At 68.6% G+C, this 112,200-nt stretch carries 110 protein-coding genes, 1 other RNA gene and 2 pseudogenes (2 of these 113 cut by a window edge); 47 read left to right on the forward strand and 66 right to left on the reverse strand.

The annotated features are described in order from the left end of the window. Positions 1-620, reverse strand: partial view of a carbon-nitrogen hydrolase family protein gene (locus OZ403_RS10325; protein ID WP_268784069.1) — the 5' portion only. The gene continues 184 nt to the left of window position 1, outside the view; only the first 620 of its 804 coding nucleotides appear in the window; its start codon is at positions 618-620; its stop codon lies beyond the left edge, outside the window. A gap of 208 nt (positions 621-828) precedes the next feature. On the opposite strand from OZ403_RS10325, the gene rimP reads away from it, so the two are divergent. The 15 genes and pseudogenes from rimP to purB all read left to right on the forward strand — a co-directional run bounded on the left by rimP (position 829) and on the right by purB (position 19,231). Beyond that, entirely contained in the window at positions 829-1,314 is a 486-nt protein-coding gene (rimP, locus tag OZ403_RS10330) for a ribosome maturation factor RimP (protein WP_140789232.1), read from the forward strand. Positions 1,315-1,376: 62 nt separating this feature from the next. Then, on the forward strand, positions 1,377-3,077 hold the full coding sequence (gene nusA / locus OZ403_RS10335) for a transcription termination factor NusA (protein WP_140789234.1): 1,701 nt from the start codon (positions 1,377-1,379) through the stop codon (positions 3,075-3,077). Between the two features lie 143 nt (positions 3,078-3,220). Further along, a complete protein-coding gene (locus tag OZ403_RS10340; RefSeq protein WP_237078417.1) occupies positions 3,221-3,436 on the forward strand; it encodes a DUF448 domain-containing protein in 216 nt (71 codons plus the stop codon). Positions 3,437-3,517: 81 nt separating this feature from the next. Continuing rightward, positions 3,518-6,736, forward strand: a complete 3,219-nt coding sequence (gene infB / locus OZ403_RS10345) for a translation initiation factor IF-2 (protein ID WP_140874002.1) — start codon at positions 3,518-3,520, stop codon at positions 6,734-6,736. A gap of 117 nt (positions 6,737-6,853) precedes the next feature. Further along, positions 6,854-7,462, forward strand: a complete 609-nt coding sequence (locus OZ403_RS10350) for a DUF503 domain-containing protein (protein WP_140789240.1) — start codon at positions 6,854-6,856, stop codon at positions 7,460-7,462. Next, positions 7,459-7,818 carry a 30S ribosome-binding factor RbfA gene (gene rbfA / locus OZ403_RS10355; RefSeq protein ID WP_013938669.1) on the forward strand — a complete coding sequence of 120 codons (360 nt, stop codon included), beginning with the start codon at positions 7,459-7,461 and terminating at the stop codon, positions 7,816-7,818. Before OZ403_RS10350 ends, rbfA begins: the two co-directional genes overlap by 4 nt. A gap of 32 nt (positions 7,819-7,850) precedes the next feature. Then, complete coding sequence (gene truB, locus OZ403_RS10360; RefSeq protein WP_140789242.1) at positions 7,851-8,720, forward strand: tRNA pseudouridine(55) synthase TruB; 870 nt, start codon at positions 7,851-7,853, stop codon at positions 8,718-8,720. A 209-nt stretch (positions 8,721-8,929) separates the two neighbouring features. Continuing rightward, the gene (gene rpsO / locus OZ403_RS10365) at positions 8,930-9,199 is read left to right on the forward strand and encodes a 30S ribosomal protein S15 (RefSeq protein WP_011552156.1); all 270 of its coding nucleotides are present in this window, start codon (positions 8,930-8,932) and stop codon (positions 9,197-9,199) included. Between the two features lie 383 nt (positions 9,200-9,582). Next, a pseudogene (locus OZ403_RS10370) lies at positions 9,583-11,753 on the forward strand (polyribonucleotide nucleotidyltransferase); the annotation flags it as partial. Between the two features lie 159 nt (positions 11,754-11,912). Next, positions 11,913-12,710, forward strand: coding sequence for a hypothetical protein (locus tag OZ403_RS10375; RefSeq protein WP_140789246.1), 798 nt, complete (start codon positions 11,913-11,915; stop codon positions 12,708-12,710). A 6-nt stretch (positions 12,711-12,716) separates the two neighbouring features. Next, positions 12,717-13,727 carry a M23 family metallopeptidase gene (locus OZ403_RS10380; protein ID WP_174259232.1) on the forward strand — a complete coding sequence of 337 codons (1,011 nt, stop codon included), beginning with the start codon at positions 12,717-12,719 and terminating at the stop codon, positions 13,725-13,727. Positions 13,728-13,880: 153 nt separating this feature from the next. Further along, on the forward strand, positions 13,881-14,336 hold the full coding sequence (gene dut, locus OZ403_RS10385) for a dUTP diphosphatase (protein ID WP_140789250.1): 456 nt from the start codon (positions 13,881-13,883) through the stop codon (positions 14,334-14,336). A gap of 109 nt (positions 14,337-14,445) precedes the next feature. Next, on the forward strand, positions 14,446-16,980 hold the full coding sequence (locus tag OZ403_RS10390) for a protein kinase domain-containing protein (RefSeq protein ID WP_268784071.1): 2,535 nt from the start codon (positions 14,446-14,448) through the stop codon (positions 16,978-16,980). Beyond that, positions 16,977-17,921, forward strand: a complete 945-nt coding sequence (locus OZ403_RS10395) for an ABC transporter substrate-binding protein (RefSeq protein WP_174258713.1) — start codon at positions 16,977-16,979, stop codon at positions 17,919-17,921. The genes OZ403_RS10390 and OZ403_RS10395 overlap by 4 nt, the downstream gene beginning before the upstream one ends. Then, positions 17,918-19,231 (forward strand): adenylosuccinate lyase, encoded by a 1,314-nt coding sequence (purB, locus tag OZ403_RS10400; protein WP_268784072.1) that lies wholly within the window; start codon positions 17,918-17,920, stop codon positions 19,229-19,231. The genes OZ403_RS10395 and purB overlap by 4 nt, the downstream gene beginning before the upstream one ends. A 27-nt stretch (positions 19,232-19,258) precedes the next feature. On the opposite strand, the gene OZ403_RS10405 is transcribed toward purB, so the two are convergent. Next, positions 19,259-20,218, reverse strand: coding sequence for a phosphoribosylaminoimidazolesuccinocarboxamide synthase (locus OZ403_RS10405; protein WP_140789258.1), 960 nt, complete (start codon positions 20,216-20,218; stop codon positions 19,259-19,261). Between the two features lie 69 nt (positions 20,219-20,287). Further along, positions 20,288-20,875, reverse strand: a complete 588-nt coding sequence (locus OZ403_RS10410) for a hypothetical protein (RefSeq protein ID WP_174259234.1) — start codon at positions 20,873-20,875, stop codon at positions 20,288-20,290. Between the two features lie 51 nt (positions 20,876-20,926). Here OZ403_RS10410 and OZ403_RS10415 point away from each other — a divergent pair, with 51 nt between their 5' ends. Continuing rightward, the gene (locus tag OZ403_RS10415) at positions 20,927-21,658 is read left to right on the forward strand and encodes an RNA methyltransferase (protein ID WP_140789262.1); all 732 of its coding nucleotides are present in this window, start codon (positions 20,927-20,929) and stop codon (positions 21,656-21,658) included. 37 nt (positions 21,659-21,695) lie between these two features. Here the strand turns inward: OZ403_RS10415 and OZ403_RS10420 are convergent, their stop codons facing one another. The 3 genes from OZ403_RS10420 to OZ403_RS10430 form a co-directional block, all read right to left on the reverse strand. After that, complete coding sequence (locus tag OZ403_RS10420) at positions 21,696-21,962, reverse strand: vegetative protein (protein ID WP_140789263.1); 267 nt, start codon at positions 21,960-21,962, stop codon at positions 21,696-21,698. A gap of 154 nt (positions 21,963-22,116) precedes the next feature. Then, on the reverse strand, positions 22,117-23,376 hold the full coding sequence (locus tag OZ403_RS10425) for a S1C family serine protease (protein WP_140789265.1): 1,260 nt from the start codon (positions 23,374-23,376) through the stop codon (positions 22,117-22,119). An 82-nt stretch (positions 23,377-23,458) separates the two neighbouring features. After that, positions 23,459-23,746, reverse strand: a complete 288-nt coding sequence (locus OZ403_RS10430; protein ID WP_140789266.1) for a hypothetical protein — start codon at positions 23,744-23,746, stop codon at positions 23,459-23,461. Positions 23,747-23,841: 95 nt separating this feature from the next. Here OZ403_RS10430 and OZ403_RS10435 point away from each other — a divergent pair, with 95 nt between their 5' ends. From OZ403_RS10435 to OZ403_RS10445, 3 genes are read left to right on the forward strand one after another with little or no spacing between them, the layout of a single operon-like run. Next, positions 23,842-24,918 (forward strand): CFI-box-CTERM domain-containing protein, encoded by a 1,077-nt coding sequence (locus tag OZ403_RS10435; protein ID WP_268784073.1) that lies wholly within the window; start codon positions 23,842-23,844, stop codon positions 24,916-24,918. After that, positions 24,915-25,493, forward strand: a complete 579-nt coding sequence (locus OZ403_RS10440) for a TlpA family protein disulfide reductase (protein ID WP_140789270.1) — start codon at positions 24,915-24,917, stop codon at positions 25,491-25,493. The genes OZ403_RS10435 and OZ403_RS10440 overlap by 4 nt, the downstream gene beginning before the upstream one ends. Before the next feature lie 31 nt (positions 25,494-25,524). Continuing rightward, on the forward strand, positions 25,525-26,394 hold the full coding sequence (locus tag OZ403_RS10445) for a tetratricopeptide repeat protein (protein ID WP_268784074.1): 870 nt from the start codon (positions 25,525-25,527) through the stop codon (positions 26,392-26,394). Positions 26,395-26,438: 44 nt separating this feature from the next. On the opposite strand, the gene OZ403_RS10450 is transcribed toward OZ403_RS10445, so the two are convergent. The 3 genes from OZ403_RS10450 to OZ403_RS10460 form a co-directional block, all read right to left on the reverse strand. Further along, positions 26,439-28,358, reverse strand: coding sequence for an OmpA family protein (locus tag OZ403_RS10450; RefSeq protein WP_268784075.1), 1,920 nt, complete (start codon positions 28,356-28,358; stop codon positions 26,439-26,441). Positions 28,359-28,437: 79 nt separating this feature from the next. After that, positions 28,438-30,051 carry a M16 family metallopeptidase gene (locus OZ403_RS10455; RefSeq protein ID WP_268784076.1) on the reverse strand — a complete coding sequence of 538 codons (1,614 nt, stop codon included), beginning with the start codon at positions 30,049-30,051 and terminating at the stop codon, positions 28,438-28,440. Beyond that, positions 30,051-31,412, reverse strand: a complete 1,362-nt coding sequence (locus OZ403_RS10460) for a M16 family metallopeptidase (protein WP_268784077.1) — start codon at positions 31,410-31,412, stop codon at positions 30,051-30,053. The genes OZ403_RS10455 and OZ403_RS10460 overlap by 1 nt, the downstream gene beginning before the upstream one ends. A gap of 219 nt (positions 31,413-31,631) precedes the next feature. Between OZ403_RS10460 and ssrA the strand changes: the two genes are divergently transcribed. Continuing rightward, positions 31,632-31,997: a transfer-messenger RNA gene (gene ssrA / locus OZ403_RS10465) on the forward strand. Between the two features lie 441 nt (positions 31,998-32,438). Next, positions 32,439-32,945: a hypothetical protein gene (locus OZ403_RS10470; RefSeq protein ID WP_268784078.1), complete on the forward strand. Its 507-nt coding sequence runs from the start codon at positions 32,439-32,441 to the stop codon at positions 32,943-32,945. 323 nt (positions 32,946-33,268) lie between these two features. Here the strand turns inward: OZ403_RS10470 and OZ403_RS10475 are convergent, their stop codons facing one another. The 20 genes from OZ403_RS10475 to OZ403_RS10570 all read right to left on the reverse strand — a co-directional run bounded on the left by OZ403_RS10475 (position 33,269) and on the right by OZ403_RS10570 (position 52,840). Continuing rightward, positions 33,269-33,562, reverse strand: coding sequence for a helix-turn-helix domain-containing protein (locus OZ403_RS10475; RefSeq protein ID WP_268784079.1), 294 nt, complete (start codon positions 33,560-33,562; stop codon positions 33,269-33,271). A 518-nt stretch (positions 33,563-34,080) separates the two neighbouring features. Beyond that, positions 34,081-34,815: a hypothetical protein gene (locus tag OZ403_RS10480; RefSeq protein WP_268784080.1), complete on the reverse strand. Its 735-nt coding sequence runs from the start codon at positions 34,813-34,815 to the stop codon at positions 34,081-34,083. A 327-nt stretch (positions 34,816-35,142) separates the two neighbouring features. After that, entirely contained in the window at positions 35,143-36,336 is a 1,194-nt protein-coding gene (locus OZ403_RS10485; RefSeq protein WP_268784082.1) for a hypothetical protein, read from the reverse strand. A gap of 120 nt (positions 36,337-36,456) precedes the next feature. Continuing rightward, positions 36,457-38,883, reverse strand: coding sequence for a hypothetical protein (locus OZ403_RS10490; protein ID WP_268784083.1), 2,427 nt, complete (start codon positions 38,881-38,883; stop codon positions 36,457-36,459). Continuing rightward, positions 38,880-40,166, reverse strand: coding sequence for a hypothetical protein (locus tag OZ403_RS10495; RefSeq protein WP_268784084.1), 1,287 nt, complete (start codon positions 40,164-40,166; stop codon positions 38,880-38,882). The genes OZ403_RS10490 and OZ403_RS10495 overlap by 4 nt, the downstream gene beginning before the upstream one ends. Before the next feature lie 4 nt (positions 40,167-40,170). Next, complete coding sequence (locus OZ403_RS10500) at positions 40,171-42,942, reverse strand: hypothetical protein (RefSeq protein WP_268784085.1); 2,772 nt, start codon at positions 42,940-42,942, stop codon at positions 40,171-40,173. 4 nt (positions 42,943-42,946) lie between these two features. After that, positions 42,947-43,156 carry a hypothetical protein gene (locus OZ403_RS10505; protein WP_140854724.1) on the reverse strand — a complete coding sequence of 70 codons (210 nt, stop codon included), beginning with the start codon at positions 43,154-43,156 and terminating at the stop codon, positions 42,947-42,949. Between the two features lie 14 nt (positions 43,157-43,170). Beyond that, on the reverse strand, positions 43,171-43,557 hold the full coding sequence (locus OZ403_RS10510) for a phage tail protein (RefSeq protein WP_140854726.1): 387 nt from the start codon (positions 43,555-43,557) through the stop codon (positions 43,171-43,173). A gap of 38 nt (positions 43,558-43,595) precedes the next feature. After that, positions 43,596-44,024, reverse strand: a complete 429-nt coding sequence (locus OZ403_RS10515) for a phage tail tube protein (protein WP_140862451.1) — start codon at positions 44,022-44,024, stop codon at positions 43,596-43,598. A gap of 11 nt (positions 44,025-44,035) precedes the next feature. Further along, on the reverse strand, positions 44,036-44,485 hold the full coding sequence (locus tag OZ403_RS10520) for a hypothetical protein (RefSeq protein WP_140854731.1): 450 nt from the start codon (positions 44,483-44,485) through the stop codon (positions 44,036-44,038). Positions 44,486-44,505: 20 nt separating this feature from the next. Continuing rightward, positions 44,506-44,910 carry a hypothetical protein gene (locus OZ403_RS10525; RefSeq protein WP_268784087.1) on the reverse strand — a complete coding sequence of 135 codons (405 nt, stop codon included), beginning with the start codon at positions 44,908-44,910 and terminating at the stop codon, positions 44,506-44,508. Beyond that, entirely contained in the window at positions 44,907-45,221 is a 315-nt protein-coding gene (locus tag OZ403_RS10530; RefSeq protein ID WP_268784088.1) for a hypothetical protein, read from the reverse strand. Before OZ403_RS10530 ends, OZ403_RS10525 begins: the two co-directional genes overlap by 4 nt. A gap of 5 nt (positions 45,222-45,226) precedes the next feature. Then, positions 45,227-45,874: a hypothetical protein gene (locus tag OZ403_RS10535; RefSeq protein WP_268784089.1), complete on the reverse strand. Its 648-nt coding sequence runs from the start codon at positions 45,872-45,874 to the stop codon at positions 45,227-45,229. Between the two features lie 12 nt (positions 45,875-45,886). Next, positions 45,887-46,321, reverse strand: coding sequence for a hypothetical protein (locus OZ403_RS10540; protein WP_268784091.1), 435 nt, complete (start codon positions 46,319-46,321; stop codon positions 45,887-45,889). A gap of 66 nt (positions 46,322-46,387) precedes the next feature. Next, positions 46,388-47,563: a phage major capsid protein gene (locus OZ403_RS10545; RefSeq protein ID WP_268784092.1), complete on the reverse strand. Its 1,176-nt coding sequence runs from the start codon at positions 47,561-47,563 to the stop codon at positions 46,388-46,390. Between the two features lie 65 nt (positions 47,564-47,628). Beyond that, positions 47,629-48,555 carry an HK97 family phage prohead protease gene (locus OZ403_RS10550; RefSeq protein WP_268784093.1) on the reverse strand — a complete coding sequence of 309 codons (927 nt, stop codon included), beginning with the start codon at positions 48,553-48,555 and terminating at the stop codon, positions 47,629-47,631. 18 nt (positions 48,556-48,573) lie between these two features. Beyond that, positions 48,574-49,929 (reverse strand): phage portal protein, encoded by a 1,356-nt coding sequence (locus OZ403_RS10555; protein ID WP_268784094.1) that lies wholly within the window; start codon positions 49,927-49,929, stop codon positions 48,574-48,576. Positions 49,930-49,947: 18 nt separating this feature from the next. After that, positions 49,948-51,456 carry a terminase large subunit domain-containing protein gene (locus tag OZ403_RS10560; protein WP_268784095.1) on the reverse strand — a complete coding sequence of 503 codons (1,509 nt, stop codon included), beginning with the start codon at positions 51,454-51,456 and terminating at the stop codon, positions 49,948-49,950. Then, entirely contained in the window at positions 51,446-52,042 is a 597-nt protein-coding gene (locus OZ403_RS10565) for a hypothetical protein (RefSeq protein WP_268784096.1), read from the reverse strand. The genes OZ403_RS10560 and OZ403_RS10565 overlap by 11 nt, the downstream gene beginning before the upstream one ends. A 21-nt stretch (positions 52,043-52,063) precedes the next feature. Continuing rightward, positions 52,064-52,840, reverse strand: coding sequence for a hypothetical protein (locus OZ403_RS10570; RefSeq protein WP_268784097.1), 777 nt, complete (start codon positions 52,838-52,840; stop codon positions 52,064-52,066). Between the two features lie 331 nt (positions 52,841-53,171). Between OZ403_RS10570 and OZ403_RS10575 the strand changes: the two genes are divergently transcribed. From OZ403_RS10575 to OZ403_RS10605, 7 genes are all read left to right on the forward strand, one after another. After that, a complete protein-coding gene (locus tag OZ403_RS10575; RefSeq protein ID WP_268784098.1) occupies positions 53,172-53,621 on the forward strand; it encodes a response regulator in 450 nt (149 codons plus the stop codon). 21 nt (positions 53,622-53,642) lie between these two features. Then, positions 53,643-54,077, forward strand: a complete 435-nt coding sequence (locus OZ403_RS10580) for a hypothetical protein (protein WP_268784099.1) — start codon at positions 53,643-53,645, stop codon at positions 54,075-54,077. Positions 54,078-54,171: 94 nt separating this feature from the next. Continuing rightward, positions 54,172-54,495 (forward strand): hypothetical protein, encoded by a 324-nt coding sequence (locus OZ403_RS10585; protein ID WP_268784100.1) that lies wholly within the window; start codon positions 54,172-54,174, stop codon positions 54,493-54,495. A gap of 35 nt (positions 54,496-54,530) precedes the next feature. After that, on the forward strand, positions 54,531-54,809 hold the full coding sequence (locus OZ403_RS10590) for a hypothetical protein (RefSeq protein WP_140862466.1): 279 nt from the start codon (positions 54,531-54,533) through the stop codon (positions 54,807-54,809). A gap of 44 nt (positions 54,810-54,853) precedes the next feature. Further along, positions 54,854-55,321 (forward strand): NlpC/P60 family protein, encoded by a 468-nt coding sequence (locus tag OZ403_RS10595; protein ID WP_268784101.1) that lies wholly within the window; start codon positions 54,854-54,856, stop codon positions 55,319-55,321. A gap of 54 nt (positions 55,322-55,375) precedes the next feature. Then, a complete protein-coding gene (locus OZ403_RS10600) occupies positions 55,376-55,915 on the forward strand; it encodes a hypothetical protein (protein ID WP_268784102.1) in 540 nt (179 codons plus the stop codon). A 2-nt stretch (positions 55,916-55,917) separates the two neighbouring features. Continuing rightward, the gene (locus tag OZ403_RS10605; protein WP_268784103.1) at positions 55,918-56,130 is read left to right on the forward strand and encodes a hypothetical protein; all 213 of its coding nucleotides are present in this window, start codon (positions 55,918-55,920) and stop codon (positions 56,128-56,130) included. Between the two features lie 86 nt (positions 56,131-56,216). On the opposite strand, the gene OZ403_RS10610 is transcribed toward OZ403_RS10605, so the two are convergent. The 4 genes from OZ403_RS10610 to OZ403_RS10625 all read right to left on the reverse strand — a co-directional run bounded on the left by OZ403_RS10610 (position 56,217) and on the right by OZ403_RS10625 (position 58,058). Further along, positions 56,217-56,636 carry a hypothetical protein gene (locus OZ403_RS10610; protein ID WP_140862471.1) on the reverse strand — a complete coding sequence of 140 codons (420 nt, stop codon included), beginning with the start codon at positions 56,634-56,636 and terminating at the stop codon, positions 56,217-56,219. Positions 56,637-56,687: 51 nt separating this feature from the next. Then, entirely contained in the window at positions 56,688-57,317 is a 630-nt protein-coding gene (locus tag OZ403_RS10615) for a hypothetical protein (RefSeq protein WP_268784104.1), read from the reverse strand. Between the two features lie 155 nt (positions 57,318-57,472). Then, complete coding sequence (locus OZ403_RS10620) at positions 57,473-57,691, reverse strand: hypothetical protein (RefSeq protein WP_268784105.1); 219 nt, start codon at positions 57,689-57,691, stop codon at positions 57,473-57,475. Between the two features lie 22 nt (positions 57,692-57,713). Further along, entirely contained in the window at positions 57,714-58,058 is a 345-nt protein-coding gene (locus OZ403_RS10625) for a hypothetical protein (protein WP_268784106.1), read from the reverse strand. A 250-nt stretch (positions 58,059-58,308) separates the two neighbouring features. Between OZ403_RS10625 and OZ403_RS10630 the strand changes: the two genes are divergently transcribed. Next, a complete protein-coding gene (locus tag OZ403_RS10630) occupies positions 58,309-58,866 on the forward strand; it encodes a RusA family crossover junction endodeoxyribonuclease (protein ID WP_268784107.1) in 558 nt (185 codons plus the stop codon). Beyond that, positions 58,863-59,843, forward strand: a complete 981-nt coding sequence (locus OZ403_RS10635; protein ID WP_268784108.1) for a hypothetical protein — start codon at positions 58,863-58,865, stop codon at positions 59,841-59,843. Before OZ403_RS10630 ends, OZ403_RS10635 begins: the two co-directional genes overlap by 4 nt. 294 nt (positions 59,844-60,137) lie before the next feature. Here OZ403_RS10635 and OZ403_RS10640 read toward each other — a convergent pair whose 3' ends face one another. The 15 genes from OZ403_RS10640 to OZ403_RS10710 all read right to left on the reverse strand — a co-directional run bounded on the left by OZ403_RS10640 (position 60,138) and on the right by OZ403_RS10710 (position 68,688). Then, positions 60,138-60,329, reverse strand: a complete 192-nt coding sequence (locus OZ403_RS10640; protein WP_140854776.1) for a questin oxidase family protein — start codon at positions 60,327-60,329, stop codon at positions 60,138-60,140. Further along, positions 60,326-60,535: a hypothetical protein gene (locus OZ403_RS10645; RefSeq protein ID WP_140854778.1), complete on the reverse strand. Its 210-nt coding sequence runs from the start codon at positions 60,533-60,535 to the stop codon at positions 60,326-60,328. The genes OZ403_RS10640 and OZ403_RS10645 overlap by 4 nt, the downstream gene beginning before the upstream one ends. Further along, positions 60,532-60,858: a hypothetical protein gene (locus OZ403_RS10650; protein ID WP_140854780.1), complete on the reverse strand. Its 327-nt coding sequence runs from the start codon at positions 60,856-60,858 to the stop codon at positions 60,532-60,534. The genes OZ403_RS10645 and OZ403_RS10650 overlap by 4 nt, the downstream gene beginning before the upstream one ends. A gap of 70 nt (positions 60,859-60,928) precedes the next feature. After that, positions 60,929-62,086 carry a hypothetical protein gene (locus OZ403_RS10655; RefSeq protein WP_268784109.1) on the reverse strand — a complete coding sequence of 386 codons (1,158 nt, stop codon included), beginning with the start codon at positions 62,084-62,086 and terminating at the stop codon, positions 60,929-60,931. 3 nt (positions 62,087-62,089) lie between these two features. Next, complete coding sequence (locus OZ403_RS10660) at positions 62,090-62,377, reverse strand: hypothetical protein (protein ID WP_140854784.1); 288 nt, start codon at positions 62,375-62,377, stop codon at positions 62,090-62,092. Continuing rightward, positions 62,374-63,570, reverse strand: coding sequence for a DNA adenine methylase (locus OZ403_RS10665; RefSeq protein ID WP_268784110.1), 1,197 nt, complete (start codon positions 63,568-63,570; stop codon positions 62,374-62,376). Before OZ403_RS10665 ends, OZ403_RS10660 begins: the two co-directional genes overlap by 4 nt. Further along, entirely contained in the window at positions 63,567-64,313 is a 747-nt protein-coding gene (locus OZ403_RS10670; protein ID WP_268784111.1) for a hypothetical protein, read from the reverse strand. Before OZ403_RS10670 ends, OZ403_RS10665 begins: the two co-directional genes overlap by 4 nt. A gap of 217 nt (positions 64,314-64,530) precedes the next feature. Then, positions 64,531-65,001 (reverse strand): DUF6884 domain-containing protein, encoded by a 471-nt coding sequence (locus tag OZ403_RS10675; RefSeq protein WP_268784112.1) that lies wholly within the window; start codon positions 64,999-65,001, stop codon positions 64,531-64,533. Beyond that, positions 64,998-65,204 carry a hypothetical protein gene (locus OZ403_RS10680; RefSeq protein ID WP_268784113.1) on the reverse strand — a complete coding sequence of 69 codons (207 nt, stop codon included), beginning with the start codon at positions 65,202-65,204 and terminating at the stop codon, positions 64,998-65,000. The genes OZ403_RS10675 and OZ403_RS10680 overlap by 4 nt, the downstream gene beginning before the upstream one ends. Further along, complete coding sequence (locus OZ403_RS10685; RefSeq protein WP_268784114.1) at positions 65,201-65,566, reverse strand: hypothetical protein; 366 nt, start codon at positions 65,564-65,566, stop codon at positions 65,201-65,203. Before OZ403_RS10685 ends, OZ403_RS10680 begins: the two co-directional genes overlap by 4 nt. Beyond that, complete coding sequence (locus OZ403_RS10690) at positions 65,563-66,381, reverse strand: hypothetical protein (protein WP_268784115.1); 819 nt, start codon at positions 66,379-66,381, stop codon at positions 65,563-65,565. The genes OZ403_RS10685 and OZ403_RS10690 overlap by 4 nt, the downstream gene beginning before the upstream one ends. After that, positions 66,381-66,749, reverse strand: coding sequence for a hypothetical protein (locus OZ403_RS10695; protein ID WP_268784116.1), 369 nt, complete (start codon positions 66,747-66,749; stop codon positions 66,381-66,383). Before OZ403_RS10695 ends, OZ403_RS10690 begins: the two co-directional genes overlap by 1 nt. A gap of 106 nt (positions 66,750-66,855) precedes the next feature. Continuing rightward, positions 66,856-67,518 (reverse strand): hypothetical protein, encoded by a 663-nt coding sequence (locus OZ403_RS10700; RefSeq protein WP_268784117.1) that lies wholly within the window; start codon positions 67,516-67,518, stop codon positions 66,856-66,858. An 87-nt stretch (positions 67,519-67,605) separates the two neighbouring features. Then, positions 67,606-67,848 carry a hypothetical protein gene (locus OZ403_RS10705; protein WP_268784118.1) on the reverse strand — a complete coding sequence of 81 codons (243 nt, stop codon included), beginning with the start codon at positions 67,846-67,848 and terminating at the stop codon, positions 67,606-67,608. Between the two features lie 468 nt (positions 67,849-68,316). Then, positions 68,317-68,688, reverse strand: a complete 372-nt coding sequence (locus OZ403_RS10710) for a transposase (protein WP_268784862.1) — start codon at positions 68,686-68,688, stop codon at positions 68,317-68,319. Here OZ403_RS10710 and OZ403_RS10715 point away from each other — a divergent pair. Both OZ403_RS10715 and OZ403_RS10720 read left to right on the forward strand, forming a co-directional pair. Beyond that, a complete protein-coding gene (locus OZ403_RS10715) occupies positions 68,624-68,785 on the forward strand; it encodes a hypothetical protein (RefSeq protein WP_268784942.1) in 162 nt (53 codons plus the stop codon). The genes OZ403_RS10710 and OZ403_RS10715 overlap by 65 nt on opposite strands. A 767-nt stretch (positions 68,786-69,552) precedes the next feature. Further along, the gene (locus OZ403_RS10720; protein ID WP_268784119.1) at positions 69,553-70,074 is read left to right on the forward strand and encodes a hypothetical protein; all 522 of its coding nucleotides are present in this window, start codon (positions 69,553-69,555) and stop codon (positions 70,072-70,074) included. A 601-nt stretch (positions 70,075-70,675) separates the two neighbouring features. Here OZ403_RS10720 and OZ403_RS10725 read toward each other — a convergent pair. Then, positions 70,676-70,837 carry a hypothetical protein gene (locus tag OZ403_RS10725; protein ID WP_268784942.1) on the reverse strand — a complete coding sequence of 54 codons (162 nt, stop codon included), beginning with the start codon at positions 70,835-70,837 and terminating at the stop codon, positions 70,676-70,678. Here OZ403_RS10725 and OZ403_RS10730 point away from each other — a divergent pair. The 4 genes from OZ403_RS10730 to tnpC all read left to right on the forward strand — a co-directional run bounded on the left by OZ403_RS10730 (position 70,773) and on the right by tnpC (position 73,914). Beyond that, complete coding sequence (locus tag OZ403_RS10730) at positions 70,773-71,144, forward strand: transposase (RefSeq protein WP_268784863.1); 372 nt, start codon at positions 70,773-70,775, stop codon at positions 71,142-71,144. The two genes, OZ403_RS10725 and OZ403_RS10730, sit on opposite strands and share 65 nt — an antisense overlap. A gap of 518 nt (positions 71,145-71,662) precedes the next feature. Continuing rightward, complete coding sequence (gene tnpA, locus OZ403_RS10735; RefSeq protein WP_140787622.1) at positions 71,663-71,977, forward strand: IS66 family insertion sequence element accessory protein TnpA; 315 nt, start codon at positions 71,663-71,665, stop codon at positions 71,975-71,977. Positions 71,978-71,981: 4 nt separating this feature from the next. Next, positions 71,982-72,347, forward strand: coding sequence for an IS66 family insertion sequence element accessory protein TnpB (tnpB, locus tag OZ403_RS10740; protein ID WP_140787624.1), 366 nt, complete (start codon positions 71,982-71,984; stop codon positions 72,345-72,347). Positions 72,348-72,393: 46 nt separating this feature from the next. Next, positions 72,394-73,914 (forward strand): IS66 family transposase, encoded by a 1,521-nt coding sequence (gene tnpC / locus OZ403_RS10745; RefSeq protein WP_268784120.1) that lies wholly within the window; start codon positions 72,394-72,396, stop codon positions 73,912-73,914. Here tnpC and OZ403_RS10750 read toward each other — a convergent pair. The 6 genes from OZ403_RS10750 to OZ403_RS10775 all read right to left on the reverse strand — a co-directional run bounded on the left by OZ403_RS10750 (position 73,891) and on the right by OZ403_RS10775 (position 78,411). After that, a complete protein-coding gene (locus tag OZ403_RS10750; RefSeq protein WP_268784121.1) occupies positions 73,891-75,087 on the reverse strand; it encodes a glutathione-independent formaldehyde dehydrogenase in 1,197 nt (398 codons plus the stop codon). The two genes, tnpC and OZ403_RS10750, sit on opposite strands and share 24 nt — an antisense overlap. Before the next feature lie 151 nt (positions 75,088-75,238). Then, entirely contained in the window at positions 75,239-75,424 is a 186-nt protein-coding gene (locus OZ403_RS10755) for a hypothetical protein (RefSeq protein WP_268784122.1), read from the reverse strand. A 165-nt stretch (positions 75,425-75,589) separates the two neighbouring features. Further along, on the reverse strand, positions 75,590-76,192 hold the full coding sequence (locus OZ403_RS10760; protein ID WP_268784123.1) for a DsbA family protein: 603 nt from the start codon (positions 76,190-76,192) through the stop codon (positions 75,590-75,592). Beyond that, positions 76,189-76,761 carry a redoxin domain-containing protein gene (locus tag OZ403_RS10765; RefSeq protein WP_268784124.1) on the reverse strand — a complete coding sequence of 191 codons (573 nt, stop codon included), beginning with the start codon at positions 76,759-76,761 and terminating at the stop codon, positions 76,189-76,191. Before OZ403_RS10765 ends, OZ403_RS10760 begins: the two co-directional genes overlap by 4 nt. A 130-nt stretch (positions 76,762-76,891) precedes the next feature. Beyond that, positions 76,892-77,053 carry a hypothetical protein gene (locus tag OZ403_RS10770; protein ID WP_268784125.1) on the reverse strand — a complete coding sequence of 54 codons (162 nt, stop codon included), beginning with the start codon at positions 77,051-77,053 and terminating at the stop codon, positions 76,892-76,894. A 371-nt stretch (positions 77,054-77,424) separates the two neighbouring features. Continuing rightward, positions 77,425-78,411 (reverse strand): IS630 family transposase, encoded by a 987-nt coding sequence (locus tag OZ403_RS10775; protein ID WP_268784126.1) that lies wholly within the window; start codon positions 78,409-78,411, stop codon positions 77,425-77,427. A gap of 864 nt (positions 78,412-79,275) precedes the next feature. Between OZ403_RS10775 and OZ403_RS10780 the strand changes: the two genes are divergently transcribed. Both OZ403_RS10780 and OZ403_RS10785 read left to right on the forward strand, forming a co-directional pair. Further along, positions 79,276-80,756, forward strand: a protein-coding gene (locus OZ403_RS10780) for a transposase (RefSeq protein ID WP_237080324.1) whose coding sequence is annotated in 2 segments (ribosomal slippage) — positions 79,276-80,125 and positions 80,125-80,756 — 1,482 coding nt in all. Because the reading frame shifts where the segments join, the coding sequence is not laid out codon by codon here. Positions 80,757-80,839: 83 nt separating this feature from the next. Beyond that, positions 80,840-81,370, forward strand: a complete 531-nt coding sequence (locus OZ403_RS10785) for an IS630 family transposase (protein WP_268784864.1) — start codon at positions 80,840-80,842, stop codon at positions 81,368-81,370. Positions 81,371-81,488: 118 nt separating this feature from the next. Here the strand turns inward: OZ403_RS10785 and OZ403_RS10790 are convergent, their stop codons facing one another. Continuing rightward, on the reverse strand, positions 81,489-83,408 hold the full coding sequence (locus OZ403_RS10790) for a UvrD-helicase domain-containing protein (RefSeq protein ID WP_268784127.1): 1,920 nt from the start codon (positions 83,406-83,408) through the stop codon (positions 81,489-81,491). Positions 83,409-84,309: 901 nt separating this feature from the next. Between OZ403_RS10790 and drmD the strand changes: the two genes are divergently transcribed. Genes drmD through OZ403_RS10820 form a run of 6 tightly spaced genes read left to right on the forward strand, consistent with a single transcriptional unit; the run spans position 84,310 to position 97,276 of the window. Next, positions 84,310-87,489 (forward strand): DISARM system SNF2-like helicase DrmD, encoded by a 3,180-nt coding sequence (drmD, locus tag OZ403_RS10795; RefSeq protein ID WP_268784865.1) that lies wholly within the window; start codon positions 84,310-84,312, stop codon positions 87,487-87,489. After that, on the forward strand, positions 87,489-91,418 hold the full coding sequence (locus OZ403_RS10800) for a DNA methyltransferase (RefSeq protein ID WP_268784128.1): 3,930 nt from the start codon (positions 87,489-87,491) through the stop codon (positions 91,416-91,418). The genes drmD and OZ403_RS10800 overlap by 1 nt, the downstream gene beginning before the upstream one ends. An 8-nt stretch (positions 91,419-91,426) precedes the next feature. Then, on the forward strand, positions 91,427-94,765 hold the full coding sequence (gene drmA / locus OZ403_RS10805) for a DISARM system helicase DrmA (RefSeq protein ID WP_268784129.1): 3,339 nt from the start codon (positions 91,427-91,429) through the stop codon (positions 94,763-94,765). After that, positions 94,752-96,599: a DUF1998 domain-containing protein gene (gene drmB / locus OZ403_RS10810; RefSeq protein ID WP_268784130.1), complete on the forward strand. Its 1,848-nt coding sequence runs from the start codon at positions 94,752-94,754 to the stop codon at positions 96,597-96,599. The genes drmA and drmB overlap by 14 nt, the downstream gene beginning before the upstream one ends. After that, a complete protein-coding gene (locus tag OZ403_RS10815; protein ID WP_268784131.1) occupies positions 96,590-97,114 on the forward strand; it encodes a hypothetical protein in 525 nt (174 codons plus the stop codon). The genes drmB and OZ403_RS10815 overlap by 10 nt, the downstream gene beginning before the upstream one ends. Positions 97,115-97,120: 6 nt before the next feature. Then, on the forward strand, positions 97,121-97,276 hold the full coding sequence (locus OZ403_RS10820) for a phospholipase D-like domain-containing protein (RefSeq protein WP_268784132.1): 156 nt from the start codon (positions 97,121-97,123) through the stop codon (positions 97,274-97,276). 70 nt (positions 97,277-97,346) lie between these two features. On the opposite strand, the gene OZ403_RS10825 is transcribed toward OZ403_RS10820, so the two are convergent. From OZ403_RS10825 to OZ403_RS10840, 4 genes are all read right to left on the reverse strand, one after another. Next, positions 97,347-97,667, reverse strand: coding sequence for an adenylosuccinate synthetase (locus OZ403_RS10825; RefSeq protein ID WP_268784133.1), 321 nt, complete (start codon positions 97,665-97,667; stop codon positions 97,347-97,349). A gap of 117 nt (positions 97,668-97,784) precedes the next feature. Continuing rightward, positions 97,785-99,038, reverse strand: coding sequence for a hypothetical protein (locus tag OZ403_RS10830; protein ID WP_268784134.1), 1,254 nt, complete (start codon positions 99,036-99,038; stop codon positions 97,785-97,787). Between the two features lie 145 nt (positions 99,039-99,183). Next, complete coding sequence (locus tag OZ403_RS10835) at positions 99,184-99,753, reverse strand: hypothetical protein (protein WP_268784135.1); 570 nt, start codon at positions 99,751-99,753, stop codon at positions 99,184-99,186. Between the two features lie 129 nt (positions 99,754-99,882). Further along, positions 99,883-100,989, reverse strand: coding sequence for an amidohydrolase family protein (locus tag OZ403_RS10840; RefSeq protein ID WP_268784136.1), 1,107 nt, complete (start codon positions 100,987-100,989; stop codon positions 99,883-99,885). Positions 100,990-101,189: 200 nt separating this feature from the next. Between OZ403_RS10840 and OZ403_RS10845 the strand changes: the two genes are divergently transcribed. Further along, positions 101,190-102,206 (forward strand): right-handed parallel beta-helix repeat-containing protein, encoded by a 1,017-nt coding sequence (locus OZ403_RS10845; protein ID WP_268784137.1) that lies wholly within the window; start codon positions 101,190-101,192, stop codon positions 102,204-102,206. 82 nt (positions 102,207-102,288) lie between these two features. Here OZ403_RS10845 and OZ403_RS10850 read toward each other — a convergent pair. Then, a pseudogene (locus tag OZ403_RS10850) lies at positions 102,289-102,834 on the reverse strand (efflux RND transporter permease subunit); the annotation flags it as partial. A gap of 1,057 nt (positions 102,835-103,891) precedes the next feature. Here OZ403_RS10850 and OZ403_RS10855 point away from each other — a divergent pair. Beyond that, positions 103,892-104,887: a deoxyhypusine synthase family protein gene (locus OZ403_RS10855; protein WP_268784138.1), complete on the forward strand. Its 996-nt coding sequence runs from the start codon at positions 103,892-103,894 to the stop codon at positions 104,885-104,887. Positions 104,888-105,148: 261 nt separating this feature from the next. On the opposite strand, the gene OZ403_RS10860 is transcribed toward OZ403_RS10855, so the two are convergent. The 5 genes from OZ403_RS10860 to OZ403_RS10880 all read right to left on the reverse strand — a co-directional run bounded on the left by OZ403_RS10860 (position 105,149) and on the right by OZ403_RS10880 (position 111,957). After that, entirely contained in the window at positions 105,149-107,284 is a 2,136-nt protein-coding gene (locus tag OZ403_RS10860; protein ID WP_268784139.1) for an endonuclease, read from the reverse strand. Positions 107,285-107,775: 491 nt separating this feature from the next. Further along, entirely contained in the window at positions 107,776-109,176 is a 1,401-nt protein-coding gene (locus tag OZ403_RS10865) for a hypothetical protein (protein WP_237081101.1), read from the reverse strand. 256 nt (positions 109,177-109,432) lie between these two features. Continuing rightward, positions 109,433-110,647, reverse strand: a complete 1,215-nt coding sequence (locus OZ403_RS10870; RefSeq protein ID WP_268784140.1) for a methyltransferase — start codon at positions 110,645-110,647, stop codon at positions 109,433-109,435. A 160-nt stretch (positions 110,648-110,807) separates the two neighbouring features. Continuing rightward, positions 110,808-111,011, reverse strand: a complete 204-nt coding sequence (locus tag OZ403_RS10875) for a hypothetical protein (protein ID WP_268784141.1) — start codon at positions 111,009-111,011, stop codon at positions 110,808-110,810. 31 nt (positions 111,012-111,042) lie between these two features. Then, positions 111,043-111,957 carry an NmrA family NAD(P)-binding protein gene (locus tag OZ403_RS10880; protein ID WP_140789306.1) on the reverse strand — a complete coding sequence of 305 codons (915 nt, stop codon included), beginning with the start codon at positions 111,955-111,957 and terminating at the stop codon, positions 111,043-111,045. Positions 111,958-112,061: 104 nt separating this feature from the next. Here OZ403_RS10880 and OZ403_RS10885 point away from each other — a divergent pair, with 104 nt between their 5' ends. Next, positions 112,062-112,200, forward strand: partial view of a TetR/AcrR family transcriptional regulator gene (locus OZ403_RS10885; protein ID WP_140789308.1) — the 5' portion only. Its footprint extends 413 nt past the window's final position; only the first 139 of its 552 coding nucleotides appear in the window; it begins with the start codon at positions 112,062-112,064; its stop codon lies off the right edge, out of view.

The following is a 112,200-nucleotide window of genomic DNA, read 5'->3' on the forward strand; positions in this document are numbered from 1 at the left end:
GCGGGCGCCAGTACGTACGACTGGTTCTCGATGGCGCGGGCCCGCAGGAGCACTTCCCAGTGGTCCTTGCCCGTCATGAGGGTAAAGGCCGCCGGAACCGCCAGCAGCGTGGCGCCTTCGCGGGACAGCCGCCGGTACAGTTCAGGGAAGCGCAGGTCGTAGCAGACGGACAGCCCCAGCCGGCCGACCTCCGTCTCCGCGGAGACGACCTCCGTTCCCGGCGCCACCGCCGCGGACTCCTGATAGGTCGCACCATCCCCCACCTCGACGTCGAAGAGGTGGATTTTCCGGTACACGGCCAGCCGCTCGCCGCCAGGGCCGAAGAGGACGCTGGTGTTGTAGAGGCGCCCACCCGGCGCGCCCGTCTCCAGCACGCTGCCGGCGAGGAGCGTCACCTTCAGCTCCCGGGCCAGGCTGGCCATCCGGGACAGCGTCGGACCGTCGAGCCCCTCGGCGGCGTCCTGCCGCTCGGGCTCCGGCCCCATCCAGGAGAAGTTCTCGGGGAGGCCCACCAGCCGGGCTCCCAGCCCGGCGGCGCGCCGGACGAGCCGGGTCGCGGCCTCCAGGTTGAGGGCCTTGTCGGAGGTGGACACCATCTGCGCGGCGGCGATGAGGTGCATGGGCGCGTTATAACCCCCGTCGGGCCTCGGAACCCCTGGGAATTCCTCGCTCTGCCGGGCGCGTTTCACCCGGAGCAGGAGGGTGCGTCCTTCCTTTACACCCCGACGGGGCGTGTGCTACGGACGCCCCCGACATTTTTCGATGAAGCACTTCGAAAAGTGGGCCGCGTGCCCGCTTTTCGTGTTTTTGGAGACTGGTTTCCCGCTTATGTCGGAGAAGAACCTCAAGCAGACGGTGGAGGAGCGGGCCTTGGCCCTGCTCGAACCCATTGTCGCGGGTGAAGGCCTGGAGCTCGTGGACCTGGAGTTCCTCCGGGAGCGCGAGGGCTGGGTGCTCCGGTTGTTCATCGACAAGCCGGGTGGCCGCGTAGGGCTGGACGAGTGCACCCAGGTGTCGCGCGCGGTGGATCCGTCGCTCGACGTGGAGGACTTCATCCCCCACGAGTACAGCCTGGAGGTTTCCAGCCCCGGAGTGGACCGTCCGCTGAGGAAGCCGACGCACTTCGAGCGGGTGAAGGGACAGAAGGTGAAGGTGAAGACGTTCGGCCCGGTGGGGGAGCCCCCGCGCAAGAACTTCACCGGCACGCTGACCGAGGTGGCAGGCGACGGAATCTCGGTGGAGGTGGAAGGGGCCGGAACCTTCCACATCCTCTTCAAGGACATCGCCAAGGCGAACCTGGAGTTCCAGTTCTAGACGTCGACATACAGGGTGCCCCTCCGCGCGAGGGCGCCCGTGGACCCTTTTAGGAGAAGACCATGCCCACGCAGCAAGCCAACCCGAGTGTCAACCTCAACCTCGTCCTGGACCAGGTCGCCAAGGACAAGGGCATCGACCGGGCTGTGCTGATTGCCACGCTCGAAGACGCGATGAAGACCGCGGCCAAGAAGCACTTTGGCCAGGACCGCGAGCTCGAGGCGAAGTACGACCCGGACAAGGGCGTCGTGGAGCTGTTCCAGGCCATCACCGTGGTCGAGGAGATTGTCGACCCGGTCCAGGCGGTGAATCAGATCTCCCTGGTCGAGGCCCACAAGAAGGGCATGGAAGTGGAGCCGGGCGACGAGCTCGTGTTCCAGATCTTCTACCGGGACGAGGACGCCGCCGAGGCCAAGGCCCAGGACGACCAGTACGGTGACATCCTCCGCCTGAAGACCTTCCGCCGCGGCTTCGGCCGCATCGCCGCGCAGACGGCCAAGCAGGTCATCCTCCAGCGCACGCGTGACGCGGAGCGGGAGAACGTCTTCAACGAGTACCGCGACCGGAAGAACGAAATCGTCACCGGCATCGCCCGCCGGTTCGAGCGCGGCAACATCATCGTGGACCTGGGCCGCGCCGAGGCCGTGCTGCCGGTGCGCGAGCAGGTCCCGCGTGAGACGTACCGCCCCGGCGACCGCGTCCAGGCCTACGTGCTGGACGTGCTCCGTGAGTCCAAGGGCCCCCAGATTGTCCTCAGCCGCGCGTCCGTCAACCTGCTCACCAAGCTGTTCGAGATGGAGGTGCCGGAAATCGCCGAAGGCATCGTCGTCATCGAGGCGGCGGCGCGTGAGCCGGGCGGCCGGGCGAAGATTGCCGTGTCCAGCCGGGACTCCGACGTGGACCCCGTGGGCGCCTGCGTCGGTATGAAGGGCAGCCGCGTGCAGGCGGTGGTGCAGGAGCTGCGCGGTGAGAAGATCGACATCGTCCCGTTCGACGAGGATCCGGCCCGCTTCGTGTGCTCGGCGCTGGCCCCGGCGGAGGTCAGCCGCGTCATCATCGACGAGGCCAACCACGCCATGGAGCTCATCGTCCCGGACGACCAGCTCAGCCTGGCCATTGGCCGCCGCGGTCAGAACGTCCGCCTGGCCGCCCAGCTGACGGGCTGGAAGCTCGACATCAACAGCGAGAGCCGGGTGCGGGAGCTGCGCGAGTTCGCCAACCGCTCGCTGGGCTCGCTGCCCGGCATCAACGAGATGCTGGTGGAGACGCTCTACGCGCACGGCTTCCGTCAGGCTCGGGACATCGCCGAGGCCAACGCGGAGCTGCTGGCGCAGCTGCCCGGCATCGACCCGGCCCGCATCCCCTCCATGCAGGAAGCCGCCCGGACCCGGATGGTCGAGGATCAGGCGGAACTGTCGCGCATGGATTATGAAAGGGAGCAGGCCCGCATCGCGGAGGCTCGGCGGCATCCGGACGAGCTCAGCCAGCCCGAGCGCATGGCGCGCGTGCGTGGCGTCGGTGAGAAGACCATCGAGCAGCTCATCCTCGCCGGGTACCGCTCGGTGGAGGACATCGCCAACGAGAAGGACCTGGCGAAGTTGGGCGATGTTCCGGGTGTAGGTATCAAGAAGGCCCGCCAGCTGAAGAGCGCGGCGGAAAACTATCTGGTGGAGGAAGCCAAGCTGCGCGCGGAGCTGAATGCCGAGCGCGGCGCCATGACGGCGACACTTGAGGGTGGCGCGGAAGCCACCAAGTCGCCGTAAGCTAAGCGAGCAAGGGAGGGGACGTGCGGCGCCCGGCTGGCCGGCCCAGGCCGGAAGTTCAGAACGCGGGGTCAGGTCCGGTCCGGACGTGCGTCGGATGCGGGTCGCGGCGACTACAGGCGGAACTTACCCGGTTCGTGATAGTGCCCGGAGGCGCCATCGAGGTCGACAGGAAGAGGCGGCTGCCAGGACGGGGCGCCTACCTGTGCGGTGCCGGTTGTCTGACGGCAGCGCTGAAGCGGAAGGCGTTTGGTAGGGCCTTTCGCGGAAAGGCGGGCCAGGTTGACCCGTCGCAGCTCGGACAGGCATGGGAGCAGGGGGACGGTGAGCGGAGGGGTGCGGGGGGGAGTGGGTGTTAGTCACCACTCGCACACATTTTCGGGTTTGGACTAGGGTGCTGCGCCCCGGAGTCGGCGGAGCAGAAGGCCATCAAGGGCAATATGTCGAAGAAGCGCGTCCACGAAATCGCCAAGGAACTCAAGAGCCACGGGATTGAGCTCGACAACAAGGAGGTCGTCACCGAGCTGTCGAGCCTCGGTTACGACGTCAAGAGCCACTCGTCGTCTCTCGATGACGACCAGGCGACCGCTGCCGTCCAGAAGATTCTGGACAAGCGCAAGCCGAAGCAGGCCACGCCGCCCGTGACGGCGAAGGGCTTCGTCGTGCGCCGCAAGGTGGGTCCGCCCGCCGGTGCGACCGCGGACAGCGGGGCCGAGGCTTCACAGGCCGCCGAACCCGCCTATGAGCCGCCGTCGGCGCCCGAGCCCGCTACGTTCGCCGCCGAGGAGCCGGTGCATGCACCCCCGCCCGTCGAAGCGCCCCGTGCGCCCGTCGAGGCGCCGAGCGCACCGGAGCCCCAGCGTGTCGAGGCCCCGGTCGCCGCCGCGGCGGAGCCGTCGGCTCCCACTGCTGTCACGTCTACGCCCCCCGCGCAGGTTGCCGAGGCCCCCAAGGCCCCTGCCGCCGCCGAGGTGGCTTCACCCCCGCCCGCCGCCGAGGCCCCTCAGGCCCCGGTGGAGGCTCCCCGCGCTGCCGTGCAGGCACCCGCCGCCGCGCAGCCTCGTCCCTCTGTTCAGGAGAGCACCACCTTGCCCCAACCCCCCCCACGCTCACCGGTACCGCCGGCAGTCCGGACGTCTTCGAGCACTCCTTCGTCCGCGACCGTCGTCTCCCGGGGCCCCGCGCCTGGCTACCAGCAGCGTGGTGGGCCCGGTGGTGGTCGTCCGGGTGGCCCGGGTGGTCCGGGTGGTCGTCCCGGTGGTCCGGGCGGCCCGGGCGGTCGTCCCGGTGGTCCGGGCGGCCCGGGTGGTCGTCCCGGTGGTCCGGGCGGCCCGGGTGGTCGTCCCGGTGGTCCGGGTGGTCGTCCGTCCTACCAGGGACCGGGCTCCTATCAAGGCGCCGGGCGTCCCGGTCAGGGACCGGTGCGTCCGACCTCGGCGCCCGGCACGGGGGTGCAGGCCTCGGCCTCGGCCTCTCCGACGCCGCAGGGCCCCACGATCATGGTCGGCGGCGTTCCGCACGCCCAGGTGTCGCCCACGGGCACAGCCCGTCCCACGGCGACCCAGGCCGTCGTCATCTCGCGCCCGCTCATCCAGGTGCGCCGCGTGACGCCCACGGCCGGTCAGGCCAAGCAGTACCCCATGGCGCCGGGCCGCACGGGCATCCCCGAGCGGCGTGAGTACAAGGTGGTCCCGGACCACCTGGGCCGTGGCCGCGAGCTGGTGGACGTCTCCAAGAACAAGGAGCGTGGCCAGCGCAAGCGCACCAGCGGTGATACGCAGAGCGTGTCCAAGCAGGAACTGACGGACATGGTCTGGGGCCGCGTCACCATCCCCATCCGTGGCAAGAAGCGCAAGCCCACGAAGAAGGGCGCCAAGACGCAGATCACCCAGATGGCCGAGGAGAAGAAGGTCATCAAGCTGCAGGAGGGCATCTCCGTGTCCGACCTGGGCCAGCGCATGGGTGTGCGCAGCGCCGAGCTCATCAAGAAGCTGATGGGCCTGGGGAAGATGGCCACCGCGAACCAGCTGGTGGACGCGGACACGGCGGAGATGATCGCCGGCGACTACGGCTGGAAGATCGACCGCGTGGGCTTCGAGGTGGAGGACTACCTGCCCGAGGTGGAGGCCCGTCCCGAGGACGAGCGTCCCCGTCCGCCGGTCGTCGCCATCATGGGCCACGTCGACCACGGCAAGACGAGCCTCCTGGACGCCATCCGGAAGGCCAGCGTTGCCCAGGGTGAGGCCGGTGGCATCACCCAGCACATCGGCGCTTACAGCATCAGCACCGCGCGCGGTGACGTGACGTTCCTGGACACGCCGGGCCACGAGGCCTTCACGTCCATGCGTGCCCGTGGCGCCGACGTGACGGACATCGTGGTGCTGGTGGTGGCCTCGGACGACGGCGTGATGCCCCAGACGGTGGAGGCCATCAAGCACGCGAAGGCGGCGGAGGTGCCCATCGTCGTCGCCATCAACAAGATGGACCTGCCGGCCGCGAACCTGGACCGCGTGAAGAAGGACCTGGCCACCCACGAGCTCGTGCCGGAAGAGTGGGGCGGGGACACCATCATGGTGCCCGTCTCCGCGAAGACGAAGGAGAACCTGGAGCTCCTGCTGGAGAACCTGGCCCTCCAGGCCGAGGTGCTCGAGCTGACCTCCAACCCGAGCCGTCCGTCGGTGGGCGCCATCATCGAGGCCAAGCTGGACCGCGGCCGTGGCCCCGTCGCCACGGTGCTGGTGCAGGAAGGCACGCTGAAGCTGGGTGACGCCGTCGTCACCGGCTCACACTACGGCCGCGTCCGCGCGATGACGAACAGCCGCGGCGAGCAGGTGAAGGAAGTGAAGCCGGGCTACTGCGCCGAGGTCGTCGGTCTGTCCGGCGTGCCGGGCGCGGGTGACGCCATCAACGTGGTGGCGGACGAGAAGGCGGCCAAGCAGATCGCCGAGCACCGCAACATGAAGGAGCGGCAGACCGAGCTGTCCAAGGTCAGCCGCGAGTCCCTGGAGCAGCTGTTCGCCAAGACGAAGGCGGGCGGTGGTCCCAAGGAGCTGCGCGTCGTCATCAAGGCGGACGTGCAGGGCTCGGCCGAGGCCGTCAGGCAGGCCGTCCAGAAGCTCTCCACCCACAAGGTCAAGGTGGAGGTGGTCCACTCCGGTGTGGGCGCCATCACCGAGGGCGACGTGATGCGGGCGGCGGCCTCCAAGGGCGTCGTGCTGGGCTTCAACGTCAACCCGGAGTCCGGAGCGGAGGCCGCGGCCAAGGCCCAGGAAGTGGTGCTCAAGAGCTACTCCATCATCTACGAGCTCATCGACGGGGTTCGTACGGAGATGGAAGGCCTGCTGGAGCCCATCCGCACCGAGCGGAAGCTGGGTCGTGCGGAGGTGCGCAACACCTTCAACGTGCCGCGTCTGGGCACCATCGCCGGTGCGGCGGTGCTGGATGGCGTCATGAAGCGCGGCGCCTTCGTCCGCCTCATGCGCGAGAACAAGCAGCTGTTCTCCGGGAAGATGGCGTCGCTGCGGCGCTTCAAGGACGACGTCAAGGAAGTCGCTCAGGGCTTCGAGTGCGGTATCGGCATCGAGAGCTTCAACGACCTCAAGCCCGGTGACATCATCGAGGCGTACGAGATCGAAGAGACTCGGCAGAGCCTCACCTAGTTGCAGGAGAGCCCCGGCGCCTCCCTGAAACCCTGGGAAGACCCCATCTTCCCAGGGTGCTGATGCCCGGGTTGCCACCGCCTTCGGGCGTGGCCACCCGTGGCAAGGGGGACATTCATGTTCGTAGGTGTCGCACGCCTCACCCTGCAGATTCCGGACAGTGGCTCGCTGAAGTCCAAGCGACAGGTGCTCCGCCGGGTGACGGAACGACTCAAGGCCCGCTTCAACGTGGCGGTGGCCGAGGTCGAGGACCAGGATCTCTGGCAGAAGGCGTCACTGGCGCTCGCGGTGGTGGGCAACGAGCGACGCCACGTGGACGAGCAGCTGGAGAAAATCATCCACTCCGTCGAGGAGATGTACGTCGCCCCGCTGTTGTCGCGGGAGACGGAAATCCTCGGCTTCGGGGACCAGCTCTTCGCGAGCGGCCAGGCGGCCTCGCGAGGTTCTTTCTCGGCGCGGGCTGTGGACGAGGACGCGGAGGAGTTGGACCTTTCCCCGGAGCAGGCGGCGGCGCATTCGGAGGCCGCCATTGCCCGCTTCCTGCGCGGCGAGCGCGGCTCGCTCGCGGAGGCGGAGGGGTTGGGAGAGTGGGAAAGCCGCCATGAAGGTGGCATGGATGGCGGCACGGGCCGCCCGTCTCCGTCGAGCGGTGGACGGATGACGTTCGACGAGGCACGGGCTCGGGCCCGTTCCCTGCGCAACCCGCGAGACTGGGAGAAGAAATGACGACGCATTCCCGACCGGAGCGCGTGGGGCAGGAAATCCAGGCGGCCATCGGTGACTTGCTCACCCGGGGCATGCTGAGGGATCCGCGCATCGGCTACATCACGATTACTGGCGTGAAGGTCTCCCCGGACCTTCGCGTGGCCCGTGTCTTCTATTCGATGATGGGCAGCGAGCAGGAGCGGGCGGACACGCAGAAGGGCCTGGAAGCCGCCAAGGGCTTCGTGCGCCGCGAGGTGACGTCCGCCGTCAACCTGCGCGTGTCGCCGGAAATCTTCTTCTCCTTCGACGAATCGGTGGGCGAAGGTGACAAGATTGACCGGCTGCTGCGCGAAGTCCGCAACAAGGAAGGCTGGTAGGTCCAGCTCCGGGCCTCCACGATTGGCGTGCCATGGACGGCGTCCTCGTCATTGACAAGCCCACCGGCCCCACGTCGTTCGACGTGGTCCGTCAGGTGCGTTCGCTGCTTCGCCTGAAGAAGGTGGGCCACACGGGGACGCTGGACCCGCTGGCCACTGGAGTGCTGCCGCTCTGCCTGGGGGAAGCCACCAAGGTCGCGGGCTTCATCACCGAGGGCGACAAGGCCTACGACGCCACGGTGCGCCTGGGCTCGGAGACGGACACCCTGGACGCGGAAGGGCAGGTGACGGCGCAGGCGCCCGTACCGGCCCTGACGCCCGCGCTGATTGAAGCCGCGTTGGCGCGCTTCCGGGGCACCTTCGACCAGGTCCCACCCATGTATTCGGCCGTCAAGGTGGGCGGGAAGCGGCTCTACGAACTGGCTCGTGCGGGCGAGGAAGTGGAGCGCGCCGCTCGCCAGGTGACGGTGTACGAGCTGGTGCTGCGGGACTTCTCCGCCGAGCGCCTGCAGCTGTCGGTGCGCTGCTCCAAGGGCTTCTTCGTGCGCACCCTGGCCCAGGACGTGGGCCGGGCGCTGGGCTGTGGTGCCCACCTGGAGGCGCTGCGGCGCACCGCCAGTGGCCCCTTCTCCCTGGCGCAGGCGCTGCCGCTGGCGGACGTGCCGGAGCTGCTGAAGGAGGGCGCGCTGGCCAGCCGGCTGATGACCATGTCGCATGCGCTGGTGGAGCTGCCGGAGGTGCGGGTGGGCGCCGCTGACGCCAAGCGCGTCTCCCACGGTGTCCCGGTGGAGGTCCCCGCCGGGAAGGTGGGACGGGTGCGCGTCATGGGCCCGGACGACGCGCTGCTGGCGGTGGCCGAAGTGACCGGTGGCCGCCTGCGCTATCTGCGCGTCCTGGTGTAACGCCGGGATTTTTCGCGGGGTTGTGGCTGTACGTCTTCTCACTGTCCCGGACTTTCCGGGGCTGGCGGGCAGGCGTCGAAGGTTGACCCCACGGGGGGTGAAGCTTATAAGCCCCCCGCTCGTTAGACGGATGCACCCGGTCTGTACCCCTCCGCGGACCGTGGTGACGCGAGCAGCAACCTCCACCGGAGCGGGCAAGGAAGAGTCTCATGTCGCTGCACCAGGAGCGTAAGTCGGAGCTGGTGTCGAAGTTCCGGACCCACGAGTCGGACACGGGTTCCCCCGAGGTCCAGGTGGCGCTGCTGTCCGAGCGCATCACCATGCTCACCGAGCACTTCAAGACGCACAAGAAGGACCACCACTCCCGCCGCGGTCTGCTGAAGCTGGTCGGTCAGCGCCGCCGCCTGCTGGACTACCTGAAGTCCAAGGACGTCGCGCGGTACAAGAAGCTCATCGACGGCCTCGGCATCCGCAAGTAGGCAGTTGAGCAGGACCCGGGGCGCTGGCGGAAACCAGCGCCCCGCGCGTTTAGGACATAGGCAGTAAGGCAGTGACGTGAAGCAGTCGAAGCGCGGTGGGTGGAGGCGGGCAAGGGAGTGGTGGCTGCGGAGGTTTTGGTTTCCGTTCGGATGGGCTGACCGCGGTCGGCCCCTGCGACCAGGGATCAAAAGTTCCGAGACATCCCTCCGGCGCTCCGCAAGCGCCCTCCGCAGTACATGCTGGCGGTTGCCTCAACTGGCGCCTGTCCCAGGCCCTGGTGACCGCTCAAACACCCCGAGGGCCCTCCCGGGGTGCCGGGTCCATTTCTCGGACCGGGTGCGCGCGGTGGGGTCTTCGCCCTGAAGGATCCAGAGGCACGGACATGTTGAAGAAGAGCGTCAAGATTGGCGAGAGCGAGCTGAGCATTGAAGTGGGTCGTCTGGCGAAGCAGGCCGACGGTTCCGTGGTGGTTCGCTATGGCGACACCATGCTGCTGGTGACGGCGGTGAGCGCCCGGGAGAAGAAGGACATCGACTTCCTCCCCCTGACGGTGGAGTACCAGGAGAAGCTGTATTCGGCCGGCCGCATCCCCGGCAGCTACTTCAAGCGCGAGGGCCGTCTCACGGAGAAGGAGACGCTGGCCAGCCGCCTGGTCGACCGCTCCTGCCGCCCGCTGTTCCCCGAAGGCTACGCGTACGAGACGCAGGTCATCGCCAGCGTCATCTCCTCCGACCCGGAGAACGAGGGTGACATCCACGGCATCACCGGCGCCTCCGCGGCGCTGTGGGTGTCGGACATCCCGTTCGACGGCCCCATCGCCGGCATCCGCGTGGGCCGCGTCGGCGGTCAGCTGGTGGCCAACCCCACCGCGAAGCAGCGTGAGCAGAGCGACCTGGACCTGGTCATGGCGGTGAGCCGCAAGGCCATCGTCATGGTGGAAGGTGGCGCGGAGGAGGTCTCCGAGGCCGACATGGTCGCGGCGCTCGACTTCGGCTTCACCGCGGCGCAGCCCGCGCTGGACCTGCAGGACGAGCTGCGGCGCGAGCTGAACAAGCAGGTCCGCTCCTTCGACAAGCCCGCCGCCGTGGACGAGGGCCTGCGCGCCAAGGTGCGTGAGCTGGCCATGGACGGCATCAAGGCGGGCTACGGCATCAAGGAGAAGGGCGCGCGTTACGAGTCGCTCGGCAAGACGAAGAAGGAGACGCTCGCCAAGCTCAAGGAGCAACTGGGCGACGGCTACACCCCGCTGGTGGAGAAGCACGCCAAGTCGGTGGTGGAGGACCTGAAGTACGAGCACATGCGCGAGATGACGGTCAACGGCGGCCGCATCGGCGACCGTGGCCACGACGTGGTCCGTCCGATTACGTGCGAGGTGGGCGTGCTCCCGCGCACCCACGGCAGCGCGGTCTTCACGCGCGGCGAGACGCAGGCGCTCGTGGTCACCACGCTGGGCACCAGCGATGACGAGCAGCGCCTGGAGATGCTGGGCGGCATGGCCTTCAAGCGCTTCATGCTGCACTACAACTTCCCGCCGTTCAGCGTGAACGAGACGAGCCGCTGCGTGGCCCGGGCCGCCGTGAAGTCGGCCACGGTGCGCTGGCGGAGCGCGCGCTGCGCAACATGGTGCCCAAGAGCGAGTCCTTCCCGTACACGGTGCGCCTGGTGTCGGACATCCTGGAGTCCAACGGCTCCTCGTCCATGGCCTCCGTTTGCGGCGGCACGCTGGCGCTGATGGACGCGGGTGTTCCGCTCAAGGCCCCGGTGGCGGGTATCGCCATGGGTCTGGTGAAGGAGGGCGACAAGATTGCCATCCTCTCCGACATCCTCGGTGACGAGGACCACCTGGGCGACATGGACTTCAAGGTGTGCGGCACCTCGAAGGGCATCACGTCCATCCAGATGGACATCAAGATCACCGGCCTCACGACGGAAATCATGAGCCGCGCGCTGGAGCAGGCGCGTCAGGGCCGCCTCCACATCCTGGGTGAGATGCTCAAGACGCTGGCCGAGTCCCGCAAGGAGATCAGCCAGTACGCGCCGCGCATCACCACCATCCAGATTCGTCCCGAGTTCATCAAGAACGTCATCGGGCCGGGCGGCAAGGTCATCAAGGACATCATCGCCCGCACGGGTGCCGCGATTAACATCGAGGACTCGGGCCGCGTGGACATCGCCAGCGCGAACGGTGAGGCCGTGAAGGCCGCCATCGCGATGATTCAGGCGCTGACCCGCGAGGCGGAGATTGGGAAGATCTACACGGGCACGGTGCGCAAGATCGCCGAGTTCGGCGCCTTCGTGGAGCTGTTCCCGGGCACCGACGGCCTCATCCACATCTCCGAGCTGTCCGACAAGCGCGTCAAGAGCGTCTCCGACGTGCTGAACGAGGGCGACGAGGTGCTGGTGAAGGTCGTCAGCATCGACAAGACGGGCAAGATTCGCCTGTCGCGCAAGGAGGCCATGGCGGAGCGCGCCGCGCAGCAGGGCGCCGCCGCCGCGGGTGAGGCCGCCGCGCAGCCGGCGCCCGCGCCCACGCAGCCGGACGCCAAGGCCTAGTGCCCGAAGGCCCGGGCTCCTTCACTGAGAGCCCGGCGCTCATGACGCCCCCTTCCGCCACCGCGCGGGAGGGGGTGTTTTCGTTTCGGGCCGGGGTGGCTTAGACACTTCCAGACGGGCCGTGCGTTGAGGTGCGAGCCCCATCCGCACGGAGGCTGTTTGCCACCTCGACCACCGCCCCCGTCATCGTCCACGCCCTTCCTGGCGGATGTCTCCCGTTTCCTGGGGGCCTTCCGTTGGGCGTTCATGCCGCTGGGCCTGGTCGCGTTGGTGGCGGTGGGGGTGCACTCGGCGGCGGACACGCTGGATGAGCGGTTGCTGGCGCTGGTGGACCGGGTGGACGCTGGCTTCGACGCGCTCGTGGGCCGCTACGCGCTGACGGCGCCTCTGGTGGAGTGGGTGTCGCTGGAGCAGCGCACTCGGATCGCGCGCTTCCTCGCGCTCGCGTGGGAGCTGGCCGCGGACGTGGTGCTGGCGTTGCCCGCGCTGGGCTACCGGGAGTCCGCGGCACCGGTTCCAGCGGAGGCGTGGCGCGCGGTGATGGAGCCCCAGAAGGCCGCGCGTCCGACGTGGCGGCAGCTGTGGTCGCGGTGTCTGCGCAAGCCCACGCCCATGCGGTGGCTACGGCCTCTGGCGACGGCGGCCGTGGTGCTGGCGGGCGCGTGCGCGGTGGCCAAGCTCATCCAGGGCTCGGTGTACCTCTCCTGGCGTGAGCTCTTCGGGGATGGTGCCGCGGATGTAGCGGCGCGGGCACTGGCGGTGGCCTCGTTGGTGGGCGTCCTGGTTTCGCTCGGGTGGCGCGCGGTGCTGCGCAACCTGCAACACGCGGACGCGGTGTGTGAGGAAGCCGGGGGCAGGGCGGCCTTGCGGCGCGGGCTGCTGGGCTGCGCGGTGGTGGTGCCGCTGGCCGTGGCGGCGGTGGTGGATGCGATGCCCTTGCTGTCTTTCTTCCGGTAGGTGCCCATGTTCCCGCGCCAGGCGAAAGGACTGCTGGACTTCTGCATGGCGACGCTGTGCTTGTGGGCGGCGTACCACCACACGCCCGCGGGCGCGCTGGTGCGCAAGGCCACGGCATGGGCCACGGGGACGCGCAGCAACGCGCGGCCCTTGCTCGCGTACTACGACGGCGTCAGTGGCACCTCGCTGTCGCCGCCACTGATGGCTCCCGACGTGCCCCTGTCTCGGGCCCTCACGGACGCGGAGGCCCTGGCCTGGGGAACCCACCTGGCGCTCAAGGGCGCCCAGGTGCGAGCCCGCCAGCCCGCGCTGGAGCTGGCCGCGGAGCTGGGTGTCCCCGCCGCGTCGCTGTTGGACCCGCAGACGGGGCCGGCGGCCGCGCGCAGCCTGCACACCGCGCTGGCCAAGGACTTTCCAGGAGAGGAGGTCCGGCTCACGGCGCTCTTCGCGGGCCGTGTCCCCGCGCGCTACGCGCTGGAGCGGGTGGAGGCGGAGGGTGGGGCGCCCACGCTGGAGCGCCTGTCGGGCCAGCTCCCGCCGGGCTTCGAGGACGCGTCCGTGGGCGCCGCACAGGCCCTGGCGCTGGCCACCGCCTTCGGGCTCGCGTGGCCTGTTCATGAGAGCGCGCGTGTAACGAGTCCCTTCGGCGAGCGCTTCCACCCAGTGCTGGGGCGCCGGAAGATGCACACCGGTGTGGACCTGGGCGTGCCGGTGGGGACGCCCGTGGTGGCGGTGGCGGATGGCGTCGTCCGGCGTGCCAGCGAGGACGCCGTGAATGGCCGCGTGCTCGTGGTGGACCACGGGCGGGGCGTGACGACGGCGTACTGTCACAACTCGGAGCTGCTGGTGAAGGTGGGACAGCGCGTGAGCCGGGGAGAACTCGTGGCGCACTCGGGCAACACGGGGCGCTCCACCGGTCCCCACCTGCACTACCAGCTGGAGCTGGCGGCGCGGCCCATGGACCCGCTGAAGTTCCGCACCGCCTTGCGGTCCGTGGCGAAGGACACCGCGCCCTGAGGGGCTTCACTTCACCGTGCGCACAGCGGCGGACGGCCTGACGGCGCGGCTCATCCGCATCGGAGCGTTCGGCCAGGGTTCACGAGGGGCCGACGCGCGCGGTTGTCACGCCGCCGTGGCACGAAGCGGCGGCAGCTGTGTTAGTCCCAGCGCATGTCTTCCCCCCTCACGGTGAAGGTGCGCCGCGTGCGCACCCATGCGGAGCCCCTGCCACTTCCCCGCTACGAAACGGCACAGGCCGCGGGCCTGGACCTGCGCGCGGACATCGAAGGGGAGCGGGTGCTGGGGCCCCTGGAGCGGCTGGCGGTGCCCACCGGGCTCGCGCTCGCGCTACCCGCTGGGTACGAAGGGCAGGTGCGTCCGCGCTCGGGCCTGGCGCTGCGGCATGGCGTCACCCTCCTCAACTCGCCGGGGACGGTGGACGCGGACTACCGGGGAGAGGTGCAGGTCATCCTCGTCAACCTCTCCAATGAGCCCTTCACCCTGCGCCGGGGCGACCGCGTGGCCCAGCTGGTGGTGGCCGCCGTGCCGCCGGTCTCCCTCCTGGAGGTGGAACTACTGGAGGAAACCTCCCGGGGTGGAAATGGCTTCGGGTCCACGGGACGCTAGTTGCTGACTTCCTCGCTCGGCGTTCCTTGATGACAGGGGAGCGTGCAGAATAAGAGGCTGGGCCTTCCCCCGAGGTGGCCCCCCGACTGCCTCCTGGAGTACGCCAGCTTTGCTCTGCTACCGCTGCGGCAGCCTCGTTCCTGCCTCCCAAGACACCTGTCCCACCTGTGGGCTGAAGCACGATGCCTCGGCGCGTCCTCCCGCCGGGGCGGCTCGCCGGCGCGGCGCGGACGGCGCACCCTACAAGCCAGGGGACGTCGTCGCCGGCCGCTACGCCATCCAGGAAGTGGTGGGCTCCGGGCCCATGGGCTTCGTCTTCCGAGCCCAGGACGAGGAGATTGACGTCGAAGTGGCGCTCAAGGCCGTGCACCCGCGCCTGGTGCAGCAGCCCGAGGAGCGCATGCAGTTCGCGCTGTCCATGCGCGTGGCCAAGAAGCTCAACCATCCGAACCTCCTGCGCGTGTACGAGGAGGGCGTGGATGGGGACCGGCCCTTCATCACCATGCAGCTGCTGGAGGGCATGACGCTGCGCCGGATGATGGAGCAGCGCACCGCGCGGGGGCAGCTCTTCTCGCTGAAGGAAGTGGAGCCGCTGCTGTCGCAGATGGCGGCCGCCTTGGATGCGGCGCATCGCTTCGGGCCGCACTCCGACCTCAAGCCGGAGAACGTCATCGTCCTGCCGGACCTGCTCAAGGTGACGGACTACGGCCTGGGGCTGGCCGTGCCACACCTGCCCTTCGTGCAAGCCCAGAAGGGGCAACGCGCGGACGTCTACATCGCGCCGGAGTACGTGGGCGGGGGCGAGCTGGACACGCGCATGGACGTGTACTCGCTCGCGGCCATCGTGGGGGAGATGCTCACCGGGCTGGTGCCCGAGGACGGCGTCATTCCCGGCCTGACGATGCACCACTCGGACCTGCCGACCTCCATCGAGGCGCTGTACCGGCGCGCGCTCAACTTCAACCCGCTGGCCCGTCCGAAGACGGCGGGTGAGTTCCTCACCGAGTTCTCCAACATCCTGGCGCGCACGCCGGCCGCGGTGGTGTCACGCGCGCGGAGCCTCCCGGCCCCTCCGGGCTCGTCGGCCGCGAACACCGCGAGGCAGGCGGCGAGGCCTCCGCCCCCGGTGCCCACGGGCATGCTCCCGGCCGTGCAGGTGGAGGACCTGCCTCCTCCTCCCGGTGTCGCCGCGCCCAAGCCGCCCGCGCCCATTCCGGACCTGCCGCCGCCGGTGGATGCCACGCAGCCACTGGATGCGGCGTCGCTGGCCGCCATCATGGGCCGAGGCAAGCCCGCGTCCGCGCCCGCGCCGCAGCACCTGACGGAACAGGCGCTGCCCTTCATCGCGCCGCCCGTCGCCGCGAAGGCCGCGCCCTCGGCTCAGGGAAGTGCTTCGCGGCCCGTGTCGTCTCCGCCCGTGTCCTCTCGCTCCGCGCCGGCGCGGAAGGATGCCGAGGACGCCAGTGAGCGTGGCGCCGCGTCCGCGCAGGAGTCCGAGGCCGCGCTGAGCCGCTCCGCCGCGCCCACGCAGGTGGATGCCCCCGCGGTGACGGATGGCCGCTCCAGCGCGATGACCCTGGACGAGGCGCCAGCGGTGCCCGCGCCCCGCCCCGCCGCGCCCACGCTGGACGCCGCGCCCGCGGTGGGCCGCTCCCGGTCGCGTGCTCGCGACGGCGCGCAGGACGAGGCGTCGTCGCGTTCGCGAGAAGGCGGCGCCGAGGACACCGGCAGCCGTGCTCGCGGCCGTGCCTCTGAGGACTCCGGTATTCGCACCCGCCGCCGGGGTTCGGAGGTGTCGGACCCGGGCGCTCGTTCCGGCGCGAAGCGGAGCGAACCGTCGGAAGTCTCCAGTTCCCGCGCCGCGCCTCGCGGAGCGGTGCTCACCAGGTCCGCCACGCGCGCGGCGAAGCCCCAGCGTTCCATGTTGAGGTTGGCGTTGCTCGTCCTCGGCTGCCTGGCGTTGGGCGCGGGCGGGGGCTTCCTGGCCATCAAGTTGCTGCAGAAGTCCGGAGGGCAGGGGAAGGTGCCTGCTGCCGGGCCCGGTGGCGCGTCAGCGCTGGCGGCGCCCGTGGGCGGATGTCCCGCGGGCATGCGGCTGGTGAGTGGCGGGGCCTTCAAGATGGGGCGGAGCGACGACGACGCACTGGCCAGCCCGGACGAGCGCCCCGTCGCGAGCATCCAGGTGTCTTCGTTCTGCGTGGATGAGTACGAATTCCCCAACCGGGCTGGCGCGATGCCGAAGGTGGCCGTGGCCTGGGAAGAGGCGCGGGGAACGTGCGAGCGCGAGGGCAAGCGGCTCTGCACGGAAGAGGAGTGGGAGAAGGCATGCAAGGGTCCCGGCAACTCGCGGTTCCCCTTCGGCGAGGAGCAGGCCGTGGGCGCGTGCAACACCGCGGCGAACCCGGGTGGACTGGCGGCCTCCGGGCGCTTCGAGCGCTGCAAGTCGGGCTACGCGGTGATGGACCTGGCGGGCAACGCGGCGGAGTGGACGGCCACCCGCATCGGCGGCCAGGGCTACGCGCTGAAGGGCGGCGCCTTCGACCAGCCGGACCCGGCGTCACGTTGCTCGGCGCGGAGCAACGGCGTGCCCACGGAGCGCTCGAACGCGGTGGGCTTCCGCTGCTGCGCGAGCGTGCGGCAATGAACGGCCGCGTCGCCGCGCTCCTCGTCGCGCTGCTGCCGACGGTGGCCGTGGCGCAGCAGCCAGCCCGTCCCCGCGTGGTGGCGGTGAAGTCCGCCCACCTGGCGCCGTACGCCTCCGTCATCGCCGGCTTCGCGGCGGAGGCCCGGGCCGAGGTGCAGGAGGTCATGCTGGACGAAAGCGCGGGCGCGGCCGCGCGGCTCTTCAAGAAACTGGCGGCGCAGAAGCCCGCGCTGGTGCTGGCCCTGGGGCCCCTGGCCGCCAACGCCGCGCGGCGCTCGCTGGGCGAGGACGTGCCCGTCCTCTTCGCCATGGTGCCCTACTACGAGAAGTACGGCCTGGATGGCGCCAACGTCACCGGCATCTCCCTCACCAGCGACATGGGGCCGGAGCTGGAGGCACTGAAGGCCGTGTCGCCGAAGGTGAAGCGCGTGGGCATCCTGCATGACCCGCGGTTCTCCGCGGGGACGGTGACGCAGGCCCGCGCGGCGGCGGCCTCAAGGGGCATGTCCATCCTCCCGCTGGAATTGGAGGCGGGGGGCCGGGCGGAGAAGGCGTTGGACGGCGCGGTGGGCAAGGTGGACGCGCTGCTGATGGTGGCGGACAAGACAGTGGGCAACGCGGCGGTCGTCCAGGCGCTCATCGCCTTCGCAACGGCGCACCGGGTGCCGCTGGCCGCGTTGACGCCCAGCCAGGTGAAGGAAGGGGCCACGCTGGCGCTCTCGCCCAGTCCCACGGCCATTGGCCAGCAGGCCGGGCGGCTGGCCAACCGCATCATCCACGAGAAGGTGAATCCAGGAGCGCTGGCGGTGGTTCAGCCTGAGGGGCTGGACTTGTCTCTCAATCTCACCGCCGCCAGGAAGTTGGGTCCGTCCTCCGACGCCGTGCTGGAACTCCTCCGGCTCGCGGCGCGGCGGGACTTTGCCGTGAAGGTCTACGAGTGATTCCGCGATACAGCCGTCAGGAGATGTCCTCCCTCTGGTCCGACGAGGCCCGTTACAGCCGTTGGCGCGACGTGGAGCTCGCCGCCCTGGAGGGCATGGTGGAGGCCGGGCTGGCGCCCCGCGAGGCGCTGCAGGACTGCCTGGCTCGCGCCGGAGACTTCACGTCCCAGGACGCGGCGAAAATCGAGGAGATTGAGCGCACCACCAAGCACGACGTCATCGCCTTCCTCACCTTCATGGAGGAGCGGGTGGGGCCCAGCGCGCGCTGGCTGCACCTGGGCATGACGTCGTCGGACGTGCTGGACACGTCGCTGGCGCTCACCCTGCGCGACGCGCTGGACCTCATCCTGAAGGACGTGGACCGCGTCATGGCCGCGGTGGAGAAGCGCGCCTTCGAGCACAAGCACACGCTGCAGATGGGCCGCAGCCACGGCATCCACGCGGAGCCCATCACCTTCGGCCACAAGCTGGCCATCTGGTACGACGAGCTGCGCCGGGCCCGCACGCGCCTGGAGCACGCGCGTGAGAGCATCGCCGTGGGGAAGATTTCCGGCGCGGTGGGCACCTTCGCGCACCTGCCGCCCGCGGTGGAGGAGCACGTCTGCCGCAAGCTGGGCCTCAAGCCCGCGCCGGCCTCCAGCCAGGTGGTGCAGCGGGACAGGCACGCGGAGCTCTTCACCGCGCTGGCGCTGCTGGGCTCGAGCATCGAGAAGTTCGCCGTGGAGATTCGCCACCTCCAGCGCACCGAGGTGCGTGAGGCGGAGGAGCCCTTCACCGCGGGACAGAAGGGCTCCAGCGCCATGCCACACAAGCGCAACCCGATTCTGTCGGAGAACCTCACCGGCCTGGCGCGCCTGCTGCGCGGCTACGCGGTGAGCGCCATGGAGGACGTGGCGCTGTGGCACGAGCGGGACATCTCCCACTCCTCCGTGGAGCGCGTCATCGGCCCGGACGCCACCATCCTCGCGGACTTCATGCTCATCCGCTTCGCGCGGCTGATGGAGGACCTGCGCGTCTACCCGGAGCAGATGAAGAAGAACCTGGACCTGCTGGGCGGCGTCGTGAACTCGCAGCGCCTCCTGTTGGAGCTGGCGCGCAAGGGCATGGACCGGCAGGCCGCGTACGTCATCGTCCAGCGCAACGCGATGAAGCTGTACGAGGAAGGACTCGACTTCCGGCAGGCCCTGCTCGCGGACGAGGACCTGCGGAAGATGATGACGCCCGAGGAGATTTCCGACTGCTTCTCCCCGGGCTACCACACGCGCCACATGGACGACGTCTTCCAGCGCGTGTTCGGCCGGAGCGCGTAGGCGCCCCGTGCCGGTGATGGAGGAGGGCTACTTCAGGTAGCCCTTCTCACGCAGGTTGCGCTCGATGCGGGCCTTCACGTCGCCCGGCTCCAGCGTCAGCGTGGTGCCGGTGATGTGCTCGTAGGCCGCCACGTACTTCGCGGCCAGGTCCACGCGCACGTCGTCAGGGATGGGCGGGGGCGTGCCCTGGCCGGAGAAGTTCCGCTCGCGGATGAGCCACTGGCGGATGTTCTCCTTGTCCAGCATGCGCTGGTCCTCGCCCTTCGCGAAGCGCGCCTCGTACTCGTCGGCCACCCAGTAGCGGCTCGAGTCCGGGGTGTGCATCTCGTCGATGACGTAGAGCGTGTCGCCCACCTTGCCGAACTCGTACTTGGTATCCACGAGGATGAGGCCGCGTGAGCGCGCCCACTTCTGGCCCTCCGCGAAGAGGCCCAGCGCGGCCTCGGAGATACGCGCCCAGTCGCGAGGTGTGGCCAGCCCGCGCGCCAGAATCTCCTTCTCGGAGATGGGCTCGTCATGCAGGCCGTACTCCGCCTTGGTGGACGGGGTGATGATGGGGGCGGGGAAGGCCTCGTCCTTGCGCAGGCCGTCCGGGAAGGGCAGCCCGTAGGTGGTGTGCGCGCCCTTCTGGTAGTCGCGCCACAAGCTCCCGGTGAGATAGCCGCGCACCACCACTTCCACGGCGAAGGGCTGACAGGCGCGCGCCACGGTGACATTGGCGTCGGGCACGTCCAGCACGTGGTTGGGGACGATGTGCTTCGTGCGCTCGAACCAGAACGCGGCCAGCCGGTTGAGCACCTCGCCCTTGAAGGGGATGGTGGTGAGGATGTGGTCGAACGCGGACAGACGGTCCGTCGTCACCAGGATGAGCCGGTCATCCTGGCGGTACGTCTCGCGAACCTTGCCGCGGTAGTGCTGGCCGAGCGCGGGCAGGTCCGTCTGCTGGAGGGTGAGGGGAAGCTGCGCGTGAAGTGCGGAGGTATTCACTGTCGCCTCGCGGCCCCTCTCTCGCGGGAAGGGCGAGAGGCAACGGGGCCTGACTTGAGGCGCGCGACTCTACTGGAGCGAAGCGGGCAGGGAAGAAGGACCGTACGCCGCTGCCAGGTAGAGGAAAGCTGGGTTGATGCGCAGGATTCCGTCCACGTAAGCGACCGCGTACGGCGCGCCCGACGCCCGGTCCACCTGCACCGCGCCGTTCGGCTCGATGCCCCAGTGGGCGAGCAGCGTGCGGGCCACCAACTCGGCGGCTTCACGCTCGGAGAGGCCCTGGAGGCCCTCGCGGCGGTCATCTGGCCAACGCTCTCCGCCGGACTCGAACACCAACTCCAGTGGGGCACCCGCGTCGGGGGCCTGGAACAGGTCCATCTTCGGGTCGAAGCCTGGCGCGGCGAGCAGCTCGCCCTGACGGCTGACCGGGAAGAGGACCAGGGCCTGCGCCGCCTGCCCGGCCTCGACGACGGACTGCCGGGCCACCTCGCGGTAGAGCTCCAGCCGCGTCGACGGAGACTCGAACTCGAGGAACTCCGGCGGGTTGGTGAGGGCCTGCCGCGCGCTCATCGTTGCACGGACAGGTGCACCGACCTCACCACAGGCGGTGAGGACCGTCACGAGAGAGAGGAGCAACCCAGGGAGCCAGCGACGCATCAATCGGGAATATACCGATCTGCTTCGGGATCAACCAGCTAAACTCAGCGCATGCGGCCAGGGGAGCAGCTTACCGTTGTCCTTCATCAGACGCGTTCAACCGACAACCTCGGCGCCGTGGCCAGAATCATGGCCAACTTCGGGTACTCACGGCTGATTCTGTCCGAGCCGGTGCTGAAGTCCATCGAGGGCGCGGAGCGTCTCGCGGTCAAAAGTGACTTCGTCCTGCGAGGCATGGAGGTGGCGTCCGACCTGGGCGAAGCGCTGAAGGATTGCGTGTACGCGGTGGGCACGACTTCTCGTACCCAGCTCAAGGGACGCACCGTGCTGACGCCGGAGGAGGCCATGCAGCGGCTGGCGGAGGAGAGCGTGCGCGGACGCGTGGCGCTCGTCTTCGGCGGCGAGCAGCGGGGCATGTCCGACGAGGACCTGGCGCGGTGCACGGACGTGCTCGCGATTCCCACGTCGGCGGTGCAGCCGTCCATGAACCTGGCGCAGTCGTCAGCGGTACTGCTGTACCTCTGCCACCGTCAGGGGCTGACGCCCACGGCCGCGGTGGAGGAGGCGCCGGGCGCGAAGCTGGGCACGCTGGGGGCGCTGGCGAAGCGGATGCGGGACGTCATGCTGCGCGCGGAGTTCCTCAACCCGCAGGCGCCGCAGCATGTGCTGAACGAGCTGGAGCAGACGTTGATGCGAGCGCGGCTGACCCAGCGCGAGGCGGAGCTGTGGCTCACGGCCTTCAAGCACCTGGAGCGCGCGGTGACGCGGGGCGCCTCTACCTGAGGAAGAGGCCGCCCCGGCGCCGACGGCGAGTCGCGGTCTACGCCGCGTCCTTCTTGAAGGCCTCGCCGTGGTGCTTCTCGCACAGGCCGCCCTTGAACGTCTTCACGCGGCACTCCGGCTTGGAGCAGGTGCGGTAACGGCTGTGCGGCAGGTCGCCCTGGCGCCACTGCTTGTAGTGGAAGTAGCAGTAGTTCTTGGCGCGGTAGGGGCGCTTGCAGCCCTCCACGGTGCACGCCTTCTTGCCATTGCTCTTGGCGAAACGCGGCCAACTGGTGCGCTTCTGGGTCGTCTGGGCCTCGGCCATTGCGAAACTCTCCTGCGAAACGATGCGAAGTCGCGGCGCCACACCGAGGTGGACCCGCCGCAAGGGTACGGAAAAAGGCGCACTGTCTAGCGCCCATGACACCCGAACGCAAGGAGGCCGGGAAACCAGGGTTCTTCGCGGGCCATCCCAGACTTCAGGGTGCGGGGGCGTCTTGTCCAGAACCCCCCGTCCCAGGGCCTGCTTCCCCCGAGGGCGGAGCCGCCTGGCGGCTCTTCGAGCGAGGCACCGGCGACAGCAGGTCGTCCAGCACCGGCTGAGGGGCTCCCGCGTGCCGCCCGGGCGCGGTGCTGGCCACCGTGGGCAGGGGCGTTTCCTCGGAGGGCATCTCGTCCAGCTTGAGGGTCAGCTTCATCGGGCGCCCCAGCCGGTGGACCTGGAACTTCACGTCACGGCCCACGCCCCGGGCGGCCACCTGCCAGCGCAGTGCATGCGCCCGGCGCACGCTCCGCTGGTCCACCCTGACGATGACGTCGCCCACCTGCAGGCCCGCGCGCTCGGCCGGTCCGCCTTCGACGATGTCCGTCACCACCACCCCGCGGCCGCGCCGCAGGTTGAAGGCCTCCGCCACCTCCGGCGAGAAGTCCTGCACGCTCATGCCCAGCCACCCGCGGCGCACGCGGCCGTGGGCCTGGAGGTGCGGAATCACCGTCTTCGCGATGTCGATGGGGATGGCGAAGCCGATGCCCTGGCCCGCCACGTTGACCGCGTTGGCCACCGCCACCACGTCCCCGTGGAGGTCCAGCACCGGCCCGCCGGAGTTGCCCGGGTTGATGGAGGCGTCCATCTGCATGTAGTCGAAGTCGCCGTCGCGCCCGTTGGGCGTCACGTCCGTGCGGCCCATGTAGCTGACCACGCCCACCGTCACCGAGTGCGTCAGCCCGAACGGGTTGCCGATGACGACAATCCAGTCCGCCGAACGCACGTGCGACGCGGAGGCCAGCTTCAGCACGGGCAGCTTGCGGGGCGCGGCGATTTTCAGCAGCGCGCAGTCGGTGCGGGCGTCCTCGCCCACGACGATGGCCTCGAACTCCTCCACGTAGCCGCGCGGGTGCAGGACGGAGACGATGACCTCCACCGCGCCTTCCACCACGTGCGCGCTGGTGAGGATGTAGCCGTCCGGATGGATGATGAAGCCGGAGCCGATGCCCTTCTGCGCTTCTTCTCCAGCGGCGACGGCCTGCACGTCGGCGGCCTGCTGTGTGGTGATGGACACCACGGAGGGCATGGCCCGCCGGGCGACGTCGCTCAGCGTGGAGCGTTGCTTCTGGAGGGCGCGGTTCTGTGACTCCACCCACAACCGATTCCGCTCGCGGCCGGTGGCTTGTGCTGGCAGCACCAGCGCGCACACCAGCGCGGCGAACAGGATGACACTCTTGCCTCGCGCCCTGCCCATGGCCCCGCCTCCACCCCGACCATCCGCCTCCCGTGCAACCTAAGGAGGAGGGAAGGCCAGGGGAAGCGGGCCCGGAGGCGGACTACTTCTTCTGCGCGATGATGCGGTTCACCGCTGCACGGTCCTCGGCGCTGATGCGCTCACGAGGCGACGAATCCTTGTTTCCGGCGACGGCGTCCTTGGCGTCCTCGTACGCGTCCTCCAGCCCGTCCTTGAGCCGATCAACCGCGGACGGGTTCACCGAGCGGCTCCACGCCCGCTCCATGTGGTTCAAGGGCGTGCGGCCATCTACCTTGCCCGAAGCCAGGAAGACGCCGAGCCCCACCGCACAGCACGTCCAGATGATGAACTTCAATGCGTTCACGCTCACAGCCTCCTACCTCTTCTTACACCAAGGAGGAGGGCGTGGCCAGTTTCCGACCGCGGCGGTGTCCAATGCGCTGACAGCGCGGGGTGGGGCCTTTAATGTCCGCGCGCTTGCAACCCGAAGAACTCTTTCAGGCGGCCCGTGAGCGGGCCGCGCAGCTGGACGTAGGGCGTGGCGACGCGGCGGTGGAGCGGGTGCGCGCGGCGGCCTCGGCCCTCTTCGTCCGTATCCCCGAACCGCCGGTGTACCGCCGCGCGGAGGACCCTTCCCGCAAGGCCGCCCAGGCCCTGCTCCCCGAAGTCGAGCGGGTGTTGGCGGAGGCGCTGGCCGCGGGACGTGATGTCTCGGCGGTGGCTCCGCTGGAGAAGCTGGTGGCCGCGCTGCTGGCCCACGGCGAGGCGCTCTGCCACACGGCGGCCGGACGGCTGGAGGCCGCGGAGACGGCCTGGCGCCGGGCGCAGGAACTGGAGCGCGCCGCGCACCCGACGCGCCACCTGGTGACGTCGCCGCCGCGTCCGCCGCCGGTGTTCGACAAGGGCTCGCGTGTGTCGCGTTATGACCCGCGGCCCGCGCCCCAGGCGAGCGTGAAGCTGGTGTGCCCGAACATGGGCTGCAAGCGGGTGGGGGACTACGCGTTCCTCACCAGCCACGCCTACAACCGCTTCATCTGTCCGGTCTGCCGCACGCCCTTCCTGGCGTACTTCGGCGAGCTGCGCGGACTGGAGGTGGAGGTCGGCCGCAGCTCCAAGCGGTACTTCTTCACGGTGGACGAGGTCGGCACCACGGGCAGCACGCGCATCGAGTTCGAGGAGGCCAGCGGCCAGGAGTTCCCCTCCGCGCGGCGCGACTTGCTGGCGTTCGTCTACACGGAGGCGCGCGAGCTGAAGGCGGTGGTGAACCTCACCAACCAGCGGCTCATGTGGGTGAGCCCGGCGTCCTCGTGCTTCGTGGCCACGGTGGCGTTCGGCGAGGGCGCGCCGGAGCTCGTGGCCTTCCGCGCCTACCGCGACGACGTGCTGCGGAAGAGCGCGCCGGGCCGGGTGTTCATCCGGGGCTATTATCGGTGGGGCCCTGACGTGGCGGCGTGGGTGTCGCGGCGGCCGGTGGCCCGTGAGGGTGTGCGGTGGGTGCTGCGGCGGGTGTATGGCCGCCTGACCAGGAGTGGATTCGAGTGACGGATAGCATCGGGGCTCCGCCTCCGGCCCCGAAAAAGGCGGGCGGCGGAACGAAGTTGGTACTGGGACTGCTGGGGGCGCTCGGCGTGGGCGGCGTGGTGTACCTGGGCGTGCTGGAAGCGCAGCGGGCCCGGCTGGTGCCGGATGGGACGACCGCGCCGACCATGGAGATGGCGCGCCATGGCGGCGGGACGATGAAGCTGGAGGACCTGAAGGGCCAGGTGGTGATGCTGGACTTCTGGGCCACCTGGTGCCCGCCGTGCCGTGAGGAGATGCCGGCGCTGGTGAAGCTGGCCAAGGAGTACGAGCCGCAGGGGCTCGTCTTCGTGGCGGCCAGCCGGGATGACGGCGACAGCGCGCCCAAACTGGTGGAGGCCTTCATGCGCAACCACCTGCCGGAACTGGCGCCGTACGTGGTGTACGCGGACGACAACGTGGCGCGGGCCTTCCAGGTCAGCGCGCTGCCGACACTCTACTTCCTGGACCGCGACGGCAAGGTGACGGACGCGCAGCGCGGTGCGCTGTCGGAGGACGGCATTCGCCGCCGCATCGAGCGCGCGCTGAAGCAGCCCTGACACGTACGCCTGAAGTGGGGGGACTTTCGACATGTCCTGGTTCCTGACGCTGTCCTTGCTCGCGGCCACGCCGGAGGGCGGCGCCGCGAAGAAGGCGGAGGACGCCGAATCGCTGCGTCTGCGCGCCACGAAGCTCTACCGGGCGAAGAAGCTCGGCGAGGCCTGCCCTCTGTTCGAGCGCGCCGCGAAGCTCGCGCCGGAGCACGGCCCCACGCTGGCGGACCTGGGGCTGTGTCTCCAGAAGCAGGGCCGGCAAGAGCAGGCCCTGGCCGTCTACCTGCGCGCGCTCAAGGCGAGCGGCGCGGACGCCAAGACGCGCGCCAACGTCTACTTCAACCTCGCCGCGTTCCATGACGTGACGCCTGAAGCCCTGACGCTGGAGCACCAGCCCACGCCCCGGGGCCACTATCTGGCCATCCGCGGCGCCGGGCCGTGCGCGGACCTGCCCTCCTCGGAGCCGAGCTGCGGCACCGTGCTGCAGGCGTGCCTCAGCGAATGGACGGCGCCCGTCGAGGCCGTCTACGCGGAGACCCCGCCGATGTTCTACACGGAGACGGGCTTCAACATGCACGTCAACGGGGCCGGAGCGCGGGAGGACGCGTCCACCCCCGCGCGGCGTGGAGAGGCGGGGTACTGCCCCAACGCGCCTTCGCCGGCGGATGGGGGCTCCCCGACGGGGCGGCACTGCCTCTACTGGGCGAGCAACGAGTTGCTTGACGAGTGCCACTACAAGGAACACGTCTGCGAGGCGCAGCGGGAGCCGTGGCTGAAGAACGGAGGCAGCTGCAAGTTCGTCTACGTGAATCCTTGCGAGGGCCGCGTCGCCGTCGCGTGTAGCGGCGCCCGCTTCTCGCCCAAGCAGGTCTGGGTGGGCGAGGTGTTGGTGGCGCCCGTCCGCTGAGTGGGGCGGGCGCCTCACGGGCGCTCCGCCCCTGCTCGCGCGGGCTACTGCTTGCCGTCCTTGCCCGGGGCCGCGTTGGCCGGCGTCGTTCCCGGCGGCGGCTGCTGACCCGCCGGGACAACGGTCTCCTTCTTCTCCGTCTCCACCTCGGCGCGCACGAGCCGGAAGTCGACGCGCCGGTTCTTCGCGCGGCCCAGCGCCGTGTCGTTGGTGGCAATCGGGTTGTCGAAGCCGAAGCCCTTGGAGCTGAGGCGCTTGCGCGCGATGCCCTTGGCCACCAGGTATTCGAGCACGGACTTCGCGCGGCGGTCGGACAGGCCCATGTTGAGGGCGCGCGAGCCGCGGTTGTCGGTGTGGCCTTCGATGAGGACCGGGCCCAGCGCCGGGTTCTTCCGCAGCACCGTCGCCACCTCGTCCAGCAACGGGTACGACTGCTTCTGGATGACGGCGGAGCCCGTCTCGAAGAGCACGTTGCCCTTGATGCGGATGCGGTCGGACTCGACGACGACGTACGGCGGCGAGTCGTACGGGCAGCCGTTGTTCTCCGGCGGACCGAACTGCTCGGGGCAGTCGTCCTCGTTGTCGGGCACCTCGTCGCCGTCGGTGTCCGGGCAGCCGTCGTAGTCCTTCGGGCCGGGCTTGTCCGGGCACTTGTCGAGCTTGTCGGGGATGCCGTCGCCGTCCGCGTCGTTCTCGTCCTCCGGGCAGCCCTTGTTGGACTTGGGGCCCGGCTTGTCGACGCAGGCGTCCTCGCCGTCGACGACGCCGTCGCCGTCCGTGTCGTAGTTCGGGTCCGGGCAGCCCTTGGTGTGCTTGGGGCCCTTCTCGTTGGCGCAGCCATCCTCGCCGTCGGGGATGCCGTCACCGTCGTTGTCCGGGTCGGGGCAACCGTCGCCGTCCTGGAAGCCGTCGATGTCCTCGGGCTCGTTGGGGCAGCGGTCGCGGATGTCGGGCACGCCGTCGCCGTCCGAGTCGATGAACGTCTCGTCGTAGCGCACCGCGAACATCACCCGCAGGGCCTCGCGGCCGTAGCCGCTGGACAGGTGGATGCCGCGGCCGACGTTGAGCTCCATGCCCCAGTTGCCCCAGACCTTGGCGCGGGCGCCCACCAGCGCCTCCCACGGCGTCTTGAGCGTGTCGGCCTGGTCGAAGTTGAAGGGGCGCACCAGCGGGGTGCCCAGGTGCATCTCCGCCACGGCCTCCACGTCCGTGAAGCGGCCCATGTTGGGCAGCTCCGCGATGGCGCCGGCACCCAGCGTCAGCTCGTCATCCACGAGCAGGTTGAGGTACTGCGCATGGGGCCGTAGCCGCACGCCCACGTTGCCGAGCACGCGGATGGGCACGGGGAGGGCGGTGAATCGCTGCTCCAGCGCGATGCGAGGCGCCCAGAGCACGCCGCGCTCGCCGGTGAAGCTGGAGGCGCTGCCGGTGGGCAGCCGGACCTCGGCGACGAGCGACACGCCCACTGGGAACGTCTCGCGGTCCAGCAGGTGGACGCGCGGCAGCAGGCGGATGTCGCCCAGCGTGGTGCGGCCCACGCCCGCGGCGCCCGGGAAGTTGGGCGCGTTCAGCGCGTCGCGCAGCAACTGGAAGTTGTCACCCTGGAGCAGCGTGACGGGCAGATCCACCGCCAGCTCCAAGCGCTCATGGAGCTGATAGGCGAACAGCAGGTGCGCATCGAGCCGGTAGGGCAAGAGGTCGCCCAGCTTCTCGTCGCCCAGCTTCAGGGCGAGGATGCGCCAGTTGAAGTCGAACAGGAGCGCCGCGCGGAAGCTGCCCGCGGGCAGCGCGTTGCTCGTTCCTTCCAGCGCGATACCGCTGTGCTGGGCCGCGGTGGCCTTGACGGGAACGGCGTCGAATCCGCGGGCGAACGGGTCGTGGTCGGCGTGCGCAGCCACCGAGGCCAGAAGCAGGCCCAGGACGGCGAGTCGGGTGGCTGAGCCACGCAAGCTGAAGCCTCGCATGTTTCAGGCTCATAGCACCCGACTCCGGGGGGTGGAAGGAAACGACCCACCCCCCGGCACTGCTGATTACAGCCGTGTGTTATTTCTCCATGAACTGCTGCGCGGGGATGACCTGAATGGCCTCCGGGCGCAGGGGCAGCTTGGACGAGGAGATGCTCTGGTCCTGCGTCAGCAGCTCCTCGGGTTTGGGTGACGCGTAGGTGATGGGCGATGGCGCACCGGAGCGCAGCGCCTGGGCGAGCCCCTCCGCGTCCTCGGTGACGAAGGCGAAGTTGAGGGCCTCGGGCTGCACGCGGCGGCGCAGCGCCTCCTGGACGGACTGCGGCGTCATCTTCGACATGGCCTGGCGGTACTGCTCCAGGAAGTCGGGCGTGCCGTAGAAGAGCCCGTCAATGGCGTAGCCCAGCCGGCGCTGGTCCGTCTGTTCCCACAGGCGGGTGTAGCCCTGGAGGAAGCCGCGCATCAGCTCGAATCGCTCCTGGGGGATTCCCTCCTTCACCATCTGGTCCAGGAAGAACACCGCGCCGCGCGTGGCGAACACGCCGTGGGTGGGCACCACGGGGCGAATCCACAGGGACAGGTCCTGCTGGGTGCGCGCGATGTTGGTGCGGTTGTACGTGGTGCCGGGCGACTCGATGAAGTGCTCGGCGTAGGCGTAGTCGCCGTAGTTGAGGCCGCGCTTCTCGCGCAGCTCGGTGAAGAGCACGCCAATGGACTGGCGGTGCTCGCCCAGGTTGGACATGGCGAAGGCGACCGGGAAGAAGTCCGGGTCGCCGCGGCGGATGGTGCTGACAAAGCCCATGCTGACGGCGGTGGAGAGCGTGGGCTTCTGGATGATGACGGTGCGGCCGGCCGTCGTCGGCACGGCGGGCAGCTCCACGCGCGGAGCGCCCTTCGCGGGCAGCGCGGACAGGCGCGAGCTGAGCGCCTGCGCCAGCGCGTCATCCACCGCGCCCCCTAGGCCGATGACGAGCCGGTCCTGCGTGAAGACGTGCTGGGCGTGGGCCTTCACGTCGTCCAGCGTAATCGCCTTCAACCCCTGCACGGTGCCGCCGGTGAAGTGCGCGTAGGGGTGACCCTGGTAGAGCAGGGCGTCCAGCGCGACCTTGCCCAGCGCCTCGTCATTGGCGCTGCGCAGGCCGTTCTCCACGTCGCTGATGGCGTTGGCGCGCAGTCGCTCCAACTCGGCGGCGTCCAGGCGTGGGGCCAGGAGCACGTCGGTGAAGATGTCCTGGAAGCGCGTCAGGAAGTCCTTGTGGACGCGGCCGGAGAACGTCGTGAACTCCTTGTCCACGAAGACGTCCAGCTCCGCGGCCATGGGGTACAGGGCCTCCAGCAGTTGCGAGGCGGTGAGCTTCTGCGTGCCGCCCTCGGCCATGAGCTGCGCGGTGAGGGCGGTGAGGCCCTCCTTGCCCTTCGGGTCGTCCACGGAGCCGGTGTGGAACACGAGCCGGAAGGAGACGATGGGCGAGTCCGGACGCGCCAGGACGACCTGCTCCATGGGCTTGGGCTGGCGCAGCGGCGTCGCGGGCACGGCCTCCGGGCGCGCGGGCCGCGGAGCGGGCTCGGGCGCCGCCGCCTGGGCGGGCACCGCGGGCGGCGGCGCGTTCTCGTCGGGAGGCGGCTTCGGCGTGGTGGCGCAGCCGGCGAGCCCCAGCAGGGCGGTGAGGGACATGAGCGCTCGGGTCTTCATCACTTCGTCCCTCCCTGGGCGTCCGTCTTGGGGGTGAGGCTGAGCAGGATGAGCTTGTTGGCGGTGAGGTAGCGCTTGGTGAAGTCGGAGAGCTGCGCGGGCGTCACCTTGGGCAGGCTCTGCAGGTGGCGCTGGAAGCCGTCGGGCGAGCCCGTGACGCCGGCGTACCAGCCGAGCTGGATGCCCACGTCTCGCGGAGTCTCCAGGGCCATGAGCGCGCCGTAGCGGGCGTGGTCCTGGATGGCCTTGAGGCGCGCGGCGTCCACGCGGCCAGCGGCGAGCCGGCTGACCTCCTGGAGCAGCGTCTTGCGGACGGTGTCGCGGTGGCGCTCGTCCTTGAGGGTGGCGGTGAGGGTGAAGAGGTGCGGGTCGCGGTGCTCGGAGTAGTCGCTGCCAATGGACTCCACGAGCTGCTTGTCCAGGACCAGCGTCTTGTAGGCGGGGCTGGTGGGGCCGGCCAGGTAGTCCACGAGGAGCGTCTGGATGGCGGCGTCGGCCGGGCTGGTTCCGGCGCCGGGCGTGCGCCACGCAATCACCTGCCGAGGCTGCGTGGGCTGAGGCCAGTCGATGTGGGCGGTGCGAGGGCCCTTCTGGGGCGGCTCGGCAGGGACGGAGACCTGGGCTGCCTTGCGGTCCCAGGGGCCGTAGTGCTGACGCACGAGCTCCATGACCTTGGCGTCGTCGAAGTCGCCGATGATGAAGAGCAGGGTGTTGTCGGGCGTGTACCAGCGCTCGAAGAAGGTGCGGCTGTAGTCATAGGCCTGGGGCATCGCCTGGATGTCCTTGTAGAAGCCCATGGTGGTGTGTTGGTACGTGTGGCGGGTGAAGGCTGCGGCGTTGAGCTCCTCCTCCATCTTGAGGAAGGGGGCGGCGGCGTTCTTGTGGTATTCGCCGAGCACGGCGAGCGCCTCCGTCTGGAAGGACGGCTCGCTGTACTCCAGGTTCCGGAAGCGGTCCGCCTCGATTTCGATGAGCTGGGGCAGGCCGGCGGTGGGGCCGTAGGAGTAGTAGAGGGTGATGTCGTCGGTGGTGAAGGCGTTGTCGTCGTAGCCGAAGTTCCCGAGGATGCGCTCGCGGTCGCCTTCCGGGTGCGTCTTCGTGCCCTTGAACATCATGTGCTCGAAGAAGTGGGCGAAGCCGGTGCGGCCGGGTTCCACCTCGTTGCGCGAGCCCACGCGGACCACGGTGACGTAGGCGATGATGCCGCTGGACGGGTAGGGCACGCGGACCACGGTGAGCCCGTTGGGCAGGGTGTCCGTGTGGAGGGTGTAGGGGAACGCGCCCGACGCCGGGGTCGGGGCGGCGGCGGCCGGCAGGGCGGGGCCCAGCAGGAGCAGAAGGAGGGGGAGCAGTCGTCTCATTCAGGTGCCTCGTGGCCGGGGCGGAAGAAGCGGGACCCGGCGGGTAGGCGACCCTACGACGGCTGGCTCGGTGGGGGAGGGGCTTGTGCGCCGAGTGTCTACGGCCGTGCGCCCAGATGTGCCCGCGGCCATTCAGGAGGATTGACGCGCCCCCGTCAGCGGTTAATCTGAGGAAGACGCGGCGCAGTGAGTGGCCGCGTGACGTGCAGTGAACCTACCGGGGGCGACCTGGTTTCGACGGGGGCAATGAAGTTCGAGACGCGTGCCGAGCTTGTCAGGTAGCTCGTAAATCCAACCGGGCAAAGACACAAAAGCCAACGACAACGTTGAGCTCGCGCTGGCTGCCTAAAAACAGCTCTTAGTGCGCGGTCCCCCCGCCCTCGGCCTGTGGGGTTGGGACAGACCGTCATAATGCAGGCTGGCTGCCGAGGGGGCCTGGACCCGAGGTGGCGAGACCTTCCCAGGACCGGCTCTGAGTATCCCGTCCGTGGGAGCCTCAGGGACGTAGCAAATCGCGGACTACGCACGTAGGGTCGAAGAACGGACGGCTTTCGGACGCGGGTTCGATTCCCGCCGCCTCCACATCATTTCAGTAGTCATTTCAGGCAGTTCCGTTTCACGTAGCAACGACGTAGCAACAGCGGTTTCGCCGCCCCCCGAGGGGAACCCCTCGGGGAGTGGCAGCTTCAGAAAGGCGACCTGTTCGCAAAGAACGGGCCAGGACGGCGTGGTGTAGGCGTCCACGATGTCCTCACCTTCGGGACCGTGGGTCACCCAGCGCAGCAGCTCCTTCCGGGCTCCGTCTTCCCGGGCAAGCGAGATGAACGTGCGACGGGTGTCGTGCTGTCGCCTGGGGCGCAGGCCGAGCTGCTCCAGGTCTTCCAGGAGCCGTTTGTAGGCAGAGGTCGAGCTGAGGATGCCGCCGTCCACACCCGGGATGATGAAGTCGTCGGGCGTTGGCTGTCGGCCGTAGCACCGGGCCCACCCCTCCGCTTGCCACGCATGGAGGATGCGCGCGAGCATGGGATGGACGGGCACCTCTCGCACCACACCTGTCTTCGTGGCCGGCTTCTCCACCTTCCGCTTGATGTCGTAGCAACTGGCGACGAGCAGCTTGCCCAGCGGCTCCAGGTGGGCTTCGTAGTGGCTGAAGCGCCTGGGCGTCGCCTCGTTGATGCGCATGCCAGTCATGAGGAGCAGCGCGTAGAGCACCCGGCGGTGCTCCGGAATGTCGCGGCTCGTGATGAGCTGCACAGCCTCGTTCCGGGTGTAGACGGCTTTCTGGCGCCAGGTGAGGTCCTTGTCCCGCTTCTTGGGCAGCTCACCGCGGCGGGAGGAGAGGACGCACGGCGTAGCGCTGATGAGTTCCTCGCGCACCGCGTCGGCGAACATGACGCGCAGCACGCCGTAGATGTGCAGGATGCTGCGCGGGGCGAAGTACGCCGCGCCGGACTCAGCCTTCAGCGCCTGGAGCGCGCGGACGGCGGCGAGGATGTGGCGCGGGCGCACGTCGGCCAGGACTTGGTCCTGTAGATACGGCATTGCGTGGCTGATGCGCGTCTCGTCGTCGTCTGTGGACGCGATGCCGCGTGCGCGGCGCTCCGCAATCCAGCGCCGGCAGTAGCGACCCACGGTGATGGGGCCTTGTCCCTGCCCGGTGAGCCCGCTCTCCTTCCCGGCCTTGACCTGCCGGTTCATGGCGGCGAGCAGCTTCTTGGCCGTCTCCTCGTCTGCGGTCTCTGCCGAGACCGGCACGCGGGCGCCGTTGGCGTCGTAGTAGGCAATCCACAGGAAGGGGGAGTCCGCGCGCCGGTAGATGGAGCCAGTCCGGGCCGTGCGCTTGCGCTTGGCGGCCATCAGCAGGCCTTCCGCCGCAGCAGGCGCTGCGCCTTGGCGTCGATGTCGGCATCGGAGAGCGGCGCCTCCGGCTGCTTAGTGAGGAGTGCGAGCAACTCGCGGCGGCTGACGCGGGTGCGCCGCGGCGTGCCGTAGCGAGTCAGCTTGCCCTCGCGCAGCCAGCCTTGAATCGAACTCACGCTGTAGCCCGCGACAACCGCCGCCTCCGCTGGCGACAGCAACTCATCCTGCATGGGGGTGCCGCGCAGCTCCTCTCGGATGATGCGGCGCAACCCCTCCAACACGTCTGCCATTGACTCCCCCGCTCGGGTCTTGCTGGATGACTTACGAAGTTGATTGAGAGGTCGCGACCTGTCGGCCGCGCCTCACCCGAGGTCGATGCAGCACGTCGCATCGACCGCACGCATGTAGAGCAAGGTGTGCGCCACGGGGCCGACGCTGGGCGTGACGCCAGCGCCGAAGGCCGGAGGCGTGCCGTGCCGTGGACGCGGTGTCTCGCGGCCCGGCCGCACGCACCGTGGAAGGGGAGGAGCTGTGCTGACTCGAAGCGGTCTCCACGAGGCCCCCAGAAGGGTAGAGGCGCTCTATCTGCGGACCTCAACGAACGCAGATAGAGCGCCGGAGGGCGCGTGTCCCAGCGCTACCTGGGTGCACAGGCCTTTTCTGGTGGTCCTCTCACGAGAATGAGGAGACCAAAGCTCTGTGGGAAACGGGGCGCTGGTTGAGGTCACTGCGTCAGCGAGCCGTTGGGTACGTCAACTGCGAAATCTGTGTAAATGGGTAGCACTCCGGGGCAGGGAGTGCAAGTCCCCTACTGCGAAATCGACCGCGTGGCCTCGGTGGGCTTCGCGGCGGGGCGGTAGCACTTGCGCTTGTGTTCGTAGAGCTTGTCGCCGCAGGGGGCTTCCTTCTTCAGCTCGACCCAGCACCCCCCGTTGATGAAGACCTCGCCCTGGTCTGGGTCGCACTTGCGCGTCTTCTGTCCCTCAAAGGGACGGGGCGGCAGCTCAAGCGCGAACATGAGCGCGTCGTTCGTCATGGCCGCGAGGACGAAGCCCCCGGTGGGCCCTGCCGCCGTCTGGGCGGGGCCGGGAGGCGCCTCATGCGGAGGCGGCGGCACCAATATTCCGCCCACCAGGGCCGCCGCGACGAGCGCGAGGGCGGCCGTGGTGGCCGAGCCGGTGCTTCGCCACGTCCGGCGAGCTGCGCGGCGCACCTTGCGCAGCCAGCGGCGCGAGCGCAGCACGGGGCCGCGTCGCCGCGGTGGCGAGCGCAGATGCGCCATGGTGTCCGCGAGCGAGCTGCGCGTGCATGCCGTCTGTACCATCGCCTTCGTCAGCGCCAAGGTGCCCTCCAGGTTGCGCGCTACGTCCGCGTCGGAGGCGCCGTCAGTGGCATGGACTCGCAGGCTGAAGCGCGGCGGTGCCACCGTCGAGGCGGGGCTGGCGGTGATGTGTACCTCCAGCCCGACGTCCGGGTGGAACTGTTGCTGCCTCTCGGTCAGTTCCAGCTCCAGGGACGGCTCTCCCGTAGTGGCGTGCCGCACCTGGTACAGCCGCCCCAGCAGGGAGCGCCTGTACCTGCGAATGATGATGTCCAGCCTCTGGCGGAACCTCCGGGCGTTGTCGCGCGTTGCTGCGCGTGCCCTGTCCGACGTACCACCGCGCCAGATATTCTCGGCCTCTATCACGTGCGCTCCCGCTCTGTCGCCCGTAGGGCATACCAGCATCGGGCGCGGATGTTACGGAATCGCCAGCTCGCGTGCGCTACTTTGCGGCCCGGCCCTCGGGGTACTGAGGGGGGCAGAGCCGCATCGAAGGGGCCACGCCACCTGTGGACCCTTCCGGGCGCGCTCGGGATTCGCGGAGGGGGCTTACAGTGGTTCCGCACCGAGTCCAAAGAGGGTGCTCGTGCTGGTGAGCTTCCCTTCCACTTCGTAGACTGCCCCCTTCTGAAGCTCCATTACGGCGGCTCGTGCCCGCTTCGAGAAGGACATCTGGATGTCCTGGATTAGCGATGGAGAGTTCCGGCCGCACTTGAATTGGACGGTATACCCGCCCAACATACCTTCGCTCACCTCTACGACCTCCAGGTCCCAGGCAAACCCTTTCCCCTTGTATGACTTCCAGAGTTCGTCCTTCTGGAGGTCCGAGAGCTTCGAGCTGGGCCCAAATGTCCTTGAGACCTGTGCGCAAGACTCCTTGATGTAGTCCGCGCGCCGTTTGGCACTAGCCTGCTTCTCCTCTTCCTTCTCGACCTTTTGAGTGAGGTCTTCAAGACGTTGCTGCAGTGCCGCCAGTGGCTTGTCATTGGGCTCGGACTGAAGCGCAGTGGCAATGCGCTTGTGTGCGGCATTTAGGGTTACGCGGGCGCTCGTTATGTCCTTGGCGGCTAGTTGGGCCTGGGCGTCCTTTATCGATGCGTTCGTGTCGTCACGAAGTGCATCCCTTTCGGTCTTGGCTGCAAGCGCCACTGCGTCCGCGCGCTTCGACGATTCAATCTGCCCGGCGAGAGCCAAGTACCTGAGTCCCTCACTGCGCTCCTTGCTGAGCCGCGCTTGCCCTTGAGCATAGAGCAGGGCTCCGCAGCGCTCCTTGTGGTTGGCTGGAATTCCACCCGCTGACACTGCTTGCTCGCACAACGCTAGTACGTCCTCATTCTTGCTGCTGGCGGCAAGGTCCTCGAACTTCAATGCGAGTTCAGTCGCCCTGGCTTCAGCCTCAAGACGCCTCTTCTTCGCTTCGTCCATGTTGGCTTGGGCGCGCGATTGGGCGGTCTCTTCTGCGCCGACTGCGCCGAGACCGAGCAGCGTAAGAACTACTCCCCCGATGGCGCCAAAGCTCGCGAGCACTCGCAGGCGCGGCACTTTGACAATGGCGATGATGCTGCCTGCGACTGCCAGCACCCCCAGGATGATTCCGGGAGTGCCTGTCATTCCAATGGCCGTGATAATGCCGAGGCCGAAGCATGAGCCGATGAGATACGCGAGAACTTGGACGCCCATGCTGGTCTTCTTCTTGGGCCCAAGCGAGTTCTGCTGTGACTGACCGCTCGACTGCATCTCCATGTACTCCCCCTGTGATGACGGGGACGTACATCGGAGAATCGCGAAGAACAATGGGGCAGTCCCTCCCTAGGGGCGGGTTTGGCTCGACCCCCGTTGCCCCGCTAGGACTCCCGGTGCCCCTCACTCCACGCCCCTGAACGACACACCGTCGAGGCTGACGAACGACACGCTTCCTGCGGTTAGCGTCACAGTCCCGTCCGTTCCGATGACGAGCGCCCCCATCACTATCACTCCGCTGCCGCACACCACTGGATGGTCCACGACCGACAGCGGGCGGTACTGCTCGGGAAGGGTAAACGCAACGGTGTTGACAGTGGTGCCGGCCATCGCGCCCTGAAGTCGCACGCGGCCCGTACTGTCACGGAAGAACGTTGGCGCCGCGCGGCCATTGGCCGCGTATGGGCCCCATCCATTTGTGAAGACTACGACCGACCTGGGGGCCTGTTGAGGTGTGGTGTAGGGATCGACGGAAGCATTGTCGATGTTCACCGCTACCGTGTCGCTCGCCCTGCCTGCGAATAGCCGGGCGTACCGAGCGCTAGCCGGGGCAACCGCATGGTTCACCAGGGGGGTCCACGAACCAACAGAGGTGCCTTGGCCCAACGCGGCTCCCGTGGTGATTTCGGTGAACGTTGCGTCGTACCACCTCAGTTCCAGTCGCGCTCCGCCCGTCCCTGGTGTCCCTGTCGGCTTCAGGTAGCGAAGCCGCGCTACATACGTCTGGCCAGGCGTAACGGCGAAATATTGGGACACGAGCAACTTTGCGCCCGCCGTCGTCGCCGGAAACGACACTGCATAGGTGGCTGTGTCCGCTTCCGTCGTTCGGACTGCATCGACGCCAAACGTGCCAGACGCCATCTGCCAGCCGTCCGGTGGCTCGCTCCCGCCTCTCGTCCACGCCTCGAACGAGGGGTTCGGGGTCAGGCTGGAGAAGATGACGAGCGGAGCCAAGTCGTTCGGTGCCACGAACCGCGGCGACAGCGCCACCTGCGCGGACGTGGGCCCGACGTTGCCGTGGACGTCGCGGCCGCGCACCACGGCGTAGTGGGTGGTGCCGGGCACCAGGTCGGCCACCTCGAAGCGCGTGGCGCTCGCCGCGGCCTTGAGCGTCGCCGCGCCCGGGGTGAAGCCGGGCGAGGTGGACACGTGGAGCTCGTAGGTGTCCCAGTCCGGGCCGGAGGTGCTGGGCTTGAAGGCGAGGGCGAAGCCGTTGACGGTGGGCGTGGGCTGCAAGTCGCTGGGCGCGTCGGGGCCCTTGAGCTTCGTGGTGACTTGAATGCTCTTCAACGCGGCGTTGTGGGCAGTCAGGGGCGCGGCGTCACGCGCGCGCCATTCCAGCACGGAGGTAGCGGGCCGGCCGCGCAGCTGTAGCTTCGTCTTGGCGATGCCTCCGGCGAAGGTGTGGTCGAGGTTGACGACGGCCAGCTCCACGGGGGCGCCCAGGGTGACGCCGTCCGGGAGTACCCGAACCATGTCGTTGACCTCCAGCGCCCAGTGGTAGGGCACCTCCAGCTCGAGCGTGAGCGAGGAGTCGGAGAGGTCGGCGATTGCGGCGTCGGCCAGGCGCTGGGCCTCCGCCTGTGTGTTGATGTTGGAGACCGCCGCCTCGGACACCTGCATGTACCGACGCCCGTGCTCGGCGATGCTGGTGGGGTTGGTGGCTGTCACCGTCTTGCGCTTCGCGTTCCCGAGTGCATCCCTGTCGTCCTTGTCTGTGTAGAGGACCTCCACGACGTTGCGGATGTCGCGCAACTGCCTCTTGGCCTGCTTGAGGGCATCGTAGTCCTCGGGGCCGAACGTCCAGACGGGCTCGCCCGCAAGGCGCTCCGGCGCCTGGAGCGTCCAGGCCCAGCCGTGGCCCTCGCGCCAGCGCAGGCGCACCTCCCAGCCGAGCTGCTCGGCCAGGGCGCGCACTGCGTCCCAGACGGGCTCGCGCTGCTGCGTGTACTTGCCGAGCTGCCACATTGGGTCCACGGGCACGTACAGCCCGGGGCCCGTGCCAGGGGGGATGGTGTCGCCGATGATTTGGGCCATCACCGTCTGCACGGCGACGCCGACGGTGTTCTCCCCGTAGTCGCGCTCCGTCTCGATAAACCAGTCCTGGAACACGCCGGCGAAGTCGCGGCCGTTGAAGCTCAGCTCCTCGGGGCCGGGGTCCACCTCGTCGATTCGCCCGAGGAACACCTGCCGCCAGGCGTCTGGCCGGGCGCGGCCGTTGGACGTCGTCTGCACTTCAATCCGGAAGCGGCGCCCTTCCTTCAGCAGCGGCACCAGGAGTCCCGTGGGCCCGCGGTTGGCCACGCTCGAGTCCACCATGGGGGAGAGGGAGACGACGCCCCCAGGCCCGTTGCGGCGCACGGACACCGTGGCCACGCACACAGTCGCATCCTGGGTTTCGGACCACTGCGCGCCCATCACCCAGTCGCGGCCGAGCAGGGTGCTCAGGTCCACCTCGGAGTTGTCAGGGCGCAGCACCACCACGCGCAGGTGGGTGCCGTAGTTGCCGGCCTGAAGCGTGGCCCGCTCCTGGTTCGTCAGAATCCTCATGATGGTGCCTCCTGAAGCGTGAAGGCGAAGTCCTCGCCCTGCACGCGCTGGGCGCCCTCCCACCACTCCATGGCCTCGCCCTGGCCGGCGTCGCCCTGGACGAGGGTGGGCCGGTGCAGGCCGGAGCCGCTGGCGCGGTGGTACGGCAGAGGGCCAAAAGGGGCGCCCGAGTCACGCCACGGCGCAAACCACGCGTCGGGGGCGCGGTAGGGCAGCGCCACCAGGTCGCTTATGAGGAGCAAGTCGTTGGAGGGGTTGGGGAAGCCACCGGCCACGCCGGTACGGTGGCGCACGGTGAGCGAGCCGTTGTCGTCCACCTCGGCCAGCCCGGTGGTGCCGGGCAGGCGAAACGGCGCCGTGCTCGCGTACCAGGGCGCAACCCATGAGTCGGGCACCGTGTACGGCAACACGACCAGCTCGTCGATGAGGAGCGAGTCGCCCTCCTGATTGAGAAGGACGACGGCGCCGTCCGGCAACTGCGTGTAGTCGCCGCTGGAGGAGTAGAGCGCTCCTGCTGACGCTGGGTGACTGCCCACCACTCCGTCGCGGCTCAGCGGCAGTCCGGCCCGGTGGAGGTAGAGGTGCCAGGTGCTGTCTGTGGAGAACCGCGCCCAGTAGGCCACCGTCCACTGTGGGCCGAGCGCCGTGGGCCACGTCGCCGAGGCGCCGCTGTAGAAGTCTGCGCATTGCCCATACCGTCCGGCGCCACCTTGACCCGCGTCTACGTCGCTGGGCTCCATGCCCCAGTTGCTGGCGAAGCCGGCGTCGAAGGACCACGTATGTCCCAGGGCCGGAGACGGCGCCGCTGCGTCGACGTACATGGGGCCGTCCGAGCGCTGGACGTAGTGGTGCCACTGCGCGCCAGACCCGTCCCAGACGCGTACCCAGTACGCGACCGTCCAGTCCTCGCCCAGTTGCGTGGCCCAACTGACGTGGCCTGCGCTCAACGCGAGCGCATATCCCTGGTACCGCCCGAGGTCCGGCAGCGCCAACGGTGAGCCGACAGTGGATGGCCACAGGCCGCGGCTCGACGTCATGGTGCCGTTGGCGAAGTCCCAGGAATCGCCCTCACCGTCGATGAGCGCGCGCAGCGCCGCGGCGTCGGCGAGGGACAGCGGCCCGGTGCCTCCCTCGTAGGCCATGAGCTTCCGGCGCACGCTGCTGCGCGGGAAGCCGTTGAAGGTGCGCACCTTCTCGCCCAGCAGCACGGGCGAGTAGCGCAAGCCGCCGGACAACGACACTGGCACCGGAATGCCGGAGAGGGCGAGGAAGGGAGAGGGCATGGGCTCAGGTGCCGCGGAAGGAGAAGCGCTGGGAGAGGCGCGCGAGGGTGCGCTGTAGGCTGCGCCCGCTCTCCTCGATGGCCTCGTCGATGTCGTAGCCGGTGATGTAGTTGTTCACGACGATGGAGGCGGGCGTGTCTGCCATTGCCGCGCCCGTCTTCGTGTATCGGTTGCGCGGGTCGTTCGGCTGTTTCCAGTCGGGCAGCTCTTCCCCAGCGCGATTGCGCAGGATGCCGTCGCCGGCGGGCTGCGGTGGGCGCGCACCACCACCGGACGGTGTGGGCGGCGGCTGTCGCGTGGGCTCGCTGCTGGGGCCGTCCTGCGCGTCCTGGGACTGATACCGACGCAGCGCCACCTTCCATGCGTTCGGCACGTTGGAGAGAGCGTCGGTGGCCTTCTGGAGGGCCTCGGTGTTGCGCAACACCTCGGCCGTCTCGCGCGCCTTGGCCTCCGCCGTCTCCCAGGTGAGCTCGTTCAACGCCTGGAGGGCGTCGCCCATGGCGTTTGTGTCCACCTTCACCTTGTCGAGCGAGTTCGCGAACTTCTTCAACGAGTCGATTCCGAGCCACTCCACCGCCTTGGAGATTCCTCGGACGACGGACTGGACGGCGCCGATGATGGCGTTCCAGACGTAGCCGATGCCCTGGGCCGCGGTGAGGATGATGGTGGCCACGAACTTGAGGACGTCGAAGAGCCCCTTGAGCACCGGGCCCGCGAGGTATTGCAGGGGTGTCATCACCAGCAGGAATGCCTGGGCGATGACGGTGAGGATGGGCGCGAGGGCCTGGAGGATGCTGCCGATGAGCACCAGCGGCGGCACCAGCGGCTCGATGAGCTGGCCCAGCGTCTCGAAGACGGGCGTGAGCGCACCCACCACCGCGTCGATGACGAGGAAGATGGCGCCCACCAGAGGCTGGAGCGGAATCAGGACGGCGCCGAGTGCATCCGCCACCTTCTGGATGATGGTGCTGACCATCCCCATCAACACCTGGAAGCCCTCGGACTGCGCGAGTAGGTCTCCGATGACGGCGGCGATGCCGCCAATCGGGTTCATGCCCGAGGCGAGGAAGCCCTCCTGGAAGGTGTTGATGAGGTCGTTGACGCGCCCGAAGGCGGCGCGCACCCGGGAGACGATGGACGCGCGGGCGTCCTCAATCGCCTGCACCAACTCCGCGGAGAGTCGGCGGGCCTTGTCGTCCACGGCCTTGAAGTAGGCACGCGCGCCGGTGCCGCCGTGTCTGGCCAAGTCCTTGATGGAGGCGGCGAGCTGCTCGTTGGCCTCGATGACGGGGGCCGCCACCTTGTCGAGGCCCATGGCCGCAACGAGCCGCTCGTCGTCGTCGGCCATGCGCACCTTGGCCTTGCCGCCGGGGAGTGACAGGGAGGGGAGCCACTGGGCCAGCGTCTCAATCAGCTTCGGGATGCCGAGCTGCTCGCCAAGCTCCTTCGAGTGTTTCCACGAGTCCTGGAGTCCGAAGACAACGCCGTCCGCCGCAGCCTTGCCTACCTCGGCGGCACCAGCGACCATTGACGTGGCAGCGGCTTTGGCGACGCCCGCAGTCGCTTCAGCGACAGCCTTCGCCTTCGCGACAGCCGTGCTGACGCCCTCTGCCAGGTCATCGCCGGTGACGTTCTTCGCGACATCCAGCGCCGCGTTGAGGCGGCCCATCTCCAACTTCTTCGGGAGCGCCTTGACCAGCGGACTCATCATCTTCGCGCCCTCCCGAATCATCCACGCGAGGGTGGAGAGCGAGCTGCGCACGATGAACTCGATGCCGGAGGTGACAGCCCGGACGCCCGTGGTGATGACGTCCCACACCTTGCCGGCGAAGCTGCCGATGGAGCCGAGAATCTTGGAGACGGACTCCTTGATTCCGTCGCCGGCCACTTTCCAGTAGCCGTAGATGGCGCCGGCCGCGAGCACGATGCCCGCAATCGCCGCCGCGAGGGCGATGAGGGGGAGCATCAGCCCGCCCAGGCTGCGCAGGAGGGGGCCGATGGAGCCCGTGGCGGCGGCGGCGTCTTTCCCCGCGCGCTTGGCGGCCTCACCAGCCTCCTTCGAGGCCTTCGCCACCTCCTTCCCAGCCTTGGTCGCTTCCGTCCCGACTGCCTTGGTGGCCTCCGCTGCGTCCTTCGCGGCCTTCGCAGCCTCCTTCCCGGCCTTCGTGGCGGCGGCACCTGCCGCCACGGCCGCTGTCTTGTTGCCGTTGAGGGCCGCGCGGAAGGAGGCGCTCAGTTTGTTGACGCCAGCGGTGACGCCAGCGAGCCCCACCGACTTGTCCAGCCTGCCCAGGGCGGCGATGAGTATGCCAGTGGAGCCCGCGAGGCCCTCCACCACGCCAGCCAGCTTACCCACGGTACCGATGGCGAGGCCCGCGCCGGCCACCCACACCGCGAGGTCCGCCGCGGCGCGCTTCGTCGTGGGGCTCAGCTTCTGGTAGGTGGCCACCAACCTGTCCACGAAGGCCGTCAGGCGCTTCACGGTGGGCGCGAAGAGGTCTCCAATCTCGGCTGCGAGCGTGTAGAGCAGGTCCGTGAGACGCTGGAGCTCCATGCGCAGCGCGTAGTTGGACTTCGCGGCAGCCACGACGGCGCCGCCGATGCTGGCGGCGACGAGGGCTCCCAGGTTGCCCAGCGGCTCGGCGGCTTTCTTCACCTTCTTGGCCAGGTCCTCGGTGGCCTTGACGAGGCTACCGAGGGACTGGACGGCCTGGCCGATGGAGGCCGTGACGACAATGTACAAGTCGCCTGTCTTCAGGCCACCGGGGCCGGACATGGTGCTACTCCTTCGCGCGCGGACGCACGCGGTAGGTGAGAGACTTCACTTCCGACTGGCCGCGTGCGGCGGACGGGCCCGTGCGCGGTGTCTGCCCCCTCGCGGAGCGCTCGATGTCCTCGACTTCGAGCGCGTTGTGGGCGAGCAGGTGGACCACGTCACTCGCGGCCCACCTGCGCACCTCGTCGGGGGACTGCCCCGTCAACTTCACCACCCCGTAGAGGGCATTCAGTTCGGGGTGGTCTCGGAGTTTCCCTTGGCCTCCTCCACGGTGGGGCCGCCGAAAGCCGCGAGGAAGTCGGCCTGGTACTCCTGAATCCACGCCTCCAAACGCAGCACCTCCAGGTCCTCGTCGCCGAAGACGCGGCGCACGCCGCCGGGGTGGTAGAGGCACGTGCTGGCGACGCGCACGATGAAGTTCCATGCGGTGATGTCTTCGACCACCTCGTTCTTGGCGTTCATCTCACCGGCCTTCCGGGCCGCGGCGAGCATGGCCACCTTGTCGCCCTGACTGGGCTCGCAGATGTCGTAGGAGTCATCGCCCAGGCGGATGCGCTTGTGTATCTTGCGGCCGAGTCCGATGGGCTTGCGGTAAGTGGGGGCAGTGGCAGTCATTGCGGGTGTCTCCTGTGGTGCGGGTGAGAGGGATTGCGTCAGTACGCGACGGGGGCGCCGGCGCCGTTGAGGGTGACGGAGAGGGTGATGAGGTCGGCGACGGACTTCCCCTCCTCGTAGGAGTCCACCGTCACCGGGTAGCGCCAGCCGCGCTCGCCCTCGTCGCCGTCCGCGTCCTCGATGACGAGGAGGTAGATGACGGTGTCCGACATGAAGGAGCTGCGCAGCAGCACGTGCGGCGCGCTGCCCTTGAAGAGGTGTCCGGACAGGGGAATGGTGTAGTCCTTCAGCGTCTTCTTGCGGCGCTTGTAGCCGTCGCTGCCGAAGTAGTTGGTGTCCACCTGGTCGGCACTGAAGGTGACGGTGGCTTCGTTGATGCCCTCCAGCTTGTTCGCTTCGGAGGGCACCGCGTCGGCGGTGGCCGCGAGGTGGAGAGCATCGACGTAGGCGGCAGAGGGTTCCGGCATGGCAATTCCTTTCAGCGGGAGCGGGAGTTGAGCTGCGCGAGGTAGTCCGCCAGCACCTGCTGGACGCCCTTGCGAGCGACGGAGCGGGAGCGGCGGAAGGCTTTCTTCAAGAAATGGGGCGGCGGGTTGACGATGTCCTTGCCCCAGTGGACGCCCTCGTGAATCGGCCCCGCTTGGGGATGCTCGTAGCCAGCAGAGCGCGACACGGAGAGGCGCTTCGTCATGTTGTAGGCGGCGTCGGAGACGAAGCCGGTGTCCGCCAGCGGCGGCAGAGGAGGGCCGTCAGAGGTGGGGGCGTCGGCGTGCTCAGCGGGCGGACGGCGCGGCACGAGGGGCGCGCTCAACTCCAGCGTGCGCCGGGCGGCGTCGTGCAGCGGCACGTCCAGCTTGCGCAGCACCTCCTGCGCGTTGCGGCGCAGCGCGAGAATGCGGGAGGGGTCGAAGCGAACGCGGACGGGCATGCCCCTGAGAAGGGGTGCCGTCAGGCCGAGTAGCGGGCCGCGAGGTTGAAGACGAAGCGCGGGTAGTCGCTCGCGTCTAGGCCCATGTAGTGCGGGCCCGCGCCCTCGCACTGCACGTCCACGTAGCCGGGCACTCGCGCCAGGTGCAGCGTGGCCCAGCACTGCGCCGCGAAGTCGCGCGTGGCCGTGTAGCTGGCCTGGGGCCCACGCACGATGACCTGGACGTCAGCCGCCAGAACACCTCGCCTGGTGCCCAGGTAGAGGCCCGCCTCGCCGCCCGTGTAGCGGAGGCAGACCATCCGCGGCGGTGCCTTGAGCGGGAAGGGGCCGGGGTACAGGGTGGGCGGGTTGCTGGTGGTGGACAGGCTCAGCCCGGCCGCCTCCAGGTACGCGGCCAGCTCGAGCTCCACGTCCCGGGGCGTCACAGGTACACCTCGTAGTGGTCCACGGTGCCGGAGAGTGCGTGGCGCGGACTGCACCGCAAGGGCTCCCGGCCGGCGTTGTAGTCGTCGGGAGACGTGCCGGGCGGGTACACCCTGTCCTCGGGCTTCACCTCCACCCGCGTCCACATGATGGCCTCGGAGACGCGGTCGCTTCCGTCCGCGGTGACGAGCCGCTTGGTGGCGCCCTCGTAGCGGCAGGGGTGCAGCTCCGGCTCGGAGTACTCGTGCTCGCCGCGGGCGTTGGTGACGAGGAGGCGCTCCAGCCAGAACGTCTGGCGCAAGGCGTGGCCCATGAGCATCAGCGCATCCTCCGGTACGGCGTGAGCATCTGCCTCGCGGTGGAGGGGAGGGCGGCGCGGCCACCGCCCTCGCCGGCGAAGTAGCTCATGGACGTGCCGCCGATATTCTCCGAGGCCACGTCGCCGGGCTTGCCATCGCGCGAGAGGGCCGCCGTCACGGACTCCACCGCGGCGAGCTGGATGGCCGCCGGCAGGTCCACCTGCAGCGAGGAGTCCAGCGCGGCCTGGCCCGGCGTCACCCAGCCCGCGTCGTAGGTGACAACCACCTCGCCCGTGTCGCGCGCCTCCAGAGGCGTAGAGGAGACGCCCGTCGTCCAGCTCCCGGTGAAGGGCCAGCGCGAGGAGCGCGCCACCAGCCGCCCCATGAGGGCCGACTCCACCGCGTAGGACGCGGCGTCCACCTCGACGCCGCGCACGTCCACGCGCACCACCTGGCGGACGGCGCCGCCCGCCAGCCAGAGGTACGGCCCGCCCGTGCCCGCCACCGACTCCACCATGCCCAGGCGACGGTGCAGCGGATAGCCGACATAGGACGCCACCGCTTCGGACGCGGCGGTGATGAAGAGGGCCAGCCGCTCCGTCTCCACCCCGACACGCGCGGCGGGGTGGAGCATCGCGGCCGTCAGCAAGTCCTGGGGCGCGGGCATGGCCGTGTTACCTCACAGCGGCAGGCGCTGGCCGCCGCCGAAGACGAGGGTTGCGCCGGCCATGACGGAGGGCGTGGTGCCCTCGGTGAAGGCGATGACCTCAACGACGCGGAGGAAGGAGTGGTCCACGTCCGCGTACTGGAGGTTGAAGTCCTTCTCGGCGCAGGTGCCGGCCGCGGTGACGGTGAGCACGACGTCCGCGTCGTCCATGTCCTTGAGCGGCACCCAGCCGTCCGTGCCGTTGGGGCTCGTCTGGACGGTGTAGCGGACGCTGGTGGCGGTGGGCGCGCCGGCGACTTCGCCGACGTTGGCCACCAGGACGCCCGACTGGTAGCGGCTGACGTCCAGGGCCGCGCCGTTTCGCGTGCCGGCGCCCTGGAGGTCCGGGGGCAGGGCCTGGTTGGCGGCGTGGATGAGGTGGCCGATTTGCGTGTTGGAAGGGTGCATGTGTGAGTACTCCGTGAGGGTGGAGGGAAACGGGCCGGCCGCGTGCTGGCGCCGGCCCGGAGCGCGTCAGTAGGTGACGCCCGTCTTCTCGGCGAAGGCCTCGGCGTGGCGCAGCAGCCAGTCCACCTGGGTGATGCCGCGCATCGTCACCATGTCCGAGGAGAAGTCCGCGCCGTCCTCGCCGACCTCCACCTCCAGCGGCACGGCCTCGCCGAGGATGAGCTGCTGCGCGAGGCCGAAGCCGATGACGCGGTCCTCGTTGAGGGTGGTGCTGCGGAAGACTGGCATGCCGTTGAGGCGCGGCTCCCGCAAGTCGCGCAGCTCCGGCCACACCCAGCCCGCCGTGTCGCGCTGCGCGCGCAAGTGGAAGTAGGTCTTCGGGCTCATGTAGTAGAAGCCCGAGTTGCCCTCCAGGCCGCCCGGCACCTCGGCGCTGTCCACCGCTTCCACCAGGCCGTCCACGTCGGCAATCTTGTTCTCCAACTCGGTGCCGGAGATTGGCGTGCGGTTGCCGTTCTTCATCTGCTGGCGCAGGCCGTTGGGCTTCTTCGGGCCCTTGCCCTTGATGCCCACCAGGTCCACCTCCAGGCTGATGGCGGCGGCCATGTCCTCGCCGGCGACGGCGGTGGCGTCCATGTTGCCCAGGCGCAGCAAGTCGTTGCTGATGGGCACGAGAGCCATCAGCTTGTGGGCGCCCAGGCTGATGGCGCCGTCGGTGGGGTTGGACTTCTGGGTGGGCTTGCCCTCGGCCGTCCAGTACACGGTGACGCCCTGGCCCAGGGTGCCCATGTTCAGCTTGGCGCCGTAATCGCCGATGGTGCGGGCGCCAGCGGCCAGGAGGATGGAGCGCGGGCGCAGGACCTCCACCAGCTCCGAGCTCCACGTCTCGCGAGCCCAGAGGCCACCCTGCTCGAAGACGCCGGCGAAGAGGCCCGCCGCCTTCACTCGCTCCATGAACTTCTTCAGCTCGCCCATGCCCTCGGCCTTGCCGTGCCGCTCGGCGCGGGCGAGGTAGGCGGACTTGAGGCGGTATCCGAGCGCCGCGGACAGGCGCTTCTCCTTCGGGATGTCGAGGAGCAGGTCCTTCGCGTTGCTGGTGACGGGGGCCTGGGGCGCATTGGGGCGGCTGGCGAGGGCGGACTCAACGCCCTTCACGACGGCGACATTCACCGCGCGCTGGAGGTGGGGCGGCAGGGCCGGGGCGGCGGCGGTGCCGGACTTCGGGGTGGGCTTGGTCTTCATGGTGACTCCAACGAAAAGGGTGGGGTGCTGCGGAAGGGGGCTCAGCGAGTCAGAAGGGGCGGCGCTCAGCCGGGCAGCAGCGCCACGTAGCCGCGCAAGTCGGCAGGGGAGAGAGCCTTGGCCTGGGCCGGGGTGAAGCCGAGGTGCTTCACCACCTGGGCGCGCAGGGACTTCGCCTCCTCTTCGGGAAGCTCCTCCTCGTCCTCCTGCTCGTCCTCGGCCGGGGGCTCCTCGTCGGACTTCGGCTCCTCCTCCGGGGTGTTCTCGGAGAGGGCCTGCTCGTCCTCCTCGCCGCCGTTGCGCTCCTCCTCCTCGGGGGACGCCTCGGCGCCGTCGCGCTCCTCGTCCTCGGGGGCTTCGCGCTCTTCCTCTTCGGGCTCGACCTCGGGCTGCTCCGGCTCTTCCTCCTCGAGGCCGTTCTCCTCCTCGTCGGGGAGCAGCTTGTGCAGCTTCTTCACCTCGGCCTTCAACTCGGCCAGCTCGCCCTCCACCTTCGCGCGGAAGGCCAGCCCGGCGGCGCGGTACTTCTTCTCCTCGTCCTCGTCCACCGCCTCCGCGGAGCGCAGGCGCACCGCGTCCTGGTTCCCGGCGATGTTCACGATGGAGACTTCCAGCACCTCGACCAACGGGAAGTCGTAGCCGCCGTCCTTGTTCGGCACCGGCTCCGTCTCGCAGGGGACGAAGCGGATGGAGCACTGGTCCAGCGTTCCGGCCTTCACCTTGGCCGCCACCATCTTCGAGGTGTCGCAGGCCTCGTCGAAGGCGGGCGCCATCACCCACTCGCCGGCCTCACGGAAGCACCGCGCGTAGCCGATGGCCGGGCTCCAGCTGTCGTGGTTCCATAGCAGCGGGACGCGGAACTCTTCGCCCTTCGCCTTGATGGCGAGCACCCGGTCCTTGTGCCTGTCCAGGTTGGTGGAGGTGATGCGGAACACCGGGCCGGCAGCGCCTTCGGTGGGCTTCGACTCCAACAGCTTGCGGTAGCTTTTCATGCCCTGGAGAAGGGGCGGCTACACGCGTCCCTCCTCGCCCGTCCTGTCCCTGGGCGGCTCCGGGGTAGCGTTGGCGGATGCGCTCGCGGCGTTGTTTCCGCCGCCGCCTTGGCCCGGCAGCGGCGCGGGCCGCTTGCCCTCCAACTCCGGCAGTGCCTCGTAGCCGGCGAACTCGCGCACCTCGTTGAAGGTGAAGGACTCCATGATGGGCGTCGTCATCGCCCTGAACACCCGCTCGAACTCCTGGGGCCGCGGGTCCTCGTAGTCGAGAATCACGTCCGCATCGATGAGCGGAACCAGGCGGTGTTGGAACCAGTCCCGCAGGAACTCCAGCCGTGGCGCCACCGCGTACTCGGCCAGGTGGTACTTGGCCGCCTCGGACGTGGAGCGGTTGCTGCTGGTGGTGTCGCCGAGCAACTCCGGTGGCACGTTGAATACGTGCCGCACGTAGGAGCGCAGGGACTTCCCCAACTCGTCCGCCTGCAACTCGCGGTAGTTGATGGCCACCTCCGCCATCGTCACCCCGCCCGGTGTGAACCACACCTTGCCCGCGTTCTCGGGCCCGCCGAACTCCTGCTTGAAGCGCTTCTCCAGGTTGGTGGCGGCTTCGTCCCTCTCGAAGTCCTCGTCCTTCGAGTCCAGGCCGACGATGACGTGCGGCAGACCGCCACGCTCGAACGTGGACTTCGTCGCCTTGCCGATGGCCTCCATGGTGTCGAGCTCGTCCCCGAGGGAGGTGCCGCGCCCAACGCCGCGGCCGAGGGGATTCTCCGGGTCGAGGTGCTTGGGCCACAGCATGGAGGAGGCGGGCACGTACCCGGAGAACTGGCCGTAGGAGAGTGCGAAGTGGGGGCGGCCGGGCTGGGGCGTCATGTGGACGCAATGCGGGGGCACCGGCTCCCAGCCCACGGGCCGCCCGTCCTGGCCCAAGCGCAACCACATGAACGTCTCGCCCACCAGGTCCAGGTGAACCTGGAGCAGCTTGCGCAGCTCGCGGCCGGGGTACTCGGGATGCGGTGATTCCAGCACGCGCAGCACCTCGTGCTCGGGCAGCTCCACCAGCTCGCCGTCCTGGGTGGCTTCCTCCAGGGCCTTGCGCCGTACGTCGCGCACGCCGGACGTCCAGCGTTTGTCGTAGTGCTTCACGCCCTCGAAGCTCACGCGCTTGTAGGCCCGCCACTGGGGCGTCGCGACGGCGTCGGCTACCGTGTCGACGACGGCGCGCAGCCATCCGTTTTCGCGGTAGGCGATGAGTACCTCCCGGCTGCCCCGGCGCGGACCGAACGAGAAGACGGGGATGGCATGGACGAGGGGGCCCCGGGTGGTGGGCAGCATGCCCAGGGCTTTCATCACGCGGCGGAGGAGAGAGGCCATGGCCCCGAGAAGGGGCGGCTACTCGTCGTCGTCGTCATCCTCTTGCGCCGCCCCGGCCTGGGCACGCTCGGCCGCGCCCGCGTTCTTTCGGCGCTTCACGACGTACTTGTAGATTGGCCAGCACATGGCATCCACGCGGTCGTCGCGCGCGTGGCCGCCCTCGGCGCCGGTGAACTTGCCCAACTGCTCCTCGAGCTTCTTGTGCCTGCCCACCATGTGGACGTAGCCCGACTCTGCGTAGGCCGAGACGGGCGATGCCCGCGTTGCCTTTGACTGCTTCGCCCGTGCTGTCTTCACGGGCACGTCCGCGATGCTGTGGATGGTGTGCTTCACCATGGGCCCGCCGGTGTTTGTCTCGGCGAAAATCCATGAGCGCTTCGCGAAGGGCTCCCATGCACGAAGGGCGTTGACGGCCTCCTTGGCCCACTTGCTGGGCTCGGGACTGCGCATGGAGAGGTCGGCGAGCACGTAGACGTGGTCCAGGCCGTCACTCTCCTGCCGGATACCCACCACGACGATGCCGTGCATGTCGGCCCCCTTCTTTTCGCCCGTGGCCGGGTCCACCGACACGACGATGAGGTCGAACTCCTTCGGGCGCTTCTTCGGGTGGATGAACGACTTGGTCCAGTCCACCCCGCCGAACATCGCCGGGTCCAAGTCGAACTCCAGCTCGCCGCCGTACTCGCGTCGCCCCGCGGTGCTGTGCGCCACTGCCCGCGCCTGGCGGATGTATGCCTCGCCCAGCACCACGGCGTTCTCCATGGTGCTGGAGCGGGAGATGACGAGGCCCTCCCGGTCCTTGAGGATTTCGCGGAAGAGCTCGGTGGGCGCGGGCGTGGTGGTGATGACCTTGCGCGGTGAGAGGCCCAGCTTGCGCATTCGCGTGGACATGCCGCGCGCCACGCGGCCGCACTCCGTGAAGACGGCCACCGGGTCATTGCGCCACGCAACCACCTCGTCCAACCACTCGAAGGTGTAGCCGTAGCCGCGGAACTTGTCGGCGTCCGACGCCGACAGGTAGTCGGCGACCACTCCGCCGGGGAAGACGAGCTGCTTCTTGCTCTTCCGATGCTCGGGACGGAACCACGGCGGCGCCAGCTTGAGGATGCCGGACGGCCCCTCAATCTGGTTCTTCACAATTTCGGTGACGGTCGGCCCGACGATGAGGATGCGCGCCTCGGGGTCCGCCCGAGCCTCACGGACGACGGCCGCCGCACCTGCGTGCGTCTTCCCAGCACCGCGTCCCCCGAGGAGGAACCAGGTGCGCCAGCGGGCGTACTTCTCCTCCAGCATGTCCGGCGGGAGCTGCGCCGGCCGCAAGCTCAGGTCGGTGTAGTAGTGGAGCGCCACCAGCTCCTGCTGGGTGAGTCCCAGTGGCGCGGCCAGGCCCGTGACGGCGCCGTACCGGCGCTGAAGCGCGAGGGCCACGCGGTCCAGCATCGAGTGGCGACCGTGCGTCTCGGAGTTGATGATGGGCAGCCCGGCGAGCGGGTTGCTCTTCGCGGTGACGGAGGCCTTACGACTCATCGTCAGCCTCGGGCTCGGGGGGCGGCTCCTTCCGCTTCTCCTCGTCCGCCAGCCGCTTCTCCTCGTCCGCCAGGAAGAGGCGCACCTTCGCGAGCAGCGACGTCTCGGCCTCCTCGGGCTTCACCAACTCGAAGAGCCCGTCCGCCGCGGGCGCTGCCGGCGCCGTGCGCGGCAGGGTGTAGTGCTTCGGGTCGCTCAGCGACAGGCGCCAGCGGATGAACTTCTCCAGGAGCTGGCGGTTGGCGATGTTGGTGAGTACCAGCTCTTCGAGCGCGCGGCGGAAGTGTGCTGCGGCGCCCTCGTACTCCATGACGAACCAGGTGTAGAGGGACTCCTCGCCGGCGTCGATGTGCTCGCGCCCGCGGCGCAGCCACCCCTGCACCACGCCCTCATTCGTGCCCGCGAGGACAGCCGCGTCGCGGAGGAAGCGGCCGGCGGCGATGTGGCGGCAGAGAGCGAGGCCCAGCGGCTCCGTGAGGGTGCTCGCCGGGCCCCGCTGCTTGAGGGGCCGGTACGTCGCGAGCGGGTCCAGACCCAGCACCTCGGCCGGCTCGTCTTCGGGTTCGTAGTCTTTGTGCCGGGCCACGCCCCGTAGAAGGGGTGCCGACTACTCGGCGCCGAGCGCGAGCTTCCGCGCCTTCTCCACGAGCGCCACCAGGTGCGTCGCAGCGACCTCGTGCTCCGCCTCCGCGGTTCCCACCGAGGGGATGGAGGCCACTGCCCCTGAGACGGCGGGGATGACGGCGAGCAGGACGGCGAGCTGGCCGGCCCTGGAGTCGAGCTTCTCCTCCAGGTCCGCCACGGCCGCGCCCAACTCACTGGCGGCGGCATGCACCTGGCTCGTGTCGATGCTGGCCTCGATGCTGACATGGGCGATGGGGGCCTTGCCGTCGAGGCCGAGAGCAGCCCTCGCCTGGCGCGTCAGTTCGTCAATCCCTCCTCGACGCACGGCCGCGTTCGCGACCATCTCGCTCAGGTAGGCGGTGCGCGACGAGCCGACGGCGAAGAGCGCTAGTCCGCTGCCCTGTGCCTGGGCGCAGAAGTCGGCGGGGCCGCGCAGGTGGTCCGCGAGGGACTGGAGCGCGGGGCAGGACTCGGTGCGCGCCTCGGCCGTCCTCGGCTCCGGAGCCTTGATGAGCGCCCACATCGCGGCGTCGCGCAGGCCGTCACTGTGCGCCCGGTGGGCGCGCTGCTCGCGCGCATGGCGAACATCGTCCTCCGTGAGGAAGGCAGTCCGGCCGAGGAGCGACTTCCGCCCGGTGAGGCGAAGGCCATTGGGAAGCGCCTCCCCGCGGATGAACTCCTGGCCGCGCAACTCCACCTCGGCGCGCTGGAGAAGGGGAGAGACGGACTGCGACTCAGACTCGGGGGTGGTGTTGGTCATGCCCCCTCAGAAGGGGCGCCAGCGGCCCACCATGCGACGTGAGCGCGCCAACGCCCGAGCGCCCTCGCGAATAGTGAACGCGCGCCAGCGGCCCGCCAGGAACCCGAGGGGTCCAAAAAAATGGGGGGTCGTCTAGGAGTTTCCGGGGAAATTCCTGGGAAATTCGTGTGCCTGGATTGGTGCGCGCCGAGCAATCACGTTTTGGGCCCAACTCCCCAGTTTCCCACCCCGGGGTACCCGTACCTGAGTCCAGTCGCACTGTAATGACGTGGTGTGTGCCTGTGTGGCGTGATGCGTGCCAGACACAGTCGAGGAGCGGGGACCACGGCACATGGGCATCATGCTCCGGCCACCCTATGACTGGCTGCGTCGCACTGACCCAAGAGGGGGACTGCTGATGGCAAACCGTGGCTGTGTCGTGGTCATCGATGACAGCGCTGACTTTCGGGATGTGCTCTGCGAGGTGCTGGCCGCAGAGGGGTATTTGGTCCACGTCGCCGGTGATGGGCAGGAGGGATTCGAGCTCGTGTCGTCACTGCGGACGCCCTGTCTGATTCTGCTCGATTTGGCCATGCCGACCGCGGATGGCTTTGAATTCCTGTCCCTTCTTCGGGCGGCCCCCCGCCTCTTGGGTTTGCCGGTCCTGGTGCTGACGGCGATGCACCACGTACCGCGTCCTGACGGGATAGTCGGCATGATGCTCAAGCCGGCAGACCTCGACACGATACTTGCCGGGATTGCCGAGCACTGCCCTCGTCCCGGGCTCGCGGCCGCCCACTGAGTCACGCCCCTTCTCGCGGGCATGACCGTCCTGCTCGCCGTCGTCGCCCTCGTCCTCACCGTGGTGCTCTTCGTCGTCTGCCGCCGCCTCCAGGCCGCCGCGTGGGCTCGCCTCGCGATGCACGAGGCGTTGGTTGATGCGCAGGAGGATGCGCAGGCGTGCAAGGCCGCCCAGACGGATGCGGCCGTCGAGCGCGCCAACGTGGAGCACGCGCTCCGCATCCTGTGGCGCCGCCTCGAAGTCGTGACGCCAGCGGACGGGGCGGCGGGGGCGTTTCTCCGGGCTGCCTTCCCGACGCTGCCGCCACCGCCCGGTCCTCGCGTCTTGGAGTCGCTGTCCGGGGGCAAGCATGACCATGCGGAACCGTTGAGCGCAGTCACCTGCCCGAAGTGCGAGGACCCGACCTGCGTGGCCCGGGGAAAGTGCGACGACTTCTGGGGAGCGGACGCGCCATGAGGGTGAAGCGTGCTCCCCGGTGTCGCCTGTGCGGACGCCCGCTGGGGTGTGGCTGCCCGCGGCTCCCTTTCGTCGGCACCCCTTCTGACGGGGCATGACCTCCCCGCCCCCCCAGCCCGAACCCCATCGACCTCTGTCCTCCACCACCACGTTGACGTTGTCGCTCACCGGCAGCTTCGTCATCGCCGCCTTCAGCGCAGGTGTCACCTACGGCGTGGTGACGCGCCTCTCCCAGGACGTGCTGGAGCTGCGCGCGAACCAGCAGGCCCAGGGCAAGTCCCTGCATGCCACAGAGCTGCGGCAGGAGCGCATGGACGGGGTGGTCACCGGCATCCGCTCCGACCTCTCCGAGATGAAGGGGCTGCTGCTGCGCCTGAACGAGGAGCCGCGCCCCGCTGTGTTCCGGCCGCGCCCATGAGCCTTTCACCCGTAGCACCACTGAAGGAGTGCCCCATGTCGCACGCACCTGCCCAGTCGAAGCCGTCCGCCCCTGCCTACTCGCCCGCGCCGGAGCTCGTGGCCGCCGCGGAGCGAGCCCTCGCCACCGCAAACCCCGCGCACCTCGACACGGCCGAGCGCATGTACCTGTCGTATGGCGCCGTGACGGACGGGCGCTCGGCGGTGACGGGGGCCCTGTTACCGCCGTTCCGCGAGTGCTCCGTGCTGGTGCGTGCCGGCTGGCTCGCCGCCGCGCGCGTCTTCCCGTCCATCGCGGCTGCTTACGAGTCCTGAGCGCCGCTTCTCCCGGGGGCAACCCTTCGCCCTCGGGAGTCAGCATGTCCATGTCGCAGCGAGCCCGGTTTCTCTCCACCGTCCTGTCTCAAATGCACGCGCCCTACCGGTGGGGCGGGAAGGGGGAGCGCGACCCTTCCACGGGGCAGCGCGTCTTCGACTGCTCCGGCTTGGTGACGTGGGCCCTGCGCGAGGTCGGCGGGCCCGACTGGCGCGCGACGCACCACACGGGCCGCCTCTGGACGGAGTGCGCTCGCCTGAGACTGGGCGACCTGGTGCTTCCTGGCGACCTGGTGCTCTACCACCGGCTGGGCGAGCCGACGAAGCCGGAGCATGTGATGGTGGTGGTGGGCTTCGGAGTCGGCGTCGTGGTGGGCGCCTCCGGCGGCGGCAGCGCGACGCGCACCCTGGCCGACGCAGCTCGCGACGACGCCCGCGTGAAGGCCTTCAGCAGCCTCGACTACCGGGCCCGGCGCATGGACGGCGTCTTCCGCCTGCCCTTCACTTCGTGAGGTGAGCGCCTCTTCTCCTGGGGGCTGTCAACTCGCAGTCCCCCAGGAGCACCCATGAAGCACCGCAAGACCCTTTGCCTCTCCGCCGCCCTCGGCGTCCTCCTCGCGGCACCTGTGGCGCTGGCCCAGGCCACCGGGGCCGCGGCGGGCGGCATCCTCGACACCATCATCGCGTCCGTGTTCACGCCGACCGGGATTCTCACGGTCCTGGGCGCCATCGTCGCGGGCGTCGGATTCATCTTCGGCAAGGATTGGCTCGACGAGCGGCGCAAGCGACGCATCGCCCTGGCCGCGCACCACGCCTTCAACATCGTGGAGGACTGGTCGGCCGAGAACCCGGGCAACACGACCCTGTCGAAGGCGGCCCGCGGACTCCAGGCGGTGGACGAGTGGATGCGCGCCAACGGTTGGCGCCCGCTCAAGCCGCACGAGCAGGCGGTGGTGCAGCTGTCCTTCAGCGCCATCCACGGCGAGCAGAAGGCCGCACTGAAGGCGTCGCAGGCCAGGGACGCGGATGCCCTGGCCGTGGCGCACACCATCACCAGCTCGGGCCTGGGCGGGGTGCTCCCGGTCCCTTCGACGCCCCGCGGGTAGCAGTGTCCGCGGGGCTCTCCCGTGTCCTCTCCGATGTGCCGGTGAGGAGCGGCTACCTGGAGGCCCAGGCCGGCGTGTCCTCGCTCTCCGGCGCCTACGCGCGCCTGGAAGCGGGGGCTCGGCTCCGGTCGGACCTCGGGCTATTCGCCTTCGGTGAGGCCAACGCACGTGAGCGGATGGCCGGCATCGGGGCCCGTTACACGTTCGGCTGGTGAAGTGCCACGGCCCGCCCCAGGCGACTGGAGCGGGCCGTGTTGCGTCAGCGCGGCATTCGCCGTGCAGGGTTCGGGGGAGTCCGCGACTACAGCCGCACCGCGAGGATGCGCCAGCCTTTCACATCAACCGCATAGGTGGCACCCACGTCCAGGATGGGGGCCGTGGCGATGTCGCATGCATCCGGGTTCGGGATGATGCTGACGAGCACGACGCCATCTGAGGCGGGTGCCGTTACGACCTCGTAGGACTCGCGGCGGTTGAGGCACTCGTAGAGCGGCGTGGCGTCGCTGGGCAGCTTCCGGTCCCAGGGCAGGAAGTCGTCCATGGCGAGCTGGATGGCGCGAAGGGTGGTGCCGCTGATGACCTGTCGCCCCTCGGTCGGAAACGCGAGCGGGACTTCGACGGTCGCAGCCTCTTCCGGTGGGGCGTGGACTGGGCGTGGGGGCTTCTGGAACAGGGCGCATGCCGGGAGCATGCAGAGAAGGGGCAACAGAACGCGCTTCATGGGGCCTCCGTGCGGGCCACGATTCCGGATGTGCATCGACACGCTCATCCCTCAGTCATCCACCGCGGTGACGACCCCGAGGCGCTTGTCCTCTTCCTTGATGATGCCTACCAGCTTCCATCGCTTGCGTTGTCGGAGATAGACCTCGCCAGGTTGCTCGCTGCCGAGATTCGGCACGAATTTGGTGATGGTGCAGGTGCGGTCGAACTGGATGCGGATGCTCCAGATTTGCGTCGCTTTCAGTCGGTCCGTCTCCGACATCGGCGAGGGGGACCATGGGTGGCTGTGGAAGTCCCCGAGCACAATCGCCCGGCCCCTGGCGTCGACGACGTAGCGCGGAGGGATGCACTTCTTCAGCTTCGCGGGGCCAACGGGCACGGGCTTGCCCAACGGTGAGGCCGCGCTGGCGTAGTAGACGCCGTCTCCGAGTGAGTAGATGGCGCCGCAGTACTCCTGCCCGTAGTCGCCATCCGTCGCGTTCTCTAGCTTCATGACGGCTGGGCAGAGCTGGTCGATGACCTCGTCTACGTCGGACGACGGGGTGACGGCTTTCCAGGGCCCACGGACGTAGACATGGGGGCCTGAGCGCCAATAGTCCCGCGTACCGCTCGGCTCAGGGGCACCGGCACAGCCGATAGCCACGCTGAGCGCCGCGATGCGTCCCAACCGCACTGCTGACATGGACCCCTCCTGCTCGAACTCAGGAATTGGAGTCCATATAGGACAAACGCAAAGTCATGACAATCTTGTTTTCCTGCTTTGCGGTTGCGGTGCCCAGCGGGTGTGGTGGCGGCAGGCGAGAAGCCGCGCCTGGTGTCTGCCTCCACCACGACACTTCAGCCGTCGTGCGTGCCCAGCTCGCAGATGTACCGGCGCCCCATGAGCATCAGCGGACCGCCACAGGTGCAGCGCTCCCCGGGAGGGATGACGCGCGGGGCAGGGGCGGGGGCTTCGGGCTCGCCGCGAAGCTGGCGCAGGGAGCGGGCGTAGTCGTCCCTCACGCGCTTGCGGCGGAGCTGCTCGGCAGTCTGTGCGGGCGGAATGTCTCGACGCATGCCCAGAGAAAAGGGGCGCGCGTCAGGCGGGCGGCACGAGGAAGCCCTGCAGCACGTGCTCGCGCTGCTCGTCTTGGTGGGCGAGGGCGTCCCGGGCCGTGGGCAGCCAGGCGCCGCACGTGGCGCACCAGGAGACGCGGCAGCCGCCGGCCAGCACCAGGGCAGCCACCTCGGGGTAGAGGACGAGCATGTCCAGGGCGCCGCTCCGGTGCGCGCGGGGGATGCCCGCGCGGACGAGCTGCGCGACGAGTGCCTCCAGGCGGGCCCATGCAGCATGGGAGACGTGCAGTCCCTCAAGGCGGACGGTGCTTCCGGCGGCGGCCTTGCGGCGCTCCGGGCGCGTCTTCCTCTTGTCGTGGGTGGGCACGGCGTCCTTCTACCTGCCGCGCGCGCTGCGTCCAGGTTCCGGTTTCGGCGCCTCGAATGAGGGCGCGGAACACGAACCGCCGCGCGCGCATGCGCTATGGGCCGCCCCTTCTATTGGCTGTCGGAAGAGGACGGGCCCGGCCGGTGCGAACGGCCGAGCCCGCGAGTGCCAGGGACACCGGGAAAGCGCCGCTGGGGGCCACCAGTATACCGCCCCCTGCGCGCGCGCGTTCGGGGTTGGAGCCCGGCCGATGCACAGCCACCTTCCAGCCGCCACACCTCAGTCCCCCAGCACCACGCCACCTCTCGCCGAGGTGCGCCTCTCCCTTCCATGGCCGCCCTCGGGCAACCGCTACTGGCGCAGCGACAGGGGCACCACGCCGCACGTCAGTGACGAGGGCAAGGAGTACAAGGAGGAGGTGGCGGACTCCCACGTGGGCCAGCGCGCCCTCAAGGGCCCCGTGGTGCTGTCGGCCACGCTGTACCCGCCCACGTTGCAGAAGTGCGACCTCGGCAACCGGCTGAAGGTGCTGGAAGACGCGCTCGAGCTGGTGGCGTACCTCAACGACAACCAGGTGCGGCGCTACCGAGACGTGGCCTTCGCGGACGGGGCGCACGGCAAGGCGGCCCGCGTGGAGTTGGTGCTGGAGGGCCAGGAGTGGGCCACGCCGGCGGAGGTGGAGGCCGAGCGGGCCCGCCGTGCCGAGCAGGCCCGGAAGCGGCGGGCGACGCTGGCGCGCAACCGGGCCGCGAAGGTGCTGGGGCGGCTCCGGGTGACGCCTGCGGTCCGCCGCGGGGGTGTGGAGTGAAGGCCCGGGACGCGAAGCTGTCCGCCGCGCTGGAGATGGAGGCGCTGCTGTACCGCTTGTTGGAGGTGCCCGCCGGTGGCCTCGAAGCCCGGCGCGTGGAGTCGCGCCTCGCCGAGTTGGTGCGGCCTCACCTGGTGCGTGTGGCTCGGCAGGTGGCGCGGGCGTGGCGGTTGCCCGTGGATGACCTGGTGCAGGAGGGGCTGCTCGCGGTGCTGAAGCGCCAGCGCGCCCATCCCTTCCGGCCGGGGGCGGCTGGGGCAGGGCGCAGCGCGTACCCTGCCTGGGCCATGAAGCTGGGGCGTCAGGCGATGCAGGCGGCGGCGCTCACCTGGGCAAGCCCCGTCCACCTGACGGACCACGCACGCAAGGCGGTGAAGCGCGCGAAGCGCACGGCGGCGGCCGAGGGCGTGGAGGTGTCGTCCGTGCTGCGTCGCCAGGGCCTGGACGCGGAGACGGCGCGCGCCCTGGGCGAGGGCTCGGTGGCCAAGCCCCTGTCGCTGGAAGAGGTGCTGTCCTCCCGCGATGCCGGCGCCGAGTGCCGGGACGCCTCCAGTGACAGAGGGCACCGCGGGCTGGCGGCGCGCACGGAGGTGCTGTTGTCGCTGGTGGACAGCACTGCCGAGCGCCTGGCGCTGGTGGCGCAGCGCGAGCGGGTGTTGTGGGCGCTCTACAGGTTGCCGCGGCTGGAGCGCCAGGTGGTGCAGGCATGCATGGGCCTGGGCAGGCCCGGTGGACAGGAAGCCACGGAGAGGACGCTGGCCGTGGAGTTGCGGCTCACGCAGGCCCAGGTGCGCCGCCTGCGTGACGCTGGGCTGGCGAAGCTGCGCGCGGAACTCGGTGTCGAGTGCCCCGAGCCGGAGCCTGCCGCCCTGCCGATGCGTGGCGAGCTGCGCCGCCTGCGCGTGGCCTCGGCCCGGCATGCCCAGCCGGCCCGACGTGGCCAGCCTGGGCAGTTGGCGCTGCTGGCGGGGGAATAGCCGTGCCTGTCATTACAGCGAAGAAGCCGGGCACCTGCACCGCGGCAGGGTGCGGCGGGCGCATCCTCCGCGGGGAGTTGTGCTGGTACGAGGCGGCGGCGGGCATGCGCCACCTCGAGGCCGCGTGCCGAGGGGCGGACGGTGGGCGCCGGCCGAACCTCCGGGCCGGGAGGTGCCAGTGCGGCGCGCACGTGCCACCGCGCGAAGGTAGCCTCACCTTGCGCGGCGAGAAGTCCTTCCGGGGCCGCCATCGGAAGGTTTGGGCGGTGAGCTGCGCGCGGTGCATGTGACGTCTCACCTGCGCGAGTCCTCTCTACGGCTCGCCCTGCGCCGCTGCGCGTAGAAGGCGAGGAAGGCCGGCCACCAGCCGGCCCAAGTCAACACCACGCGCAGGGCCACCACGGACAGCCACGTGCAGGCGGCGAGGATGACGAGTGTGCCCGTCATTACCACCGCCCACGCCACGATGTGCATCAGCTGGCTCACGCACGCTTCTCCTCGTCGTCGTCTTGCCACACCCTGCGCACGGCGCTTGAGTCCCGGCAGCCAGGGACCACGCGGCCGTTCCGCCCCGGCCAGTAGATGCGCGGGAGCTCCTCGTCCGGGTGCTGCCCGCTCCGGCACTCCAGCCTGCCGTCGTCACCCGGCACCAGCTCCACGCCGCACCCGGGACAGCGACGGGGCGCCGTCACGCCGAGCCCTCCGCAGGCGCATGCTCGCGCAGCAGGTGCAGCTCGCGCCGCGCGGCCTCCAGCTTCTCGCGCAGGAGGGCGCACTCCTGCTTCGCATCATCACGCTCGGCGCGCAGGAGGTTGGCCATTCCCTCGGCGATGTCGGCACGCTGGTCCGCCGCATGCGTCGCGGCGAGCCAGGTGCGCCTGGCGGTGCCGGGCAACTCCTCCCACGGCGGCAGGGCCACGTTGCCGAGCGCCGCGCGGAACTGCTCATACGACTGCTTGGCCTGCGCTTCTTTCACGGCAACGAACTGCACGAGCTTCTCCAGGACCCGAATCATGTGGGCTGCCTCCATGCGCGCGTGATGAGAGGGCCGACGTGGCGCGCACACGCCGGCCGGAAGGGGAGGGCTACGAAGCGAGGACAGGGGCGGGCTGCGCGACGACGAAGCGGAGGGTGATGCCGAGGGCGTGGGCGCGCTCCTTGAACGCGGCCTCGTAGCCGTCCTCCGCGAGCCACCGCATGGCGTAGCTGTCGGCCAGCTCCACAAGCAGCTCGCGGCCGTTAGTGCTCACCGGCTGGGCCCAGGCGGCGAGCTGCTCGGCGCCATAGCCGAATCCATCCCGGCGCATGACGTCCAGCACCTGTCCCCAGGCGCGGCCGGCCGGGGTGTCCGGCAGCGGCACCGCGCGGACTTCGCCCCGCCCCACGGAGGCGTCCGCCCTGCGCACGGCGCCGGGAGCCTGCCCTGCGTCGTTGCGGTGCTCGGGGGTGGCGTTGGCTTCCCAGCGCCGCACGAGGTCCGGAAGGGTGTCGACCCGTTGCTTGAAGCGGGCCTGGAGCCCGTTCTCCAGCCGGCGCAGCACCTCCGCGACGCTGCCGCGGGACAGCAACTCGCGGCCGGCCGGGTCATCCCGCCCAGGGCGCCAGTCGTAGGGCACGCCCTTCACGGCCAGGTGCACCCGGTTGACGCCGTCCGGGAGGGACTCCTCCCCGGTGTCTCCCGCTGAAATCCCTCGCGGAGCGCTGGCGGGAGCCTTGAGGGGCGGTGGCTGGGGCGCCTCGGTGACGCGCCCAGGCGGCGTTGTCTTCTCCGCCTTACGTCCTGGAGACTTCGTCTCCCTTCTCCCTTCTCCCTTCTCCCCGCCGTCCTCCCGCGCGGGAGTTTGGAGGGATTCGCGCGGGGAATTGGCGGGGGCCTCGCTGTCGTCGTGCGTCCTCCCGTCCGGCTTCGCGCGGTCGCTGAGCACCTTTCTTACGTAGGCGCCCTGTTCCTCCATCCACTTGGCCACCACGAGGGACTCGCCCTCCAGGAGCAGCAGCCCCACGGCGAGCAGCGCTTCCACGAGCTTGTTGCGGCGCCCGCGCCAGCGTACGGCGCGCTCCACGGCCAGGGCTGCGCCGGGCCCGGCGAAGCGGCCGTCGATGCGCTCCCGGCCGCAGTAGGCCCAGAGACGATAGAGGTAGGCGTCGGACTCGGCGCCGAGCTGGGCGCACAGGGCATGCACCGCGTACTCCTCGGGGGCCGAGCTTCGGAACTTGAACCAGGGAAGACCGCGGGCGTCCATGGGCTATGGCTCCTCGTGGGTGTCGGACGGGGTGTTGATGGAAGGGGGCGTCAGGGAGCAGGGCGGATGGACGCAGCACGACGGAGGCACCGGGCGGTTCCGGCAGTCGGAGCGCCAGCCGTAGCCATGGCGGCAGGTGGGCCACGGGCCGGGGTAGCGCGCGCGGACGGCGAGTCCCGCGGCGGTGGCGCCGTGGAAGGTGAGGAGGCCCTCGTCGGTGACGACGTCACCGAGTTGGACGGCGCCGCACTCAGCGCACGTGGTGGCGCGCATGCGCAGGCAGAGGCTCACCGGGCACCTCCTACGACGCGGGCCAGCGGCAGCCCGTGGAGCGGGTCCTCCGCCGGGGCCAGGCAGCCAGGGCTGAACCAGATGCGCTCACGCAGAGCGTTCTCGTGGTTCCCGCGCGCGGCCGCATACCCGCCCGGGGCCTTCCACGCGACACAGCGCCAGGTGGTGGGCATCTTGTGCTCGCCCTCGTAACCACACAGGGCAATGCGCAGGCGGGGGTTGTCGCCGTTTGCCAGCGCCCACTCGCGGACGCGATGGGCCACCTGCAGGTCCTCCTCGGCGTAGATGCTCGGGTCCCGCCCCGCGGCGTCGGAGTACGGCGGGTCCAGCAGCACGCCCGTCACGCCGATGCGCTCCGTGACGTTGGGCGAGAGGATGCGGCTCCAGTCTCCACAGCAGACGCGCACGTAGCGCAGCCGGTCCGCCAGGGCCTGCATCCACGCGTGGAGCCCGCCCTGCTTCCCGGTGGCGTGGATGCCCATGCCCGATGCGCCACTGTCGCCCCGGACCAGCGGCATCTGGTTCGACAGGCCGTGCACGCCCCGCCCACCGCGGCCCAGGCTCGGGCGCTTGCCCCACTCCGACGCTCGCCCCAGGTCGCGCAGGCGCTGCGCATGCACGCCGATGCCGTCCGTCAGGTGTGGGCGCTGCTCGTGCTCGGACGTCGCCTTCCCGCGCACGGCGAGTTGGTGGACGCCCCGGCCCGGCTTGTCGAGCATCGGCCGCTTGGCGTACTCCGCTGTCGCGATGCCGCACGTCTTCTCGGCGCCGGCGGCGTCCTGGGCCTCCCAGGAGGGCTGGGCGCACCAGCCACTGCCAATCCACTGGCAGATGCCCCACACCCACCAGCCGGCCACCTTCGCGTCGTAGAAGTCCGCGTCCTGGCGCATGCGCGCGCGGAAGTCGGCCTGGGCCACCAGCCAGCGGTGGCGCGCGTGCAGGTCTGCCTCGTTGACGGGCCAGTCCGCGTGGTGCGCCACCTCGTCCGGTGCCGCCGCGAGCGCCCGCCAGAAGTTGGCGAGGTAGCAGTCCAGGTCGTTGACGGTCTCCACGCCAGGCGCGGTGGGCCGGGCCAGCAACACTGCTAGGGAGCTGGCGAATGGCTCCACGTAGTTGCCGATGTCGCCGAAGGCCTCCCACACGAGGTGGGCAGCACGGGATTTGCCCCCGAACCATGGGAAGGGCGCTCTCATGCTGCCTCCTCGGAGGCGGCGCGCATGCTGAAGAGTCCGTACTGTTCGGGGTTAGCGAGCATCGGCGGGACCGGGCGGTCGTCCACGACACGCGGCATGGGCGGGGGCGGCGGAGTTGGCGCAGGTGCCCGCTCACGGCTCGGGGCCGGGAAGGGCACCGACGTCGGCGCCGCGTACACCTCCGGGCGCCAGATGCCGTCACGGGCCAGGCGCATGCGCTCGCGCAGCTCCGGCACCAACCCCGGGTCCACTGGCGTCAGGCGCTTGGCAGGGGCCGCGACCAGCGGCTCCAGGGGCTGTAGCTCCTCCAACCACCACGCGATGGTCCCGCGGCAGTAAGGCGCGCGCTTCGGCGCCCACCATGCATCGCGGCCGAACGCCCGGTAGTCGTTCCCTACCGTGGACACCTCGGCCAATCGAGCCACGGCCACGTAGGCACCGGCCGGCAGCACGTCGCCGGCGGGAGCCTCCAGTCCGTGCGCCTCGCGCAGCCAGCGGACTGCGTCGGCGTCGTAGTCGCGCGTCGCGTAGATGGCGAGCCAGCAGCCGAGCAGCTCGCGCGGCGGGTGCAACGGGTGTCGCCGGGCCGGGACGCCCTGACGCGCGGGCTCCGTGTCCGCGACGAACACCGACCACATGCCGTGGTGGGTTAGCGCCCATGTCCAGGGCCGCTCGAGCGGGAGGTGGAACACGCCGCGCCCGGCGCGCGTGTAGCGGTACGGGCCTCCGAGGGGGGCGGTCACAGTCGAGTCCTCGCGTTGTTCTTGGGGATGCGCTCCCCCTCGCGGAGACGAAGCGCCCAGCCCTCGCCGTGGCGTTCGCACGGCCGCGCCGCACCGTGCACCGTGAGGTGGGGCGTCTGGCCTCTGGCCCTCCAGAGGGAGTTGGTGGGCGTGCCCATCCACCTGCCGAGGACATCGCCGCCCGGGGACAGCACGGTCACCTCAATGGCGCGCGCGCTCACTGGACACCGCCTGCCGCTTCGCGGTCGGCGAGGGCGGTGCGCTCCCGGGCGAGCCACGCCAGGCGCTCACCTATCTGGAGTCCGGCGAGCGGTTCCGTCAGCGTCCATCCCTCGCGGAGGTGCGGGCGAAGCGCATCCACGTAGGGGGCGCCGGCGAAGACAACGAGCTCGGCCTCTTCAACGCCGATGAAGCGCCACTCCAGCTCGTTGATGACCAGCTCGCCCCACTGCCGGCGCTCCTCCCGCGAAAGTCGGAGCAGCGACAGCTCGTACGGCTCAACGCACACTTCAAGCGGCACGAGCCCGTGCTTGGCGCTCAGCACCATGACGTTCGGGCCGCATCGCGCGGTGGCCACCTGCACGGCGCCACGGAAGAGGCGGCCGGTGTAGAGCTGCCCGGCAGGCGCGGCGTGCTCGAGCTTCGCCTTGCCGCACCCAACGAGCCCGATTCGGAGCGGCTCACTCATGGCCACCTCCGGCTCAGCGTGCGGTGGACACCGCGGGCATGGGCCCTGTCCTGGCGGCGCAACTCGCGCGTGAGGGCGAGGGCTGCGTCCTCCTCGGCCGTCTGCCGCGTGGAAGCGTGCGACTCCACCTCGACGTCGCGCGCGCGGAGGGTGACGACGTGCCCCAGCGGGCCTCGTCCGGTGATGCTGGTGAAGGCGCTCAATGGACACCTCCTGCCGCTTCCAGCTCGGCGAGGATGGAGGCCTTCGCGGCCTCGCGGCGCTCAGCTACTTCGTCGAGGCAGGCGCGGACGAAGAGCTGGCAGTACGGGGAGCCGCCACCATCGCGCCGCGCGCAGGCAGCTTCGTCGCGGCCGGCCAGGATGCGGCTCATGTCCCGCCAGCAGATGCAGCACGCGCCGCGGGGCCGCTCGCGCACCAGCTCCAGGAGGGTGGCCATGGTGCGCGGCCGTTTGAACACGTCACGCTGGCGCGTCGTGAGGTGCCTCCAGCCGTAGGCGCCGAACGCGCCAGCAGGGGCCGTCAGCTTCCGGGGGCGTTGGGCCTGGTGCAGGGCGGCGCTCATTGCGCACCGTCCTTCCCGGCGCGCTCCACCAGCGCCGGCACGGTGGGCACCGGCGTCGGGGCAACGCCAGCACGCGCTGCATTGAAGGCACCGCCCAGTTCGTTGGCGCCTTCACGCACGGCGTCCATCGCGTCCGCCCACCCGGCCGCGCGCGGGTCGTCCTCGGACGGGTAGGGATTGCGCGGAGTGGAGGCGAGCGTGGACAGGAAATCGCCCAGGAGGTCCAGCAGCCCCGGGGGCGGGGTGGGGGCGCGCCTATACTGCTCGTCAGCCGCAGCCAGAGCTTCGTCGGCATCCTCCAGCCGCGCCGCCAGCTTCGCCGCGTGCTCCTCGACGGCGCGCTTCTCTCGCTCCGTCGCCCGGAACTGCGCGTCCAACGCCTTCACGCGGGCCTCGGCGGCGCGCAGGGTCGCCTGTGTGTTCGTCAGCGTCGTCCACGCCGTCTTGTACTTGCGAGTCTCGTCTTCGAGTGCCGCCTCCAGCGTGGCCACGTGGGCGAGCAGGTCCCGCACGTCCTCCCAGGAGGCGGCGATGAACCTCGCGTCGGGGTGGTTGATGTCGGTGACGGGCTCACTGCCCGCGATGGCACCAGGGGTGACGAGGTCCGTGAGCCGGCGTGCGCGGCTCTCCACGGTGAAACACGGCTGAGCCCACCTCCCCATGTGGGCGAAGGACATGACCTCCTCCCAGTCCGCAGCCTGCAGCACGACGTCTGCAGACGAGAGCCAGCCGAACCACCGCCAGGGGCCCTTCGTCGCCGCAGCGTGGCGCTCGCGGATGGCGGCCAGCTTCTCTGCCGTCAAGGGAGTGCTCATCACGCCACCCCCATGGGCGTGAAGAGGATGCGGCCGGCGCCGATGCACGCGAGGAGGCCGCGCTGCGCCTCGCTCAGGCCCCGAATCTGCGCCTTCACCGCGTCCGCGTCCTGGCTCCAATCCACGGGCAGGTGGAGGAGTCCGGCTGCAAGCGCGAGGGCGTGAGCACCGTTCCGCAGGTACGGGGCGAACTTGTCGCCAGAGGGCTCGTGCGAAACGCTGAACTCGGTGCCGCTCTCGAAGTCGAGGCGCGCGATGACGACGCCCCGCTCGCGGAAGACGCACGGCACCGTCACGGGGCCCTTGTCGGTGGAGAGGGTGACGGGCGGAAGCCCGTCCTGAAGCTTGAGCTTGCTGGCTACCAGCATGGTGAGTCTCCGGTGTGGTGGTGGCGTGGGCCCCGCTGGCGCGACTGGCCAGCGGGGCGGTGCGACTGGCCAGCGGGGCGGTGCACTCGCGCCCGGCGAGGGGCTGCTAGTTGGGGGCGCTCGGACGGCGCCACCCGAGGACGTCATCGCCGTAGCGCCTTGCGGCGTGGGACACGTCCAGGGCCCGGTCCGTCATGTACTTGCGGTCCCGGCCGCCGCAGACCTTCCGCGCCGCCCGGTCCATGGTGGCGGCCTCGAATTTGTCTGAGTCGTATCGGCCCGGGAATGCGTTGAGGAAGCCGGACTGCCCAGACTCCGCCGCCTCAAGGTGCCTGCTGCCACAGTGGTAGTAGGTGAGGAGACGGATGCAGCGCACATCCTCACTCGACAGGCTGTAGATGCTGGAGTCCTGCCGGAAGATGCCGAGGACGTCGTTCCAGCAGCGCTGGTGCGCCGAGTCGGCGAGCCCGTCGTAGGCGGGCGGCGCGTCCTCAGACAGCAGCAGGCGGATGGCGCGTGCGCTGTCGTTGTCGCTGGCCATCATCTGGGGCCGGCCGTCACGGCGCGGCTGGAAGTGACGCGTGTCCGTGCCGCGCTGGACGCCCGGGTGGTCACGGTGCCCCGGCTGCCCAACGCGGTGGGGCGCATCCTGGTGCGGCTGAAACGTCGGTGCGCGCGGGGTGATGGGACGAACGCCGCGTTCGTACTGTTCGGGGCCGGAGCAGCCGACGACGGCGAGACTGCACAGCAGCAGCGTGAATCGCTTCATGGAGGACTCCAGGTGTTGGGGGTTGGCACTGCATGGGTCCCGGTCTGGGGTTCCGTGCCGGGTCAGGACGGCGCGACGGACCGCGTGTCAGTCCGTCGCGCTCGTCGCGCGTCCCCGTGCCTTCACCGTGGAGTGCTTCTTCGGGGCGCCAGCGGCACCCTCAGTCTTGCTAGCTGCGTCCTGGGACTCGGACTCCCGTCCGGCGTCCGCGACGCGGGCGCGCAGCTCGCGCACCTCTGCAACCGCGGCACCGATGGAGTGATAGAGGCAGGCCTGCCGGACGCGCTTGAAGCTTCCCGCGCAGGCGCGGCAGCCCTCTTGGGGCGGCACCTTGCGCCGGTACTCGGCGACCTCGGCGGACAGGGAGGCAGGGGAGCGACTGCTACGTTGCTACGTCGCTTTGGGCCAACATGGTGCTGAATGGCGTGATTGAGAGTGTATCCAGACGGGGCCAACTCTGAGGGAGGGTCGCCCTCCTCGGGAAAGCGCGGGTTCGATTCCCGCCGCCTCCACTGAGTGAGAAGCCCAGCAGCCGAGAGGTTGCTGGGCTTTTTGTTTGGGCGCATGGCCTCAGGTGCTCGCAGTGTGCCCCTCTGTCGTCGCTAACCCAATGCGGCGGGGCTGGGCAGATTCAACTCCTGCGCCGCGCGCTCCCGCTCCTCGGGCGACACGTGCGTACCTCATGGTCAGCTCGATGGTCGCGTGGCCCATCAACTCCTGGATGACCTTGAGCGCAGCACGCCGCATCGTGCGTCACCCGCTTCCGTGGCTCTCCCGCACTTCGTGTGGACCGTAGGCTCAGATGGTGAGCAGCACGCGACGACGCAGCAGGTCGAAGCTGGCGCGGCCATACATCTGACGCTTGAGGAGCTTGAGCTTCGTGATTTGGTCCTCGGCCTGGGCGTTACTCCAGGGAGACGTCAGCGCGGCCCGGACGGCATCGCCGTCCTGTTCGAGTCCCTTCGCAAAAGTTTCCATTGCGCGCACACGGCACGTGCGAGCCTTACCCAGCCACGTTTCAAAGGGCCTACAAGACTTCGTTGGCTCCGCTCTACGTGCGATGCGCCGTGAGCGCACGAGTTCACAGAATTGCCGAGTCAATGCGATGACACGCGCGGCTTCCTCGTCCTGCTCGATGCGCGCCAACGTCGCGGCCTCCGTGGAGGCCAGCTCGGAGGGCCGCTTCACGCACAGCCACGCCAATTGCTTCGGCGAGGCGAGCGCGTCGGGGGGCGTGCCCGGCGACCACCCATTGCCGCCGGGGTAGTTGCGTGCGCCGAAGCGAGGCGGAACGGCCCGTCGCGTTTGGAGCCAATGGTGAACCTGACGTGAGGTGCCACGAAAGCCCTGGGCGCGAATCTCCCCCCAGAGTTCACATGCGTTCTCACACCCCGCTGGGCGTCACCCGCTCCACGCGACAGCCAGGAAGGGAGTGCAGCGTTTCCATTCCCAGGGTGTATTCGCCCTGCTGGCCGTCTGCCGCATCTGCCCATTGCTTCGAGGGACACCACATGAAGTGCGGAAGAGCCACCGAAGCGGGTGACGCGCAAGGTGATGGGCCTGACGTTGACGAGCATTTGGGTAGGTTGATAGTTGGTGCAGCAGTTGAGCGCAGCTGACGGAGGCCGGTGCGCGATGGATGTCTGTCACGTCGAAGGTTGTGACGTCGAGGTGTCGCGGAAGGGCTTTAAGCTCTGCTACGAGCACTGGAAGGCGGACCAGGCCGGGGAGTTGACGCTGTGTGCGACGTGCGGACGGCCGAAGGAGGACGGAAAGCCTCTGTGTTACACTTGCTACAAGGGAAGCCGGCGACCTGAGGCAGTGCCCCTCCAAGAGACGCCAGGTAAGGCTTCAGGTGCATTGCTGTCTGCAACGCAGCTCGGGGAGGCGTTCGGCGTCTCCGCACAACGCGTGAATCTTGTACTCGCTGAGCTTGGATGGGTCTCGAAGGAGCCCAAAGGGTGGAGTGCGACCCGTCAGGGACTTCGGCTGGGGGCGGTTCAGAAGGAGCATTTCCAAACTGGTGTCCCGTACGTGTCCTGGCCACCCTCCGTTCTCGAGCACAAGGCCCTCAAGTCCGCGATGCAGGAGTTGTTTGGGGAAAGCCTGCTGGATTCCCCATTCGAACCTGCCGCGCGGCCATTCGTTCCTCCGGCCATGCTGGCAGCACCGCTCACGGCCTCAGGGGATGCGCCCATCGGGTTCCGGGAGAAGTTTGAGGCCCCGCACCGCGCACAGGACGGTCATCGCGTCCGCTCGAAGGCGGAGGCATTGATCGACAATTGGCTCTACCAAGCCTCCATTGTGCACGCGTACGAGCGGCGGCTTCCTATCGAAGAGGAGGTCTATTCTGACTTCTGGATTCCCGCCGGCAAGGTCTACATCGAGTACTGGGGAATGGAGGCCAATCCCAAGTACGCCGAGCGCAAGCGGGTGAAGCTGGAGTTGTACAAGAAGAACGGCTTTAGCCTAATTGAGCTTACGGACGATGAAATCCGCAACCTCGACGACCATCTGCCGCGAAAGCTCCGCGCGTTTGGCGTCCACACCATCTAAACGACGAGGCGTGATTTCCGATCGGCCCGGAGGGTAGGCAGGCACAGGACGAGTGGGGAAGCGGCAGGAACCCGCTCTGTTCGGCCTTGTGTGCGCAAGAATCAGAAGAAGAAGCGAGTCCTGCCTCAGGGAGGTGAACAATTGCGCCTGCGCAGTCGTGACTGCAGGCGGCTGATTCGCTGAGGTGAGAGGACTGGCTGCCCGCTCACCCTGCGACGGCGCCTGACGGTGGCCAAGGTTGCTGGTGGCCAGTCGCGAGCACAGGCCGCACGGGAGTTGCTGTGTGGAACTGCCCTCGTCAAATCGGACATGGTCAGTGTGAGCGTCACCCGCTTCGGTGGCTCTCCCGCACTTCATGTGGTGTCCCTCGAAGCAATGGGCAGATGCGGCAGACGGCCAGCAGGGCGAATACACCCTGGGAATGGAAACGCTGCACTCCCTTCCTGGCTGTCGCGTGGAGCGGGTGACGCCCAGCGGGGTGTGAGAACGCATGTGAACTCTGGGGGGAGATTCGCGCCCAGGGCTTTCGTGGCACCTCACGTCAGGTTCACCATTGGCTCCAAACGCGACGGGCCGTTCCGCCTCGCTTCGGCGCACGCAACTACCCCGGCGGCAATGGGTGGTCGCCGGGCACGCCCCCCGACGCGCTCGCCTCGCCGAAGCAATTGGCGTGGCTGTGCGTGAAGCGGCCCTCCGAGCTGGCCTCCACGGAGGCCGCGACGTTGGCGCGCATCGAGCAGGACGAGGAAGCCGCGCGTGTCATCGCATTGACTCGGCAATTCTGTGAACTCGTGCGCTCACGGCGCATCGCACGTAGAGCGGAGCCAACGAAGTCTTGTAGGCCCTTTGAAACGTGGCTGGGTAAGGCTCGCACGTGCCGTGTGCGCGCAATGGAAACTTTTGCGAAGGGACTCGAACAGGACGGCGATGCCGTCCGGGCCGCGCTGACGTCTCCCTGGAGTAACGCCCAGGCCGAGGACCAAATCACGAAGCTCAAGCTCCTCAAGCGTCAGATGTATGGCCGCGCCAGCTTCGACCTGCTGCGTCGTCGCGTGCTGCTCACCGTCTGAGCCTACGGTCCACACGAAGTGCGGGAGAGCCACGGAAGCGGGGACTCTCAGATTGCCCGCGTCACCCGCGTCACCCGCGTAGTCGCGGGGCGTTGCTGGCAGAGCTGACAAAGGTTGGCCATGGCGCAGAGTCCCCCTTCAGGGCCGTCACATCGGTGGCGCCCCGAATCCCGGTTGAACGTAAAGCTAGGGACCGCAACGCGTCCGCACCATGAGGTCCCGAATCGCTGCCCACTCGAACCTCGGGGCGTGCAGCGCTCCGCAGCGTGCCTGCCGCTGCCTCACGTCTGCACCTCCGGCCCCACCTGGCGCACACAGCAGGAGGTGCGGCCCCTCTGGCAGATCGCGAGGCCCTGGGGGCCCATCAAGCGGCCTCCTCCCTTTCTCCGCTTTCGCGCCGGCTCATGCGGCCGGCTGCAGGACGACCTTGGTCCAGCCGCTGTCGCGCTGTATCCGTCCGGCCAAGGACGTGCTGAGAGGCGTTGAGTGAGGAGTCGGCGCCGAGGACCCTGGTGGGAATGTCAAAGCCGGTGGAGAAGCAGGAGTGGTTCCGGGTCGCCGAAGCCTTCGAGGCGAGCGGACTGACGCAAAAAGCGTTCTCCTCGCAGCGAGGCGTGCGGCTCAGCACGTTGCAGTCGTGGGTGTACCGGCGCCGACGCCAGCACGGCAGTCAGGCAGAGGTAGTGCGCCTGCTGCCGGTGGAGGTCGCGACGAGGCCCACGGCGACGGAGTCGATGCTGGAGGTGGTAACGGCGAGCGGAGCGCGGGTGCGCTTCGAGGAGGGCACCGACGTCGACTACGTGGCCCGGCTCGTCGCCGCGCTGGGGCGGTGAGGCAGTGTTTGCCCTTCCAGCCTCGGTGCGCGTGGTGCTGGCGACAGAGCCGGTGGACATGCGTAAGTCGATTGACGGCCTGATGGCACTGGTGCGCAGCGCATGGGGCGAGGACGTCTACTCGGGGCACCTCTTCGCCTTCGTCTCGCGCAGGGGCGACAGAGTCAAGGTGCTGACGTGGAGTCGAGGCGGCTTCGTGCTGCTGTACAAGCGGCTGGAGACGGGCCGCTTCCGCCTACCACCGGTGGACGCGGGCGCGCAGGTGGTGCACCTGGACGCCACGCAGTTGGCGATGCTGCTGGACGGCATTGACGTGGCGCAGGTGAGGCGCCAGCCTGCCTGGACGCCTCCCGGGCGCACGGGCACCTGACGCGCCGGGCCCGGGACGCAGCGTGGCGGAGGCATGTTGAAGCTGGGTGCCTCGAGAGCTCCCTCAAGACCACTTCTGCCCCTGGCGCGAGGAGGCGGAGGAACTCAAGGCCGAGGTGAGCCGTATCGGCGGGGAGGTGGACGCACTCAAGGGGCAGTTGGCGGCCCTGCAGCGTCACGTCTTCGGCCGCAGGGCGGAGAAGTTGCCGACAGTGGCTGCCGAGCTGCGAGGGGACGCGGACTCGACGGCGGCCCGGGCCGAGGCCGCGAAGCAGAAGCGCCGGGAGAGAGCCTCCCGGAAGGAGGAGGAGGCACCCGCACGGGAGATTCGCCACGCGGTGCCAACCGAGGGGCGCCGCTGCCCTGCGTGTGGCGGCGAGGACATGAAGCCACTGGGCAAGGGCCGCGCTTCGGTGCTGTACGAGTACGTGCCGGCGCGCTTCGAGAAGCAAGTGCACGTGCAGGAAGTGCTGGCGTGCGCGTGCGGCCGGGGCGTCGTCACCGCCCCGCCTCCGGCCAGAGTAGTGGACAGGGGCGAGTACGGCCCGGGCTTCATCGCGCATGTGGTGACGTCGAAGTGTGCCGACGCCATGCCGCTGCACCGGCTGGCCCAACGTGTTGAGCGCAGTGGCGTCCCCATGAGTCGCAGCACGCTGACGGACCTCTTCCACCAAGCCGCCTCGGTGCTGCTGCCGCTGTCGCAGCACCTGCTGCAATGCATTGCAGCCGCGGACGTGGTGTGGGCGGACGAGACGCCTCTGCGCGTGCTGGACGTGAAGAAGACGCGGCTGGGTTACCTCTGGACTTTCCTCACCCAGAACGAAGCCGGTGAGTGGCTCATTGGTTACCGCTTCAGCATGGGCCGGGCGAGCAGGACGCCCAAGGAAGTCCTGGGAGGTACCTCGGGTGCGCTCGTGGTGGACGCATACACCGGCTACAACGCGGTGACGCTGCCCCAGGGCCGGGTGCGCGTCGGCTGCTGGGCGCATTGCCGCCGCCGATTCTTCGACGCGCTGGCCACCGCGCCCGAAGCGCGCCATGCCATGGACCTCATCCTCGAACTCTACCGAGTGGAGGCCCAGGCGAGAGGCGCGGACGTGGTGCGCACCGCCGCCCACCGCGCTCTGCGCCAATTGCACAGCGCCCCCGTCCTCGCGCGACTGCACGTCTGGCTTGAAGAACAGACGCCGCGGCACCCACCCAAGAGTCCGCTGGGCCAGGCCATTTCCTACGCCCTCAAGCAGTGGGCGGCCCTCACGCGCTTCGTCGAGAATGAGCGCCTACCCCTGGACAACAACCGCGCGGAGGCGGCGCTGAGAAAGGCCGCCCTGGGGAGGAAGAATTTTCTCTTCGTCGGCCACGAGGCCGCGGGGGAGAACCTGGCCGGTCTCTACGCGCTGGTGGCCACCTGTGAGGCCAACCAAGTCAATCCCGAGGCATACCTCGCGGACGTCCTGCTGCGCGTTCAGACGCACCCCAACTCCCGCATCGACGAACTGCTGCCCCACGAGTGGAAGCGACGGCGTATCGCCGACCCGCCCAACTCACCTCTCCAGCTCTGCATCTGAACAGCTCGCTCGTCGCGGCGCCCGCCGAACACGCTCCTCGTCCGCCTGCAACCTCTCGCGCCACATCACTGGCCGGACGGTTACGTGCAGGTAGCCGTCCGGCGCCTTGTCGAGCGAGAGCGTGTGCGAGACGATCCACGAGGGCTTCGCCTTGTCCATGTGGATGAGCTGGCGCAGCTGGCGGTTGTAGGCCTTCACGTTGCACTGGCCGGTCGCCACGCGCTGCCCCTTGAACCAGAGCATGCCCCAGTCGAAGACGATTTCACCCTGCTTGGCCAAGGGGTCCGGGCCGCCGGGGTCATTGGGGATGAAGACGCCCACCACGCCGATGCCGCCGGTGAACTTCACCGCCTTCACCAGGTTGTTCATCGTCAGGTTGGGGTGCTCCCTCCCCTGCGGGTCGTGCGCCTGGTAGCCCACGCACTCGCAGCCGCGGTCGGCGCCCTTGCCGTTGGTAAGCTCCTTCACCCGCTCGACGGGGTCCACCTTCGAGTAGTCGATGGGGATGGCGCCAATCTTCTCGCAGAGAGCGAGCCGGTCCGGATGCCAGTCGACGACCATCACCTTGCTCGCGCTCTTGATGGTGGCGGAGAGCGCGGCCATCTGGCCCACGGGCCCTCCACCGAAGATGACGACGGATTCGCCCGGCATGAGCCCGGCGAGCTCGGTGACGTGGTAGCCGGTAGGGAAGATGTCGGCGAGCATCACGTAGTCGAGCTGCTTCTCCTCGGCGTCCTCCGGCAGCCGCAGGCAGTTGAAGTCGGCCCAGGGCACGCGCAGGTACTCGGCCTGCCCTCCGTTGTAGGGCCCCATGTCGGCGAAGCCGTAGGCGGCGCCGGCCGTCCCCGACGGGTTGGCGTTGAGGCAGAAGGCGGTCAGGCCGTGCTCGCAGTTCTCGCAGTGGCCACAGCTGACGTTGAAGGGAACGGCCACCCAGTCGCCCACCTTCAGCTTGTCCACCGCCGAGCCGACCTCGACCACCTCTCCGAGGTTCTCGTGCCCGAGCACCCGGCCCGACTCCATGTCGGTGCGGCCTTCGTACATGTGCAGGTCGGAGCCGCAGATGTTGGTACTGCGAATGCGCACCACCGCATCGGTGGGCCGCTCAATCTTCGCGTCCGGCACTTCTTTCACACTGACCTTGCGCGGTCCCTCGTAGACGAGTGCCTTCATGGTGCCCCCTGTGCATGGCGTTGCAGTAGTCCTCGACAAGCCTTGGCAGGAACGCACGTCAGGACAACCCGCCCCACCGAGGGAGCCGGCCGCGCGGCGGAAGGGTGACCGAAGCACTGCAGGGCCTGCCCTGACGTCGGCTGTCTGCGGACTAGTGCAGGGGACCGGGGCCCTCCTGGGGCCCCTCCGGGAAGGGCTCGCGCGCCAGCTCCGTCCACGGCCCATACAGGTAGGAGGGGTGGACGTAGTCGGGGCCGTCGAAGCGGCGCAGGCGCGCGCGGATTTCCCGCACGTCCCAGCCGAGGTTGCCCACGCACCAGCCGGTGATGAAGTCCACGTAGCGGCGCCCGTCCGCCCCCTGGACGTAGCTGCCCCGGGCGCCGACGAACTGGACGTCGTGCGGCGGGAGCTGCGGCCCATGTACCGCTGGTCCGCGCGCTTCACGCTCGCGCTCGCCTCCGAGGACTCTCGTCGCGATACCGTCACGGGGAGCCCCTGCGTCCTACATGCGCGACTGGGGCCGGCCCATGCGCGGCACGCGGTCGCCTTCCCAGGGAAGCCCCGTCATCGGCTCGATATCGGGCCCCACCCGCTGCTCGATGGCGGCGAGCAGCGCCTCGGCCGTGTAGGCGCCGTTGTGGCGCTCCCCGTTGATGAAGAAGGTCGGGGTGCCGTTCACGCCACTGCGCACGCCCTCGATGAAGTCGCGCTGGACCTTCGGCAGGGAGCGGTGCTCCTGGAGGTCGCGAGTGAAGCGGCCCATGTCGAGACCCAGGTCGGCCGCGTACGTCAGCAGCGCGGGAGCCTCCAGGTTCTGCTGGTTCTGGAAGAGCATGTCGTGCATCTCCCAGAACCTTCCCTGCGCGCCAGCGGCCTCCGCGGCCTCCGCGGCCAGCAGCGCGTGCGGGTGGAGCTGGGAGAGGGGGAAGTGGCGGAAGACGAAGCGTACCCGGTCTCCGACAGCGCTCTCGAGCCGCTTCAGCTCCCAGGAGGCGCGCCCACAGAAGGGACACTCGAAGTCGCCGTACTCCAGGAGGGTGACGGGGGCATCGGCCGGCCCCTTCGCCCAGTCATTAGCGTCCACGCCTCTGCGAAGTCTGCTCATGTCCGGGCCTCCGGCTGAGGTGGCTGCTGCTGTGGCTGGAAGGTGGGGAACTCCATCGGCTTGCCGATCAGCCGCTCGAGCGCGTCGATGACGCCGTCCGCGCCGGGGTTGAGCTCGATGGGCGAGACGTAGCTCCAGTAGATGACGCCCTTGCCGTCGATGACGTAGAGCGCCCGCTCGCAGATGCCGACGTCCTCCCGGTAGACGTTGTAGCGGCGCGAGACCTCTCCCTTCGGATGGAAGTCGGAGAGGAGCGGAATCTGGATGTGGAGCTCCTTGGCGAAGGCGATGTGGCTCCAGAGGGAGTCGCACGAGATGCCGAACACCTTCGCGCCGAACTGGCCGAACACGGGCATCAGCTCGTTGAAGAGCCCCAGCTCGTTGGTGCAGACGGGGGTGAAGTCCCCCGGGTAGAAGACGAGGACGGCAGGGGAGCCCTTCTGGTCCGAGAGCTTGACCCGTCGCCCATCAGGGGTGGATGGAAGGTCCAGCTCGGGTGCGCGCGTACCGGCTGGCAGACCGTGCGCAAGGACGCCCGAAGCTGGAGGAGGAGGAGCAAGTGTGGCCATGGGGAGAAGCCCCTTTCGCCACAACGTTGGCCACGCGGGGGGCCAGCGCCCACCCCTCCGCCATGAGGAGAGGAGGAGGTGCGCGATCCCCCTCCCTACGGCCGCCTCACGGAGGCGAGGGAGGCGCGGCTCACTTCACCTTGCGCCTCTCGACGAGGAAGTCCTTGGGCGCAAGGAAGCCCGTCACGCGGGGTTGGGTGAGCACCTCGCCGGTGCTGGAGAGGGAGATAACGGTGGGCAGGCCCTCGATGCCGAAGCGGGTGATGCTCACTGCTCCCTGCACGTAAGCCAAGACCCGCCGCCTGCCTCCACACCTCAAGCACGCGAACACATCCAGGGCGAACGTCCTGCGCAGCAGCCCGGCTCAGTCCAAACGGGGTGTGCGCTCCTTCCTCGGCTCCTCCACCGTCGCGGCAAAGGCTGGGCTCTCCTCCTCCAACCCCGGCTCCGCCCCTCTTGAGGGAGATGACTGGACGCTCGCTGACAGGATTCACCGTGCTCTGCTCCACCTGCGCGCACTATGTGGTGCACCCCTGCAGGGCGTTCCGGAGCCGTTCTAGCGGCCCCGGGCGCTTGGAACATGTGCCCCGTATTTGCCCCTTCGGCGTGTCACCGCAAGGGAGTCGGCGAAGCTAAACGCCCGATCATGAATCTCGCACGCGCTCAGGCGGCGCGCCGCAGATGGACCTTGCGGAGGATAGGACTGGCACGCCGCTGGGCGTTGCGAGCGTGCAGGTAGGCATGGACGTGCCGCATGAGCTTCTGGAGGGTGCGGCAGCGATGGTTGCGAGTGACGTTGGCGTGGAGGTCCAGCCAGACGCGCTCAATGCGATTGGCGTCCGGGCAGTAAGGCGGCAGGAAGTGGAGGACAATCCGGCCACCGAGTTGCTCGAGCGCCTTTCTCGTCTTCTGGCTGCTGTGGATGGAGGCGTTGTCCAGGATGAGGTGAATTCGTGGGGCGCCGCGGTACTCACCGGCGATGCGCCAAAGCAGTTGGATGAAGAGTGAGCTGGCCTTCGACTTGCCATCCACCCAGGTGAGGCGGCCCGTCTTCGAGTCCAGGGCGCCGGCCAGGTATCGCTTCTTGTTGTTGCCTGGCGTGAGCACCACCCGGCGCTGGCCGGGCAAGCACCAGTCGCGTCCCACCTTTGGATTGAGATGGATGTCCACCTCGTCCACATAGAGGACCGGCTCGTCGGACCGGGCCCATGCTTCCAGGCACCGCAACTCGAAGAGACGCCGGCGCCGCTTCCAGCCCGGCCAAGGGCAGCCCACCACGGGTTTGGCAGCCTTCAGGCTCGCACCGAGGGTGGTTAGCGCACGGCCCATGGTGGCAACCGACACCCGCGCCAGGCCCTGGCGCTCCATCTCCAACGCGAGCAACTCCCGTGTCCACGTCGGGCGGCACCAGCCCACCTCTTCGGGAGTACCCGCCAGCACGCGGGGAGTACCCGCCAGCACGCGCGAGAGAATGGCGAGGAAGCGCTCATCCACCTTCACCTCGCCATTGGCCGCTCTGCGGTCCACCAGGGCTTTACGCCGTCCTGTCCGGTAGCGATTGACCGCAGAGACGACTGTGGAGGTGGCGCACGCCAGAGCACGCGCTACCTGCCTGCACGATTCGCCGCGCGACACTCCCACCACCGCCATGCACCGCCGCAGGGTGAGCGGGCAGCCGCTCCTTTCACCCCAACGGATGAGGGAGCGACGCTGCAGCCGCGAAAGACGGGGCCTACCTTTGTCCCTGGGCGGGGCCTTTCCGATTCCTGGTCTTCTGCGCACACAGAGCCGAACGGGATGTGCCCCTGCCTCTTCCTGTCGCCCCGCGCGCCCGCCCGCTCACCAACCGCGATCGAGAATCACGAGCGGTGGTTTACAACGGTGCTCGTGGATGTTGATCGTGCGAAGCAAGCAGCGCAGCCCTGAATCGGTGCGTCCCGGAGCACAGGAGCAAGGCAGTGCGCTCCGGAGCCCTCAAATTGGGACTATGGGCGCTCCACTGTCGATGGACTTGAGGCAACGCATCCTCGAGGCGTATCTGGCACACGAGGAAACGTGGGAAGAACTCGCCAAGCGGTTTCGGGTAGGGGGCGCGACGGTTGATCGGCTCGTCGGCCGCTGGAAGCGCACCCACTCCCTCGCTCCGTTGCGTCCTGGTCCGCGGCCCCACTACCGAATTCCGGATTCGCAACTCGCCAAGGTGAAGCGGCTGCTGGACGCCTGCCCCGACAGCACGACCCAGGAGATTGCGGATGCCTACGCCAAGGCGACAGGCGTACGGGTGAGCCGCCCTACCATGGGACGTGCCTTCCGGCGCCTGGGCTACACACGTAAAAAAACTACGCCGGCAAATACCTCCTGCCCTCCTCGGTGTTGCTTCCATAGGGAGGTGGCACCATGGGACGCACGACTGCCCACCCACCGGCGAGCAGGCAGGCGGGGTTGGAGAACCATCGACGGCGGTGCTCCGCGTGCGGAGGGCCCGCCCCAGCGGACTACCGGGCACGGCGGAACGTGGTGACGCTGGAGGCAGTGGTCGCCCTCAAGGTGCAGGTGCGAGTGTGCCACCGGAAGGGTTGCCCGTTGTACTTGAAGCCCGTGCGTGCCGAAGAAGAGGGCCGGTGGGCGCTGCCGGACCATGAGTTCGGCCTGGACGTCATCGCCCTGATTGGGGCACTGCGCTACCACGAGCATCGCAGCGTCCCGGAAATCCATGCAGTCCTTCGCGCACGGGGCGTCTCCATTTCCGAGCGCAGTGTCACCAACCAACTCGACCGGTACGATGAGCTGCTGGCACTGCGAATGACAGACAGCCGGCGACTGCAGCAGGTGACACGTCAACAGGGCCGGGTGGTGCTGGCCATGGACGGCTTGCAGCCCGAGGTGGGCCATGAGGTGTTGTGGGTGGTGCGCGACTGCCTCTCCGGCGAGGTGCTGGCAGCCCGTAGCTTGCTGGGCAGTGGTGAGGCGGAGTTGGCCCCGCTGCTTCTGGAGGTGAAAGCGGCGCTGGCGGTGCCCATTGCCGGAGTCGTCTCGGATGGCCAGCGCTCCATCCGCAACGCGGTGGCCTCGGCGCTGCCTGGGGTGCCTCACCAACTCTGCCACTTCCACTACCTGCGTGAGGCGGCCCGCCCCCTCTACGACGCGGACCGGCACGCCAAGAAGTTGCTGAAGAGTCATGTGCGAGGAGTGCGGGTTATCGAGCGCGCCGTCGAAGGGCGCCAGGACGCCCAAGCACAGGCCGTCCGCGGCTACTGCGCCGCGGTGCGCAGCGCCTTGACGGACGACAGGCGCCCGCCCCTGAAGCCCTCCGGTTTGGAGTTGCACCGGCGACTGCGAGCGATTGAAGCGAGTCTCCGCCGGGCAGAAAAAGGGGGGCGCGCACCAGAGAACTGAAGCGACTGCGCCTGCTATTGAGGCGCGGCCTGATGCAGACGGCGAGGATATGGCCACCACTGAAGGTGGCCTACCGGTGGGTAGAGCGTGTCGCCGAAATCCTCACCAATGCCTCCGGCCAGAAAGGCTGTCACGTCAAAAGGCGCATGGCCGGCCTTGTCGGCGCACTGGCGCATGCCATGCGACGCACCCACTCCCCCCACCGCGCGGCGCTGGCGCATTTCCTCCTGGAAACGCGTCGCTATTGGCCCGGCCTCTTCCATTGCTACGATGTACCCGGCCTGCCTCGCACGGACAATGACTTGGAGCACCTGTTTGGCAGTTGCCGCTACCACGAGCGCCGGGCCTCGGGCCGGCGCCGCGGAAGTGAGGGCCTGGTGGTGCGCGGACAGGTGCGAGTCGTCGCCGCAGTGGCGACCCGACTTGCCCCCACTGTCGGCGCGGAACTGGCCCCCAAAGACATCATTGCGTGGAGGAATCTGCGTGCCTCCCTTCGAAGACGGCAACACGCGCGAGTCTTGGGCCGTCGATTCCGGGCCAATCCGAACGCCTACCTCGCAGCGATTGAGCGGGAGCTCAGGAGAGCTTTGCCGGCGTAGAAAAAAAGTCACTCCTCGCCTCCGAGCGGCGGCTGGCGAAGAGTCGCCAGGCGCGAAGGCGGTACCTGGATAAGACCTCCGAGCTGAAGCCTTCGCATCTCCACTTCATCGATGAGACCGCCGCCACCCTCACGATGACTCGCCGCTATGCACGTGCTCACCGAGGGAGTCGAGCACGTGGCTACGTGCCCATGGGGCGTCGACAGGTCCTCACGATGATTGGGGACCTGACGCTCCAGGGGGTGGGGCCCGTGCTGACCTTCGAGGGGCCCACCAATCGCGAACGCTTCGAGACCTACGTCCGAGAGGGGCTACTTCCCGTCCTCAAGCCCGGCGACGTCGTTGTCTTGGACAACCTCAGCGCCCATCACCATCCCGCAGTCGAAACGCTCGTTCGCAGCCGCAAGGCCCATCTCCTCTTCCTGCCGCCCTACAGCCCTGACCTCAACCCCATTGAGTCGTGCTGGCTGAAGGTGAAGACGCGCCTGCGGGCCATCGGCGCGCGAACCCACGCGGCCCTCCTGCAGGCCATGCGCGAGGCGCTCTCGACCGTGCGGCCGCAGGATGCAGCCGCTTGGTTCGCCTACTGCGGCTACTCTCCTCAACCGCCGTGATCACCGTGCTAGATAGAACGCGACGGGAGGAAGTCCAGGGGGTAGGGGGGAGGCGGCCGGACTCTGGAGCCGCCCGTCAGGATGCATATCAGGGCAGGCGCTCTGTGGAGGCTGGCATCTATCGGTTCATGTGCCCCACAAGTGAACGGTTCGCAGCCTCGTTGACCACCCAGATCAACTCCTGCTTTGCGCGCGTAATCGCAACATATTCAATGTTGCATTCTTCCGTTCCGGACCGGCTGAACGTGTCCTTGAGGAGGAACACCCTCTCGCGCTCCAACCCCTTGGCCTTGTGAACGGAACTGCAAACAATGAGAGGTTGGGCGCCTTCGGCGGCATCGTCGAACAGGTTCTCGATACGGGCCTCCAGCTCCTTCGTCGTGAGGAGGTCCTCGCACAGGGCCACGAGCATTCCGGCCTGGTCTGCGATGCGCTCGATGACCGGCTCTGGGTCTTTCGCCGTCAAGCGAGCGCGTTTCGACTCACGGGCTTCCCAAGCGGCGAGCTTGGAGAGGAAGATCTCGATGGTCGTCCCACCAAGCTTCTTAACGATGGTCAGGAGGCTACCCCCGACGTCCTTCCCCTCCACCTTCGCCCGCTTGCCCCGCTTGAGGAGCTTGATGCACGTCGAGACGAGCGGCGCGTTCTTGCGGCTGAGGATGAAGCAGCCAGGGGTGGCCTCCTCCACTAGCTTCGATTCCGACATGTTGCGAACGATGCCCTCAGGGGCGGTATCTGCGGCCCTGTAATCGGGCACAAGCTGCTGGGCGAGGGCCACGACGTTCTTCGGACAGCGGTAGGTCGTCGTTAGGGGAAACTCGACCGCGTTCAACTCGCTCTTGAGCCGGTCAAGGCTCCTCGAGTCGGCACCACGAAAGCCGTAGATGGCCTGTCGGTCATCGCCCACCACCACCGTGCGCCCACCCTTGCGGACCAGCTTTTGGGCAAGCAAAAGCTGGGTCAGGTTCATGTCCTGCGCCTCGTCGATCACCACGAGGTCGTACTTCGCGTGGACCATCTTCATCGCCACGGGGACGAAGAGCATGTCGTCGAAGTCCACGGTGCCGTCGCGCTGCGTGGCAAGCCGCATGGCCTCATGGGCGCATCGGGCGACCTTCTCGGTGTCCCAACCGCTCTTGCGCCATTGCGCGTCGGGTTCGACGTCGAACTGAATCGCCAACTCGACCAAGTCGGCGACGGAGCCGAACGGTGCGATGTTTTTGCCATACGCAGCGAGCTTCCGGATGAGCTTGACCATCATCGGGTCTGGGCTCTGGGCCACGGCTGCCCGGCGGGCGAGAGCCAACCCCCGGTCCTTATCGAGCGCAGTACCCTTCCAGTACGTCTTCACCGCAGCGAAGCCGAGCCCATGCAGGGTCTTCGCCGTGGCGGCAGGGTTCTTCAGCTTCGTCACCAACTCGTCCGCAATGCGCTTATTGAACGCCGCAAGCACGATGGCCTTCTCGGGAGCGTGGCTGATGCCCTCCAGGATGGTGGTGGTCTTGCCCGTACCCGCCCTCGCGCGAACGACCGCGTTGCCCTCCCCCCTGGCAAAGAAATCGAAGATGGCATTCTGCTGAACCGACCATCTTGTGCCCTCATGAGTTCCCGAGGGTGGTGCCTGCGGCGGCTGCTTGCCCGATAGGGAATTAGGCACCGCTGGTGCTGCAGTTGGCGGCGGAGTCGGAGCGGGTAAGGGGGCGGCGGGGGGGACTGGCCTCCCGAGGCTCTTGTCGAGCTGTCCTTGGGCGTGACGCTGGGTCGACTCACCGGGGACGCGGGGGGCGGAAGCTCCGAGGTCGATAATCTGGCGCTCGCGCTTGACGGCTGGTTTGGGCGGCGATGGCGGAGGGTCGGGGCGCTTGAGAACGCCGTAGGCGCCCCAGATGACGAGCAACTGCACGACGATGAGCGGCGGCCAGAACAGGTTGATGACCGTCAACGCCGTCCAGACCAGCGCGGCCCCTTGCAAGTGCCTCGGTGAGATGCGGCGAACCAAGATCAACGTGACCACGATCGCCAACTGGTACCAGAGCATTGCCACCGGTCACTCCCGTCCCGTTTGCCATCTTGCGGCGGGGGAGGGTAGCACCGCGGGCACCCGCATCGTTACAGAACGGGGGAGGTAGAACTCACACGGCCGACCTCCTCTCCTTCATTCTTTTACAGAGCCCCGCGCCGAGTCCTCGTGCATAGGCATCCTCGCTAGCGGGGACGGATATTGAGAATAGGAAGGACAAAAGCCCTATTGGGCGTAGCGCGCGGGAGCAGAGCGGGAGGTGAGAGACGCTGACGGGTAGCCCATGAGCCGCACTTCGGGCCGGCGCAGAAGCCATTCATCGCCAGCAGACACACGCCAGCCCAGCCCAGCCGCCTTCCCAGGCGGGGCGCGGCAGGGGCCTGGCGCTCTTGGCTGGCTGTGGCGGCTTGAGCTTCAACACCACGCGCTCTGGGGCGGCCCTCGCGCAGGGGCCAGGTGCGCACTCGCCGTGGGCAACCCCTGGCGCTCCAGAATCGCTCTCACCTGGTGCGTCGGGCACTCTCGGCGGCGTGACGCGTGAGGAGTTGAAACAGCACCTGGACGCGCTAGGCCGCGAGTCCGTCACGCGCAGGCCGGGGCTCAAGACCGTGACCGACCTGTTCCGCCTCTACTGGTTGGCGCTCCAGCACAACCTGGTGGTGGAGGGCCCGGACCACGGGAATGTGGTGAGGCGCAGGTCATGGACCCGCTGGTGCCGCAGCCCGGTCCAATCCACTCGCGGCGTCCGCTGCTTCTTCGCTTCTACCTTTGCCGCTGGCTACGAAGGTCTCTGCGCTGAGCGGATAGACGTATCGGCGCCCTCAGCATGGTTGGCTTGATCAAGCCGAGACATCACCCCTGAGTGGTATGGGCGCGATACGCCATGTAGCGGAATGTTGCTCCCGTGCCCATCGCTCCCATGCCGTGCGCGGGTGATATCGCGCAGGTCCGACACCGTCAGTATCTGGTCAACGAGGTCATCGCTCCTTCGGATGTCCGGGAGCAACACACCCTCGTTCGTCTCACTTGTCTCGATGATGACGCACAGGGGCGCCCCCTGTCTGTCTTGTGGGAGCGTGAGCTCGCCGCTCGGGTCATCCGACCCGAACAGGGTGGCTTGGGAACGCCTGAGCGGTTCGACGAGCCCCGTCACTTCGCCGCGTATCTGCACGCGCTCAAGTGGAGCTCCGTCACGGCCACCGACGCCCGGCTCTTCCAGGCGCCGTTCCGCGCGGGCATCCACTTGATGAATCACCAGCTCACGCCTCTCAAGAAGGCGCTCGAGCTGCCTCGGGTGAATCTCTTCATCGCCGATGACGTAGGTCTCGGAAAGACCATTGAGGCTGGGCTGGTGTTGCAGGAACTCATCCTCCGCCAGCGCGTGGACCGCGTCCTCATCGTCTGCCCGGCGTCGGTGACGCTCCAGTGGCGCGATGAGATGGAGAAGCGCTTCGGTCTGCGCTTCGAAATCTTCAACAGCGAGTTCGTCTCCCGCCGCCGTCAGGAGCGCGGCTTCCAGGTCCCCGTCTGGGCCACGCACTCACGCTTCATCGTGTCGTACCAGACGCTGCGGCGCAGCGAGTACTTCGAGCCGCTGAAGACCCTCCTGGAGGAGAAGGGTCACCACAAGTCCCTGTTGGTGCTCGACGAGGCGCACGTCGTCGCGCCCGCATCGGCCAGCCGGTACGCCATCGACACGGAGACCACTCGCAGCATCCGCTCACTGGCGGAGCGCTTCGAGCACCGGCTCTTCCTCTCCGCTACGCCCCACAACGGCCACTCCAACAGCTTCTCCGCGCTGTTGGAGATGTTGGACCCACAGCGCTTCACGCGGGGCACCCGCGTCCGCGAATCACAGCTGGCTCCCGTCATGGTGCGCCGGCTCAAGGGCGACCTTCGCGCCCTGGGCAGTTCACAGCGCTACCCCGAGCGGCACGTGGTGGGCGTGCGGCTGACGCATGACTCGGGACGCTGGCACGCCGAGTGGCTCGCCCCGGACGGAAAGACTGTCGAGCAGTGTGTCGACCTGGGCGAAGCCTCCGCCCCGGAACTGGAACTGTCCCAGAAGCTCGCGCGCTACACGGAGCTCATGGCGCCCGGTACGAAGCAGGGGCGCCTGGTCTTCATCAACCTCCAGAAGCGCCTCCTCTCCAGCATCGAGGCATTCCACCGCACCCTCTCCGTTCACGCGGCGGCCTTCGGCGCGGGGGTGCTGGCTCCCGACGGCGGAGCACTCACCGGCGACACGGCTCCTGAGTCCGAGGAGCATGGCGAGACGGACGACGCACTCGAGCTGTCGTTCGCGGAGACCATCCGCGAGCACAGTCAGGACCTGTCCGCCAGCGTCCAGGCGCGCAAGCTCCTGGATGACATGCTCAAGCTGAGCGCCCGGCACCGCGCTGCCCAGGACGCGAAGCTGCGGGCCCTGCTCCACTGGATTCGCGAGCACCAATGCCCGCTCACCCGAGGCGCCGCGTGGAAGCCCCGCCGGGTCATCCTTTTTACCGAGTATGGCGACACGCTCCGCTACCTCAAGGAGCAGCTCACCGCTGCCTTCGAGGGGACCCAACGGGGTGATGAGCGCATCCTCACGCTGACGGGCGGCATCGATGACGTGAATCGCGCGGAGGTGCAGGCCGCCTTCAACGGCTCGATGGAGGAGTTCCCCGTGCGGGTCCTCCTCGCGACCGACGCCGCGCGCGAAGGCATCAATCTGCAAGGCCACTGCGCGGACCTCTTCCACATCGACGTTCCGTGGAATCCCTCACGCATGGAGCAGCGCAACGGCCGCATCGACCGTGCCTTGCAACCCGCGTCCGCCGTGCGCTGTGGCTACTTCGTCTACGGCCAGCGCGCCGAGGATGCGGTGCTCGACACCCTCGCGCGCAAGGTAGAGACCATCACGCGCGAGCTGGGCAGCCTGGGCTGCGTGCTGATGGACCAGATGCACGATGCCCTCGCCTCGGGCATCACGAAGAGCACGCTGGAGCGCCTCTCCCGCGCTGCGACCTCGACTCGCACGGAGGTGACGAAGCGGGAACTGGAGTCCCAGCGCACGCTCCAATCCCTGCGCAAGGAACTGGATGCGATTGGAGAGCTCCGCGAGCGCAGCGGCAAGGTGATGGACTTCAATCCCGTCCTGCTGCGCGATGCGCTGGACGTGGGGTTCGAGCTGGCCGGCGCGCGCCGGTTGGAGCGGGAGGCCATCACGGAAGAAGGCCGGACGCTGGAGGCCTGGAAGGTCCCCGCACTTCCCGCTTCGTGGAGCACGACCCTGGATTCCATTCGTCCGCGCCGGGAGCACGACGAGGCAGCGTGGGAGTGGCGCAAGCGCCCCCTGTCTCCCGTCGTCTTCGAAGCACCTCCGGGCGTTTCCAGCAAGCTCGTCCACCTGCACCTGTCCCATCCGCTCGTCCAGCGGGTGCTCCAGCGGTTCCTGGCGCAGGGGTTCTCCGCGAACGACCTGAGCCGTGTCACGGTGGTCCAGACCCAGCGCGACGCAGTGGCACGCGTCATCGTCTTCGGCCGGTTGTCGCTCTTTGGCGAGGGCGCCGCGCGGCTCCATGACGAGGTGGTCTCTGTTTCAGCAAGGTGGCTGGACGGCGGCGGCCGCGGGCACCTGAAGCCCTTCGCGGACGAAGCGGACCGCAAGGCGATCGACCAACTGGAGACCACGCTGGCGGAAGCGCCCGCGCTCTCCACGATACCGAAGGCTGTCCAGAAACGGCTGCTGGCCAGTGTCGAGTCCGACTTCTCGAAGCTCTGGCCCGCCATCAAGGAACAGGCCTCGGTGCGAGAGCAGGGGGCTCGCAAGAAGCTGGCGGCGCGGGGGGCGTCCGAAGCCAAGGCGCTGACACAGATTCTTCTGACGCAGCAGGAGGCCATCCAGGAGGCCCTGAGCGCGCAGCTCGAACTCTCGCTCGACGCCCGGGCGGAGCAGGACCAGTGGAGGAGGGACAAGGTGCACCTTGAACAGCGATTGACAGCGCTCGGAAGGGAACTCGTCGAACAACCTGAATCCTTGAAGGCCACCTACGCCGTGCGGGTCGCTCGCCTGGTGCCCGTGGGTATGGTCTACCTGTGGCCGGGGGCGCGCTGATGAACGGCGAGAACCTTGGCGGGGACGTCGAGCGTCGCTATCACCAGACATGGATGGGGATGGCGCAGCCCATCGAAGGACTGGTGGTCTCCATCCCGGTCCTCGAGGACGCGCAGTGCATGCAGCGCTTGCCGGTGTCCGCGCAGTCGCGGTTCGTCCTGCTGGCGGGCCGGGAGTCACCTCGCGTGACGGATGTCCCGCGCTTCCTCCGGGAGGTGCTGGGCTACACCGAGGATGATTTCACCACGGTGTTTCCGGAGGACCTCCAGCTCGATATCGCGGAGGGACAACAGACGATCAAGCCCACGCGGGGGCTGTCGCGACGAGGGCCTCCTCCCTCGAAGCCGGAAGGGTTGCCAGATGATTCCACGCCCATCAGCCGCGCCGCGGAAGGCTTCGCGCTCCTGACGTGGGAGCTGCCGGCCGGGTTGGACCTGGACAAGAAGGAAGACACCACGGGCGCGTGGTTCTACGAGCCCACCGCCAAGTTCGACCGCCTGCTGCGCGCGGCCCGTGTCCCCATCGGTCTGCTGTTCAACGGGGACTCCGTGCGCCTGGTCTATGCGCCCCACGGAGAGACGTCAGGGCACATCACCTTCCGGTTCAAGGACATCGTCACCGCCAGCGGTCGTCCGCTGTTCGACGCGATGGTGATGCTCCTGCACGCGCGCCGCTTCTTCGGCGTGCTGCCCGAGCATCAGCTTCCCGCGCTCCTGGAGCAGTCTCGCCGCCGGCAGGCGGATGTCACCGACGAACTGGCCGACCAGGTCCTGGACGCGCTCGGCATCCTTCTCACGGGTTTCGAGACGGCCGCCGAACGGGATGGCTCACGGGCCCTGGACGAGGCGCTCTCACGAGGTGAGGACCATGTCTACGGCGGGCTCCTCTCCACGCTCTTGCGGCTCGTCTTCATCCTCTACGCGGAGGACCAGGGCCTGCTTCCCGTGGGCCAGGCGCCCTACCGCGATGACCTGTCGGTGAAGGCACTTCACGCGCAACTCGTCGAGGACTCCAGCCAATACCCCGATTCGATGAACCGGCGCTTCGGTGCGTGGCCACGGTTGCTGGCGCTCTTCCGGTGCATCTACCTGGGAGCTTCGCACGACAAGCTGCGAATGCCGGCACGGCGCGGACAGCTCTTCGACCCTGACACGTTCCCCTTCCTGGGAAGCGCGAGTTCCGCCGATGCGGGCACGGAGGCGCGGGTTCCTCTCATTGATGACGAGACAGTCCTCCAGGTCCTGGAGCGGCTCATCTTCCTCAAGGGACAGCGACTGAGCTTCAAGTCGCTCGACGTGGAGCAGATCGGCTCCGTGTACGAGGGACTGATGGGCTTCCACGTGAAGCGCCTGACCGGTGCTGGAATCTGCCTCAAGCCCTCGAAGGTATGGGTCTGCGCGGACGATGTGCTGGCCCAGCCCGCGAAGCGGCGTGCTGCATGGCTGGAAGAGGAGGCGGGCCTCGACGCGAAGACGGTGAAAGCCCTGTCGAAGGCGCTGGAGCAGGCCTCCACGCAGCAGATGGTCCTGACCGCGCTGGAGTCGTACCGCGTGAAGGGGACCGAGATACGGCGAGCATCCCAGTTGGTACTCCAGCCTGGCGACGAGCGGCGACGGACCAGCAGTCACTACACGCCTCGAAGTCTGTCATCGCCCATCGTCCGCCGGGCTCTGGAGCCTTTGCTCAAGACGATGGGGCCGCAGCCCTCTTCAGAAAGGCTCCTCAACCTGAAGATCTGCGACCCGGCCATGGGGTCGGGTGCGTTCCTGGTGGAGTCCTGCCGCTTTCTCGCGGACCAGGTTGTCGCCGCCTGGACACGTGAGGGCGTGCTGAAGCGTGACAAGCACGAGGACGAGGTGATGCGGGCACGCCGGCTGGTGGCCCAGCGATGCCTGTACGGCGTGGACAAAAATCCATGGGCCGTGAAGCTCGCGAAGCTGTCGCTGTGGCTCGTGACGTTGGCGAAGACGGAGCCCTTCACATTCCTGGACCATGCGCTCAAGTGTGGGGATTCACTGGTCGGGCTCGACCTGGAGCAGCTTCAAGCGTTCCACTGGGACTCGACCCGCCAGAAGCAGTCGGAACTGCCCTGGGCGTTCATCAAGAAGGCACTGACGCGCTCCCTGGAAAAGCGCGAGGAGATCCTCCAACTCGCGCTCGACCTGGAAGGGCCGGCGCGCAAGCCGCTGCAGTTGGATCTGGATCCCGGCCGGGTGAAGGAGGGGCTTCTCCGCGACGCGGACGCGGCGTTGGAGGACATCAAGCGGATCGCCAATGCGTGCGTCGGGGCGTTCTTCGCCCATGGCTCGGACAAGGATCGGGAGAATGAGCGCGTCCGCCGGTTGGACCTGATTGGGGCGTGGCTGTCCAAGGCGAAGAATGGTGTTCCGCCTCCCATGCCGGCGGACATCGCGGCGTTCTCCGCGCCGTCATGGACGTTCCACTGGGCGCTGGAGTTCCCGGAGGTTTTCCACGGGAGCCGGCCGGATCCGCTCGACAACGAGCAGCCCAACAAGGCTGCATGGATCGATGGGTTCGTGGGGAACCCTCCGTTCGCGGGAAAGAACGCCATCATCGAGACGGGCGGAGAGAACTACCTCCCTTGGCTCCAGGCGGTTCATGAGGGGGCGCACGGCAATGCGGATCTCTCCGCGCACTTCTTCCGCCGTGCGTTCCATCTGCTGGGTGAACACGGCAGCTTCGGATTCATCGCCACCAACACCATCGCGCAGGGGGACACGAGGGCCACTGGACTGAAGCACTTGGTGGACCACGGCGGCCACCTCTACGACGCCGTGCGCTCCATGAGGTGGCCGGTGGCTGGCGCCAACGTCTCAGTGGCAGTCGTGCACTTGGCGAAGGGTCACGTCTCCGACATGAAACTGGAGCCTCGCCTGGATCGCCTGCCCGTGAAGTGCATCAACTCTCGGCTACGTGGCAAATCTGAACGCCCGGATCCAGTGGCGATTGGTGTCAATGCAGGAAAGAGCTTCGTTGGGACGTACGTCTTGGGAATGGGGTTCGTGCTCAGTCCTGAGCAGCGCTCGACTCTTGTCTCGAAGTCATCAAAGAACGCGGCGCGCATCTTTCGCTACGTGGGTGGCGAGGAACTCAACTCCGACCCGAGTCCCGAACTCGAAAGGCACGTCATCAACTTCGGACAAATGGAGTTGAAGGAGGCAGAGCTATGGCCTGACCTTCTACGCATCGTAAAGGACTTGGTTAGACCGGAGCGCATCAAGCTCAAGGACAATGCCGACGGCAAGAGGCGAAAAACATACTGGTGGCAGTATGGACGATACACTCCTGCCCTCTATGAAGCCCTCCGTCCCAGAACGCGCTGCCTTGCGAATTCTCGCGTGTCGAAGCACTTGATTTTCTCGTGGCAACCGTCGTCTGTTGTATTCAGCGAACAAGTCATTGTCGTTCCTGTAGAGCAGGACTGCTGGCTGACGGTGCTGCAATCGCGAGTGCACGAAGTCTGGGCCCGGCTTCTGTCGTCATCTCTCGAGGACCGCCTTCGTTATGCTCCTAGTGATTGCTTCGAGACCTTCCCCTTTCCTGACTTCGGGAATGCATCAGCGCTCGACCGCATCGGCGAGCGGCTCCATTTCGAGCGCAGCCAGTACATGCAGGCCAACAACATCGGCCTGACGACGACGTACAACCGGCTCAAGGACAAGTCGGTTACCGACGCTGCGACGCAGCGCCTGCGGGACCTGCACGTGGCCGTGGACCAGGCCGTCCTGGATGCCTACGGCTGGAAGGACATCCACGCCCCTCAGTACTGTGGCGCCACTCCCAAACAGCTCGAAACCTTCGAAGACGAAGTCCTCGACCGCCTCTTCGACCTGAACGCCCAGCGTGCCCACGAGGAAGCCCACCCCACCGTCCGCCGTCCCTCGAAGTCCCGCGCCCAGACCGCCTGAGCCTTCCCATGAATGTCCCTGACACGGGAGCGGTCCGCTCCCACCTCATTGATGCACTCGAAGCGGACCTCGTCGGTCCGTTCCACAAGCCTCCAGGCGCTCCTGTCTCGGACGCCCCGGAATCGCTCCGCAATCCGCCGTCCCGCTGGTACCTGACGGGATTCCTCGTCCCGCTCGACCAGGGTGTCATCGAGGATGACCCCGACGACGAGGAAGACGACCTGGCCGCGGGCAATGACGAGGACAACGAGGAAGCCTCCCGCCCCGACCCGACCGCCAAGAAGGTGCGCCGCCTGCCCGCGTCCATGGGCCTGTCCGTCTTCGTCCCCGTAGGCACGACCCAGCTCACCGCCCATGTCTGCTGGGCGGACTACCAGCGCATCGAAGCAGAGGGGCGCAAGCAGTGGCGCCGCACCTTCCACCAACGCAGCGTCACCCTGGCCCTGAACGACGCGGCTCTGCGGGAAGGCCTGTACCTCCAGGACAGCCGGGGCCTGCGCCTGGAAGGCCACGTGGAGAAGACACGCGAAGGCGAGCTCGCGGTCGCCATCTTCCTCGTCAACGCGCGCCCGCCCACCAGCACCGCCGTCGACCGGGACGAGGCCTATGCCTTCCAGACCCATCTCGCCCTGGAATGCGAGCGGGGCTTCGTCAGCCGACAGGATTCCAGCGACGCAAGGAGCGAGGACGACGACGACCGCGTCAACGACCTCCAGTTCCGCGACCGCCAGCGGTGGGCCGTGGGTCATGGCATCTCCGTGCGCGTCCCATCCACCTCCGTCCCCGTCGCCCGCGTGGAAACGGACTGGCTGCCACGCGTCGAGGTGCTCCCTGTCGAAGCGCGGCAGATTGACGAAGTCACGGTGGGCATGGAGCAGCTCGCCGCGTTCACGACACCCTCGGAGGCTGTAGCAGCCTTGCTCCCCCTCGTGCGGACCTACCGTGAATGGGTGGCCACCCAGGCCACTGTCGCTGTCGGCAGCGAACGCCGCGAGGAGACGCGGGATGAGCTCATCCGCAGGGCGCGACGCGCGGCGGACCGCATCGAGGAGGGCATCCAGCTCCTGGCTCGAGAACCTCTCGCCTTCGACGCCTTCCGCTGGATGAACAGCGTCATGGCCCAGTCGGAACGCAAGGTACGGCAGGGAGACGCGCCTCAATGGCGTCTCTTCCAGCTCGCCTTCATCCTGCTCAACCTTCCCTCCGTCGAGCACGAAGGCCACGCGGACCGTGAGCTCGTGGAACTCATCTTCTTCCCCACCGGCGGCGGAAAGACGCAGGCCTACCTGGGACTCATTGCCTTTACGCTGCTCCTGCGCCGCCTCCGGGGGCAGGCCCACCTCCACGGCGGCCTGGGCGTGGCCGTGCTACTGCGCTACACGCTGCGGCTGCTCACACTCGACCAACTCGGTCGCGCCTCGACACTCATCTGCGCGCTCGAAGTGCTCCGCCAGCAAGAGCCGAAACGCCTGGGAGCCGTGCGCTTCTCCATCGGACTGTGGGTCGGCCGCTCCGCGACCGCCAACACGCTGGAGCAGGCATCCACGCAAATCACCGAGTACAAGAACGACAACAGCGCCCGCGCGCAATCTCCGTTCCCGCTCGCTACCTGCCCCTGGTGCACCACGCCGTTCGAACGGGAGTGCTTCATCCTCCGGCCCTCCAAGTCCAGACCCGAGGAAGTGCTCGTCGGCTGCGCCAACATCGCGTGCGCCTTCAACCTGGGCCGCAACCCGGAAGGGCTCCCCGTCCTCTTCGTCGACGAGCAGATCTACCGCGAGCTGCCGTGCTTCCTCGTCGCCACCGTGGACAAGTTCGCCATGCTGCCGTGGCGTGGAGAGACGGGATTGCTCTTCGGTCGCGTCCTGGGGCGCACCGGGAAGCGCTTCGTCGGCCCGTGCAACGATGACGCGGACGTGAAGGCGGCGCTCGTGACGCTCCCGAAGGGGCTGCCTCCCCCGGAACTCATCGTGCAGGACGAGCTGCACCTCATCTCCGGCCCGCTGGGCTCCATGGTGGGCCTCTACGAAGGCGCCGTCTTGACGCTCGCGCCCCGGGCGAAGTTGGTGGCCTCCACCGCCACCGTCCGCCGCTCCCGGCAGCAGGTGAGTCGCCTCTATGGACGGGACGTCGCGCTCTTCCCTCCGCCAGGCGTGGATGCCTCCGAGACGTTCTTCGCCTCCGTGGGCAAGAAGGGCGCGCGCCAATACGTGGGCGTGGCGGCGCCCGGGCGGCCCATGAAGGCCATCCTGCTGCGCGTCTATGTCAGCCTGCTCGCCGCCGCCGCGCGCGGCGAGCAACTTCACGGCGCCGTGAGCGCGGACCCGTACCTGACGCTCGTCGGCTACTTCAACAGCCTGCGCGAACTGGGCGGCATGCGCCGGCTGGTCGAGGACGAGGTGCGCCGACTGGTGATGGACCGCGTCCGCCGTCGTCCAGAAGACTTCGGCAGAGCGGCCGAGCATCCCTGGTACCGAGGCAGGACCATCCGCGGCGAGCCCATCGAGCTGACCAGCCGGGAGAAGACCGCTGACATCAAGGCATCGAAGAGCCGCCTGGAGCTCACGCACGGTCAGCCCCAGAGCATCGACGTCGTGCTCGCCAGCAACATGATCTCCGTCGGCGTGGACATCGACCGGTTGGGACTCATGGTCGTGGCGGGACAGCCCAAGACGACCAGCGAGTACATCCAGGCGTCCAGCCGCGTGGGCCGCAAGATGAACAAGCCCGGCCTCGTGGTGACGTGCCTCAACGCGGCCAAGCCCCGCGACCGCAGCCACTACGAGCGCTTCGGGACGTACCACGAGTCGTTCTATCGCTTCGTCGAAGCCACCTCGGTGACACCCTTCTCGGCACCGGCGCTCGACCGGGGGCTCGCGGGCGTGGTGGTGGCGCTGGGCCGGCTGCTGGACACCGCCATGACCGCGCCCCTGGAGTGGAAGTCCCTGCAGGCGCACCGGGACGCGCTGGAGCATGCGCTCGAAACCCTGGCGAAGCGCGCTGGCCGAGGGCTGCCCAAGGAGGAGTCGGAGCGCGCCAGCGGCATCGTGATGCAGCGCGCGCGAAGCCTGCTCGACTCGTGGCGCAACATCATCGAGCAGGCGAAGAAGGACGCCGCCCAGCGCGCGTACTCGCCCTACGACCCGGAGGGAAAGGGGCTCAAGCCCCTGCTGCGCGGTTTCCTGGACCCCACCGACAACCTCACCCAGGACGAGCTCAAGTTCGAGGCGCCCACGTCCATGCGTGACGTGGAGTCCTCGGTGCACCTGTGGATTTCACGTCAACCCCTGGGCGGCTACCGCGCCCCGAAGGCAGCGACGGAGGAGGGAGCGCATGACGAACCGTAGGAAGTGGACCCGGGCCCGCTCGACGCGGCCGCCGGATGGGCGCGTGCGCCAGAGCCAGGTGGTCTCCACCTTCGGTCCGGGCAGCATGCTGGACCTCCTGAACGACGCAGTCCTCGTGGGCGGCCTGGACTTCTGGCGTCTCAAGGGCCAGGGCGAGGTGGTCAACGAGCCACGGCTGCTGGAGATCGTCGAACCGCTCTACCACCGCAACAAGTGGCCGCTCAGCAAGGAGGCCCCCTTCCGCAAGCCCCCCGCTGGGGATGAGCGAGAGCCGACAGAGTCCTGCGGCATCCAGGTGTATGAGTTTCCGCGCTGGTTTGTCTGCCAGAACTCCCACTGCCGCACGCTGGTGCGGGCCAACAGCTTGGAGCGCGTGAACCAGGAATACCGCCACCGCTGCGCGGGTGTGGACGCGAAGCCCGAGCGCTGCGTGCCGGTGCGCTTCGTCGCGGCCTGTCCGCGGGGGCACCTGTCGGACATCGACTGGACCTGGTGGATGCACGAGCGCAAGCCTTGCGACGCCCCACAGCTCAAGCTCGAGGAGGGCGTGAGCGGTGACTTCAGTGACATCGAGGTCGCGTGCTCGACGTGCGGCAAGCGCAGGCGCCTCATCGACATGACACACAAGGAGCAGCAGGACCCCTGCGCCGGGGAGCGGCCCTGGCTGGGATTGGAGGCGCGGGAGCGCTGCGGCGAGAAGCAGCGGCTGCTGGTCCGCACCGCCAGCAACGGCTATTTCGCGCAGACCACCAGTGCCATCACCATCCCTGAACCGGAGTCACTCCGGCGCAAGGTGCAGTCCGCGTGGAGCATCCTCCAGTCAGCCACCGCGGAGACCCTGCCGGCCTTCCGGACCATTGCCCAGGTGCAGGCGGCGCTCGGCTCCGCCTCCAACGCGGAGGTGCTGGCGGCCATCACGGCGGAGCGCAAGCACACGCCTGAAGCCGTCCCGGAGATCCGCACCGCGGAGTGGCTCCAGTTCCTCGCGCAGCCACAGGAGAAGCCTGGCGAGATGCCCCGGGACCGCACCGAGGTCTTCTGGGCCCGGCGCATCGCTCGACCCCAGGGACTGCCCTCGCTGGTCGAACGCGTGGTGCTGGCGCGACGGCTGCGGGAGGTCCAGGCCCAGGTCGGCTTCACGCGGCTGGAGCCCCTGTCGAAGGACCTCCAGGGCCGCTACGACCTGGACGTGGCGCTCGCGCCGATGTCGCTCCACCGGGACTGGGTACCCGTCACGGAGATGCAGGGCGAGGGCATGCTGCTGGTGCTCGACGAGCAGCAGGTGCATGCCTGGGAGATGTCCGAGCCCGTGCTGCGGCGCGAGGAGGTGCTCAGGGCTGGATATGAGCGCTGGAAGCAGGGCTCCGGTTCGAAGCTCCCCTTCCCGGGCGTGCGGCTCTACCTGCTCCATTCGCTGGCGCACCTGTTGATGACGGAGGTGGCGCTGGAGTGTGGCTATCCCGCGAGCTCCATCCGCGAGCGGCTCTACTGCGCGCCGCACAGCGACGCCGTCCCCATGGCGGGCATCCTGTTGATGACAGGCACCACGGGCGCGGAAGGCACGCTGGGCGGCCTGGTAGAGGAGGGCCGGCGACTGGGGCAGCACCTTGCCCGGGCGCTGGAGGACGCGCGCCTCTGCTCCAACGACCCCGTCTGCGCGCATCACGAACCCACGGGCCGTGACGACCGCGACCTGGAGGGTGCCGCGTGCCACGGGTGCCTCTTCCTCCCTGAGTGCTCTTGCGAGCGCTTCAACCAGTACCTCGATCGCGCGCTCGTCGTGCCCACGCTGGGCCACGAGGACGTCGCCTTCCTGAAGACGCCGTGGACCTGAGCGGCGTGGCGACGCTGGACTTGGAGCGGCTGAAGGCCGTGGTGGGCACGCGGCGGCTCGGGTTTCCGTTGTCCCGACTGGCGCTCCAGGGAGAGGGGCTGGAGCGGCTGACGGGGGAGGTCGCGGCGTTGAACGCGCTGGGACGGGAGGGAACGCTGGTGTTGCTGGACACGGTGCTCGTGGAGCGGCGCGCGGGTGCCCGGCGGCCAGAGTTGGTCTGGACGGGGCCGGAGACCCGCTGGAGCAGCGCTCGCGACACGGCGGTGGTGCTGGCGGACCTGTTCCACAAGGCCACGAGCACGGTACTGGTGGCCGGGTTCGCGTTCGACCACGCGGCGGACGTGTTGGGGCCGCTGCACGAAGCCCTCCAGCGAGGCGTGAGTTGCAGGCTCTATGCGAGCGCACCGGTGGCCTCGGCGTTCTTGCGGGAGCACTGGCCCTTCGGTCCGCCCTTTCCGGAGTGCCACGGCTTCTCACCCAGGAGGGGTGTCTTCGCCAGCCTGCATGCGAAATGAGTCGTGGTGGACGCACGGTGGGTCTTCGTGACGTCCGCGAACTTCACGAACCGAGGACAGACACGGAACATCGAAGTGGGCGTGCTGCTGGAGGACACGCACCTGGCCGCGGTGCTGGAGGCCCAGTTCTCCACGGGGGAGTGGTTCTCACGGGTCGCCTGATTCGGCATGGCGCCGGATAGAGTCCAGTGAATGCGTCCCGTGACGAGTCTCTGGGTGCGACAGTAGTTTTTTAGCGCGCCAACTCCATCGCGCCCGGCACGCCGCGCTCCGCGAGGTAGCTGGCCTCCACCCGCATGGCCAGGGGATGGAGGAGGGTGGTCCGCGCCAGGTGCGTGCGCACGCCCGGGACGAAGGTGCCCGCGCCGAACTGCGAGAAGGTGTGGTGTCGCCCGTCATCGGTGATGACGTTGTGACCGGCCTGGGCTCCGCCGTTGAAGCGCACCACGAGCCCCGCGCCGCGGCGGCGCACCAGCGAGTCGGTGAGCGTGCCCTTGCTGGCGTCTCCGAAGCCGAGGTCAACGACGAGGTGGGCTGTGCGGGAGGGACTCATGGGTGTGCATGAGGTGGGGACGGCCCACAGCATCGCACGGTGCATTCACAACCGCTCGCGTCCAGGGCCGCGTCGAACCTGGACGCTGCCCCTTTTGTGTTCGACGCCCGCCTGCCGCTACGGCTCGCCAGTCTGGGACAGCCGCTCCTGGACGACAGTGGCGCTTCCCGAGGGGATTTCAGTCCGCTGGGGGAAGCCGTGGGCGTCGAGCTCCACCTTCACGGACATCGGGCCCAGCTCCATCGTGGCGGCGCGGGCTCCCGCCTCCTCGCGGGGGCGGATGACCAGCTTCGTCGGTGCGGACGCGTCGGCGGGGGGCACCCACAGCAGGGCCTCGAGCGCGTCGCCCTGGCCCTTCAGCAGGCCCTCGCGGAGCCGCGCGGCGAGCCCCACCTCGCCGATGAGTTCGCCCCCGAACTGAGCCTGCACCTCCTTGGCGGCCACCTGACCCGAGACGCCGTAGCTCCCGTTCTGCTCCCGGCGCAGGCGCACATTCGCGGCGACCGTGTCGTTGACCCGCTTGGAATAGCTCTTGGCGACGAGCACTCCCGAGATGTCCGCCTGCTCCGTGATGTTGGTGTCCTGGAACTGGAGCTGGACCGGGGCCCCGGGACGCACCATCGTGGTGCTGACCTCAAGGATGCTCCCGCCCGCCTTGGAGCCGAAGAGCGCCGTGTACTGGAACCCGAGGGGTACGTCGCCCAGCCGCAACACCTGCACGTCGCTGTAGTAGGGCGCCACCGGCTGCTCCGGCGCCGTGGAGGTGAGGCCCGTGGCGATGGACTCGGTGACGTCGAGGAAGGTCTTCGTGTATCCCAGCTCGTTGTGGAAGCAGGTCTTGGGGAGCACGGGGGCCGCGTGGACCATCACCTTGATGCGACCCACCTGCACGGCCGGAGCGGCGCCTCGCGAGTAGTCACCTTCTAGGTACATGGCGGGGCTGCCCGTGAAGGACTTGACGTCCGTGGCGCGCACCCGCTCCACGGTGACGTCATCGAGGAGTGACTCGAGCAGGCTCCTCACCGCGGCGCCGGCATCGATGGCGCTCGTGTAGAAGAGACAGGTGACCGGCTCGGAGGTCCCAATCGGGAGGGTGAGGAGGGTCACCCCATTGGGGCGCTTCATCAGCTCCGGCGTACCCGCGGCCAGCACCTTGCCCCGGAAGAGGACTCCCTCGGCCTCCACGGGCTTGTGCGGCAATTGCGCGGTGATTTCCCGGGCGAGCGCTTCACGGACGGTGCGTGGCTCGGCGGGCGCTGACGCCGTGGGAGTGGGCTTGGATTCAGTGGATTCAGTGTGGTTCGCGGCGGGGCTGGTCGCACAGCCCGAGAGCAGAACGGCGGAAAGCAGGGTCAGTCTGGGGAGAGGCATGCGGCACCTGTCGCGGGGAGGTCGGACGTCCTGACGCTCTATTCGAAACGGGCGCCCGAGTCTGGTTGTGCCCGGGTGAAAACAGGCTCATGGGGTGCCAATGCCCGTGAGGTCCTTCCGCTCGCGACGCGGAAGAGGCTTCGAATCAGCGCAGGCGCCGGTGCCCCGAGTTGTCGTCGTTCGTGGGCAGGTGCTCGTCCTCCAACTCGGGCCGGGGGATGCCGTCCCGTCCCAGCGTCGCCGTGAAGGGCGTGAGCGCGCGGATGATGGCGCCCAGCCGCTGCCGCGACAGGTCCTGCTTCTTCAAGTGCGGGGCGAGCGCATCGAGGTCGGAGAACGCGCCCTCGCACAGCCCCACCAGCCCCGCCGCCACCTCCACGGTCTCGGTGGGGTCCTCCAGGCAGATGACGCGGTCGCCGAGCAGCTCCCGCCAGTCGCGCTCGCAGTTGCGCCGCCGCGCGAGGTCCGGGATGAGGACGAACGGCTCGTAGGTGAGCTGCAGCTCGTCCACCACCTGCTTCACCGGCAGGTACTGCTCCAGCGTGTCGCCGATGAGCTGCTTCACCTGCTTGCGCGAGACATAGCCGTAGGGCCGCTCGTCGCCCGTCATGAAGAAGTAGCCCCGGCGCCTGCGAGCATAGGAAGGACAGGCGCCCTCTTGGGCGTAGCGGGCGGGAGCAGGGCGGGAGGTGAGGGACGCTGACGGGGAGCCCATGAGCCGCACGCCGAGCCGGCGCAGAAGCCTTTCATCTCCAGCAGACACACGCCTGCCCAGCCCAGCCGCTTTCCCAAGAGGGGCGCGGCAGGTGCCTGGCTCTCTTGGCTGGCTGTGGCGGCTTGCGCCTCAACACCCCGCGGCCTGGGGTGGCCCTCGTGCCGGGGCCAACCACGCACAGGCCGTGGGCAAGCCCAGGTGCTCCAGAATCGCCCGCACCCCGGGGGCCCCCTTCACGTACGCCAGCTGATGCGCGAGCGCTACCGTCTTCCGGGCCCCAGCCAGGCGCGCCTCGAAGCGGGTCCGCGTGGCCGCGTCCGGGGCGCGCTCCACCAGGGCTTGGAGGATGCCGACCGTGGGCACCAGGAAGACACCCTTCTGGCGGATGAGCTCCAGGGCCGCGCGGTCCGCGTTGTGGCCATGCTCGATGGCGTCCGCGCCCGCGGCGAGTGCATTGCGGATGCCCTCAGGCGTCATCGCGTGGACGGCCACCTTGCGCTTCGCCTTGTGCGCCTCGTCGATGATGACGCGCAGTTCGTCGACGGTGAGCGTGGGCGTGGCCCAGTCCGCGTAGAACTTCAGCAGGTCCGCGCCCTGCCCCAATTGCTCACGTGCGGCGCGGCGGGCCTCCTTCACCCCGCTGACGAACTGCGCTCCCGTGGGCACGTCCTTCACGTCGGGAGAGGTGCCAAACGGGTGGTAGGCGCCCACCGCCGCGATGCCACGGGTGGCCACCAGCATGCGAGGCCCCTCCACGAGCCCCTGGCGGATGGCGTCGCGCAGGGCCACGTCGGCGAAGCCGCTGCCCTCGTTCTCCACGTCGCGCACGGTGGTGAAGCCGGCGCACAGCGTGGCCCGCGCATTCGCCGCGCCCTCCAGCGCGCGGGTGGCCTGGGACTTGGTGAACAGGGCCAGCTCGTAGCCGTTCGGCGTCTCCGACTCGCGCGCCATCAGGTGCGTGTGGCAGTCGATGAGCCCCGGCAGCACCGTGGACGTCCCCAGGTCCACCACCTCCGTACCCTCGGGGATTTGCAGCCCGGGGCCCACCTTCACGATGCGGTCACCCTCGATGAGGATGACCGGCTGGGCCACGTACTTGCCGCTCTTCACGTCGAGCATCCGCGCGGCGCGCACGGCGACGCGGCGGGGCGCCTCGGTGGACGCGGCGGGCTGGGCCGTGGCGACAGCTCCCAGGACGAGGGTGAGCAGGGACAACACAGGGGCAAGCCGCTTCACGAAGCCTCCGAAGGGAATCAGGAACGCGGCGCAGCGTCGCGTGCGGCGCGTTCAGGACACGACACACTCTCTCAGAACTCTGAGGGTTCAACGGCCGCGAGCCTCAGATCTTCGAGGAGCCATTCCGCTTCGGATTCGGGTAACACTTCGCGGTGCGACAGGGGCCGGCTGTCTCGTGACTCCATTGGGAGGAGGGAACCATGTCCTGGAAGCACCCTGGCTCACTCACGCTGCTCACGCTCTGCCTGGCCGCCTGTGGAAGCCCCGCGGCCAACGAGTCTCTCGACGCCGAGGGCACGGCACTCGGCACACCTGACGTGCAGCAGCCCGCGGGAGCGGCCCCGGAGCAGCCCGAGCCCCGCGGGCCGCGCACCCTCGTGGTGCCCAAGCACTACGACACCATCCAGGCCGCCATCGACGCCGCACAGCACGGGGACACGGTGTACGTCGCGCCGGGCGTCTACTCCGAGCACGTCGTCCTCAAGAGCGGCATCCGGCTCATCGGCGCGGGCGCGCCCATCACCCTCTGGGACGGCCTGGGCGAGCCCTTCAACCTCATCGACTACTCCGGCGCCAGCGACGTGGAGATCTCCGGCTTCACCTTCCGGAACGTGGGCTCCGACACGTGGTGCACGATGACGTCCGACCTGGACCGCTGGTGCGGCGGCAACTGGTACGCCTCCGCCATCTTCGCGGACGGCCATGACGCGACGACGTCCGCGCTCGTGACGAACAACATCTTCGAGGGCAACGGCACCGGGGTGCTGCTCTACTTCCACGCGCTCGCGGACGTGCGCCGCAACCTCTTCTGGAGGAATGACTACGCGCTCGCCTTCAACCACCTCCAGGACGCGGCGGTCGTCGAAGAGAACATCTTCTGGAAGAACACCTCGCTCGCCCTCGGCGTGCAGGCGGGCCAGGTCGACATCCGGCGCAACGTCATCGCCGGCTCGGCCGTGGGCCTCAGCCACATGTACGTGCAGACGGGGGACATCCGCTGCAACGTCTTCTTCCAGAATGACCAGCACGTCGCGGAGACCCACGCCGTCCCGCCGCGCGTCGTCCTAGGTGAGAACGGCAACGTGGTGCTGGAGCCGCTCTTCAGGGACGCCGACGTGGGCGACTTCCGCCTCCGCCCCGATTCGCCGCTGAAGCTCGCCGACTGCCTGGGTGACGTCGACGTCACCTTCGAGGGCCTGGGGCTCGTGGCCCCCTGAGACGAGGACGCCGCCAGCCCCACCCGGTTGGACTCACGGGGGCGCTGGCGGCGTGCGTGGAACGGAAGCTCCGTTCCGCCTCTCAGCCGTGCGTGGCCGGCCGGGGCTCGTCGGTGCGAGGCGGGTGCGGGCCCGACTCGGCATCCGGCTTCTTCCCCAGCCTGGCTCCCACCCGCGTCTTCATCCGGTCCGCGATGACGTAGAAGGCGGGCACCACCAGCAGGCTGAGCACGGTGGACACGGACAGGCCGCCGAGCACGGCGATGGACATGGGCGCGCGCGTCTCCGAGCCCGCGCCCAGCGCCAGCGCCGCCGGCACCGCCGCCATCATCGTCGCGGTGGACGTCATCAGGATGGGCCGCAGCCGCACCGGGCCCGCGCGCAGCATGGCCTGGAACGCATCCGCCCCGCGCTCCCGCTCCTGCAGCGCGTAGTCCACCAGGATGATGGAGTTCTTCTTCACGATGCCCATCAGCAGCAGCAGGCCAATCATGCTGAAGATGTTCAGCGTGCTGCCCGTGGCCAGCAGCGCGAAGGCCGCGCCCGCCACCGACAGCGGCAGAATGGTGAGCACCGTGACGGGGTGCAGGAACGAGTTGAACTGCGCCCCCAGCACCATGTACGCCACGACGTATAGGCGGGATAGAGGCGCTGTTGAGGGTGAGGGCTGGAGCGGAGGGGCCGAGGAGGGCCGCTGACGGGGCCGCCCGAGCGATGCTCCCGGCCGGTGGACAGACCGATTGAACCCCCTTGGGGTCCACGCCTGCCCAGGCCGCGCTCCCATCAGGTGCGAGGCAGGGGCCGCCGGCCTGGTGGCTGTCTTGCGCCTCAACACCCCGCGGCCTGGGGTGGCCCTCGTGCCGGGGCCAACCACGCACAGGCCGTGGGCAAGCCCAGGTGCTCCAGAATCGCCCGCACCCCGGGGGCCCACTTCACGTACGCCAAGACCCTTAAGCCTGCCTCCACACCTCACGCAGGCGAACACGTCAACATCGGACGACCTCCTCCGCAGCTCTGCCCAGTCCACGTAAGAGTTCACCGTGCCCTGTCGTGCCGGACTCCCTGGGGGGCGTGAAACCTCCAGGCCTCGTGAAATAACTGTGCACTGATTCCACGCCCCCGCTGCGATGGCACGAGGTCGTAGAGGGCGCGCGTATCCGCTTACGTCCGGCCTCACGCTCCCTCCGAGTTGACCGGCGAACGCATCGTCGAGAAGCGCGAACGCGAGCCCCTCCGACATGAGGGTGGCTTGGTGCGAGAGCCAGGCGACGTACCGCTCCGCATCAAGGGGATTCAGAGAGCTGATTCCGTGGTCCTCAAGCGCCGCGGCGCGTCTGTGCTCCCGGTCAGAGAGGTGACTCGGCAAAGGGCAGGGCGTCGTGCCGACACCGCTTCAGCTTCGGGTTTCTCGGCCTTTTCAAGCGAGGAGCCCCTACATCACGCCGCAACCTGGCATGGGCCGCAGGGCAGGCTTGCACCATGGGTGTTCGTTTGATACGCGAAATCCTGCCGGTTCCAGACGGTGTGGCGCGTGATTGTCGCCTCCGCTGCCGGTGCTCCATCCGAATGTTCGGAAAAGCTGGCGGGCTCGCTCGTGCTGCAAGGCGCGGCGTTCCCTTCACTTCGTTCGTCCGTGCTGTCCCCCTGGGGGCGGTGCGGGCGTCTTCTCCATTCGAGGACATGACATGACCATTTCCGTTCGATGCGTGCTGCGGCACCACTTCCGGCACTTCAACGCCCGGACCCTCGTGGATGCAGCGGACGCCTGGGCGGCGCACGCCGATGACGGTGGCAAGATGATGGTGACGCTCGCCGGTGCCATGAGCACGGCGGAGCTGGGGATCTCGCTCGCCGAGATGATCCGCCGCGACAAGGTCCACGCGATCACGACCACGGGCGCGAATCTGGAGGAGGACGTCTTCAACCTGGTGGCCCAGGAGCACTACGTGCGGGTGTCCGATCCCCGCAGCCTCACGGCGGAGCAGGAGGCCGAGTTGCGCGACAAGGGGCTCAATCGCGTGGCAGATACCTGCATCCCGGAAGAGGAGGCAATGCGCAAGGTCGAACGCCCCCTCCTCGAGCTCTGGCAGAGGGCGGAGCGGGACGGGCGCCGCCACTTTCCCCACGAGTACCTCTACGAGTTGCTCCTCTCCGGCGCGCTGGCCGGCTCGTATCAGGTGGATCCCCGTCATTCGTGGCTCCTGGCGGCTGCGGAGAAGCGCCTTCCGATCTTCGTACCGGGATGGGAGGACTCCACGCTGGGCAACGTGTTCGTCGCCAGCGTGATGCGCAAGGAGCTGGAAACCTGGAGTCCAATCCGCGGCGGCGCCGAGTACATGGCGGCCCTCGCCGACTGGTACCGGGAGACCTCCTCGTCCGCGAAGGTCGGCTTCTTTCAGATCGGCGGGGGGATCGCCGGCGACTTCCCGATTTGCGTGGTGCCGATGCTGCGCCTCGATTTGGAGGAGGAGGTCCCCTACTGGTCCTACTTCTGCCAGATCTCCGACAGCACGCCCTCGTTCGGCTCCTACAGCGGCGCACCGCCCAACGAGAAGATCACCTGGCACAAGGTCGACGTCGACACGCCCCGCTTCGTGATCGAGTCCGATGCGACGATCGTGGCGCCGCTGATCTTCTCGTACGTCCTCGACTGCTGGGGTATGCGCCAGAAGACGGGCTGAATGAGCGGCTCTGGAGACCCTGCCGACGTGGTGCTCCGGCTCGGGCTCCACAATCTCTCCGCCATCGACTCGGGCGTGCGGATCGGCTCCGCCGCCCGGGTGCTGCCCGCCAGCACCCGGGGCGCGATTCGCATGGGACACGGCCTGTCATGGCCGAGGTCGACCCCAAGGATGCGCGCATCGCGGAGCTCGCGCGTTAGGTCGAGGCGCTGACTCGGAGGCCCTTCCCCGCCTGCTGCGCACGGAAGGGGCCGCGCCAGATCAGCGCCTCAGTCCGCGGGCGAAGCGTACCCGCGCCGCCCACTCCGGGAAGTCGATGAAGGGGTTGCGGTTCTTCTGGATGGAGAAGATGGCCTGGTTCCGATGCAGCTCCCACTCGGAGGGGAGTTCTTGCTGGTGCCAGCGCAGCAGCGTCTCCAGCCGCTCCTCGGCGAGCTCCGCCGGGCTGTTGATGGCGTTGGGATAGCGGACAAGGAAGTAGAGCGTGGCGCGCGCGGCGGCTCCCTTCCCGGCGCCCGGCTCGAACCGGTTCTGCTCGGCCCGCCCGCAGTCTTGTTGGAAGGCTTCGGTGCTGGGGAACTCGAAGTAGGCATTGTTGCTGCGGAAGCTGTTGCAGCGCATCTCGCAGGCGAACAGGTGGTGCAGGTCTCCGCGCATCGGCTCCCTGGCATTGAACCAGGACTGGGGCACGACGTGCTCGCAGTTGTACGGCAGGGCGGACTCGAGCTGCTCCAGGAAGCCTTCGTCGAGACTCTCTGTAAGTGGCCGCTCCAGGAGCCGTAGCGCACGCTCCCTCTCCACCTCGAGGTCCCTCTGGAGGATCTCCTGGAGCGTGAAGGAGTGGCCCGCCGCCGAGTACAGCGAGCGGAGGAGGAGGTCCTTCTGGCGGTCCACCCATGGGTAGAGCCAGCGGCTCGGCTTGTAAGATGGGCGGACCGCATGCGTCCGTTCGAGGAGGCCGTGCAGGCCGTCATAGAACGCATCCTGGTCGGAGTCCGGCTGCACACCTTCGTAGTAGCGCTCCCGGTCCAGCGCGTCCGCCTCGGCGTCGTAATAGGGGAGGTCCCGCGTCCGCTGGGCTTCCGCGACAGCCTCCGCGACGTCGACCTGTGTCAGGCCCGGTGCCCCAGCCCCCACACCTCCCCCGGGTTGACCTGGCACTGGCGCGGGCACTGCCGGCCCGGGGACGAGCGCGGTCTGGCCATTCCCCGCCAGGGCGGGAACCCCCAGGCGGAGGGTGATGTGGAGCGGAATGGTGAGCGCCAAGGACTCGCCGCGCGGCGCCGGGACGAAGAGGACGGGAGACGGCGGAGGAGGCGAAGGCGGCACCGCCGGGGGGCCCTGGTTGTCCTTCCACGCGTTCGCCCATGGGAGCTGTCCTCCGACGTTCGCCTTCGTGAACAGCACCCCGGCATCGACCACGCGGGAGTCCCGGCTGAGGTCATGGGCGGACACCGCGTAGTTCGCTTCGAGGTACCGGCCCCCGAAGTGGAGCCCGAGCACCTTGCCCGAGCGCGCATCCAAGATGGCCGAGCCAGAGTTGCCTCCGAGCGTCGAGCTGTCGTGCGCGAGCGCCTCCACCATCCGGCCGAAGCTCGAGGTGCGCCGTGCGCCCATGATCTTGCCCGGCTGCAGGCGCTTGACCTGGTAGACGCCCCGGAAGATGCGGTGCTGGAGCGCGGCATCGTTGCGTGGGTCCTGCGCGGGATACCCGATGACGACGACGTCCTGCTCGCGCACCTCGTCCACGTGGCGCGAATCCAGGGAGAGGGGCCTCAGTTCATCAACCCCCTCTACCTCCATCAGCGCCATGTCCCAGTAGGGATGCATCATCAGGACACGCCGCACGCGGAAGGGCGCGGACGCGCTCGAGCCGCGCTCCCGCTTGAAGTCCACCTGCACGTTGTCGAGCCCCGGCTGGAACCGCAGCCCCCGCATCCCCAGCCCCAGCGTGAACAGCTCGGCAACGTGGCGATTGGTCATCAGCAGCCCGCGCCCGACTACGAAACCCGTTCCAACGTACGGCAGCGTCGGGTGCTCGGGAACCTCCACGCGTCCGATGGCGGGAATGGCCGCCTCGATGGGCTTGCGGAACTTCGCGTCATCCAGGGCGCTCCAGGGGGCCCCGGGGCGCAGGTAGCTGCCGTTGATGATGTCGATGACCGGTCTGTTCCGAGGCAGGACGATGGCCTCGAGCGCCCACAGCTCCTCTGGCCGTAGGGTGGACTCCAGACCCCGGGTCACCGCGTGGGCCGCCTTGATGGCATGCTCCAGGACCTCGGCACCTGGCTCGAGCGGGGCGCTGCTTTCCGTCGCCAGCGACTCGATTGTCTCGGCCGAGGGGGCGATCCGCTTCGCGTAGGTCAAGAGCCGCCGCTGCTTCTCCTGCTCGTTCACGCATCCTCTCCCAGGCCTGGCCACCTCATCGGTGGGCGCAAACCCCATGCATGCAGGCAAGGGAGGAGGGGACACCATCACCCTCCAGTGCGTGAGTTGCCCAGAAGCCCAGCGGTGTTGGTGGGGGACGGCTGGCCGGTGTTCTGCGGCGGGCACGCGGCCCTGGAGGAAGAGGGGCTGGGTCCGTGAGCGCGGGCGCTCTGTCTGTCTTCACCCGACCATAGGAGGGGCACTGTTCCAGGGCCACGCGACAGCGCCCCTCGGGCCCCCATCGCTGGCGGCGAAGAAGACGCGCCGACCTACCGCGAATGGAGACCGGGGAACTCTGGCCGCTCGCCTCTGTAAGCGGCTTGCAAGGTCTCCGTCGTGACCAAGGAGCCTCCGGCCCAGGCTGCCCACTCAAGTGACGGTGGAAGGCTGTTCGGAGCGCGTCGGACAGCCCTTCTCAAACCCAGTGTCACAACAAACAAGCCAGGGCGGGGCAGGCCCCGTCAGGGCTTCAGCCCCAGCAGGAACAGGTCGCGGACGCCAGAAGGCACGAGCGTCTTGGGCCCAACGTCGAGGGGGGCGATGAGGCCTCCCAGAAACACCGACGCCCCCGCTTCGTCAACCGACACGCGGTAGCGGTCAATGGCGGTCGACACATCCGGCGGGTGGGCCATGGGAAAGCCCCTCGTCCAGCGGGGATGTCCGTCGACCCGGTCGTACTTCGCGGCGAAGAGGTTGGTATCACTTCCAGGAACGCCGCAGAGCGGCCCGAGGCCGAGGTCATCTCCGTCCTCATACCTCCCAACGACCACCAGGTCGTCGCGGTGGTCCAACGAAATATCCAGCACCTCGCGACCGAGCTGCTTCGCCCAGCGCGCCTCGTTCGCACGGGTGAGCGCGACGACGAAGCCATCCTGCGAGTGCTGGGGGAAGAACGTCTGACCACCGAAGGAGAGCGGCGACATGAAGGTGCCGGTGAGGACCACGCGATTTCCGTGCACTCCCACGCTCTGTGCATAGCCAAGGGTGGTGTCCAACTGTCGCTGCCACAGCCGCGTCCCCGCCGGGGAGAACTTGTTCACGAAGGGAATGACATCCAGCGGCGGATACAGGTCCGTGATGATGGTTCCGGCCATGTAGAGGTTGTCGTCCTCGTCCGTGGCGACGCCGCCTGACTGACCGAAGTACGGCGATTCGACGTAGCTCCACTGGTAGCTGCCCGTTGGCGAGAACCGGAGGAGGACGGGCGCGCTGTCCGCAACGACGCCCTCGGTGTCGAAGTAGATGGCGCCTCGCAGCACACCGGTGACCGCGATGTTGCCATGGCTGTCCGTGAGCATCTTTCGCGCGCCGAAGAAGCTGAAGAACTCCAGCGGATAGGCGACAGACCAGACGTGGCGACCACTCGCGTCGAACGCAGCCAGGAACACGCCCGCCAGGAATTCACCAACGGTGAGCGGGCCCCCGCCCAGGTCGATGCTTCCTTCGAAGGTGCCGGTGACAAGCACGTGCCGCGCTCGGTTCGTCGCGAGCGCCCTCACCTGCGCGGGCACGGTCCGAGCCCACACCCGCTGACCATTGGGTCGGTACTTCGCAAGGATGGAGGCCCGCGTTGTGGACTTCCCCAGTGTCCCCTTCGCATCCGACAACTTGCCCTCGAAGGCCGCGGCGATGAAGAAGTTTCCGTCTCCATCATGTGCCACATCGGCTGCCACCTCCTCGCTCGGACCGGTGAGTCGCTGTGCCCACCGGGTCGCGCCAGACAATTCCCGAGGACTGGAGTCCGAGCTGTGCGCCTGTGCTGTGGTGGCTGGCACGACGTCCACGGGCGCTTCGTTCCCAGCGCCACATCCCAGGAACAGTACGGCGAGCACCGTGAGGCTCCATCGCATGAGCTGTCGCATGGCATTCTCCTCGCTGGCTTCGCGTCCTGGCCGTAGCCGTCCGCGATATGGGCTCATGCTGGCGCGGAACGAGGACTCGGGACAGGGACCTCTGGCTCCACGACTTTGCGCTGTCCTGTACGAAATGGATGGACCGCAGCGCTATCAATGACGCAACGGAAGAAGCAAACCGTGTCGGCTTAGAGCATGTACCAATGCGTCAGACTGGCCGCATCACGGAGGCGCGACCGGCCCCGGGGGCCGGCCCGGGATGTGCTCAAGCGCTCCGTGACGCGATGAGTGCGAGGTTGCGCGGGGACAGGCGCGGGTCGAAGAGCTGGAGGAGCTCGACCTGGAAGCCCGATTCCTCCAGGAGGATCGCGCGATCAAGCAGGAGCACGACCTCCAACGCCCTCGCGAAGCGGTCCCTCAGCAGATGGCAGAGCAAAAGGTCCCGTGTCTCGGCGCGAACGGACACCTCGAAGGCATTGAGCTCGGCGTCCGTCATGCGGGGATCGAGGCCCAGGCGCTCCAGGCGGTCGCGTGCGTAGACGGCGAAGCGTTCGGCGTAAAGCGCCCGGGGCGCGTCCCCTGCTCTCACGAAGCCGCGTTCGGGAAAGTGCCGCCTCGATAGGAGATCGAATGCGAAGCGCCACGCATACACCCGCTTCATCCGCGCGAATTCCACCTCGGTCTTGTGATGCCGTCCCCGCGTCGTCAACGCCAGCGCATGCGGGGTGAAGGGCAGCGGATGCTCGCTCCCGAAGCGGGAGACGGGGTAATCCCGCGGGACCTCCAGCTTGTCGTAGCAGCAGCCGATGTTCAGGACGAAGCCCGCCCCCTGGCTCTTGCGGATCTGCGTGAGGGCGAGCGGCCCGCAGGTGTGCAGACCGATCGAGGCCCGGTCCCGGCCGGAGAAGAGCGGATCGAGCTGTGTCTGGAGCCCGTCCTCGACGGAGGCCTGGATGAAACACAGCGTGTCCCCACCTGGGGGATGGGTTCTCGTCAACCACCGTCGGCCCTTGTCCTGCAACGCGGCGTCCCGATCGATGCTGTGGAAGGTCCACCCGAACGTTCGCGCACAGAGGCGGGCGAGATGTCCCATGCCGCCGCCAATATCGACCGCCTCGTGGATGAAGCGCGTTCTCGGCGCGAGCAGGGCGAGCACCCGCTCGAGCTCGTGGGTCTTCTTGGCGCTGAGGCCCTGCGTCTCCGCGACAGTCAGTGCGTGAAGGCCCTCGTGCCATGGCAGCGCCGTCAGTTCCTGGAGCGCGCCCAGGAGTGCGCTCAGGGCCGGAGGCGGGACGCCCGAGAGCGCCCCCTGGTCCAGCCGCTGCTCGCCCGCTTCATCGAGCGACCGGGCATAGGCCAGCCAGTCCTCGGGATAGGCGGCGCCGGACCCGGGCCAGCCCTGGAGGATGGAGCGGGACCAGAGCGGGGACCAGGGCCGGAGTTGGTGCGTGAGCGCTTCGAGTCGCGCCTGGAAGTCCATGTCGACGCATCCTATGCGCCGCTGCTCCGCCGGTTGGGGATGACGGTGCCGATGTCCCAGGACCTGGCGGCGATTCAATCATCTCGTACTTCCCCCGTCAGCGGTCCTTCGCCGTCAACAGCGCCTCGAATTCTCCGAGGCGCCACCACCCCCGGAGGCATCACGGATTGAGGATGTGGACCTCGACGGCCAGTGGCGCATTTCGGTGGATGGCGACCAGGTCCTGCCCGCTCCCGAACAGCTCGAGGCCAAACAGGCTCGGGTCATCCCATCGGACCCTCTCGAACGTCCAATCCCAGTTCGCGGGATGCAGTGCGGTGCCCGTCTGCGACACGAAGCTGGAGAAGCCGCTCGCCCCGGACACGGCATTGGAGCCGCGACGACTGGGCGGCAGGTCAGGCCATCTCGCGACGCTTGCGCGCCCAGGTCTCGAAGCTCATGGGCGAAAGGCCATAGGACCGCGCGATCTCGGGCCGCGCCAGCACCGGGGCGACGTTCATGTACGTCAGGCCTTGCGCCACGCCAGGATGCAGGCCGGCTGCGACGGCCTCCTCGACCGTGCTGACCTGGACGATGTACTCCTTGCCGTCGAGGCGCGAGAGGACCTCGGCGATCTGAGGAAGCGTGAGCAGGTCACTCGCGAGCTGCAGCGTCACTCCGTTGAACGTCGCGGGATTGTTGAGCGCCGCCGCGGCCGCCTTGCCGATGTCCTCTGGCGCGACCAACGCGATGGTTTGATCGGTTCTGATCACCGTGAGCAACCGGCGCCCGTCGACGAAGCCAGCCGGATCCAACATCGGATGATCCATGAAGGTGGCGGGCAGGATGAGGGTCCAGTGCTTGAATCCCGCGCTGCGGACGAGGTCGCAGGTGGCAAGCTTGTTCTCCCAGTACGTCTCGTGCGACTTCCAGCGCCCCTCCGCCCAGCCCTCGACGTTGCGGTGGTCGCCGACACCGGAGGTCGCGGTGTGCACGAACGTTTCGACACCTTCGGCAAGCGCGGCCTCGACGAGGTTCCTCCCTTGCTGGAGTTCCTTGCTGTAGTCGACGCCGGTCGTGGAGATGATGGGGGACTGCATCGAGAAGACCGCCCGTGCCCCAGCGCAGGCCGCGCGCAACGAAGCCGGATCGTCGAGGTCCCCGACGACCACCTCGGCGCCAGCCGCCGCGAGGGCCTTCGCGTTTGGCTCCTTGGGATTGCGCACCATCACACGCACCGGGGTGCTGCCTTCGGCCAGCAGCGCCCGGGCGGTGGCGCCGCCCTGACGCCCCGTGGCAGCGGTGACGAGAACGCATTCGTTGCTGCTCATGGACCGCTCCTTTGTAAGTGGGGGACCCCACCGTTTATTCTCGTGGTTAGATATGGAGGGGGACCCCATTTGTCAACGCGGGTTCTCGTGAGGAGGCGGTCGCGGTGGAGCATGTGAAGCCGTTGCGAGCGGACGGGCGGCGCAACCGGGAGCGGATTGTCGCGGTCGCCGCGGAACTGGTCGGCAGGGATGGTGCGCAGGTGTCGCTCGAGGAGATCGCTCGGCGGGCGGGGGTAGGCTCGG

The sequence above is a fragment of the Myxococcus sp. NMCA1 genome (genome assembly GCF_026810205.1).
Lineage (GTDB): Bacteria > Myxococcota > Myxococcia > Myxococcales > Myxococcaceae > Myxococcus > Myxococcus xanthus_A.

What these genes read in the sequence shown, in the direction of transcription:
- OZ403_RS10610 (WP_140862471.1), bottom strand. Translation starts at nt 56,636, where the DNA reads ATGAAGCGCGTTCTGTTGCCCCTTCTCTGCATGCTCCCGGCATGCGCC.
- OZ403_RS10555 (WP_268784094.1), bottom strand. Translation starts at nt 49,929, where the DNA reads ATGGCCTCTCTCCTCCGCCGCGTGATGAAAGCCCTGGGCATGCTGCCC.
- OZ403_RS10350 (WP_140789240.1), top strand. Translation starts at nt 6,854, where the DNA reads ATGTTCGTAGGTGTCGCACGCCTCACCCTGCAGATTCCGGACAGTGGC.
- OZ403_RS10435 (WP_268784073.1), top strand. Translation starts at nt 23,842, where the DNA reads ATGTCCGCGCGCTTGCAACCCGAAGAACTCTTTCAGGCGGCCCGTGAG.
- OZ403_RS10560 (WP_268784095.1), bottom strand. Translation starts at nt 51,456, where the DNA reads ATGAGTCGTAAGGCCTCCGTCACCGCGAAGAGCAACCCGCTCGCCGGG.
- OZ403_RS10470 (WP_268784078.1), top strand. Translation starts at nt 32,439, where the DNA reads ATGGACGGGCACCTCTCGCACCACACCTGTCTTCGTGGCCGGCTTCTC.
- OZ403_RS10580 (WP_268784099.1), top strand. Translation starts at nt 53,643, where the DNA reads ATGACCGTCCTGCTCGCCGTCGTCGCCCTCGTCCTCACCGTGGTGCTC.
- OZ403_RS10620 (WP_268784105.1), bottom strand. Translation starts at nt 57,691, where the DNA reads ATGCGTCGAGACATTCCGCCCGCACAGACTGCCGAGCAGCTCCGCCGC.
- OZ403_RS10485 (WP_268784082.1), bottom strand. Translation starts at nt 36,336, where the DNA reads ATGGAGATGCAGTCGAGCGGTCAGTCACAGCAGAACTCGCTTGGGCCC.
- OZ403_RS10410 (WP_174259234.1), bottom strand. Translation starts at nt 20,875, where the DNA reads ATGCGTCGCTGGCTCCCTGGGTTGCTCCTCTCTCTCGTGACGGTCCTC.
- OZ403_RS10675 (WP_268784112.1), bottom strand. Translation starts at nt 65,001, where the DNA reads ATGAGTGAGCCGCTCCGAATCGGGCTCGTTGGGTGCGGCAAGGCGAAG.
- OZ403_RS10455 (WP_268784076.1), bottom strand. Translation starts at nt 30,051, where the DNA reads ATGAAGACCCGAGCGCTCATGTCCCTCACCGCCCTGCTGGGGCTCGCC.
- nusA (WP_140789234.1), top strand. Translation starts at nt 1,377, where the DNA reads ATGCCCACGCAGCAAGCCAACCCGAGTGTCAACCTCAACCTCGTCCTG.
- OZ403_RS10760 (WP_268784123.1), bottom strand. Translation starts at nt 76,192, where the DNA reads ATGAGCAGACTTCGCAGAGGCGTGGACGCTAATGACTGGGCGAAGGGG.
- tnpA (WP_140787622.1), top strand. Translation starts at nt 71,663, where the DNA reads ATGTCAAAGCCGGTGGAGAAGCAGGAGTGGTTCCGGGTCGCCGAAGCC.
- OZ403_RS10490 (WP_268784083.1), bottom strand. Translation starts at nt 38,883, where the DNA reads ATGAGGATTCTGACGAACCAGGAGCGGGCCACGCTTCAGGCCGGCAAC.
- truB (WP_140789242.1), top strand. Translation starts at nt 7,851, where the DNA reads ATGGACGGCGTCCTCGTCATTGACAAGCCCACCGGCCCCACGTCGTTC.
- OZ403_RS10380 (WP_174259232.1), top strand. Translation starts at nt 12,717, where the DNA reads ATGTTCCCGCGCCAGGCGAAAGGACTGCTGGACTTCTGCATGGCGACG.
- OZ403_RS10855 (WP_268784138.1), top strand. Translation starts at nt 103,892, where the DNA reads ATGACCATTTCCGTTCGATGCGTGCTGCGGCACCACTTCCGGCACTTC.
- OZ403_RS10700 (WP_268784117.1), bottom strand. Translation starts at nt 67,518, where the DNA reads ATGAAGCGATTCACGCTGCTGCTGTGCAGTCTCGCCGTCGTCGGCTGC.
- OZ403_RS10535 (WP_268784089.1), bottom strand. Translation starts at nt 45,874, where the DNA reads ATGCCCGCGCCCCAGGACTTGCTGACGGCCGCGATGCTCCACCCCGCC.
- OZ403_RS10650 (WP_140854780.1), bottom strand. Translation starts at nt 60,858, where the DNA reads ATGATTCGGGTCCTGGAGAAGCTCGTGCAGTTCGTTGCCGTGAAAGAA.
- OZ403_RS10415 (WP_140789262.1), top strand. Translation starts at nt 20,927, where the DNA reads ATGCGGCCAGGGGAGCAGCTTACCGTTGTCCTTCATCAGACGCGTTCA.
- OZ403_RS10460 (WP_268784077.1), bottom strand. Translation starts at nt 31,412, where the DNA reads ATGAGACGACTGCTCCCCCTCCTTCTGCTCCTGCTGGGCCCCGCCCTG.
- OZ403_RS10615 (WP_268784104.1), bottom strand. Translation starts at nt 57,317, where the DNA reads ATGTCAGCAGTGCGGTTGGGACGCATCGCGGCGCTCAGCGTGGCTATC.
- rimP (WP_140789232.1), top strand. Translation starts at nt 829, where the DNA reads ATGTCGGAGAAGAACCTCAAGCAGACGGTGGAGGAGCGGGCCTTGGCC.
- rbfA (WP_013938669.1), top strand. Translation starts at nt 7,459, where the DNA reads ATGACGACGCATTCCCGACCGGAGCGCGTGGGGCAGGAAATCCAGGCG.
- drmB (WP_268784130.1), top strand. Translation starts at nt 94,752, where the DNA reads ATGACGAACCGTAGGAAGTGGACCCGGGCCCGCTCGACGCGGCCGCCG.
- OZ403_RS10665 (WP_268784110.1), bottom strand. Translation starts at nt 63,570, where the DNA reads ATGAGAGCGCCCTTCCCATGGTTCGGGGGCAAATCCCGTGCTGCCCAC.
- OZ403_RS10800 (WP_268784128.1), top strand. Translation starts at nt 87,489, where the DNA reads ATGAACGGCGAGAACCTTGGCGGGGACGTCGAGCGTCGCTATCACCAG.
- OZ403_RS10515 (WP_140862451.1), bottom strand. Translation starts at nt 44,024, where the DNA reads ATGCCGGAACCCTCTGCCGCCTACGTCGATGCTCTCCACCTCGCGGCC.
- OZ403_RS10880 (WP_140789306.1), bottom strand. Translation starts at nt 111,957, where the DNA reads ATGAGCAGCAACGAATGCGTTCTCGTCACCGCTGCCACGGGGCGTCAG.
- OZ403_RS10630 (WP_268784107.1), top strand. Translation starts at nt 58,309, where the DNA reads ATGCACAGCCACCTTCCAGCCGCCACACCTCAGTCCCCCAGCACCACG.
- OZ403_RS10790 (WP_268784127.1), bottom strand. Translation starts at nt 83,408, where the DNA reads ATGCTCTGGTACCAGTTGGCGATCGTGGTCACGTTGATCTTGGTTCGC.
- OZ403_RS10695 (WP_268784116.1), bottom strand. Translation starts at nt 66,749, where the DNA reads ATGCTGGTAGCCAGCAAGCTCAAGCTTCAGGACGGGCTTCCGCCCGTC.
- dut (WP_140789250.1), top strand. Translation starts at nt 13,881, where the DNA reads ATGTCTTCCCCCCTCACGGTGAAGGTGCGCCGCGTGCGCACCCATGCG.
- rpsO (WP_011552156.1), top strand. Translation starts at nt 8,930, where the DNA reads ATGTCGCTGCACCAGGAGCGTAAGTCGGAGCTGGTGTCGAAGTTCCGG.
- OZ403_RS10715 (WP_268784942.1), top strand. Translation starts at nt 68,624, where the DNA reads ATGACACGCGCGGCTTCCTCGTCCTGCTCGATGCGCGCCAACGTCGCG.
- OZ403_RS10570 (WP_268784097.1), bottom strand. Translation starts at nt 52,840, where the DNA reads ATGACCAACACCACCCCCGAGTCTGAGTCGCAGTCCGTCTCTCCCCTT.
- OZ403_RS10830 (WP_268784134.1), bottom strand. Translation starts at nt 99,038, where the DNA reads ATGCCTCTCCCCAGACTGACCCTGCTTTCCGCCGTTCTGCTCTCGGGC.
- OZ403_RS10420 (WP_140789263.1), bottom strand. Translation starts at nt 21,962, where the DNA reads ATGGCCGAGGCCCAGACGACCCAGAAGCGCACCAGTTGGCCGCGTTTC.
- OZ403_RS10450 (WP_268784075.1), bottom strand. Translation starts at nt 28,358, where the DNA reads ATGCGAGGCTTCAGCTTGCGTGGCTCAGCCACCCGACTCGCCGTCCTG.
- OZ403_RS10845 (WP_268784137.1), top strand. Translation starts at nt 101,190, where the DNA reads ATGTCCTGGAAGCACCCTGGCTCACTCACGCTGCTCACGCTCTGCCTG.
- OZ403_RS10590 (WP_140862466.1), top strand. Translation starts at nt 54,531, where the DNA reads ATGTCGCACGCACCTGCCCAGTCGAAGCCGTCCGCCCCTGCCTACTCG.
- OZ403_RS10750 (WP_268784121.1), bottom strand. Translation starts at nt 75,087, where the DNA reads ATGAAGGCACTCGTCTACGAGGGACCGCGCAAGGTCAGTGTGAAAGAA.
- OZ403_RS10495 (WP_268784084.1), bottom strand. Translation starts at nt 40,166, where the DNA reads ATGCCCTCTCCCTTCCTCGCCCTCTCCGGCATTCCGGTGCCAGTGTCG.
- OZ403_RS10510 (WP_140854726.1), bottom strand. Translation starts at nt 43,557, where the DNA reads ATGACTGCCACTGCCCCCACTTACCGCAAGCCCATCGGACTCGGCCGC.
- OZ403_RS10475 (WP_268784079.1), bottom strand. Translation starts at nt 33,562, where the DNA reads ATGGCAGACGTGTTGGAGGGGTTGCGCCGCATCATCCGAGAGGAGCTG.
- OZ403_RS10445 (WP_268784074.1), top strand. Translation starts at nt 25,525, where the DNA reads ATGTCCTGGTTCCTGACGCTGTCCTTGCTCGCGGCCACGCCGGAGGGC.
- OZ403_RS10685 (WP_268784114.1), bottom strand. Translation starts at nt 65,566, where the DNA reads ATGAGCGCCGCCCTGCACCAGGCCCAACGCCCCCGGAAGCTGACGGCC.
- OZ403_RS10585 (WP_268784100.1), top strand. Translation starts at nt 54,172, where the DNA reads ATGACCTCCCCGCCCCCCCAGCCCGAACCCCATCGACCTCTGTCCTCC.
- OZ403_RS10550 (WP_268784093.1), bottom strand. Translation starts at nt 48,555, where the DNA reads ATGAAAAGCTACCGCAAGCTGTTGGAGTCGAAGCCCACCGAAGGCGCT.
- OZ403_RS10595 (WP_268784101.1), top strand. Translation starts at nt 54,854, where the DNA reads ATGTCCATGTCGCAGCGAGCCCGGTTTCTCTCCACCGTCCTGTCTCAA.
- OZ403_RS10825 (WP_268784133.1), bottom strand. Translation starts at nt 97,667, where the DNA reads ATGAGTCCCTCCCGCACAGCCCACCTCGTCGTTGACCTCGGCTTCGGA.
- OZ403_RS10725 (WP_268784942.1), bottom strand. Translation starts at nt 70,837, where the DNA reads ATGACACGCGCGGCTTCCTCGTCCTGCTCGATGCGCGCCAACGTCGCG.
- OZ403_RS10600 (WP_268784102.1), top strand. Translation starts at nt 55,376, where the DNA reads ATGAAGCACCGCAAGACCCTTTGCCTCTCCGCCGCCCTCGGCGTCCTC.
- OZ403_RS10775 (WP_268784126.1), bottom strand. Translation starts at nt 78,411, where the DNA reads ATGGCGGTGGTGGGAGTGTCGCGCGGCGAATCGTGCAGGCAGGTAGCG.
- OZ403_RS10870 (WP_268784140.1), bottom strand. Translation starts at nt 110,647, where the DNA reads ATGGACTTCCAGGCGCGACTCGAAGCGCTCACGCACCAACTCCGGCCC.
- OZ403_RS10545 (WP_268784092.1), bottom strand. Translation starts at nt 47,563, where the DNA reads ATGAAGACCAAGCCCACCCCGAAGTCCGGCACCGCCGCCGCCCCGGCC.
- OZ403_RS10655 (WP_268784109.1), bottom strand. Translation starts at nt 62,086, where the DNA reads ATGGACGCCCGCGGTCTTCCCTGGTTCAAGTTCCGAAGCTCGGCCCCC.
- OZ403_RS10500 (WP_268784085.1), bottom strand. Translation starts at nt 42,942, where the DNA reads ATGTCCGGCCCCGGTGGCCTGAAGACAGGCGACTTGTACATTGTCGTC.
- OZ403_RS10575 (WP_268784098.1), top strand. Translation starts at nt 53,172, where the DNA reads ATGGGCATCATGCTCCGGCCACCCTATGACTGGCTGCGTCGCACTGAC.
- OZ403_RS10520 (WP_140854731.1), bottom strand. Translation starts at nt 44,485, where the DNA reads ATGCCCGTCCGCGTTCGCTTCGACCCCTCCCGCATTCTCGCGCTGCGC.
- drmA (WP_268784129.1), top strand. Translation starts at nt 91,427, where the DNA reads ATGAATGTCCCTGACACGGGAGCGGTCCGCTCCCACCTCATTGATGCA.
- drmD (WP_268784865.1), top strand. Translation starts at nt 84,310, where the DNA reads ATGCCGTGCGCGGGTGATATCGCGCAGGTCCGACACCGTCAGTATCTG.
- OZ403_RS10690 (WP_268784115.1), bottom strand. Translation starts at nt 66,381, where the DNA reads ATGAGCACTCCCTTGACGGCAGAGAAGCTGGCCGCCATCCGCGAGCGC.
- OZ403_RS10530 (WP_268784088.1), bottom strand. Translation starts at nt 45,221, where the DNA reads ATGGGCCACGCCTTGCGCCAGACGTTCTGGCTGGAGCGCCTCCTCGTC.
- OZ403_RS10425 (WP_140789265.1), bottom strand. Translation starts at nt 23,376, where the DNA reads ATGGGCAGGGCGCGAGGCAAGAGTGTCATCCTGTTCGCCGCGCTGGTG.
- OZ403_RS10835 (WP_268784135.1), bottom strand. Translation starts at nt 99,753, where the DNA reads ATGGGCTCCCCGTCAGCGTCCCTCACCTCCCGCCCTGCTCCCGCCCGC.
- OZ403_RS10765 (WP_268784124.1), bottom strand. Translation starts at nt 76,761, where the DNA reads ATGGCCACACTTGCTCCTCCTCCTCCAGCTTCGGGCGTCCTTGCGCAC.
- OZ403_RS10540 (WP_268784091.1), bottom strand. Translation starts at nt 46,321, where the DNA reads ATGCACCCTTCCAACACGCAAATCGGCCACCTCATCCACGCCGCCAAC.
- infB (WP_140874002.1), top strand. Translation starts at nt 3,518, where the DNA reads ATGTCGAAGAAGCGCGTCCACGAAATCGCCAAGGAACTCAAGAGCCAC.
- OZ403_RS10395 (WP_174258713.1), top strand. Translation starts at nt 16,977, where the DNA reads ATGAACGGCCGCGTCGCCGCGCTCCTCGTCGCGCTGCTGCCGACGGTG.
- OZ403_RS10865 (WP_237081101.1), bottom strand. Translation starts at nt 109,176, where the DNA reads ATGCGACAGCTCATGCGATGGAGCCTCACGGTGCTCGCCGTACTGTTC.